We start from the raw sequence: 101446 nt of genomic DNA on the forward strand, positions 1-101446 counted from the left end.
GCTGTACATCGATCGATGCTCGACGTACGTAGCTGTACTCGATCGATGCTCAGACGTCGTAGCTGTACATCGATCGATGCTCAGACGTACGTAGCTGTACATCGATCGATGCTGCGAGCCGGCGGGAGATTGCCCAGTTAAAAGTGAGAAGGGTAAACCACCCGCAAGCGACACACTCACACCCCTTCGTTTCGACTGGAGATCAGTCGACCAGCTCCAGCAGCAGTTCGAGCGACTCGCCCTCGCTCTGGAACAGGACGTAGAGCACACCCAGCACCACGAGCAGTACGATCGCGGCGATCAGGATCTCGACCAGTCCGATCTCCATCGGTGTGGGATCGGTCCGCCGGCGACGCCAAAGAGCGTGGTGGCCGACTCAGCCCCCGAGAGCCACGGGGAGCCCCGTTCCCGTGACGACGAGGGTGAGCGCGATCCCCAGCGCCGCCGCCGGCGGGATGGAGGCGTTGTCGTCGACGACGTAGCCCGCGACCACCGGCGTCACGCCGTCGGCCAGCGTCGCGCCCGCGGCGCCGACGGCGGCGGCCGCGAGCCCCACCGGGAGCGAGGCGATCGCGGTCGTGAACGGCGCCGCGAGCGCGAAGCAGACGAGGAACATCACCGCGAGGACGCCCGCCTGCTTCGCGGTGCCGGCGTCGTTCGAGCCGAGGTAGCCCGAGACCGGGTCGCCGACGATGAGCATCAGCATCGCCGGGAGCGCGACCGCGGGGCCGAACACGAACGCCACCGCGGTCTGGGAGTAGGCGTACAGCGCGTAGCCCGCGACGTTCTCGCGCTCGTACTCGCGGGCCAGCGTGTCGAACAGCGGCCACTCGTACCCCAGCACCAGCCGGACGAACTCGAGCGCCGAGACGGCCACGGAGAGACCGACCAGCAGCAGGCGGACCTGCGGCCAGTCGACCATCCCGAGCAGGTACAGCGCCGGGATGCCGATCCCCGAGGCGTGCACGCCGCGGCGCCCGAGTTCGCTCATCCGTCGACGGGTTCGACGGTCTCGTACTGGGCCAGTACGCTCTCGAAGTCGGTCTCGCCCGCGTGGAGCGCCTCGAGCTGGCCCACGAGTTCGTCAGTCGGGATGCGGGCCTGTGCGCCCGTGTCGCGGTCCCGGAGCGTCACGGTCTCGGGGTCGTCCTCGAGGCCGTCGCGGTCGACGGTGACACAGAACGGCGTGCCGACCTCGTCCTGCCGACGGTAGCGCCGGCCGATCGAGCCGGAGTCGTCCCGGGTGGCGTCGAACCCCGCCGCCCGGAGCGTCGAGACGACCTCGCTGGCGGTGTCCAGCAGCGGCTCGTGGTTGCTCACGAGCGGGAACACCGCCACGTCCGTCGGCGCCATCTCGGGGGCGAACGAGAGGTAGTCCCGCGGTTCGCCGCCGAGATCGTCGCGCTGGAGCCCGTGGTCGATCAGCGTGTACACCGTCCGGTCGACGCCGAAGGAGGGCTCGATCACGTGCGGGACGATGTGCTCGCCCGCCTCGGTCTCCTCGGCGATCTCGAAGTTGGCGACCTCGGTGTCGACGGTGTACGTCTCGCCGTCGACCTCGACGGTCACCTCCGCGGCCTCGAACGCGTCGGGATCGCGTTCGGCGAGCTCCTCGAGCGCCGCGGCGACCGCGCCGGCGTCGCCGCCGAACTCGGGGCCGAGCGTCGCCATGTCGGGGTCGACGCTCGGGCGCTCGACCGTCTTGGGCTCGTCGTACTGCTTGAACACGGTGAAGTTCTCGCCGCTGCCCTCGGCGTGTTTCGAGAGGTCGTAGTCGCTCCGGGTCGAGAAGCCGGCGATCTCGATCCAGTCGCCGCCGGCGCTCTCGATCTTGGCCTCGGCGTCCCAGCAGTCGGCGGCGTAGTGGGCGCGCTCGCCCGGGAGGTGCTGGCGGAAGCGGAGCTGCTCGGTGTCGACGCCGATGCGCTCGTACCACTCCTGGGCGACGCCGAGGTAGTACGCGATCCAGTCCGAGGCGACGACGCCCTCGTCGACGGCCTCGCGGACGGTCAGCTCCTGGTACCCCTCCTCGGCGGGCGCGTCGGCCTGCTGCTCGGGCGCGGCGTAGAGCCGGAGCTCCACGTCCGCGACTTTCTCGAGGTCGGGCTCGTCGGTCTCGGGGTCGATGAACGTCTCCAGTTCGGCCTGGGTGAGTTCGCGCACCCGGATCAGGCCCCGGCGTGGCGAGATCTCGTTGCGGTACGCCGGGCCGATCTGGGTGACGCCGAACGGGAGCTTCCCGCGGGCGTACTCCTTCAGCCGCGGGAACTCGACGAAGATGCCCTGAGCGGTCTCGGGCCGGAGGTAGCCGGGCTGGCCCGAGCCGGGGCCGATGCTCGTCTCGAACATGAGGTTGAACTCCTCGACGTCCTGGCCGCCGAGGGCGGCGCCGCAGGACGGGCAGACGAGGTCGTGTTCGGCGATGAGGTCGGCGACGGCCTCGGGCTCCAGCGCCTCGGCGTCCTCGAGGTCGGTCGCGCCCTCGACGAGGTGGTCCGCGCGGTGGGACTCGCCGCACTCGGGGCACTCGACCAGCATGTCGTCGAACGTGTCGAGGTGGCCCGACGCCTCGAAGACGGGCTCGGGCATGATCGTCGGCGCCGCGATCTCCTCGTTGTCCTCCTTGAGCGCGAACCGGTCGCGCCAGGCGGCCTCGACGTTGCGCTTCAGCGCCGCGCCCTCCGGGCCGAACGTGTAGAAGCCTGCGGCGCCGCCGTACGCCTCGGCGGCCGCGAAGAAGAAGCCGCGGCGCTTCGCGAGCTCGGTGACGTCGGCGTCCTCGCTCATCAGACGGCCTCCAGCAGGTGGACGTCCCGGAGCACGCCCGCGAGCTCGCCGCCGCTGACGACCGGGATCTGCTCGATGTCGTTGGTGATCATCAGCTGTGCGGCCTCGACGGCGGACTTGCGCTTCGAGACGGTCACCACGTCCGCGGTCATGAACTCGGAGACGGGCTCGGCCGGGATCTCGACGTTCCGCGTCGGCACGTAGCGGTTGCCGACCGACTTGATGCTCTCCCACTTCCAGTGCTCGTCGTCGCCGGCCATGGAGGCGCCGGCGTCCTCCTCGCCCTCGACGACCTCGGCGACGGCGACGATGTCGGGCTCGGTGAGCACGCCGGCCATCTCGGCGTCGTCGTCCAGCGCGACCGTGTAGGGCACGTCCGCGAGGCCGATCTCCCGCTCGGCGACCGGGAGCGGCGTCCCGGTGTAGGTGGTGTTGACGCTGCCGTTACAGAGCTCGCCCACCTCGGCGTCGGTGGCGACCTCCTCGCGGGCCAGCGCGCGGATCACGTCGGTGATGGTGACGATCCCGACGAGCGTGCCGCCGTCGTCGGCCTCGACGACCGGCACGCGGCGCGTGCCCGCCTCGAGCATCAGTGCCGCGAGCTCGTGGAGCGTGGCGTCGGCGGTCGTCGTCGGCACCTCCCGCATCAGGAGCGCGAGGTCGTCCTCGTCGGGGTGTTCGATCAGGTCGTCGCGGGAGACTAGCCCGCGGTAGCGCTCGCCCGCCTCGGTCGATCGCACGACGGGGACCGAGGAGAACTCCCGCTCCTGCAGGTACTCGAGGGCGTCGTCGCGCGAGCCCGGCAGCGAGACTGTCACGAGGTCGGACTCGGGCGTCATGGCGTCGGCTACCTTCATGGGGTCGTGTTCTCTTGGGCCCCTCTTGTACTCTGCGAAGGTGTGCGCGGGACTGGCAACCGCAAACTGCGAAGGTGTGCACGGGCCCAGCACTCGGGGCGCGGACGAACACTGGTGACGAGATTCCGTATGCCCGTACCCGAAGGCGTAGGGGGAGCCGTCGACGGACCATGAGAACCATAGTCAATGTTTCGACGGGTTTATGCCTCTGTGCGTGGGACGGTGTAGCATGGCACCGGGCACGGTTCACGGCGGTGACGACGTGATGGGCTCGCTGGACGACGCCGAGTTCGTTATCGCGGATCTCGGCCGGGAGGAGGCCTGGATCTCGGTAGCGGAGGCCGACGCCCCAGTCGTCGCCGAGTGGGCGTAGCGCCCGCTCACGCACCGCTTTTTCTGCCCGACACGGTTCGCCGACGCCAGCGACGCCGCCGAGCGACCGCGGCGGGAGTGAAGGTTTTTGTCCTCGTCGCCGCTTGTACTCGCGTATGGACTACCGCGAACTCTCGCCCGACCGCGAGTTCCTCGCCCGGCTCGAGACCGGCGCCGACTGGCGCGAGGAGATCGAGTCGCTGGCGGTCGAGGAGGACGTCGACGCCGCCTGGTTCAACGCGATGGGCGCGGTGCAGGACGCCGTGGTCTGGTTCTACGACCAGCAGGAGGGGGAGTACGAGTCCGTGGAGTTCGAGGAGCCCCTGGAGGTCGCGGCCTGCATGGGCAACGTCTCGATCCTCGACGGGGAGCGGTTCGCACACACCCACGCCGTGCTCTCGCGGCCGAGCGGGCAGGCCCTCGCCGGCCACCTCGACGCCGCCACGGTGTTCGCCGGCGAGGTGTACATGCGGACGTTCGAGGAGCCGCTGGAGCGGGAGCACGACGAGGAGACCGACCTGGACCTCTGGCTGTGAGCCGGAACGGGCGGGGTGAACGGCGGTGAGAGACGACGACGAGCGCTACTTCGAGCGTATCGAGGACCAGCTCGACGACGCGTTCGACCGCGCCGAGGCCGCCCGCGAGCAGGGGCGGGACCCCCAGCCAGAGATCGAGATCCCGGTCGCGAAGGACATGGCCGACCGCGTCGAGAACATCCTCGGCATCCCGGGCGTCGCCGAGCGCGTCCGGGAGCTCGAGGGAGAGATGAGCCGCGAGGAGGCCGCCCTCGAGCTCGTGGAGGACTTCGTCGACGGCAACGTCGGCGACTACGACTCCCGCGAGGGGAAGATCGAGGGCGCCGTCCGGACCGCGGTCGCGCTGCTCACGGAGGGTGTCGTCGCCGCGCCGATCGAGGGGATCGACCGCGCGGAGCTGCTCCAGAACGACGACGGGACGGAGTTCGTCAACGTCTACTACGCCGGCCCGATCCGTTCGGCGGGCGGGACCGCACAGGCCCTGTCGGTGCTCGTCGCCGACTACGCCCGCTCGCTGCTGGGGATCGAGGAGTTCCACGCCCGCGACGACGAGGTCGAGCGCTACGCCGAGGAGATCGCGCTGTACGAGAAGGAGACCGGGCTCCAGTACACGCCGAAGGACAAGGAGACGAAGTTCATCGCCGAGCACATGCCGATCATGCTGGACGGCGAGGCCACCGGCGACGAGGAGGTCTCGGGGTTCCGTGACCTCGAGCGCGTCGACACCAACTCCGCCCGCGGGGGGATGTGTCTCGTCATGGCCGAGGGGATCGCGCTGAAGGCGCCGAAGATCCAGCGCTACACGCGCCAGCTCGACGAGGTCGACTGGCCGTGGCTGCAGGACCTCATCGACGGCACCTACTACGACGGCGCCGCCGCCGACGGGAGCGACGAGGGCGACGAGGCGGCGGCCACCGACGACGGCGACGCGGAGGCGGACGCCGACGAACCGGCCGAGCCCGAGGGGCCGGTCCGGGCCGAGCCCGCGACCAAGTACCTCCGGGACCTGATCGCCGGCCGGCCGGTGTTCGGCCACCCCTCCGAATCAGGCGGCTTCCGCCTGCGCTACGGCCGCTCGCGCAACCACGGGTTCGCGACCGCGGGCGTCCACCCGGCGACGATGCATCTCGTCGACGACTTCCTCGCGACGGGGACCCAGATCAAGACCGAGCGCCCCGGGAAGGCCGCCGGCGTCGTCCCGGTCGACTCGATCGAGGGGCCGACGGTGAAGCTCGCCAACGGCGACGTACGTCGAATCGACGACCCGCAGGAGGCGCTCGAGGTCAGGAACGGCGTCGACGAGATCCTCGACCTCGGCGAGTACCTCGTCAACTACGGCGAGTTCGTCGAGAACAACCACCCGCTCGTGCCGGCGTCGTACAGCGTCGAGTGGTGGGAACAGGAGTTCGACGACGCCGGCGCCGACGTGCAGGCGCTCCGGGACGACCCCCACGTCGACCTCGACGACCCCGACCCCCGGACCGCGCTCGACTGGGCCGACCGGTACGACTGCCCGATCCACCCGGAGTACACCTACCTCTGGCACGACGTGACCGTCGCCGAGTACGACGCGCTGGCGGCGGCCGCCGCCGCCGGGGAGATCGACGACGACGGCCTGCTGATCGACCGGAGCGACGACGCCCAGCGCGCGCTCGAACGCCTGCTCGTCGAGCACACCGCGACCGAGGAGACGCTCCGGGTGCCCGAGTACCGCCCGCTGCTGCGCTCGCTGGGCGTGACGACGGAACTCGAGCGCGAGTGGGAGCCCGCGGACCTGAGCGAGCGGGCGCGAACGTGGGGCGCCGACGACGCCGACGCGGCCGACGATTCCGCCGTCCCCGACGGCGGGATGGCGGTACGGGACGACGGCGACGGGACTGCCGTCGACGACCCGCCGGACGCCGACGCGGTCCCGCTCCCCGGAGCGAACGCGATCGAGGCGGTGAACGAGGTCGCGTCGTTCGCGGTCCGGGAGCGTGCGCCCACGCGGATCGGCAACCGGATGGGCCGGCCCGAGAAGTCCGAGAGCCGCGACCTCTCGCCGGCGGTCCACACGATGTTCCCCATCGGCGAGGCCGGCGGCAGCCAGCGCGACGTGGCCAAGGCCGCGAAGGACCGCACCGACCGCGGCCGCGGGAAGATCGAGGTCAGCCTCGGCGAGCGCGAGTGCCCGGACTGCGGCGAGCACACCTACGAGAACCGCTGTCCGGCGTGTGGGAGCCACACCGAACCGTACTACGAGTGCGACGACTGCGGGATCGAGGTCGAGCCCGACGAGTCCGGGCGTGTCGTCTGCCCGCGCTGCGACTGGGAGGTCGAGAGCCCCGAGGAGCGCGTGATCGACCTCAACGCGGTGTACCACGACGCGCTCGACGCCGTCGGCGAGCGCGAGGGGAGCTTCTCGATCCTGAAGGGCGTCCAGGGGCTGATGTCCGCCAACGAGACCCCCGAGCCGATGGAGAAGGGGGTCCTCCGGGCGAAACACGACGTGTCGTCGTTCAAGGACGGCACCGTGCGCTACGACATGACCGACCTGCCGGTCACCTCGGTCCGGCCCGAGGAGCTGGACACCACCGCCGCGGAGTTCCGTCGGCTCGGCTACGAGACCGACGTCGACGGCGAGCCGCTGCGACACGACGACCAGCTGGTCGAGCTGAAGGTGCAGGACATCGTGCTCCCCGACGGCGCCGCCGAGCACATGATGCGGACGGCGGACTTCGTCGACGACCTGCTGGAGGAGTTCTACGGGCTGGAACCGTTCTACGAGGTCGAGGAGCGCGAGGACCTCGTCGGCGAACTCGTGTTCGGGATGGCGCCGCACACCTCCGCCGCGGTGGTCGGTCGGGTGGTGGGGTTCACGAGCGCTGCCGTCGGGTACGCGCACCCGTACTTCCACGCAGCGAAGCGTCGGAACTGCTTCCACCCCGAGACGAAGGTGTGGTTCCGCGACGAGAGCGAGTCGTGGCACCACGACGAGATTCGGACGCTCGTCGAGGATCGGCTCGACCCCGAAACCGCCGACGAGGACGACTTCGGGACGCTGGTGCAGGAACTCGACGGCGACGTGTTTGTTCCGTCAATCGACGCCGACGGCGACGAGGTCGTCAAGCCCGTCGAGGCGGTGAGCAAGCATCCCGCACCGGAGCACATGGTCCGCGTCGAGACCCGGAGCGGTCGGGAGATCACGGTGACGCCGGATCACGAGATGCACGTCTACGACGGCGAACTACGCTCGAAGCAAGCATCCGAACTGACCGAGGACGACAGTATTGTGAAGCCGGATGGTCTGGGTAAAGTTTCCACGGACCAGACGACAACGTTCGACCTCTTGGATGAGTTCCTGCAGGTAGACGAGATCGACAACAGTCGACTGACTGTCAAAGGACTCGAAAAAGACTGGCTGTACGATCTGTTTACGGAGCAGCTAGCAGCAGATTTCGACGGAACGTTCTACCCTCTCAAGAGCACGGCCGAGATCCTCGGACTCAGTAAGAAGGGGCTGAGCAACTACATCTATCGAGAGAGCATCCCCGCAGAGCTACTCCTCGAACTGTTCGACTCCACGGAAGAACTTCTCGAGCAGCTTCCGGACGACGTTCGGCTGGGAATGAAGCGTGACGGGCCGGATATGGCCCGGTTCGTCGAACTGAACGAGCGTGTGGCGACGTTGCTCGGGTACTATGCAGCAGAAGGCTTCGCACGGGCACAGGAGACGCCGAAAGGCACGATTCACCAGACGACGATCTGTGGGACGGAGGATGAGGCACGAGAGTTCTTCATGGAGACCCTCCGTGAGGAGTTTGGCGTCGATCCATACCGTGAAAACGATGCGAAGGTGACTGCATCCGGCCGCCTGCTTCGGACGTTCTTCGATACGATCCTCGACGCCGGTACGAGAGCAGACTCGAAATCCATCCCCCAACCGATCTTCGATACTCCGGACGCTACCGCAGCAGCGTTCCTCCGCGGATACTTCAGCGGCGACGGGGCGGCGTCGACGAACGCTGCCGTCGTCTCCGCGACTACTGTCAGTCGAGAACTGAAAGAAGACTTGCTTGCCCTGTTGACTCGGCTTGGGATCGTCGCGAGCGTGAAAACGACCGAGCCATCACCACTGTGCGAGTACTTCCCGGACTACTACGACGTCGACGACCCACGGGAATCTGCACGGAGATTCGTTCTCTCGGTCAGTTCGGAGGACGTTGTCGCGTTCTCGGAAACGGTCGGGTTCCACCTCACACGAAAAACCGAGACACTCGAAGAGCAGTTGTCGGCACGAAACACGCGAAAGCGACGTGCGTTCGACGGCGGCGACGGTGACTATCTCGTAGAGTCCGTCGCGTCGGTAGAGTACGTCGAGAGCGACACCGACAACACGTACTGTCTCACTGTCGAGGAGACACACTCTCTGATCGCAAACGACACCTCACAAAAGCAGTGCGACGGCGACGAGGACTGCGTCATGCTCCTACTGGACGGCCTGCTCAACTTCTCGAAGGAGTTCCTCCCCGACCAGCGCGGGGGGCGGATGGACGCGCCGCTGGTGATGTCCTCCCGGATCGACCCCTCGGAGATCGACGACGAGGCGCACAACATGGACATCGTCCGGCAGTACCCCACGGAGTTCTACGAGGCCACCCTCGAGATGGCCGACCCCGGCGACGTCGAGGAGCTGATCCAGCTCGGCGAGGACACGCTGGGCACCGACGACGAGTACCGCGGCTTCGACCACACCCACGACACCAGCGACATCGCGCTCGGGCCGGACCTCTCGGCGTACAAGACGCTGGGCGACATGGAGACGAAGATGGACGCCCAGCTCGAGCTCTCCCGGAAGCTCCGCGCGGTCGACCAGACCGACGTGGCCGAGCGGGTGATCGAGAACCACTTCCTGCCGGACCTGATCGGCAACCTCCGGGCGTTCTCCCGGCAGGAGACGCGCTGTCTGGACTGCGGCGAGAAGTACCGCCGGATGCCGCTCACCGGCGACTGCCGGGAGTGTGGCGGCCGGATGACGCTGACGGTCCACCGCGGCTCCGTGAACAAGTACATGGACGTGGCCATCGAGGTCGCCGAGGAGTACGGCTGCCGCGACTACACGAAACAGCGCCTGGAGGTGCTCGAACGGTCGCTGGAGTCGATCTTCGAGAACGACAAGAACAAACAGAGCGGCATCGCGGACTTCATGTGACCGCCGGGGCGCGCGAGCGCCGTTCCGAACCGCGACTCGTGGGTGGGGTCGAGATCACGCCGCTCGTCGGCGCCGCCGCCGAGGCGCAGGGGTCGTTCGGGGTTACTCCCGGAGACGCGTACGGGGCTCTCGTTTCCGGCCTACTGCGGTGCATCGTCGGCCGTTCGGAGCCCACCGCAGTAAGACGGTATTTCTGTTGGCCCGGCCGTCGACGCCTTCAGTAAGGGTAGCCCCGTTCAGGCGGCACCGACCCTACTCTGCGGTCGTGTTGCTATAACAAACTGTGTTGCTCCTGTTGCAGAGGGTATGGCCTCAGTACCCGACGAGCAGCGACTATCCCGGGCGAGGGAGAACTGGCACACGGTCGCCGTCGTCGCCTTTCTCGTCACGAGCGCGATGGGGATCGGTTTCGTCGGCGCGGTCGGCGGAGAGTTCCCGCGCCTGACTGGCGGCGAGGACAGCGGAGCGGGCCCGGCCGACCTGGACGAACCGACGAGCGGCTTGGTCGGGAATCAGTCCCTCACCGACGCGGACACGAAGTTGACCGGCGCGGGCCCGGACGACAACTTCGGCAGGGCGCTCACACACGGCGACGTGAACGGCGACGGCGTCGAGGACGTCATCGTCGGCGCACCGCGCAACAACTCGCCGAACGGGAACGGTTCGGGCGCCGTCTACGTGTTCTACGGCCCAGTCGACGGACGGGAGCTCGACGCGGAATCGGCGAACGTCACGCTCTACGGCGCCGAAGGGGGCGACGGGGCGGGCTACTCGCTCGCTACCGGTGACGTCGACGACGACGGGGTCGACGACATCGTCGTCGGTGCCCCGTTCGAGGAGACGGGCGCCGACGATGCGGGCGCCGTCTACGTCGTCTACGGCGGCGACCTGGGGAACCGCTCGCTCGCGGACGCGAACCGCACCTTCGTCGGCGGGAGCTACGAGGACCAGGCTGGCCGTGCGGTCGCCACGGTGAACCGGTCCGGCGGCGACGACGTGCTCGTCGGCGCACCGGGCGCCGACACCGCGGCAGAGGACGCCGGCGCCGTCTACGTCCTCTCCGGCGCCGACCCCGGAACGCTCGACCCCTCGAACGCGACGGCCACGCTCACTGGCGAGGGCGTCGGCGACCGCGCCGGCTGGTCGCTCGACGGCGTCGGCGACTTCGACGGCGACGGGAGCAACGACTTCGTCGTCGGCGCGCCCAACAACAGCTCCACCGCGGCCGACGCGGGGGCAGCGTACGTCGTGACGGCGAACGTCTCCGGAACGGTGTCGCTCGCCGACGCGGAGCTGAAGCTGGCCGGCGAGGCGGCTGGGGACAGGGCCGGCTGGTCCGTCGCGGAGGCGGGCGACGTGGACGACGACGGCGACGCCGACGTGGTGATCGGCGCGCCGTTCGCGGACCCGGCGGTCAACGAAACGACCAACGACACGAACGCCGGCATCGCCTACGTCGTCTACGGCGACGACGACACCCCCAACAGGGCGAACCTCTCGGACACCGGGACGCGGATCGTCGGGGAGGCAGCAGGCGACTACGCCGGCTACAGCGTCTCCTCGGCCGGATCTGGTGACGTGACCTGCGACCGCTACGACGACGTGCTCGTCGGCGCACCCGGGTACAACACCACGGCCGAGGACGCCGGTGCCGTCTACCTCGTCGCCGGCAGCGAACACCGCGCGGACCAGCGACAGCTCTCTGAGGCGGCCGGGAAGTACGTCGGCGAGGGCGAGGACGACCGCGCCGGCTACGCCGTCTCGGACGCGATGGACGCCACCGGCGACGGCGACGAGGACGTGCTGGTCGGCGCGCCGGACAACGACAGCGGCGGCGCCGACGCTGGTGCGGCGTACCTCCTCGCCGGCGACTGTCCGGACCCGACGCCCACGGAGACCGAGACGCCAGAGCCGGCGCTCGAAGGGCTGGACATCTCGAAGGACTGCGTCGACGCCGACGGCGAGGTCACCGTCACAAACCCGAACGAGGTCGCGATCACCCTCACCTTCGACGGCACCGAGTACCACCTCGCCGCGAACGGCGAATCGGGCGACAGCGTCACCATCGACGGTCTCGACGACGGGCGGTACGACTGGAGTGCCGAGACGAAGAACGGCCGCGACGTCGACGAGGGGACACTCCGCGTCGACTGCGACCGCGAGGAGCCAGACGACCTCGTCATCACCAAGGAGTGCGTCGGCGAGGACGGCGAACTCATTGTCAGCAACCCCAACGAGTTCGCGGTCGTGTTCACGTTCGACGGCACCGAGTACACCCTCGCACCGGACGGCGAATCGGGCGACAGCGTCACCATCGACGAGTTGGACGACGGCACGTACCGCTGGCGCGCCGAGACCGAGGACGGCCGCGACATCGACGACGGGAAACTCCGCGTCGACTGCGATCGCGAGGAGCTCGAGGAGCTGATCGTCAGCAAGGAGTGCGTCGACGCCGACGGCGAGGTCACCGTCACCAACCCCAACGACGTCGCGATCACCCTCACCTTCGGCGGGACGGACTACCACCTCGCGCCGAAGGGTAAATCCGGCGACAGCCTCACTCTCGACGACCTGCCCGACGGGACGTACCACTGGCGCGCCGAGACGAAGGACGGCCGCCACGTCGACGACGGGAAACTCCACGTCGACTGTGACCTCGAAGCGCCCGAGGATCTGGTCGTCAGCAAGGAGTGCGTGGACGAGGACGGCGAAGTCACCGTCAGCAACCCCAACGACGTCGGGATCAGACTCACCTTCGAAGGGACGCAGTACCACCTCGAGCCGAGCGGCGAATCCGGTGACAGCGTTACCCTCGATGCGCTTCCCGACGGCACGTACCGCTGGAGCGCCGTGACGAAGGACGGCCGCCACGTCGACGACGGGACGGTTCGCATCGACTGTGACCCCGAGGGGACCGCGACGGAGAGTTCGACGGCAACCGCGACGTCGACGCCTTCTCCCACATCGACGCCGACTGCGACCGAAACCCCCACGCCGACGGAGACGCCGACGCCCACTCCCACCGCGACTCCGACGTCGACGCCGACGGTGACAGCCACGCCGACGCTTACCCCGACGCCGACCCCGACAGAAACCCCAACGCCAACAGCGACGCAGACGCCGACTGCCACATCAACGCCGACTGCGACAGAAACCCCGACCCCCTCGCCTACGCCAACCGCGACGCCCACCGCGACTGAAACGCCCACGCCAACCGAGAGGCCGACGGAGACGCCCGTCGTCTGCGAGGGGCAGGCGAAGTTCGAGTGGCGGGGGAACTCCTACTTCGAGGAGTTCAGCACCCTCGAGGTCACCGTCACGGGTGACGCGTCGACGGCGACGATCACGAACGACGAACCGTTCGCGGTCGACGTCTACGTGAAAGCGGGAAGCGAGGCCAGCGGCGCCGGAATCTCCGGTCCGATCACTGTCGGCCCCGGCGAGTCGGAGTCGGTGACTGGCACCGAGGGCAAGGAGATCAGCGCCATCGGGATCGTCTGTGAAGGGTTCGGAACGCCGGAGTTCCCGCCGTTCACCCTCCCGAACGAGGACGCCTCGGGTGACGCTGGCCCCAGCGGCGGGAACGGACCCGCCGGCCCGGCACCGTTCGGGATCGGGCTGTCGGATACCGGCGTCGGGAACTGGCTGACGGCGTTCGCGATCCTGCCGGCGCTCGCCGCGCTGGGGGTCGTCGTGTTCGGCCGCAGACCCTGAAACTCTCCCCCCTTTTTCCCGAAGACAGACGGACGACCGTTCGTCGACGACCGCGGCGGCGCTCCGGTATCGCGGGGCGGAGCCGTCGACAGCTCACCAGCCGCGGTCGGTTTTACACAGTCACGGCATGGGCTCCGGGCGATCGGACGACGCCGATCGCCGGTCGCGCGCCGTGACTGGTGTCACTCCATGTACCCGAGATCCTGCAGCCGATCCTGGATCTCCTCGTCCATCTCCTCGACGGCGTCGTCGGTCACCTCGCCCGCGGCGGCGCTGGTCCAGGCGCCGCCGATCTCGGTCTCGAACACCGCGAGCTCGGCCTCGATCTCGTCGACTGTCTCGTCGCCCGTGCCGGCCACGTTCTCCGCCTCGCCCGGATCATCGTCCAGCCGGTACGCCTCGTCCTCGATACGGTCGATGCGGACGTACTTCGCGTCGGCGCGGCGCGCGGCGCGCATCCGCGCGTAGAACCGCGAGTCCTCGTCGAGTTCGATCCCCGCGTCGGCGGCCTTCTCCTCCAGCTGCTTGAGCTCGACCACCGGCCGGGAGTACTCGACGAACCCGGTTTCGCCGTCGGGCGCGGCCCGCTGCGCCGGGTCGGGGTCGTCAACGCCGTCGAACTCGCGGTACTCGTCCGCGAGCAGCGAGCGCGTGGGGTCGAACGCGACGGCCTCCTCGTCGGCCGCCGTCGGCGTCGCGTCGGCGTCGAACGTGTCCAGCACGGTGTGGTAGAGGTCGAGCAGCTCCACGGTGTCACCGCGGCGCTCGGCGTCGAGGTCGGGGTGTTTCACCATGAGCGGAACGTTGACGAGCGGGTCGTACAGCCCGAACTCGTGGCCGTAGAGCCCGTGCTCGCCGTGGAGTTCGCCGTGGTCCGCACAGACGACGACCGCGGTGTCGTCCCAGCGGTCGGTCGCCTTCAGCCAGTCGAACAGGCGTGTGAGCTGGCTGTCGATGTGGGCGATCTCGGCGTCGTACAGCCCGCGGATGTCGTCCCACTCGTCGTCGTCGATCTCCTCCGCCCCGGAGTTGTACAGCTTCGAGTTCTGACAGACTTTGGTGGAGTCGACGCCGGGCGCGAACTCCTCGCGGAACTCCTCCGGCGGGTGGTACGGCAGGTGGGCGTCCATCAGGTTGATGAAGGAGAACCAGCCGTCGTCGCCCTCGGCCTCGGCGTCCTCGACGAACTCCTTCGTGCGGTCGATGACTCGCGGGGTCTTGGAGTCGGCGCCCTCGCCGGAACTCAGGTACTCGTGGGCGGTGTTGCCCGCGCTGACGATCATGTCCGCCAGCTTCCGGAGCCGCGGGTTGTCGTTGAGCACCTGCCACATGCGCGCGAGCGGGCCCGAGAGCAGGTCGCCCGGCATCACCTCGAAGAAGTTGTCCTGGTCGTCGAACCCGTCGGTGAGGTGGGTGTAGGGGGTGATCCAGGCGTTCGAGGAGTAGCACGCCGTCCGGTGGCCCGCCGCCGAGAGCGACTGGGCGAGCGTCGTCGCCCCCTCGAGGTACGGGTTCTCCTGGTCGGCGCCGTGGCGCGAGGGGTACATCCCAGTGAAGACGGAGGCGTGGACCGGGAGCGTCCACGGTGCGGGCGCGACCGCGTTGTCGAACACGGTCGCCTCCTCGGCGAAGGCGTCGAGGCCCGGGGTCGTGTCGCGGTCGTACCCGTACGGGCCGAGGTGGTCCTTTCGGACCGTGTCCATCACCACGAAGAGGACGTTCTCGGGCGAGCCGCTGGTCATACCCCGAGTAGTGGCTGTAGGGCGGATAAGTTTCCTGTTCCGTGTCGACCGCCCACACGGCCGGGGCGGCCGTGCTAGAACCGCGCCGGGTCGAACGCCGAGAGGTCGGCCGCCGGCTCCTCGCCCGCGATCAACTGCGCGACCACCGCCCCGGAGTAGGGGCCGAGCGTGAGCCCCGTCGGCCCGTGGCCGGTCGCGACGTAGGCGCCGTCGACGCCCGGCACGGGGCCGAGGATCGGCAGGCTGTCCGGGCTCCCCGGCCGCAGCCCCACGCGGACCTCCTCGAACGTGGCGTCGGCGAGCCCGGGCGCGAGCCGGAGCCCCGAGTCGAGCACCGCCTGCACGCCCGCAGCGGTGACCCGCGGGTCGAAGCCCGCGTCGTCCTCCCGGGTGGCGCCGACGACGATCCGGCCGTCCGCCCAGGGGACGATGTAGTTGTCGGCGACGCTCCCGACGATCGGGAGCGCCGCCGGGTCGTCGAAGATGTCGCTCGCGTCGAAGTGGAGTATCTGCCCCCGGATCGGGCTCACGGGCAGCGAGCAGCCCAGATCGTCGCCGAACCCGCCGGACCACGCGCCCCCGGCGACCACGACCCGCTCGGCGTCGATGCGGTCGCCGCCGTCGACGACGACGCCCGAGACGGCGCCGCTCTCGGTCAAGATCTCCTCGACCCGACCGTCGACGGTGGTGAGACCCGAATCGCGGGCCGCCCGCCCGAGCGCGTCGGTGAGCATCGCGCCGTCGACGCGGCCGGCGCCGGGGAACCGCAGCGCGCGCTCGACGCCCGAGAGCGCGGGGAACGCCGCCTCGGCCTCGGCGGGGGTGATCTCCTCGACCGACGCGTCACGGCGCCGGGCGCGCTCGCGGTCGGTCTCGATCGTCTCGGCCTCCGCAGGCGTGAGCGCGACCGAGAGCATCTCGCCCCGCTTGTAGCCGTGGTCGTCGATGCCCGCGGCCTCGAGCTCGCTGATCAGCTCCGGGTAGTGGGCCGCGGCCAGCTCGGCGAACGCGAACCAGTCGTCGTTCTCGCGTCGGCTGCTGGTCGGCGGGGAGACGATCCCCGCGCCCGCGGCGGTCGCGCTCCCCTCCCGACCGTCGTCGACGAGCACCGTCTCGATCCCCCGCTCGACGAGCTGGTACGCGGCCGCCGTGCCGACGACGCCGCCGCCGACGACCACCACGTCCGTTTGTTCGGTCATGGCCGTCGGTTCGGCGGTGGGGGCAAAACGGTTGCGCCCGGGAAACAGACGAGCCGAGCGGTACTACTCGATCCGCGCACGGCCGCTGGTCGCCGACTGGATCCGGTCGCGCAGCTCGTCGCTCTCGGTGACCGGGACCGACACGTCGAAGCTGACCTCGGCCTCGTAGGCGGCGTCGAACTCGCAGTCGGCGCCGTCGAGGATCCCCCGGACGGTGCCGGAGTCGTCGTACTCGACGGTGACGGTGAAGCGGTGGCGCGGCCGGACCTCGGTGACGCCGGCGTCGTCGACGGCCTCCTTCACCGCCCGTGAGTAGGCGCGGGCGAGCCCGCCGACGCCGAGGTTCGTGCCGCCGTAGTAGCGCGTCACGACCGCGACGACGTTCCGGAGGTCGCGCTGCTGGAGCACGTTCAGTGCGGGCTTGCCGGAGGAGCCCGTCGGCTCGCCGTCGTCGCTCTGGTACTCGCGGATCAGCACCTCGTTCACGCGGTCCGGCGACGCCTCGCCCGCGGGAACGCGGTACGCCGGCACGTTGTGGGTCGCGTCGTCGTACCGCTCGCGGACGGCGTCGACGAACGACTCCGCGGCGTCGACGCTGTCGGCGCGGTCGACGTGACCGACGAACTCCGAGCCGCGAACCTCGAAGCGCGCCTCGCCGCGGCCGTCGACGGTGCGGAACGGCTCGGGGTCGGCCATTCAGAAGCTCACTTCCCGGACGTGGGGGAGGTCGTGGATCGCCTTCAGCAGATCGCCCGAGGGCTCGCTGTCGAGGATGAGGTACAGCATCGGTTCGTCGGCGAACTCGGGGTCGTCCGAGAGCACCTGCCGGATCGAGAGCCCCTCCTCTGCGACGATCTCGGTGACCCGGGCGACGATGCCCGCGGCGTCGGCGTCGGTGGGTTTCACCCGGACGACCGTGAAGTCGAGCACGGGCGCGAGATCCATCAGGCTCGGCACCGCGGAGATGTTGCGGAAGATGTCCCGGAGCTCGTCGTCCTCGAGCAGCGCGCCCGTGGTCGAGTCGACGACGCGGCGGTCGACGCCGATCTCGCGGGCGATCTGGGTGTTGGGGATCTCGATGCCGCCGGAGACGACCCGCCCCTCGTCGTTGATCGAGAAGCCGCGTTCGAGCAGCAGGCGCACCACCGCCTGCTGGGAGGGCGACCCCTCGAACTTCTCCATGATCTCGTCGAACACGTTTGGCGGGAGAAGGCGCGGTGGGGGGTTAAACCCACTCTTCCGGCGGTGGTCGCGGTGGACACGGCTTTTTTCACCGCCGGGGGCGACGCCCGACTATGGCCGACCTCCAGTCGTGTTACTTCTGTGGCGCACCCGACGACGTGGGCGAGTACGCCGTGGTCCCCCCGCGCCTCGGCGGCGGCGACCGCTCGGTCGCGCTCTGTCCGGACTGCAAGACGAAGCTGCTGCGCGTGATGGACCCGCTGATCGAGCGCGCGGAGGCGGGCGCCGACGCCGGCGCCGCCGACGAACTCGAAGCTAGTCCGGTCGACGACGCCGAATCGAACGACGACGCGGACGGGATCACGATGGACGCGTCGACGACCGACGCGGGGGCAGGCGGAGGCGGGGAGCCCGGCGCCACGGACGACTCGCCGGCGACGGCCGCGGCGCCCGCCGACGACGACACGCCGCCGCAGTACGACCGCGCGATGCGGATGCTGTCGAACCGGCCGTTCCCGGTCGACCGCAGCGAGGTGGAGTCGATGCTGGCGAACGCGTACGACCTCGAGCGCGAGGAGATCGACGCGGTGCTGAGCCACGCCGTCGAGGAAGGGCGGCTGGTCGCGGAGAACGGCCAGCTCCGGGAGCCTTAGAGCGTCTCCTTCGTGCTCGGCGTGTCGCTCCGGCGCTCGTCGAGCCGCGTGGCGTCGTCGAGCGCGCGGGCGAGCCCCTTGAACAGCGCCTCGACCTCGTGGTGGGCGTTCTCGCCCTCGACCTCGCAGTGGAGCGTCAGGCCGGCGTGTTGGCCCAGCGAGCGCGCGAAGTGTCGCGCGAGCGGCTGGTGAACCCGCCGATCCGTTCCTGGGAGAACTCGCCGTCGAAGCGGAAGTACGGGCGGCCGGAGACGTCGACGACGACGCTCGCCTGCGCCTCGTCCATCGGGACGCGGCGGTCGGCGAACCGGCGGATCCCCGCGCGGTCGCCCAGCGCCTCGTCGAACGCCTGCCCGAGCACGATCCCCACGTCCTCGACGGTGTGGTGGTCGTCGATCTCGAGGTCGCCGTCGCAGGCCAGTTCGAGGTCGAACAGCCCGTGCCGGGCGAAGGAGTCGAGCATGTGGTCGAGGAAGCCGATCCCGGTGTCGACCTCGCTCTCCCCGTCGCCGTCGATCACCAGCCGGCAGTCGATCTCGGTCTCGGCGGTCTCGCGGGTGACGCTCGCGTGCCGATCGGTCATGGGCGGACACGCGGGCGCGGGGAGGAAAGCGGTTGTGCTTGGCCGAACTCAGCGGTCCATCGCTTCGCGCAGCGAGAAGCGGCCCTCGTACAGCGCCGTGCCGACGACGACCGCCGCCGCGCCCGCCTCGCGCAACGCGGCCACGTCGTCCAGATCCGTCACGCCGCCGCTGGCGACGACCGGGATCTCGACCGCGTCGACGACGCGCTCGACGGCCTCGCGGTCGATCCCCGAGAGCTGCCCCTCCACGTCGACGTTGGTGAACAGGATCGAGCCGGCGCCCAGCTCCTCGTAGCGCGCCGCGGCCTCGGCGGGGTCGAGCCCCGTCCCCTCGGTCCAGCCCGAGACGACGACCTCCCCCTCCTTCGCGTCGAGGCTGACCATCACGCTGCCCGGGTGGGTCTCCGAGATCTCCTTGACGATCTCCGGGTTCTCGACCGCCGCGGTGCCGAGGATCACGCGGTCGACGCCGGCGTCGAGCAGGCCCGTCGCGTCCGCGACGGTCCGGATGCCGCCGCCGACCTGGACCGCCACGTCGTCGCCGGTGGCGTCGACGATGGCTTCGATCGCGGCGGCGTTCCCGCGCTCGCCCTCGAAGGCGCCGTCGAGGTCGACGAGGTGGAGCGTCTCGGCGCCCTCGTCCAGCCAGCGCTCCGCGGCGGCGACGGGGTCGCCGTAGCGCTTCCCGGAGCCGCGCTCGCCCGCCACCAGCTGGACCGCCTCGCCGTCCTGTACGTCGACCGCGGGGATGACCTCGAACGTCGGGAACTGGCTCACGCGGGAGGCTGGGGGCGCCGCTCGCTTAGCCGTGCCGGACCCGGAACGGCGACGACCACCGAACCGGGGCGCGTCGTCACGCTTTTGCCCGGCCCTCGCCGAGAGGGGGTCGTGCCACAGGAGTCCCATCGACGGCTCGTGCAGGAGCTCACGAGCCGGGGGTACAACGCCGAGCGCGAGGCGGTGACGCTGCTCGCCGACGCCGGCGACCCCGAACTCGCGGCCGCGGCGGCCGCCGACGCCGCCGGCGACGCGTTCGTCGTCACCGTCGAGCACGCCCGCGCCGCGCTCGAGGACGACCTGCTCGGCGGCGACCCCGGCGGCGAGGCGACTCCGGACGATCTCTCCCACCCCGAATCGACCGAGGGCGCCCCCGACCTCGCTGAGAAGGCGCCGACGGACGTGGGCGGCGAGAACGACCCCACCCCCGCCGACGAACTGCTCGACGGCAACGACGGGTCGTCGACGACCGATGACGACGACACCGGCGTTTCGACTGGAGCGAAAAATTCTGGAAATCGGTCGACAGAACCGGGTGATACAGTCGAAACAGAGGGGTCTGCGAACCCGTCACAATCGGCGTCGGCAGTCGCGGACGCGGTGGGGGGCCGCTCCCCGCCAGCCCCCGAGATCGCCAACGACGTGACGGGGCGCTCGACGGGTACCGGGCAGTACGAGGAGTTCGCGGGCACCTTTCAGGACCGCTACGAGCGCCTCTCGGGGCTGCTCCGCGGCCGCGTGAACCACCGGCCCGCCGAGGCGATCCAGTCGATGCCCGGCGGGAGCGACGCCGAGATGATCGGCCTCGTCGACGACATCCGGTCGACGGCGTCGGGCCACTGGATCGTCGAACTGGAGGACACCACGGGGACGTTCCCCTGCCTGATCATGAAGGACCGGGCGTTCGCGCCGCTGGTCGACGACCTGCTGCTCGACGAGTGTCTCGCCGTCCAGGGGACGCTGGCCGACGACGGCGGGATCATGTTCGTCGACTCGCTCCACTTCCCCGACGTGCCCCGGACCCACAAACCGAACACGGCCGACCGCCACGTCCAGGCGGCACTGATCTCGGACGTACACGTCGGCAGCCAGGAGTTCGCGCAGGGCGCCTGGGACCGCTTCGCCGAGTGGCTCCACACGCCCGAGGCCGAGTCGGTGGAGTACCTCCTGATCGGCGGCGACATGGTCGAGGGCGTCGGCGTCTACCCGGATCAGGACGAGGAGCTCGACATCGTCGACATCTACGAGCAGTACGAGGCGTTCGCGGAGGAGCTCAAGAAGGTGCCCGGCGACATGGAGATCGTGATGATCCCCGGGAACCACGACGCCGTCCGGCTCGCCGAGCCCCAGCCCGCCTTCACCGAGGAGCTCCGGGACATCATGAGCGCCCACGACGCCCGGTTCACCGGGAACCCGTCGACGGTCACCGTCGAGGGCGTCTCGGTGCTGATGTACCACGGCGTCTCGCTGGACGAGGTGATCGCCGAGCTCCCGGAGGAGAAAGCCAGCTACGACGAGCCCCACAAGGCGATGTACCAGCTGCTGAAGAAGCGCCACGTCGCCCCGCAGTACGGCGGTCACACGCGGGTCGCGCCCGAGGAGAAGGACTACCTCGTGATCGACGAGGTGCCGGACGTGTTCCACACCGGCCACGTCCACAAGCTCGGCTGGGGGAAGTACCACAACGTGCTCGCGGTGAACTCGGGCTGCTGGCAGGAGCAGACCGACTTCCAGAAATCCGTCAACATCGACCCCGACTACGGCTACGCGCCGATCCTCGACCTGGACACGCTGGACATGACGGTCCGGAAGTTCGTGTAGGCGCGGCCGTTCGTGCCACCTCCACACGGAGGAACTGAACCGCCCGAGTTTATGCCGTTCGCAGTTCCACAACCGATAATGCCCATCGAGGACCGCGACCAGGCGAAACTGGTCACGCACGCGCTGGCGAAAGATACCCTCTCCAAGATCCGGGACGTGGAGACCGAACAGGTCGGCTTCCGCAAGGGACTCGTCAAACTCGGCCGGATCTGCGGCTACGAGATCATCGACGGCGCGATGGAGACGGAGTACGTCCCCGTCCAGACCCCCCTGACCGAGACCACCGGCGAGCGCGTCAAGGGGCTCGACGACGTGGTGATCATCAACGTCCTGCGGGCCGCGACGCCGTTCGTCGAGGGGCTGCTGAAGGCGTTCCCCCGCGCGAAGCAGGGGGTCATCTCCGCCGGCCGCGACGAGGAGGCCGGGATGGACGACGACGGCACGTTCCCCATCAGCGTCGACTACGAGAAGCTCCCCCAGATCACCGAGGACGACACCGTGATCGTCGCCGACCCGATGCTCGCGACGGGGTCGACGATCTGTACCGTGCTCGAGAACGTGCTCGACGCCGCCGACGACGAGCCCGAGGACCTGTTCGTGCTCTCGGCGGTGTCGGCGCCGGAGGGGCTGATCCGGGTGAACGAGGCGTACCCCGAGGCCGACCTGCTGACGGTCGCCATCGACGACGAGCTCAACGAGGAGGGGTTCATCGTCCCCGGCCTCGGCGACGCCGGCGACCGCTCGTTCCGGACGACGTAAGCGAGGCAGCGAGCCCCCCACCGCCGACCGAACACCTTTGAGCGCCCCCGGCGTTCGACCGCTATGCCGACCGACTCCTGTGACCGCTGTCGCGACTCGGTCTCGACCGCTCTGCTCCGGGATATCGAACTCCGCGTCGACGGCGCCGAAGTCGACGCACAGGCCGTCTGCCCCGACTGTTTCGCGGACTGGATCGCACAGTACCAGGAGCGGCTGGCCGACGACGGGCCCGGCGCGGCCGACGAGCCGAGCGTCGGCGCCGGCCGCACCGATCCGCCGACGGAGTCGGTGTCGACCGCCCGCGACCGGGGTCGTGGCGACAACGAGATCCGGGAGGTCGGCAGGCTGGCGGGGTCAGACGACGGTGATCCGGCCGCGGACGGCGACGACCCCGAGGACGACGGCGCCCGCAGCTACGCTGAACTGCCGCGCCAGCGGTCGTAGGCGTACAGCCCGCCGCCGGCCAGCAGCAAGACGACGCCGAGCGACGCGACGCCGAGGCCGACGACGAACCCGCCGAACCCGGGCCCGAAGTCGTCGACGTGCCCGTGGACGTAGACGCTGTACAGCGTGTCGCCCTTCCGGATCGCGGTGGGGAGCTGGTCGACGTACGGGTCGTTCACTCGCGGGCGGTAGCCCAGATCGTCGCCGGTGGAGTTCTCGATGACGGCGTCGACGGTCCGCCGCTCGCCCGCCGAGAGGTTCTCGTAGCGGGGCGCCTGCTCGGCGATCGCGTTCGCGACTGCGCGGTCGGCGACGTTCTCGGCGCGGACGGTCGCCCCGTCGTCCGTGACCGTGACGCGGTAGTAGCCGTCCGGCTCGGTGGTCTCGTCGGTGTCGCGGACGAACTCGTACGCGGCGTCGATCTCGCGCAGGTCCGCGCGGGCGTCGGCGTCGTCGACGCTCGCGGAGCCCTCGCGCATCGCGGTCACCAGCGCGTCGAGCGTGGCGTTCGGCGCGCGGTACGCGTCGCTGTAGCGTGCGGTGATCCGGTAGTCCGCGAGCGCGACCGCGTGGCCGTGGCGGTCGACGAAGCGCTCGCGATCCGACTCGTTCGCCAGATCGATCGGCTCGGCGGCGTAGATCTGGGAGCTCTGTGCGGGCGGGGCCGTGGCCTCCGCTGCCCAGCCGAGGTAGTACGGCGCCGGGAGACAGAGTAGCCCGACCACGACGAGCAGGAGGGCGACGCGGCGGCGATCCATCGCGCGAAACTGGGTGTGCTCGCTGTAAGTGCTTTCTGTGGCGGCTGCCGCGTTCGACGGTCAGTCGAGGCCCTCGCCGTCGGGCGACCAGTGACAGCAGGCGTCGTCGGTCGGCCCCCGCTCCTCGACGTAGGTGGTGAGACAGGCGTAGTTGCAGAACGCTTTCGGGTCGGCGTCGATCGCGCCCTCCGCGACGTACACGGGGTCGTGGTCCTCGACGGCCGAGTCGCAGTAGACGCAGTCCACGTTCGGCGTTCGGCGTCGGCGCTCGTGAGCGTTACGACGAACCCCCTCGCTTCAGTTCGAGACCGCGGTCCGGGAGTACGTCTGACGACCACGTGAAAGGTTCCCTTGGATCCCTCCGGAGGCTCGGGAGCGCTACGCCTCGGTTTCGTCGGAATCCCCGTCCGCGTCGTCGCCGTTCTCGTCGTCCTCGCCCGCGGTGAGGCCGTCGTCGTCGTCGCGGTCGAGCGCGCGGGGGGCGTCGTGGTGGTCGCTGTAGCCGTCGAACCAGCGGGCGATGCGTTCGATGCGGTCGACGATGTGGCCGGGCTCGCCCGAGCGGGAGAGCTCGTGGCCCTCGCGCGGGTACAGCACGAACCGCGTGTCGGTGCCCTGCTTGCGGACCATGCGGTACCAGAGCTCGGCCGTGCAGGCCGGGGTGCGGTAGTCGTCCTCGGAGTGGATCACCAGCGTCGGCGTCTCGACGTTGTGGGCGTGGCCCGTCGGCGACTGCTCCCAGAGGAACGCCGGCTCCTCCCAGGGGTCGGCGTCGAAGTCGCCCTCGACGAGCGCGTAGGCGCCGTCGGTCGAGCCGTAGAACCCCGTGAGGTCGTACACGCCGCGCTGGGACACCGCGGAGGTGAAGAAGTCTGTCTGCCCGACCGTCCAGGAGGTCATGAACCCGCCGAAGGAGCCGCCCGTGAGGTGCACGTCGTCGGCGTCGACGTAGTCGCGCTCGGTCAGCAGGTCGACGCCGGCCATCACGTCCGTCAGCGTCACGTCGCCCCAGTCGCGCTCGATCGCCTGCATGTACTCCTCGCCGTAGCCCGTCGAGCCGCGGGGGTTCGACCAGAACACGACGTAGCCGCGGGCGGCGAGCGTCTGGAACTCGTGCCACATCGTGCCCGCGGTGGTCCACATCGCGTGGGGGCCGCCGTGGACCTCGACCGCGAGGGGGTACTCCTCGTCGGGGTCGAACTCCGGCGGCGTGATCGTCCAGCCGTGGACCTCGCCCTGCTCGGAGTCGAAGTGGAGCTCCTCGGGCTCCTGCACCGACACGTCGTCAAGGTAGTCGGCGTTGAGTTCGGAGAGCCGCACGCAGTCGTCGCGGTCGACGCCGACGCCGCCGTCGAGGCCGGGATCGTCGGCGTGCTGGCGCTCACAGACGAACACGTCGCCGGGGTGATCCCACTCGCTCATCGCGAACGCGAACCGCGCCTCGCCGACGTGGCCCGTGCTGACGGCGCCGGGTCGAACCACGCGCCGCGGCGCCTCGCTCGCGTCGCCGGGGGCCGCCCAGACGCTGGTCTTCCCCTCGTCGGGCGTCGAGAAGTAGACGCGCTCGCCGTCGGGACCCCACTCCGGGGCGGACTCGTACCCCAGCCCGCGGTCGAGCTGCTCGGTGAGCCACGCCACCTCGCCGGAGTCGGCTTCGAGCACCTTCAGCTCTGTCGGCTGGATGCTCACCTGCTCCTCCTCGCTGTAGAGGAACGCGACCTCGCCGTCGCCGTTGGCGGCGATGCCCGCCCCCCAGCCGCTGGACTCGTGGAGCTTCTCGGCCGACTCGTCGTCGGTGTCGTAGGCGTAGATCGAGTAGCGGTGGGAGTCGTCGGGGTCCTCGCCCACGTCCTGGGCGGTGTAGTACAGCGTCGTCTCGTCGCCCCACTCCGGGGAGTTGTGGTCCACGTCGCCGTCGGTGACGCGTTCGACGTCGACCTCGTCGGCGTCGGCGATCCCCTCGCCACGTGGGCGACGTAGACGTGCGAGCGCGTGCCGTCGAAGTACTGCTGGGCGGAGCGGTACACCGTGCGGTCGATGACCCGCGGGTCGGGCGTCTCCCGCTCGTACTCCTCCTCGTCGGCGATGTCCACGTCGAGCCCCTCCTCGCGCTCGTCCTCGGTGGTGGACTGCGTGAACGCGATGCGGGTGCCGTCGGGCGACCAGGTGATGCCCTGCACCCCCGCGGGCACCTCGGTGACCTGTCGGGCCTCGCCGCCGCCGACGGGGATGATCCAGAGCTGCGGGCGATCGTCGTCCTTGCCCCGGTTCGAGACGAAGGCGAGGCGGTCCCCCGAAGGCGACCAGCGCGGCTGGCTGTCTCCGCCCTCGCTGACGGTGAACTGGCGGGGCTCGTCGCTCCCGTCGCTGGGGACGAGGTGGATCGTCGACTCGTAGCTCTCGTCGTCGTCGGGCACCGTCCGGACGAAGGCGACCTGCTCGCCGTCCGGGGAGAGCCGGACGTCGCCGGGTTTGGCGATCTCGTCGAAATCCGCGGCCTCGATGCGTGCCATGGCGTGACGGGCGGGCTTTCGGACCGAAAGGGTGTCGGTTGCGGCCGGTCCAACCGAGGGGTCGACGCCGCCGAAACGCGAGGCGCGGTCGTCGCCGGAACGGGGGCAGTCAGAAGGCCTATGGCGGCCCCCCGACAATCCGGAGCCAGATGAGCGCTGGCGAGGGTCCGCCGCCGGAGCCGTCCGCCGAGGAGGACGAGCCGGACGGCCTGCTCCGACGGTTTCTGACCGCCGAGAGCGGTCCGCTGATGTTCGCCCGCGAGATGCTGACCAGCATGGCGACCGTCGCCGCCGTCGGCCTGCTGCTGTTCGCCGTCAGCGGCGTCTGGCCGCCGATGGTCGCCGTCGAGAGCGGGAGCATGGACCCCAACATGCAGAAGGGCGACCTGATCTTCGTCACCGAGCCCGGCCGGTTCGCGCCCGACGCCGCCCACGGGGACACCGGCGTCGTCACCCACCAGGTCGGCGAGGAGGTGGGGTACGAGAAGTTCAACGACTACGGGAGCGTGATCGTCTACGACAGCGCGGGCAACGTCGGCCCGCCGATCATCCACCGCGCCCGCTTCTGGGTCGCCGAGGGGGAGAACTGGTACGACGAGGCGAACAAGGCGTGGGTGCAGGGCGCCGACAACTGCGAGGAGATGGACAACTGTCCCGCCCCCCACGCGGGGTTCATCACGAAGGGTGACAACAACGCGTACTACGACCAGACGAAAAACATCAGCCCGCCGGTGAAAGCCGAGTGGGTCGTCGGCACCGCCCGGATCCGCATCCCGTACCTCGGCTGGGTCCGCCTGGGCTTCTCCGGGGCGGCGACGGCCGGGCCGGGCGGCGTCGTCGACGGCGCCACCGCGGGCGCGACGACTGCCGGATCGGTGACCGCCGAAAATGCCACAATTTCCGGTCCAGACGAAACGGTGGAGTCAGGCGGGTTCGGCCCGTCTGAGTCGCCGACGGCGCTCGCCGTGCCGAGCTGATTCTGCTGAACCAAACCCCCATTGTTTCAGGTGGAACGTCGGAGCGCGACGCGGCGGGAACGGCCGCGTTTCAGTTGTCGAAGCGTGCCTGCACGAACGGCTGGGCGTTCTCGATGTCGCCGAGCCGGGAGTCCGAGAGCAGCACGTGTTCGGTCTCCTCGATCGGCACCGACAGCGAGATCTCCTTCGTGCGGCCGTAACGCCCCTTCGAGACGACGACGGCGTTGACGATCCCCAGCATGTCGAGCTCGCTGATGAGGTCGGTGACGCGCCGTTGGGTGAGCACGTCGGCGTCGATCTCCTCGCAGAGTCGCTTGTAGATGTTGAACACCTCGCCGGTGTTGATGTTGTGGACGCCGTTCTTCTCGAGCAGGATCGTCGCGAACAGGACGATCTTGCTCTGGGTCGGGAGCGTGCGGACGACCTCGACGACCCGGTCGAGTTCGATCTTGTCCTGGGCCTGCCGGACGTGCTGTTCCTCGACGGTCTCGGCCTGGCTGCGTTCCGCGAGCTCGCCCGCCGTTCTGAGGAGGTCGAGCGCGCGTCGCGCGTCGCCGTGTTCCTGCGCGGCGAACGCCGCACACAGCGGGATCACGTCGTCGGTGAGCGCGTCGTCCTTGAACGCCACGTCCGAACGGTGCTGGAGGATGTCCCGGAGCTGGTTGGCGTCGTACGGCGGGAACACGATCTCCTCCTCGCCGAGGCTCGACTTGACCCGCGGGTCGAGGAAGTCGGTGAACTTCAGGTCGTTGGAGATCCCCATGATCGAGATGCGGGAGGTCTCGAGCTCTGAGTTCATCCGGGAGAGGTTGTACAGCGTGTCGTCGCCGGACTTCTCGACGAGCTTGTCGATCTCGTCGAGCATGATCACGACCACGCGCTCGTGGTAGTCGATGGCGTCGAAGAACTTGGTGTAGACGCGGTCGGTGGGCCACCCGGTCATCGGTACCTCCTCCATCTCGTCGCGGTCGGCTTCGAGCTCGGCGATCTCCTCGTCGACGGCCTCGACGTCGTCGAACTCGGTGTCCGCGAGCGCGGCGTCGTCGCCGTCGGTCGCGGCCGAGCGGAGCTCGCGGAGCTCCTCGAGGCGGTCGGTGACGATCTCGCGGTTCTTCTCGATGAACTTGTTCGCGAGCTGGGCGAGCACGCGGTACTGCGTGTCGGTGATCTCGCAGTTGATGTACTCCACCTCGCAGGGCACGTCGTACTTCTGGGAGGTGGACTCGAGCTCCTGGCTCACGAACTTCGCGCTCGCGGTCTTCCCGGTCCCCGTCTTCCCGTAGATGAGGATGTTCGACGGCGTGTCCCCGCGCAGCGCGGAGACCAGGATCGTCGCCATCTGGTTGATCTGGTCCGTCCGGTGAGGGAGCTCGTGGGGCGTGTAGGAGGGCCGGAGCACCTCCTTGTTGCTGAAGATCGGCTCGCCCGCCATCAGGTCGTCGAACAGCCCCTGGCTGTCGCCGTCGTCCTCGAGCATCCGGTCGATGTCGACGCCGCCGGTGTCGAGGTCGACCGAGCTGTCGACGCTGTCGATCGAGCCGTCGGTCACGGCGTCGCTCCCGGTGTCGAGAACCGAGGCGGGATCCGTCCCGTCGCCAGTTCCCTCCTCCACGTTCTCGCCGCTGTCGGTCGTTTCCGTCGCCGACGGATCCGCGGTTGGGTCCGTGCCGTCGTCGAGGTTAGTCCCGCTGTCCCCGTCCGTCTCGCTGTCGGCGTCGATCTCGTCGGTCGGTTCGCTGTCCGCGCCGTCCCCGGGCGTGGCGTCCGCGTCCTCGGCCCCGGTGTCGTCGCCGCCGTCACTGCCGTCGACAGTCCGCGGGCTATCGTTCGGATCGTCCGCTTCCTCCGCCGCACCTGTGTCGTCGGTGTCGTTCATTTGGTTACCCCTGCGTTTCGAGTGGAAAACGGCGCCCGGAACCGGTATATCCGCCGTGAACACGCCTGCAGGACGCGATTCGTCGCGGCGGTCTCCGAACTGCCGTCCAGTTGATGCACTCGAACCAAATGAATAGGGGTACCAAAAACCTGTCCCTGTTGACGCGGCGAGTCGCAAGTGAACGGGAAATCGGCACAGTCACGGAACCTGTTCGGTAGGACCCTCCTACCCCACCGTTTCGGGTGGATCGCGTCGTCGAAGCCGTCACCGAAGGGCTGGCTGGAGCTCGTCGACGGAGCCCAGAGATTCCCTCGGTGTCCCCCAGTTCGCACAGAGCTGAAACGGGGGTCGCGACCGAACTTCGCGGCGCCGACGATGCGTCGACGCCAACTCGCGGCGATCGCGTTCGAGGCCGTCGACGACCCGGCTCTCGTTCGAGCAGTGTGGACGGTCGACCTGAAACGACGGGGAGGTCGAACCCCCCCACCCCTTCGTTTCCAGTGGAACACGGAAACGGACGGGGGTGGGGTCGAGAAGCGGCAGGAACCGCCCTCTATAGAGGGGTAGTTTTACAACACACGACGATAGATTAGTCCGTACTGCAATCTCCATCTTTTCTTTATTGACGGAGTTGTTTGGTTAGTTATGGCTACTCCCGCGAGCCGGCCTCCCCACCCCACCCTTCCGCCCGCTCTCCACGGGAAACGAGGGGGAGGGGGTGTTCGGAGTCGGTTCCAGGAACCGACAACCGGTTCGATCGGGAGCCTCCCGGCGTGATTCGACCGGACTCGGCTTCGCGATCCCGGATCGAGCGAGCGAACACCTCTGTTTCGACTGGAAACGGTGACCCTCCCGCTCTCGGGGACCTTCGATATATCCGTTATTTGATAACTCGTCGGCCCGAACGTCGCCACGTCCGTCGACGCCGATCGCGGGCGACGACCCTGTCTGACGCCATTCTTAAGTGTATTGCCGGCCGTACTCCGAGTAACAGCCCCTTACTGCGGTGGGGCAGGAGATAAGGATGGGTCTGCTCACGAGTCTGAAAGACAGCATTACGCGGGTCACCGACGGCCTGTTCGCCTCAGAGGAGCCGAAACGGATCGGGATATACGGCCCGCCGAACGCCGGGAAGACCACGCTGGCGAACCGGATCGCCCGTGACTGGACCGGCGACGCGGTGGGCCCGGAGAGCCACATCCCCCACGAGACACGCCGTGCGCGCCGGAAGGAGGGGGTGACTATCGAGCGCGACGGGAAGGAGGTCACCATCGACATCGTCGACACCCCCGGCGTGGCGACGAAGGTCGACTACGAGGAGTTCCTCGAGCACGACATGGAGAAGGAGGACGCCGTCCGGCGCTCCCGCGAGGCGACGGAGGGCGTCGCCGAGGCGATGCACTGGCTCCGTGAGGACGTCGACGGCGTGATCTACGTGCTCGACAGCACCGACGACCCGTTCACGCAGGTGAACACGATGCTGATCGGCATCATCGAGAGCCAGGAGCTGCCGGTGCTGATCCTCGCGAACAAGATCGACAAGGAGGAGTCGGACATCCAGCGGATCGCGAACGCGTTCCCGCAGCACGAGACGATCCCACTCTCGGCGCTCGAGGGACAGAACATGGACGAAGTGTACGAGAAAATCGCGGAGTACTTCTCCTAACAATGCCCGAAGTAACCAGCGGCGACGGCGACGGAGGACCCAACGAGGGCGAGGACGGCCCCGACGACGGCGTCAGGGTCGACATGATCAGCGGCGCCCGGATGGAGGGGCTCACCAGCATGGAGAAGATCCGGCTGATCCTCGACGGGGTTCGCGAGGGGAACATCGTGATCCTCGAGGAGGGGCTCACCCCCGACGAGGAGTCGAAGCTGATCGAGGTCACGATGACCGAGATCAGCCCGGACGAGTTCAACGGGATCGAGATCGAGACCTACCCCAAGTCGAGTTCGAGCAACCCCGGGCTGTTCGACCGGCTGATGGGGAAGGAGGACACCCAGAAGCTGACGGTGATCGGGCCGGCGAACCAGATCGAGACGCTGCACAAGGACGAGAACCTCATCAGCACCCTCGTCTCGCGCAAGTAGGCCCGTGCCCCACGAGTGTACCACCTGCGGCCGGCAGTTCGACGACGGCTCCAAGGAGATGCTCTCGGGCTGTCCGAACTGCGGCGGGAACAAGTTCCAGTTCCAGCCGCCCGGCCGGAGCGCCGAACCCGAGGAGCCGGCCGGAGCGACTGACCCCGACGACTCGGTCACGAGCTCCCAGCCCTCGACCGACAGCGCGCCGTCGACCGATACCGGGCCGTCGACGCCGGATCCGACCGACACCGCGCCGTCGACGCCGGATCCGACCGACTCCGGGCCGTCGACGCCGGATCCGACCGACACGGCGTCGACGACCGAGTCAGCTGACCCCCTGTCGGATCCCGGCACGCAGGGCGATCTCGACCTCCCGGACGACACCGCACACGCGGCCGAGACCGCAGGTGACGACACCGGGGGCGCCGTCGACGCCGACACCCCGAGCGCCGCCGACGCCGACACGGCTCGTACGGAGTCGGCCGAGGAACGGTACCGAGACGCCGAGATCGACGAGTTCCGGGACGCCGAGGTCGCCGACGACACCGACGCGGAGAACAGCGCCCAGCGGGACGCGCGCTCGGCGGCGGTCAGCCCCGAGGAGATCGAGGACGCCCGCAAGCAGGTGGCCGACACCGAGACCGAGGCGGCGCCGGACGACGGCAGCCGCGGCCGCGGGACGCCACAGGGCCCCCCGGCGGAGACGCCCGCCGGTGCGGACCCCGAGGAGTTCGACCTCTCGGACACGGTCGGGGACGACGACCCGGTCGAGAAACAGCCCGTCGCGGGCTCGGCGCCGGAGCGCGAGGAGCCGGTCGCCGACGACGACGCCGACCTGTCGGCGCTCCGGGAGGAGCTGAACCAGCAGTTCGAGAGCATCAAGATCACCGCGCCCGGCCAGTACGAACTCAACCTCATGGAGCTGTACGACCGGAAGGAGTACATCATCTCGCTCCAGGAGGACGGCCGGTACGTGATCGAGATGGCCGACGACTACGGGATCGACGAGGACTGAGCCCGCAGTCGCCCGCTTTCAGCAACTGTTAACAGCGACGCGGCCGGAGCGGGAGTATGAGCACGGCGACGAAGATCGTCACCAGCACAGTCGGCCTGTCGGCGCTTCTGGCGCTCGCTCTGGTCTTCCAGATCGTCCTCTCGAGCGGCGCCTGATGTTCGCCGAGCGAACGCTCGCCCCGCCGGTCCAGCGACTGCACCGCGAGCTCACGCCCGAGGTCCTCGTGCTCGACGTGGAGCAGGACTTCGAGACGCTCCAGCCGGCGGTCGCCGAGGAGCTGGGCCTGCTCGTCGACGCGTTCGACCCCGCCGGCTACCCCGAGTCGTGGCTGCCGGCGGACGCCCCCGCGCAGTTGACGGCGTACGCCGGCGCGCAGTTCACCATCGGCCTCCCCGGCGACGGCACGGTCGTCTGGACCCGACAGACCGAGCCGCCGACGGTGCTCGTGAAGGCCCGCGCCGAGGGAACCCCCGAAGGGTTCCGCTCGTTCCTGCTCGCGGAGGCACTGGTCGAGATCGACGAGGGCGTGCCGGAGAGCTTCCTCCCCTTCTTCGGCGATCGCTACGCTGACCTCGACGACGCGCTAGGTCTCGGCGGCGCCGCCACCTACCAGGTCGCGATGGCGCTGTTCGAGGCCTGGGTCGGGCTCCACACCCGCGAGCGGTTCCGCGCGTGGGCGGGCGAGCACGACGAGCTCCACGCGGCGTGGGAGGACGCCGGCGACCGCCTCGTCGGCCGGATCGAGGGGCTGCCGGGCGAGGTCGCCCGCGGCGAGACGACGTTCCCCGCCGCGACCGAACTGGCGTGTTCGGCGGTCAAACACGGCCTCGACCTGCCGGCGCCGTTCGCGGCGCTGGACACGCTGGCGTACCGCGACCACGGGGCGGAGTACGCGGTGCAGTGGGCCGAGAAGACGGTGACGCGCTGGCGGAGTAGCCCGGGCGTCGACCCCGGCTACACACCGTCCAGCAGCTGCTCGACGACGGCGTCGACGCAGGCTACACACCGTCCAGCGCCCGTTCGACGGCGGCGTCGACGCCTCAGCGGGGTTCCACCCTTTTCGACTGGTTCGTCCCTTTCGACTGGAGGCAGCGTTTCGACTGCACGAACCGTTTCGCCTGGAGATCGCTCTTCGTCTGGAACGAGCGCTTCACGTCCACAAACGACCCCGGACGCTTCAGGTGGAACAGGGGGCAGCGGGACAGCCGGTGCGTCGCGGCCCCTACTCGGTGGCTTCGTAGCTCACGTTGCCGTCGTCGTCGAGGGTGACGGTGCCGTCGAACAGCTCGGCGAACGCGGCGACGGTGTCGTCGTCGTGGACCTCGCTGGAGAGGTGGAACAGGCAGACGGCGTCGTGTTCGCGCACGAGTTCGATCAGTCGCTCGGCGGCCTCGAGCGCGGCGGCCTCGTCGCCGTAGTAGGCGAGTTCGGAGAGCGAGTCGAGCGTGATCCGGCGGCGGCCCTCGGTTGTTTCGAGGAACGAGGCCACGTCCTCGACGATCCCCTCCACGTCGTCCGGACCGGCGGCGTAGTGGATGTTCGGCGCCGAGCGCCGGGAGTAGCCGCGTTCGATCGAGAGCGTGTCGAGGATCACCGCGCGGGACTCGTCGACCTCGTAGTAGTCGAGCTTCTGCTCGACCTCCCGGGCGGTGGTGCGGGTGGAGATCACCAGGAAGCGGTCGGTGTCGGCGCTGAGGAAGTCCGTGTCGACGCGGTCGGTCTCCCCGATACTCGGGTGGAGAAGCAGCAGGGCGGTGCCGGCCGGGACGGTTTCGGGTGCGCCGTCGATGGCGAGGTCGTACTCCATAGGCGGTGGTACACCGGCGTCGACTTGAAACTCGCGGCGGGGGCACGGGTCGGCGTCGATGCTCGGGCGCCCACCGATCTGGAGCCGAACCCGTTTTGCCGGGGACGGTCCAACCCCGCCCATGAGCGTTCGCGAGGAGTTCGACGCCTGGGCCGCCGAGGGCCGCGAGCAGGGGATGGAGGAGCGCCACTGGCACACAGTGCGGCCGATACTGGCCCGCATGCCCGTCGAGGCGGGGGATACGGTGCTCGACCTCGGGACCGGCAGCGGCTACGCGCTGCGGGCGCTGCGCGAGCGCGGCATCGGCGCCGCTTACGGGCTCGACGGCTCGCCGGGGATGGCCCGGAAAGCGGACGGCTACACCGACGACGGCGCCGTGGGGTTCCTCGTCGGCGACTTCGACCACCTCCCCTTCGCCGACGACTCGATCGACCACGCCTTCTCGATGGAGGCGTTCTACTACGCGAACGACCCCCACCACACGCTCGAGGAGATCCGGCGCGTGCTGAAACCCGGCGGGACGTTCTACTGCGCGGTGAACTACTACGAGGAGAACGCCGCCTCCCACGACTGGCAGGCGAACATCGAGGTCGAGATGACCCGCTGGGACCGCGGCGAGTACCGCGAGGCGTTCCGCGACGCCGGCCTCCACGTCGCCGAGCAGGACAACGTCCCGGACCGCGAGATCGAGATCCCCGACGAGAGCGCGTTCCCCCACGAGGGGTTCGAGAGCCGCGAGGCGATGGTCGAACGCTACCGGACGTGGGGGACGCTGCTGACCGTCGGCGTCGCTCCCTGATCGCCGCGCCGACCCTGCTTCCTCGCCGCGGCTCGATTTCGACTTCTCACCGCGGTTCGATCCCGAGAGCTTCCGCGATCAGTTCGTGCGAGCGCAGCGCCCGCTCGTGGTCCGGCACGACGTGCTGGAGCATCAGCTCGTCGACGCCGACGCGGTCGGCGAGCTGTTCCAGCAGCCCCGCGATCGTCTCGGGGCTCCCCGAGATGGCGCGCGGCCACTCGTCCTCGTCCAGTGTCTCCGGCGTCGGTTCCGGCACGCCGCCGAGCTCGTCGATCGCCTCCTCGACCGACGGCGTCGACCCCAACTCGCCGCGCTGCATGCGCTGGAACGACGCCTCCGCGACCGCCCGCAGGCGCGCGGCTTTCGCGTCCGTCTCGGCGGCGACGGCGTTGAGCGCGACCATCCCCCGCGGCTCGTCGACCCCGCCGGCCAGCGACGAGGGTTCGAACGTCTCGCGGTACGCCTCGAACGCCGGCACCGCGAAGTGGGGGCGGATGAACGCCGCGAAGCAGAACGGCAGCCCCAGCTGCCCCGCGATCTTCGCGCTCGAGGCGCTGGAGCCCAGCACCCACGGCTCGGGCGCCTCGGCGTCCGACCGCGGGATGTCGATATCCGCGTACTGGTGTCCGTCCGGAAAGTCGTCGTAGAGGTGGTTCACGACGGACTCGATCTTCTCCCGGTGGTCCTCGTCGGGGTTCTGCACGCGCCGACTGGTGCCGAGCGCGCGGTCGACGGCGGGCGAGCCGTTCGCGCGACCCAGTCCGGCGTCGATCCGACCCGGGGCGAGCCCGTCGAGGGCGCCGAACTGCTCGGCGACCTTGAACGGGCTGTAGTGGTTCAGCAGCACGGCGCCCGAGCCGAGCCGGATCGCCTCCGTCTCGGCGGCGAGGTGGCCCAGCAGCACCTCGGGCGTCGTGCCGGCGAGGCGGCTCGCCATCCCGTGGTGTTCGGCGACCCAGAAGCGTTCGAAGCCGAGCCGTTCGGCTTGCTTGGCGGCGTCGACGGTCTGTGCGTACGCCTCGGCCGCGGTGCCGTTTTCGGGAACCGGCGAGAGGTCGACGGCGGAGAGCTTCATACCGAACGGCGGGGACTGCGGGAGAAAACGGTTCGGCTAGCGGAGTCGCCGCGGCCGGCTCAGTTGCCGGCGATCTGTCGGCTCCACTCCTCGATCCAGCCCTGGAGGTTCCCCCGGAGCTCGTCGTAGGAGAAGCTGACCGCCTCCGGCGGCACCTGGGCGTACTGCTCGTACTCGGCGTGTTCGTCGCCGAACTCGGCGTCGGTGATCGCGGGGAACGCGACGTTCCGGACCGCGATCTCGGCCTGCACCTCGGGCCGGAGCATGAACTCCATGAACGACTTCGCCAGCCCGGGGCTGTCGGTATCCGCAAACTGGGCCATCCCCTCGGGGTTGGCGTACGCCTGATCGTTGAGGAACCGAATCTGGTGGCGGTCCATGTCCTGATCGGCGCGGTTCGCGTACACCTGGTCCGTCGAGTAGGACACGACCATCGGCGCCTCGTCGTTGCCGTAGGCGCTGTAGGCGTCGCCCCAGCTCCCGAGGATCCGCACGTCGTTCTCCTGCAGGTCGCTCCAGTAGTCGAGGTAGTTCTCCTCGCCTTTGGCCTGGATCGTGTGGAGGAGGAACGCCCGCCCGGTCGCCGACGAGGAGGGGTTCTGAGCGAGCAGGTCGCCGGCGTACTCCGACTCGAGCAGGCCGTCGAACGTCTCCGGCGCGACGAACTCGCCGCCGTCGGCGGTGGCGTTCCAGACGAGGCTGATGTACCCCGTGTCGTACGTGACCGACCGGCCTGCGGGTCGAAGTTCAGCCCGTCTTTGATCGCGTCGGCGCCGTCGAGCGTCGGCGCCTCGGCGAACAGCGAGCCGCCCTCGAGGTTCTCGTCGAGGCGGATCAGGCCGTCGACGTTGAGGCCGACGTACACGTCGGCGTCGATCTCCACGTCGGCGTTGGCCCGCTGGATGTACTGATCCAGCTCGTTCGGCGGCGTCTGCCAGACGAGGTCGGCGTCGAACTCCGACTCGAACCGCTGTTTGATCCACGCGCCGGGGCTGGTGCTGACCGCGTCGATGAACGAACTGTACGTCGCGACGACCAGCGTGTCGCTCTCCCGCTCGGTCGCGCCGACGGTCGTCGACGTGGTGTCGGTGGGTTCGGTCGTGGTCGTGTCGGTCGGCGACTCGACCTCGTCGGCCGAACAGCCCGCGAGCAGCGCCGCGCCCGCCGCGCCGGCGGTCGTGATGAACCGACGCCTGTCGATACGGTCCTTGCTCATTACGCGGTTGTTTCTCCGGGTGGTAGTTAAGCCGTGCGGTACGCTGCCGGCGCCGAGCCGCCCTCCGCGGGACAACGGTTTTGCCCGCTCGGGTTCCGGGGGCGGTATGAACAGCGACTGGGGGGAGACCCGACTGCTGGTGCTCGTGCTCCTCGGCCTGATCGCCCTGTCGGCGGTCGTGCTGGCGGAGGTGCTGTACACGGTGGTGTTCGCCATCACGGTGGCGTACACGCTGTTCCCGTTCCGGCAGGGGCTGGTCGAGCGGGGCTACTCCCGCCGGGTCGCGACGGCCGCGGTCACGGGGGTCGCGGGGACGGTGATGGTGGGCGCGGTGGTGCCGGTGGCGTACGTGCTCTACCGCCGGCGGTCGACGCTGCTGGACCTGGTTCGCACGCTGCCGGAGACGATCCCCATCGTCGTCGGGGAGTTCTCCTACGTGATCCGGACCACGCCGCTGATCGCCGCCGCGGGCGACCTGCTGCGGGGGGCCGCGATCTCGGTCGCCGGCGCCGCCACGGTGCTCTCGCTGAAGGCGCTGCTGTTCGCGATCGTGGTGTACGGCCTGCTCGCCCGGCCGGGGTCGGTGCGGACGGTCGCCGTCGGGCTCGCCCCGCCCACCGTCCACGGCGCGCTCGAGCGCTACCACGAGCGGATCCGCGCCACGCTCGTCGGCATCTACGTCGTCCAGGCGGCGACGGCGGCCGCCACGTCGGTCGCCGCCTACGCCGTGTTCGCGCTGCTGGGGTACGACGCCGCGATCACGCTCGCGATCGTCGCGGGCGTGCTCCAGTTCGTCCCGGTGATCGGGCCGAGCGTCGTCATCGCCACGCTCGCGGCCGTCGATCTCGTCGCCGGCAACGCCCCCCGGGCGACGACTTTGCTGATCGTCGGCCTCGTCGTCGTCGGCTTCCTCCCGGACGCGGTGATCCGCCCGAAGCTCGCGGCCGCGGCGGGCGAACTGCCGATCACGCTGTACTTCGTCGGCTTCGTCGGCGGCGTGCTCACGATCGGCCCGTTGGGGTTCGTGCTCGGCCCGCTCGCGGTCGGCCTGCTGGTCGAGACGGTCCAACTGCTGTCGACGGCGCCGGGCGTCGAGGAGGCGCCCGACCCCGACGAGGTGATCGAGTCCGACCGCGACGCCGGGATCGAGTAGCGGCCGCGGCCTACTCCGTCACCAGTTCCCCGCCGCGCGCCTCCCACTCCGTCAGGCTCCCCTCGTACAGCTCGACGGCCTCGTACCCCAACTGCCGGAGCACGAGGTACGTGTGGCTCACGCGGCGGGCGGTGTTGCAGTACAGCAGCGTCCGTTTCCCGGGGACGATCCCCCGAGCTTCCAGTAGCTCACGCAGCTCCGCTGCGGGACGCACCCCCCTGGTCTCCTCGTGGACGAGCTCGCGCCAGTCGAGCTGGACCGCACCCGGGAGGTGGCCCTCCGCGAACTCCCACTCCTCGCGGGTGTCGACGAGCGTCACCTCGCCGGCCTCGACCGCCGGCAGCAGCTCCCGAACCGTCTCGAAGCCGACCAGCGGCGTCTCGGCGTCGGGGTCGCTCTCGTAGCTCGCGGGGTCGGGGTCGACCGCGTCGGTCGTCGTCCCGTGCTCGCGCTGCCAGGAGCTGAAGTCGCCGTCGAGGACGTGGAGCTTCTCGTGATCGTGACCCAGCAGTAGCGCGGTCACGACGAACCGCGCCGCGAAGACGCCCTGGGTGTCGTCGTAGGCGACGATCTCGGCGTCGGCGTCGATCCCGGCCTCGGAGAGCAGCGCCTCCCAGTCCGCACGCGGCGGGAGCTTCCCGGCCTCGCCCTCGTCGGAGCGGAACGCGTCGAAGGGGACGTTCACCGCCCCGGGCAGGTGGCCGATGCTGTCGTACTCCCAGCGCTCCCGGACGTCGACGACGGCGGCGTCGCGATCACGGATCCACGACGCGGGGACGAACGGCTGCATGGCCGGAGCGAGGGGCCGCTCGGACTTAGCCCTCGGGTTCGCGTCACTCGGGGCCGGCATCTCGGTGTCGCCCGAGCGTCCGAGAGGACGGCGAGAGCGACCGGTGGCTCCCCGCTTAAGTTGATAGCGCACCAACAGACGAGCGAATCATGGTTTCAGACCCCGAGTACGCGACTGACGCGCTCGTCTCCGCCGACTGGGTGGCCGAGCGGCTCGACGAGTTCCAGCGCGACGACCCCGACCTGCGGCTGGTCGAGGTCAGCGTCGACACCGAGTCGTACGACGACGAGCACGCGCCCGGCGCCGTCGGCTTCAACTGGGAGACGCAGCTCCAGGATCAGACCACGCGGGACATCCTGAGCAAGGGCGACTTCGAGGAGCTGCTCGGCGCCCACGGGATCGCCAACGACTCGACGGTCGTGCTGTACGGCGACAACTCGAACTGGTTCGCGGCCTACGCCTACTGGCAGTTCCAGTACTACGGCCACGAGGACGTGCGCCTGCTCGACGGCGGCCGGGACTACTGGCTCGAGAACGACTACCCCACGACGACCGAGGTGCCCGACTTCCCCGAGCAGGAGTACACCGCCCGCGGGCCGTTCGAAGACATCCGCGCGTACCGCGAGGACGTGGAGAACGCTATCGAGCGCGGTGTCCCGCTCGTCGACGTGCGCTCGCCCGAGGAGTTCTCCGGCGAGGTGCTGGCGCCGCCGGGACTCAACGAGACCGCCCAGCGCGGCGGCCACATCCCCGGCGCCCAGAACATCTCCTGGGCGGCGACGGTGAACGACGACGGGACGTTCAAGTCCGCGGAGGAGCTGCGCGAACTGTACGCCGAGAAGGGGATCGACGGCGACGAGTCCGTCGTCGCCTACTGCCGCATCGGCGAGCGCTCCTCGATCGCGTGGTTCGCGCTGCACGAACTGCTCGGCTACGAGTCGACCGTGAACTACGACGGCTCCTGGACCGAGTGGGGGAACCTCGTCGGCGCGCCCGTGGAGACCGGCGACGCCGAGTAATCCAGCTACGGCGCGCGACCGCCGACGGCCTCCGTGCCGTCGGTCCGGAGCGCCATGCCGTGGCTGTGTACGGCCCCCTTTCGACACGCCCCGCGACCGTCGACGGCCTCCGTGCCGTCGGTCCGGAGCGCCATGCCGTGGCTGTGTACGGCCACCTCCTGATGCGGGACTGCGGCCGCCGCTTCCGTGGGCTACAAGCCGCTGCTGGCCGACGTCCCGACTATGGACGCCGACACGTTCCGCGACGACCTCCGGGCCGCCCGCGACACCGAACTCTCGCGGCTGAGCTCCTCGAAAGCCGTCTACGCGCTCACCGGCGGCGAGATGGACGGCGACGCCGTCCGGGCCGGGACCGCCCGCGAACTCGCCGCGCTCGAACCGATCTTCGCCGACTGGGCCGACGGTGGCGACGGCGACGCGGCGGCCCTGTTCGCCGACGTGACCGAGTTCGCGGCAGATTCTGCCGGTAGCTTCGACGGCGCGGCCGCCGCCGACGGGGCCGACCGACACGTCGTCGCCGACGCGCTCGCCGGCCGCGAGGGCGAACTGGCGCGACTCGCCGCCGCGGCCGCCGCGTTCCTCGTTCTCGACGAGCTCGCCGGCCAGCTCGTCGGCTTCTTCGTCGGCGACGCCGACCGGACGAGCGCCGACGAGTTCCGGACGTTCCGCACGGCGCTGGGCGAGCACGGCGACGCGGCCGCCGAACTGCTCGCCGCACGCTGTGAGACCGAGGCCGACGAGGAGGCCGCCCGCGACGCCGGCGCCGCCGTCGTCGACGGCGCCTACGACTGGTACGTCGAGACGCTGGAGTCGATGGGCGTCGAACCGAAGAACGTCTGCTGACGCCGAAACGTTTCAACTTCTCCACTCGAAACACAGGGGTGTCCGGGGGTCGGACGGCTACACACCGTCGACCGTCTCGCGGTACTCGGTGATCGCCGCCTCGGCGGCGTCGACGTGTTCGGTCACGTCCCCCCCGGCGCCGTCGCGGAGTTCGTTCAGCGCGTTCAGGTGGCGGGCGAGCCGGCCGTGGTCGGGGCCGCTGTCGGCGGCAGCGAGCGTCGCGAACTGGTCGGAGAGGTCGTACAGTCGGCGCTGTCGCTCCGCGTCGGTCGCGGCGGTGCTGGCCCGGCGCAGCTCCTCGCTCGCAGTCTGGAGTTCCTCTCGAGTCATGTGCGGCCGTTCGACTCGGAGGGTGAAAGCCGTTCGGCCGGCCGTTTCCGATGGCACCCCGACGACACCGCTGTTTCACTGAACCCTCAGTCCGCCAGTTTTCGCTCGTAGTCGGGAGTCGGCCGTCTGGTAGGTGGATCTCGGCTCGCAACCGCAGCCGTTCGTCATCCACTCGTGGGCGCCGTTCAGCTATCGACCCAGCAGAGCGGGGTGTAGCTCCCCGAGGGTCCCTCGACCGGCGGGAGCTCGCCGATAACGCGCCAGCCGTCGGCCCCGCGCAGCAGCACTGTTCCGTGGTACGTCGCGGCCGCCAGCCGCCCGTCCACCGCGGTCAGCCCGGTGACCGTCTCGTCGGGCCGGGCGTGATCAACCGGCTCCAGCGACTCCCCGCCACGGCAGACGAACAGCGCGGGGTCGGCGTCGTCCTCGCTCCACGTTGCCGTGTGGGCGATGTTGGCGCCGGCGTAGAGGTCGCCGTCGACGGCCGCCGCCGCACGGAAGTAGCGCTGGTCGTACCCGTCGTCCAGTCGCGTCCACGAGCGGCCGGCGTCGGTCGTGTGGAACAGCCCGAACCCGGTGGCGGCGAGGAACTCCCGCCGGTCGACGACGTGGAACTCGTGGATGTCGTCGTCCACCCCCTCGCGCCGTTCGCTCCACGTCTCCCCGCCGTCGTCGCTCAGGTGGACGCCGCCGACTTCGACGCCGGCGATCACCCGTCCCGGCTCGTCGGCGGGGACGTACAGGTCCCGGACCTGCGCGAGGTCGTCGTGCCGGGGGAGCTGCCACTCGGAACGCGACGGGAGGTCCTGAAAGCCGTCGAGTTCGCGCCACGCCGGACCGTCCCGTAGCGTGGCGTCGTCGACGCTCTCGGCGACGTAGACGTGTGCCGGGCGGGTCCCAGCGTACAGTCGGCCGTCCGGCCCGGCCGCGACCGAGTAGACGGACTCTTCGGGGACCGACAGATCGGTCCACGACTCGCCGTCCGGGGAGTGGAACAGCCCCTCGTCTGTCGCCGCGAAGATGCCGTCGAACGCGTCGAACGTCCGGAGCCGCATCACTCCCGTCGCGTCGAGGACTTCCCGAACCGTCGCGCCGCCCTCCTCGTCGATCCCGTCCAGTCGGTAGACACCGTCGTCGGTGCCGGCGATGAGCATACCCGATATTCGGGCCGCGCGGATCATAACTTCTCGCTGAAACGAATATTTGCAGTGAGTCTGTCACGACGCCCTCCACTGCTCGTGGCCGACCCCCGCGACCGGGTTCCTCAAGTTCTGCGAGCCCCTGCGTCCGGTAATGAGCGACTCCGAGAGCGGTCCCCTCTCCCCGGACCGGCCCGACGCCGAGCGCCCGTTCCGCGTCGACGCCCCGTTCGAGCCCGCGGGCGACCAGCCCGAGGCGATCGAGCAGTTGGCCGAGGGGTTCCGCGAGGGGATGGACCGGCAGACGCTGCTGGGCGTCACCGGCTCGGGGAAGACCAACACCGTCTCGTGGCTGATCGAGGAGATCCAGCAGCCTACCCTCGTCATCGCCCACAACAAGACGCTCGCGGCCCAGCTGTACGAGGAGTTCCGGGAGCTGTTCCCGGACAACGCCGTCGAGTACTTCGTCTCCTACTACGACTACTACCAGCCCGAGGCGTACGTCGAGCAGTCGGACACGTTCATCGAGAAGGACGCGTCGATCAACGACGAGATCGACCGACTGCGCCACTCCGCGACGCGATCGCTCCTCACCCGCGAGGACGTGATCGTCGTCGCCTCCGTCTCCGCGATCTACGGGCTCGGCGATCCGCGGAACTACGTCGACATGTCGCTGAAACTCGAGCAGGGCGAGCGGATCGACCGCGACGAGCTGCTCGGGCAGCTGGTCGACCTGAACTACGAGCGCAACGACGTGGACTTCACGCAGGGCACGTTCCGCGTCCGCGGCGACACCGTCGAGATCTTCCCGATGTACGGCCGCTACGCCGTGCGTGTCGAGTTCTGGGGCGACGAGGTGGACCGCATTCGGAAGGTGAACACGCTCGAGGGCGAGGTCGTCAGCGAGGAGCCCGCGGTCCTCCTCCACCCCGCGGAGCACTACTCGATCCCGGAGGAGCGCCTGCAGGAGGCGATGGCGGAGATCGAGGACCTGATGGAGGACCGCGTGCGCCACTTCGAGACTCAGGGCGACCTCGTCGCCGCCCAGCGCATCGAGGAGCGAACGACGTTCGACCTCGAGATGCTGCAGGAGACGGGCTACTGCTCGGGGATCGAGAACTACTCCGTCCACCTTTCCGACCGCGAGCAGGGGGAGGCCCCCTACACGCTACTCGACTACTTCCCGGACGACTTTCTCACCGTCGTCGACGAGTCCCACCAGACGCTCCCGCAGATCCGCGGCCAGTTCGAGGGCGACAAGTCCCGCAAGGACTCGCTGGTCGAGAACGGGTTCCGGCTGCCGACGGCGTACGACAACCGCCCGCTCACGTTCGAGGAGTTCGAGGCGAAGACCGACGAGACGCTGTACGTGTCGGCGACGCCGGGCGACTACGAGCGCGAGGAGTCCGACCAGATCGTCGAACAGATCGTCCGCCCCACCCACCTCGTCGACCCCGCCGTCGAGGTGACGAGCGCCGAGGGGCAGATCGAGGACCTGATGGACCGCATCGACGACCGCATCGAGCGCGACGAGCGCACGCTCGTCACGACGCTGACCAAGCGGATGGCCGAGGATCTCACCGAGTACCTCGAGGAGGCCGGCGTGAACGTCGCGTACATGCACGACGAGACGGACACCCTGGAACGCCACGAGATCATCCGGTCGCTCCGGCTCGGCGAGATCGACGTGCTCGTCGGCATCAACCTGCTCCGGGAGGGGCTGGACATCCCCGAGGTCAGCCTCGTCGCCATCCTCGACGCCGACCAGGAGGGGTTCCTGCGCTCGGAGACGATGCTCGTCCAGACGATGGGCCGCGCGGCGCGCAACGTCAACGGCGAGGTGGTGCTGTACGCCGACGAGCGCACCGACGCGATGCGGGGCGCGATCGAGGAGACCCGGCGCCGTCGGGCGATCCAGCAGCGCTACAACGAGGAACACGGGTTCGAACCGACGACGATCGAGAAGGCGATCGGGGAGACGAACCTGCCGGGGAGCAAAACCGACGCCTCCGGCGCCGCGGACGCCGAAGTCGGCGACGCCGACGCCGCTGCTCGCCAGGTCGAGCAGTTGGAAGAGCGCATGGAGGCCGCCGCCGACAACCTCGAGTTCGAACTCGCGGCGGACATCCGCGACCGGATCAGGGAACTGCGAAACGAGTTCGATCTCGACGGCGGCGAGGAGGGCGTCGCGCCCGAGCCGGACGCGGAGTTCTAAGGCGTCGTCGTCGCCGTCACCGTCGTCTCCCCGTCGCGGGGGGCGTCGTCGTCGGCGCCGGCGTCGCGCTCCGTCACGGAGTCGCCGCTGGGGGTCGGCGTCCCCGTCGTGCTGCCGCTCGGCGATCCGTTCGTCCCGTTCGGAGCCGCGTCGCTGCCGTTCTGCGCCTCGCTGCCGCTGTTCTGTGCGCCACTGCTGTCGTTGCGGACCGTCTCGTTGCTCCCGCCGATCGCGTTCGCCGGGCTGTCGCCGGTCACGGGTCTGTCGACGCCGCCGGGCGAGGAGCGGTTCTCGGTCCGGTTCTGGCCGTCAACACCCGCCGGCGGCCCGGTCGTGGATTCGTTCGGTCTTGATCTCTCGGACGGGTCGACGCTCTCGGGCGGGCCGCGGGCGGAGGCGTTGGGCGGGCCCAGCCCGTTCCCCACGTCCTCGCCGGCGATCTTCCGGGCCGCCTCGGCGACCTCACCGCCGCCGGCGCGGTTGGCCTGCTGGGCCACCGAGCGGACCTCGCTCACGTCGGCGCCCTGGGCCCGGAGCGCCTGCTCGGGCAGGGCGTCGGCGACGGTCGCCGTCTGGTTGGCCCGTCGCTCGACCGCCCGGAGCTGGGCGGCCAGCGCGGCGAGTCGGGCCTCGTACTGCGCCTGTCCGATGCTGCCGTTCTCGTGGGCGCGCTCGAGGCGATCCTTCTCGGCCTCGAGCTCGGTCAGCCGTTCCTGGAGGCGGCCCTGCTGCTCGGCGACGATCCGGGCCTTCGAGCGGTTGGACTCGGCGGCCGCGAACTGTCGGTCGAGCGATCGCCGGGCGACCTCGCTGTCGACCTCGGCCTGCTGGACGTCGACGACGCCCGCGAACGCGGCGCCGGGTGCCGGCCGGTCGGCCTCCGTGGCCTGGGCCCCGGAGAGCGTCGCGGCCGCGGGGACGCTGCCGGCGATCACGGCGAGCGTGACGACGACGATAGCGACTCGTTTCACAGCCGTGAGGTAGCGACCCATCGGTAAAAACCGTCCACTCGCTCCACCCGGCTTCACCCCGATTAACCCAGCTTAACGCGGGGAGGGCGGGGATTCGTCCTCGTCGTCCGGGAACTTGAGCACGTTCTCCCGGCCGAGCCGGAACGACTCCACCTTCCCCTCGTCGCGCAGGTCGCCGACGACCTGGCTCGTGCGGGCGGCGCTCCAGTCGAGCTCCTCGGTGACGGCCTTCTGCTTCATCCGGCCGCCGTTGCGCTCCAGGAGGCGCATCACGCGCTCCTCCGGGCTGAGCAGCTCCTCCGGGGTGTCGTCGGCCGGCGCGCCCGCCTCGTCGGCGGCGGCCGCGGCGCCCCCGGCGGCCGCGCCGGTCGACGCGTCGCTCGCCGTCTCGGCGGCGGCGTCACTGGCGGGGGCGTCGTCGACGGGGGCGCCCCCTTCGGACGCCTCGCGGGCGCGGGCGGCCTGCTGTCGGCGGTAGTACCAGACGACGCCGGCGGCCGCGAACAGCAGGACGCCGACGATCGCGCCCAGCGGCGGCGACCCGCCCTCCGGGCTGAGGACGACCTGGGGCTGCCCCGCGTCGAACTCGTGGGGGCCGGTCCATGTCACGGAGTTGTCGCCCTCGCGGTCGGGCTCCGGGTCGGCCACGTCGACGACGTACCCCTCGGGCCAACTGATCGTGAGCTCGGTGTCGGCGTCGAGGAACAGCCCCGCCAGCGCGTCGCCGGCGGCGATCTGCCCCTCGGACACCTGCGCGAACCCGACCCACTCGAAGCTGTAGCGGACGATCCCGTACTCGCCGCTGAGCGGGCTGGTCCGGGCCTCGACGGTGACGTTTTCGACGGCCATCTCCCGGCCGGTGGCGTTCTCGGCGGTCGACACCGTCCGCTCCATGCGCGAGGCGAACTGCCCCCGGTAGTCGCTGGTGTTCTGCTCGATGTCCCGCTGGAGGCTCTCGAACGCCTCCGTGGTGTTCTGGTCGTCGAGGGCGACGCGGTACTCGATGCTCCACCGGGCGTCGCCGTCCTCGTCGACCGCGGCCTCCAGCACGACGGTGTCCGTCTCCACGTCCCCGGTCTGGAGCGCGGGGAGCTCCGCGGCGGCACCGACGCCCGAGCTGACGAGCAGGATCGTCAACGCCACTGCGAGCACACGGGGCCCCCAGCACGAGGCGCCGGAGGCGTCGGCGTCCCCGCGACAGGACGTGCCGGGGAGGACGGTCCGTGGATCCATTCGCTCGAACGTGGGTCGCCCCGGAGTAAAGGCGTTGCCGTCCCAGCTTCCGGGCCGCCCCGGCGTGTTCGAAACCCGCCACTTTCTCCCCCGAACCCCGCGGAAACGGCCACAGCGCTTTTGCGTACCCGCCGCGGACGCAACTCGCATGAACACGCGAGGTAGCCTCGAAGCCGAGGACCTGCTGAAGCTGATACTGCTGCTCGTGGTGGTGTGGCTCGTCATCGAACTGCTGGGCGAGGTGCTCCAGCTGTTCACCGGACTGCTCGGCCTGATCCCGGACCTGCTGGGGATCGTGATCATCGTGCTGGTGATCCTCTGGCTGCTGGACCGGATCTAACGCGACGCGGTACCGGGCCGCCACACCGACGCTGACGACGCGCTTTTCACTCCCGACCGCCAGTTTTCCGCCGTGAACCGTCGCGCCGACAGCACCGCCGTCACCCCCCCGCAGTGAACCTCCGCGTCCCGCCGGCGGTCGAACGCCTCGCCGACAGCCTCCACCCGAAACTCACCCCGTTCGAGCGGGTGCGCGAGCGCCACACCCTCGTCGTCAAGCGCATCGAGGCCGACACGTGGCAGCGCGGCGGCGGCGGCGTCCGCGAACGCCTCCGCCGGGTGCTCGACGAGACCAGACCGTTCCCCGTCCGGATCGACGGCGTCGACTACTTCGCCGACCCGCCCGACGGGCGCGGCCCCGTCGTCTACCTCAGCGTCGAGAGCGAGGGGATCCGCCAGCTCCACCGGCGGCTCTGCCGGGAGTTCCCGGTCGTCGACGCGCTGGAGGGGGAGAACTACGTCCCCCACGTGACGCTCGCCCGCGGCGGGAGCGTCGCCGACGCCGAGCGCGTCGCCGACACCGAGATCGACCCGGTCGAGTGGACCGCCGAGCGGGCGCTGACGTGGGACCGCGAACACCGCGAAGCGGTCGACCGGTTCCAGCTACGCGGCTGAACTCGAGAATTTCGTCCGCGAACGGGAAAAGCGATGTGGCGGGTTTTGGCTCCCCTAAAGCTCTGAGACGCCCGATTTTCGGGGAGAACCACAAAACCCTATACGGTGGCAGGTGAACGTTGGGCTGATGCCAACCGTCGAATACCTCAACTACGAAGTGCTGGACGACCACGGCTGGTCGATGGACGACGACGACCTGTTCGAGCAGGCCGCCGACGCGGGCCTCGACGCCGAGGACTACGGCACGCTCGAAGTGAACCAGGGCGAGTACATCCTCGAGGCCGCCGAGGCCCAGGGGTACGACTGGCCGTTCTCCTGCCGCGCCGGCGCGTGTGCGAACTGCGCCGCCATCGTGAAGCAGGGCGAGATCGACATGGACATGCAGCAGATCCTCAGCGACGAGGAGGTCGAGGACAAGAACGTCCGCCTGACCTGTATCGGCTCGCCGGCCGCCGACGAGGTCAAGATCGTCTACAACGCGAAGCACCTCGACTACCTCCAGAACCGCGTCATCTAACGCGGGCCCGCGTCCGTCGACCGCGTCTTTTTGCCGGGCGACGAGGGCCAGCGCGTCGCTCGCCCCCGCCCGCTCTCCGTCTCCTCACACCCACCTGAGCGACACCATCAGCCCGATCAGCACCAGCTGCATCACGCCCTGCACGCCGCCGAGCTTCGCGTTCCGCGCGCCGATCCGGGAGATGACGCTCGCGTCGGGGTCGGCCGACGTGATCTCCTGGTACATCCGGATCTCGCCGGGCAGCAGGAAGCCGAACCCCTGCACCGACAGCAGCGTCACGATCCCCAGCGAGAGCGTGATCAGCAGCGGGACCGACTGCAGGTCGCCGATCGTCGTCGCGACCCACGCCAGCGAGCCGACCGCCGACACCGCGAACAGCCCCTGCCAGCGCCGGTCGTCGAAGACGTCCAGCCGCCAGCCCGCGAGCAGCAGCGCCGGCAGCAGGTTCGCCGCGGTGAACAGCGCCAGCCACGGCTCGCTGTTGGGGAAGTGACCGAGCCGCTGGGCCAGTGTGATGCCGCCGACGATGGTGACGAACGCCATCGACGGCAGGAAGAACGTGGTCTTCGGCGTCAGCCGCGTGAACACCGCCGCGCTCTGCTCCTCGTCCAGCCCGCCGATGGCGGGGCCGAGCACCGCGCCGATGAACAGGTCCGTCCCCGTCCAGAGCAGCCCCGTCATCACGTGGACGTACGTGTGCGCCGTCACGGAGGCCGCCCCGGAGGCGATGTACCCCACCGCCAGCAGCGAGACGGCGACGACGCCGCCCGCGAACGCGGGGTTGGCTCTGGTTCCTAACCCACCGACAGTACCACGAATGGAACGTGTCGACATGTGGGGAAGTTCGAACGGTTGGTAATAAGGCTACCTCATGCGGTAATCACGTGCGGGCTCCCGGACGGTCGCGCTCGCCCGGTTTCCCCAAACGCTTTGGCAGTTGCCGCAGGCGTGCGGGACGTGCTCGATTCGCTGGGGACCGTCGCCTCGCCGGGCGACATCGCGCGCCTGCTCGCGGTGCCGCTGTTGGGGTGGGCCGCGCTCCGGGACGTCCGCACGCGGCGGGTGCCCAACTGGGTGTGGTACGTCCTCGGCGGCCTCGGCGCCGTCCTGCTGGCGGCGGATCTGGCCCGGCTGGCGCCGTTCGGCACCCCCTTCGCGCGCCTGGAACTGATCCGGATCACGCTGAGCCTGGGGCTGATCGTCCCGCTGGCGTACGGGTTCTGGCGGCTGGGCGGGTTCGGCGGCGCCGACGCGAAGGCGCTGATGGCGCTGGCGGTGCTGTTCCCGACGTACCCGGCGTACTACCCGCCGCGGGCGCTGCTCGGCGTCGAACTCCCGCCGGTGCTGCCGGCCGAACCGACGCTCGTGGGCGTGTTCTCGCTGACGGTGCTGACCGACACCGTGCTCGTCGGCGCGCTGTTCCCGGTGGCGCTGACGGTCCGGAACGCGCTCGCGGGGGAGTTCTCCCCGGTGATGTTCCTCGCCCGCGTGGTTCCGGTCGGGAGCCTCACGCGACACCACGGCCGGCTGTTCGAGGACCCCTCGGGGTTCACCCGCTCGGGGCTGGATCTCGACGCCCTGCGCATGTACCTGCGCTGGCGCGGGCTCCCGCTCGCGGAGCTCCGCGCCCACCCCGAACGATACCGCGACCCCGACAGCGTCGGCGAGACGTTCGACGCGACCGACGGCGCCGTCGACGCCGCGGCCGTCGAACACGACGCCGCCTCGGCCGCCGGCGACGCGCCCGACGCAACCGACGGCGACTACGACGACCCCTGGGCCGCCGAGCGCTTCCTCGAGGAGATCGACGGCTCGGCGTACGGCACCGACCCCGAGACGCTCCGTGCGGGGCTGGAGACCGTCACCGGGACCGACGAGGTGTGGCTCTCGCCCGGCCTCCCGTTCATCGTCCCGATGTTCGTCGGCCTGCTCGTCGCGCTCACCTACGGCGACGTGCTGTACGGGCTGCTGACCGCGCTGGGGCTGGCCTGATCACTCCCGGCGCTCGACCACCAGCAGCACCGCGAGCCCGAGGAGCAGCAGCGTGTACGCCCCCGCGGCGAACAGCGCGGCGCGCTCGTCGGCGTACTCGCCGGTCCGGAAGATGATCGCCTTCCGCACCATCGCGATCACGCCGGTGTAGATCACGAGCCGGACGATCCGGCGGGTGTCCGACTCCTGGGTGTACGCCACGACGGTCTGGTACACCTCGACGATGATGAACAGCAGCAGCGCCGTGTCGATGAAGCCGACGACGACCAGGGGGTCGGTGATGGAGCCGGTGACGGCGGTCTGGACGATCTGGAGGCTCAGGTCGAACACGCCGATGGCGAACAGGATCCCCAGCACGACCGCCGCGACCACCTCCGTGTAGCGGATGAGCGTCTCGCTGAACGCCAGGATGCGGTCGTCGATCGAGTCGCCGGTCGTCAGCTCCCCGCCGACGGGGTCCGATCCGTCCTCTGTCACGTGTTCACGTTCGGTTCGACCCACATGACTCTGTGGCCGCTCGGGGGCCGGTCGCCGTCCCTCGGCCTCGGGTGTTTATGAGTCCGAACGCCCACACTCCGGGTATGTCCGAGCTCTCGGCGGTCGACATCGACTTCGGCGACGACGGGCTGGTCCCCGCGGTCGCGCAGGACGCCGACGACGGCGAGGTGCTGATGCTCGCGTACGTCTCGCCGGAGGCGCTCCGGCGCACCGTCGACACCGGCCGCGCCCACTACTACTCCCGCTCGCGCGACGAGCTCTGGGAGAAAGGCGCCACCAGCGGCAACGGCCAGTCGGTCGTCGACGTGCGCGTCGACTGCGACGCCGACACGCTGCTGTACGTCGTCGAGCAGTCGGGCGGCGCCTGCCACACGGGGTATCGCTCCTGCTTCCACCGCTCCGTCGAGTCGGTCGACGACGACGGCACGACCGTCGACGTGGAGACCACCGGCGAGCAGGTGTTCGACCCCGACGAAGCGTACGAATGAGCGTCGCCGACGAGCCCGTCCCGGACGCGCCCGCGACCGACGACCTGCTCGCGGAGCTCCGCGACGCCCGCGACGAGCGGGAGTCGATCGCCGCCGAGATCGAGCGCCACGGCGAGGACTCGGTGCAGGCCGTCGCCGACGCCGTGGGCGAGGCGACCCGGCTGCTCGACCGCTACGCCGACTCCGCGACCGGCACCGGCGACTTCGAGGCGTACCTGGAGTTCCAGAGCCAGTTCGCCGAACTGGTCGAGGAGCTCCCCGAGGGGATCCCCGAGCGCGAGGGGTTCGAGACCGCCAACGAGGCGGTCGACCAGCGCACCATCTCCGAGAGCGACTTCCAGCGCGCCCGCGAGGCGATCGCCGACGCCCGGGAGATCGCGGACCTGCTCGACCGCCGCGAGGCCGCCGAGCAGCGCGTCGACGACGCCGAGCGCGCGGTGTCCGAGCGGCTCTCCGCCATCGAGCGCCGGCTGGACGAGCTCGCCGAACTCCGCCGGCTCGGCGACGCCGACCTCTCGGCGCCGACCGAGGCGCTCACGGAGCCGATCGACCGCTACGACGCGGCGGTCCGCGAGGAGTTCGCGGCGTTCGTCGACGACGCGCCGGTCCGGGAGCTGCTGGGGTTCGTCGAGACGATGCGGCTCTACCCGCTGATCGACTACCAGCGCCCGCCGGACGACCTCCTCGAGTACGTGCGAAACCATCCAGCCGGCGAAGAGCCCCTCCCGACACTGCTCTCCTACGCCGACTACTCCGGCTCGAAGCTGTCGCACTACGTCGAGGACCCCACCGCTTTCGAGACGACGGTGCCGGTCCACCGGACGTACCTCGACCGCATCGACGCCGAGCCGCTGACGATCGGCTCGCCGCCGCCCGCGGCCGAACTGCGCTACCTCGCGAGCGAGCTGGTGTCGGTCGTCGCCCGGTTCGCCGACGCGGCGACGGTCGCGCTCGCCCGCGACCTCCGCGAGCTCGCGCGGCGGGACGACTACGACCGGCTGCGCGACGCCGTCGTCGCCGAGGAACAGCTCACCGAGAGCCAGCGCGAGGCGCTCCGGAACGGCGAGATCGAGGCCGAGGCCGAGCGACTCCGCGAGGCGCGGGAGCGACTGGCCGGGGCGCTGGACTGAGAGAAGGGTCCGGGCGCTCAGGCGTCGTCGAGCGCCGCCGCGAGTTCGTTCTCGACGGCGTCGGCGAGTTCGACCGCGCGCTCGCGCTCGCGAGCCTCGGCGTAGATCCGCACCTTCGGCTCGGTGCCGCTGGGCCGGACCAGCACCCAGGCGTCGCCGTAGTCGAGGCGGTAGCCGTCGACGGTTTCGGCCTCCACGTCGCGTCGGCGGCGTACTGCTCGGCCGCGCCGAGCATCGCGCTGAGCTCTCCCTCCCCGTCGTAGCCGATGTTCCGCCGGACGTTCTCGTAGGCGGTGTACGGCCCGACGACCTCGCTGGGCGCCTCCCCCGTCGCCGCCAGCAGTTCGAGGAACTTCGCGGCGATGAACGCGCCGTCGCGCACGAGCCGGTAGTTCGGGAAGAAGATCCCCCCGTTCCCCTCGCCGGCGATCGGGACCCGCCGCCCGCCGGCTTGGAGCTCCTGGATCCGGGTGATGATGTTGGTCGCGCCGATGGGGGTGAGTTCGAGGTCGGCGCCCACGTCGTCGCAGACGTCGACGAGCCGCTGGGAGACGTTCACCGCGGCGACGGTGGCGTCGCCGGGCTCGAGCGCCTCGGCCGCCAGCGCCGCGAGCGAGGCGTCGCCCTCGACGTACTCGCCGGCCTCGTCGAAGAAGATCGCGCGGTCGGCGTCGCCGTCGTGGGCGACCCCGAGGTCGGCGTCGGCCGCGCGCACGAGCCGGCCCAGATCGTCGAGGTTCTCCGGCACCGGTTCGGGGTCCCGGCCGGGGAAGTGACCGTCCGGCTGGCCGTTGACGGTCACCACGTCACAGCCAAGCCGGCGGAAGAACTCGGGGCTGGTGAGCGCGCCCGCGCCGTGGCCGGGGTCGAGCGCGACCGTGAGGTCGGCGTCGGCGATCGCGGCGCGGTCGACGTTCGCCAGCAGGTCGTCGACGTAGTCGACGGCGACGCCGTCGATGCGCCGGGAGGCGCCGGTCGCGTCCCAGCCGGCCTCCTCGAACGTCTCGCCCAGCAGGCAGTCCTCGACGCGTTCGAGCTCGGCGACCGGGAGCTCGACGCCGTCGGCGCCGACGAGTTTGATCCCGTTGTACTCCGGCGGGTTGTGGGAGGCGGTGACGACGACGGCCGGCACGCCCTCGACCTCCGCGTAGCGCACGGCCGCGGGGGTGGGGACGACGCCGAGGCGGTCGGCGTCGACGCCCACGGCGGTGAGGCCGGCGTCGGCGGCGTTCGCGAACAGCTCGCCGGTGGTTCGGGTGTCCCGGGCGACGGCGGCGCGGTCGGCGTCCCAGACGGTGCCGGCGGCCTTGGCGACCCGGAGGACGAACTCGGCGGTGAGCTGTTCGCCGGCGACCCCCCGGGTGCCGCTGGAGCCGAAGACCTTCATTCAGGTGGTGGTGGAGTGTCCGGGTTCAAAGCGGTTCCGAAGGGGGTACACACGCGCACGAGGTTCTCGCAGTGGCAACGTGATATGTTCGTCGCCGGGGCTGTCACTGCGGCGGCTAAACTCGGTGTTTATTCGGGTTAAAACGGACTTAGAACCGGTAAAACCGCCGAATATCGCCTTCGCCGTCGTCACACCTTATCCTCCTCCCCGGCCAAGCGGAGGATGCGATGAGAGCAACCAAGGCAGTCGCGTTCACGATGGCAGCGATGCTCCTGTTGGCCGGCACGGTCGCAGTCGGTGCGGCCGCGCCCGCCGACCAGGCGAACAGTACGGCCGGCAACGCGCCGGCCGACGACGCTGACGCGGACGACCCCGCTGCCGACGACGACCGCCCCGACGAGGTCGGCCCGAGCGGCGGCCTGCCCGACGCGGTGCCTGACCACGTCGACGGCATCCACCAGCGCATCGGGTCGTTCCTGGACGGCTCCATCGACGACCTCGGGAGCTCGCTCAGCGACTACCTCGGCGACGGCGAGCAGGCCGAGAACGAGCAGTCCGACGCGGCCGACGGCGAGTCCGACGCGTAATCGACGCTCGGTTTTCGGCTGATCCCCTGTTTTCGACACCCAGTAGCGACCGGTGGCGCGCGTCAGTCGTCGGCCGACGCGACCGACACGGCGCCGCCGGCCTGCATCTCCCAGAGGCTCGCGTAGTCGCCGTCCTCGCGGAGGAGCTCGTCGTGGCTGCCGGTCTCGGCGACGCGGCCCGCCTCCATCACCACGATGCGGTCGGCGTCCTTGATCGTCGAGAGTCGGTGGGCGATGACGAACGCGGTGCGGTCCGCGGTCAGTCGGTCGAGGCTCTGCTGGATCTGCTCCTCGGTCTCGGTGTCGACGTCCGAGGTCGCCTCGTCGAGGATGACGATCTCGGGGTCGTTCAGCAGCGCGCGGGCGATCGCCAACCGCTGGCGCTGGCCGCCGGAGAGCTTCACCCCCCGCTCGCCGATCTCGGTGTCGTACCCCTCGGGGAGGTCGGTGATGAACTCGTGGGCCTCGGCGGCCTTCGCGGCGTCGACGACCGCGTCGCTCACGGACTCGCCGTCGTCGGAGAGCACCGAGAGGTCGCCGTAGGCGATGTTCTCCTCGGCGGTGCCCGAGAACATGTACGGGTTCTGCTCGACGATGCCGACGTGTTCACGGAGCGCGGGGAGGTCCCACTCGCGCACGTCGACGCCGTCGACGCGCACCGCGCCCGAGTCCACGTCGTAGAACCGCGGCAGCAGTTTCAGCAGCGTCGACTTCCCCGCGCCCGTCGTCCCGGCGAGCCCCACGGTTTCGCCAGCCTCGACGTCGAGGTCGACGCCGTTCAGGATCGTCTCGTTCTCGTCGTAGCTGAACGTCACGTCGTCGAACTCCACGTGGCCGTTGACCGACTCGGGGACGTAGGCGTCCTCTGGCGTCGTCACCTCGGGCTCGTGGCCCAGGATCCCGAACACGCGCTCGGAGGAGGATTTCGCGAGCTGGTACTTGTTCGCCGTCTTCCCCACGCGGCGCATCGGCGCGTAGAGCCGGCGCAGGAGCATGAAGAACGTCGCGACGACGCCGGCTTCGAGCGCGCTGGAGGAGCCGGTGATGATGTCGCTGCCGACGACCCACAGCATCGCGACGAACACGAGTCCCGTGATCACGCGGAGCGCGGAGAAGAACGCGCGCCGGATCTTGATCGCGCCGACCTTCTCGTCGTGGTACGTCTCGCTCTGGTCGGAGACACGGTCAAGCTCGAACTCGTAGCGGTTGAACGTCTTGATCACGCGGGCGCCGCCGAGGTTGTTCTCCAGCCGCGAGTTCAGCCGGGAGACGGTCTCGCGGATGCCGCGGTACTTCGGTTCGATCCAGGTGAGGAACCGCCCGGAGGCGAGCCCGATCAGCGGCACCGGCGCCAGCGCGATCACCGCGACTTTCGGCGAGTACCAGAACATGATCGCCGCGATGCCGCCGACGGTGGCGACGACGCGGATCGCCTGCCGGATCTCGGTGTTGAGGAACTGCTCCAGCCGGTTCACGTCCTGGTTCAGCACCGACATCATCGCGCCGGTCTGGTGGGAGGCGAAGAAGCCCAGCGAGAGCCGCTGGATGTGGTCGTACGTGTCGTTCCGCAGGTCCCGCTGCACCTTCTGGGCGGTGGACATGAACAGGTACCGCGAGGCGAAGCGGGCCAGCGACCGCACGACGTAGGCGGCGCCGGCGATGATCACCAGCTGTTCGAGGAACTGGAGCCGGGCGGCCTGCCCGGTGATCTCCCCGGTGGGAAGCAGGCCGGCGCTCACGAGCAGGCCGCCCTCGCCGGTCCCGCTCCGAATGACGCGGTCGATCGCCACGCCGACCAGCAACGGCGGGACCAGTCGGGACAACCGGACCACGAACGCGGCGACGGTGCCCACGGTCAGGCGCCGCCAGTACGGGATGCAGTAGCGCAGGAGCCCCTTCATCGAGTGGCCGTCGACCGACTGACGGATCTCGGAGAAGCTCCCGTGTTCGTCACTCATTACGTTCCGAAACACGTTCCAGCCGGAAAGATGTGGGGCTGGCGGAGAGCAACCCCGCTTCGGTTCGCACCGACCGACGGCGGAAACTGCCGGAGAAGAGGCGCTGTCGGCTCGCTACCGGTTCAGCGTGTGGATCGCCTCGTCGTTGGCGTTCTCGGCGGCCTCCATTACCGCTTCCGCGAGCGTCGGGTGGGTGTGGACCGTCGACGCCACGTCCTCGAGCGTCGCGCCCATCTCGATGGCGAGCGCGCACTCGGCGATCAGTTCGCTGGCCTCGGGGCCGACGATCTGCGCGCCGAGCACGAAGTCGGCCTCCTGCTCGGCGACGATGCGGACGAACCCCTCGCTCTCGCCGGTCGAGAGCGCGCGCCCGGAGGCGCGGAACGGGAACTCGCCGACTTTGGGTTCGAAGCCGGCCTCCTCGGCCTCGGCCTCGGTCATCCCCACGGTCGCGATCTCGGGGTCGGTGAAGACGGCTGCCGGGATCGCCTGCTGGTCGAGCGCCGCGGGCTCGCCGGCGATCACTTCCGCGGCGACGATCCCCTCCTTGCTCGCCTTGTGCGCGAGCATCGGCTCGCCGGCCACGTCGCCGACAGCGAATACGTTCTCGACGTTCGTGCGGGCCTGATCGTCCGTCTGGACGAACCCGTTCTCGTCGACCTCGACGCCCGCGGCCTCGGGGTCGAGGCTCTCGGAGACCGGCTGGCGGCCGACCGCGACGAGCACCTTGTCGGCGTCGTACGTGTACTCGGCGCCGTCCTCGTCCTCGGTGGTGACGACGACGCCGCCCTCGGTCTCCTCCCACTCGCTCGCGGCCTCGCCGAAGTTGAACTCGATGCCGAGCTCGTCGGCGCGCTTCTTCACCGGCCGGCTCACGTCGTCCTCGTACCCCGGGAGGATCCCGTCGAGCATCTCCACGACGGTCACGTCGACGCCCATCTTGGCGAAGACGGTCGAGAGCTCCATCCCGATGTAGCCGGCGCCGACCACGACCAGCTTCTCGGGCGGTTCCTCCACGTCGAGCGCGTCCCGGGAGGACCAGATCGGCTCGTGCTCGAACTCGAAGCCGGGCACCTGGATCGGTCGCGAGCCCGTGGCGACGATGGCGTGCTCGAACTCGATCGACTCCGAGCCCTGCCCCTCGCCGCCGTGGGCGATCCGGGCGGTCGAGTCGTCGACGAACGTCGCCTCGCCCTGCATCAAGTTGACGCCGTTGGCCTTACAGAGCTTCTCGACGCCGCCGGTGAGCTGGTCGACGACGCCCTCCTTCCACTCCTGCATCTCGTCGGTGTGGATGACGGGGTCGGCGTGGACGCCCATCTCCGTCGCGTTGCGGGCGTCGTGGGCCACGTCCGTCGCGCTGATCAGCGCCTTCGAGGGGATGCAGCCGTAGTTCAGGCAGGCCCCACCGTACGCGTCCCGGTCCACGAGCGTCGTGTCCAGCCCGTTCTGTGCGGCGCGGATGGCGGCGACGTAGCCGCCCGGCCCCGCGCCGATCACCAGTACCTCCGTTCCCGTCGTCACGTCTCCTACGACCATTGTTAGAGCAGTAGTTTCGTCGGCTCGGCCAGATATTCCTTCACGGTGTTCGTGAACTTCGCGGCCTCGGCGCCGTCGATGACCCGGTGGTCGATCGCCAGCGAGAGCGGCAGCGTGTGGGCTGCGACGACCTCGCCGTCGTCGACGACCGGGCGCTGTTCGATGGCGCCGAGCCCCATGATCGCGGTCTCGGGGTAGTTGATGATCGGCGTCGCGTACTCGCCGCCGAACGCGCCGAAGTTCGTGATGGTGAACGTCCCGCCCTGCATCTCCTGGGGGGAGATCGAGCGCTCGCGGGCCTTCGTCGCCAGCTCCTGCACCTCGTCGGCGAGTTCGAGCAGCCCCTTCTCGTCGACGTTCTTCACGACCGGCACCATCAGCCCCGCGTCGGTCGCGACGGCGATCCCGATGTTGTAGTAGTTCTTCAGCCGGATGACCCCCTCCTCCTCGTCCAGTTCGGAGTTGAGGATGGGGTACTCCTTCAGCCCCGCAACGACCGCCTTCAGGACGAACGCCATGTACGTCAGGCGGATCCCCTTCTCCTCGGCGGTCGCCTTCAGCTCCTCGCGGGTCTCGACCAGCGTGTCGATCTCCGCGGTGTCGTGGTGGGTGACGTGCGGGGCGGTGTACTTCGAGGTCGCCATCTGCTCGCCGATGGTCCGGCGAACGCCGCGGTAGGGGACCGTCTCCTCGCGGGCCGGCTCGGCCGTGGCGGACTCGGCCCCCGCCTCGGCCTCAGCGCCGGCTTCCGCCGCCGGCTCCTCCTCGCGCTCCGCGAACGCGCGGACGTCCTCCGCCTCGACGAACGCCTCGCCGTCGCGGGTCTTCTCGGTCGGCACCGCGTGGATGTCGACGCCGAGCTCCTCGGCGAGCGCCCGGGTCGCCGGGACTGCGAGCGTCGTCTCGCGCTCGGCCCGGGGGCCGGCGTCCGCGCTGACGGTCTCGCTCGCGCCGGCGCCCGTCGGCGCCTCGGGCGCGCCGCCCTCGCCGGGCGTGACGGCCGTCTCGTCGGCGGTGTCGTCGTGTGCCTCGGCGGACTCGTGGTGGGCACGCACGTCGGACTCGCTGATACGGCCGCCGGGGCCGCTCCCCTCGACCTCGGCGATGTCGACGCCGAGCTCGCGGGCCAGCTTCCGGGCCGCCGGCGGCGCGAACACGCGGCCCTCTGGGGTGTCGGCGGCCTCGGCTGCGGCGGCCTCCTCCGTGTCCGTCTTCGCGTCGTCGACGCTGTCGCCGGGCTCACCTTCAGTGTCGGGCGCTTCGGCCTCGGCGTCGCCGGACTCGGCCCCCTCGTCGACGTTGAACGAGATGATCACGTCGCCGACGGGGACGATGTCGCCCGGTTCGGCGAACAGCTCCTGCACGGTGCCGTCGTAGCGGGAGGGCACCTCGACCAGCGCCTTGTCCGTCTCCACCTCGGCGACGATGTCGCCCTCGCTGACGGCGTCGCCGGGCGACACCTGCCAGGAGACCAACTCGCCCTCGGCGACGCCCTCGCCGACGTCGGGTAGCTTGAACTCTTTGACCGTCATGGCTCAGAACTCCACCGCCTCACGGATACCGTCTTCCACTCTGGAAGCGTTGGGCAGGTAGTAGTCCTCCATCGCGTACAGCGGCACGGGCACGTCGAAGCCCGTGACGCGCTTGACGGGTGCCTCCTGGTACACCAGCGCCTCCTCCTGCAGGAGCGCGGTGATCTCGCCGGCGAGACCGCCCGACTTGGGCGCCTCGTGGACGACGACCGCGCGACCGGTCTTCTTGAACGACTCGACGATCGCCTCGCGGTCCAGCGGCGACACCGTCCGGAGGTCGACGACCTCGGCGTCGACGCCCTCCTCGGCGAGGTTCTCCGCGGCCTCGAGCGTCGGCCGGGTCATCGCGCCGTAGGTAAACACCGACACGTCCGCGCCCTCGCGCCGGACGGCGGCCTCGCCGATCGGCACCTCGTACGCCTCCTCGGGCACCTCCTCGCGGAACGCGCGGTAGATGAGTTTGGGTTCGAGGAACACGACGGGGTCGGGGTCGCGGATCGCGGAGATCAGCAGCCCCTTCGTGTCGTGCGGCGTCGACGGCACGACCACCTTCAGGCCCGCCTCGTGGGCGTAGAACGCCTCCTTCGACTCGGAGTGGTGCTCGGGCGCGCGGATGCCGCCGCCGTACGGCGCCCGCAGCACCATCGGCAGCGAGAACCGCCCGCGGCTCCGGGTTCGGTACCGGGCCATGTGGGAGACGATCTGGTCGAACCCGGGGTACATGAACCCGGAGAACTGGATCTCCGGCACCGGCTTCATCCCGCCGACCCCGAGGCCGACGGCGCTGCCGATGATCCCCGACTCCGCCAGCGGCGTGTCGATCACGCGCTCCTCGCCGAACTCGTCCTGCAGCCCCTGCGTGGCGCGGAACACGCCGCCGTTGGCGCCGATGTCCTGCCCCAGCGCGACGACGTCGTCGTCGAGCTCCATCTCGGTCGCGAGACCGTCCCGTACCGCCTGCACCAGCGTGAGGTTCTGTGTCTCGCTCATTCTTCCTCCAGGAACGCGTCCTTCCCGTGTCGGTCGACGGTCGCGACGAACTCGTCGCGCTGCTCCCGCAGCTCCGGCGGGAGGTCGGCGTACACGTGTTCGAACATCTCCTCCGGCTCGGGGCGGGGCTCGGACTCGGCGGCGTCGATCGCCTCGGAGACCTGCTCCTCGACCGTCGCCTCGATCTCGGCGACGGCGTCGTCGTCGAGGATCCCCTCCGAGCGGAGGTAGCTCTCCAGCCGCGGGATCGGGTCCTTGGCCTTCCAGCGCTCGACCTCCTCCTCGTCGCGGTAGACGGTGGGGTCGTCGGCGGTCGTGTGCGCGCCGAAGCGGTACTGCACCGCCTCGATCATCGTCGGCCGGAGCTGGTCCTCGTCGGGGTTCCGGGCCTTCTCCAGGGCGTCCTGGGTGACTTTGTACACCGCCAGGGGGTCCATCCCGTCGACCTGCACGCCCTCGAACCCGTAGGCGTCGGCCTTCTGGGCCAGCGTCTCGGACGCGGTCTGTCGCTCCCGGGGCACCGAGATCGCCCACTGGTTGTTGTTGCAGAAGAACACCATCGGCACGTCGTACACGCCCGCGAAGTTCATCCCCTCGTGGAAGTCACCCTCGCTGGTGGCGCCGTCGCCGAAGTAGCAGATACCCGCGGTGTCGTCGTGCCCCTGCAGGTTCCAGGACCACGCCAGCCCCGCGGCGTGGGGGATCTGGCTCGCGATGGGCACCGCGACGGGGAGGATGTTCGAGTCCTCCGGCACCTCGTTGCCCGCCTCGTACCCCATCCAGTACAGCAGCGTCTGCTTCAGCGGTAGGCCCCGCACGACGGCGGCGCCGTGTTCGCGGTAGGACGGCACCATCCAGTCGTCGTCGGCCAGCGCGTGGGCCGAGCCGATCTGGGCGCCCTCCTGCCCGGAGAGCGGCGGGTACGTCCCCATCCGCCCCTGGCGCTGGAGGCTGACCGCCCGTTCGTCGAAGTGCCGGGCGAGCTTCATGTCCCGGTAGATCTCTGTCAGCGTTTCCTCGTCCAGATCCGGCGGCTCGCCGACGAGGTTGCCGTCCTCGTCGAGCACCTGTACCCGATCCTCGGGGTCGCGCTGTATCGTACTCACGGCTTCACCCTCCTCTCCATGACGGAAAATTTCCGCGGCTTCGGTTATAGTGGTTTCGTAAAAGGTTTATTATGGGCAGAAATCTTCCCTGTCCGGTTGTGTTCGTTCGAGAAGGACGGTGAGAAGTTCAGAACTTCGAATTTACGCCCGGTTTTCCCATGTTTTCGTGCTGACACCGCCGCCAACGGTGCCGAAACTGGACGAACGTTCGGGAAGGATTCATGTCGCGGACCCAACCAGTAACGGCGGGGGCGGCGTCGCCAGTGAGACGAAAAACTCAGCTCTCCGCGGCCGCTCGCGCCTCCTCGCGGGCCTGTTCGGGCCGTTTCCCGTCCCGGACGAGCGCGTCGACGAACAGCTCGCCGGCCTTGTAGGAGGAGCGGACCATCGGGCCCGAGGCGCAGTAGAGGAACCCCAGCTCCTCCTCGGCGACGCGGCGCCACGTCTCGAACGCGTCGGGGTGGACGTACTCGAACACGTCGAGGTGGGAGCGCGAGGGCTGGAGGTACTGGCCGAACGTCACCACGTCGACGCCGACGTTCCGCAGGTCCGAGAGCGTCCGGTAGATCTCGTGGTCGTACTCGCCCAGCCCGAGCATCAGGCTCGTCTTCGTGTAGATGTCGGACTCGCGGTCGACCTGTTCGAGCACGTCCAGCGTCTGCTCGTAGTTCGCGCGGCGGTCCCGCACGGGCCACTGGAGGCGCTCGACGGTCTCGACGTTGTGGGCGATCACGTCGGGATCGGCGTCGATGATCTTTCGAACGTCTTCCTCGTCGCCGCCGAAGTCCGGGATGAGCACCTCGACGAGCGTGCCGGGGTTGCGCTGCTTGCACGCCCGGATCGTCTCGGCGAAGTGGGCGGCGCCGCCGTCGTCTAAGTCGTCACGGTCGACGGAGGTGAGCACGACGTAGTCCAGCCCGATCTCGCCGACGGCCTCGGCGACGTTTTCGGGCTCGTCGGGGTCCAGCGGCTCCATCCCGCCGGTCGCTACGTCACAGAAGTTACAGCCCCGGGAACAGCGCTCGCCCATCAGCATGAACGTCGCCGTGCCGGGGCCCGTGCCCGGCCCGTCGCGGCCGCTCCAGCACTCGCCCATGTTCGGGCAGTTGGCCTCCTCGCAGACGGTGTGGAGATCGCGGTCCCGCAGGCTCTGCTTGATGTCGGTGAACCGTTGTCCCGTCGGCGGCTGGCTCTTCAGCCAGTCGGGCTTCCGCCTGCGGCTGCTCATAGCCGTCAGTGGGGCGGCGCTCGTGAAAAGCGTGCGGTTCGTTCGACGGTGCCGGACATTTGTTTCCCGACCAATAGGTATTTGTTCCCGGTGCGTAATGAGCGTACGATACCGGATGTTCGACCTCGACTCGGGCGAGATCACCGAGGGACGGCTCTCGCGGGCGCTGCTCGTGCTGGCGGCGCCGCTGGTGGCCCAGAACCTCGTGCAGGTGGCCAACTCCGCGGCCGACGTGTTCTGGCTGGGGCGGTTGGGCGACGGCGCCGTCGGCGCCGTGGGGCTGAACCAGCCGATCATGGCGCTGTTGTTCGTCCCGCTGACGGCGGCGATGGTCGGGACCCAGGTGCTCGTCTCCCAGCGGATCGGCGGCGAGAACCAGTCCGGCGCGCGGAAGGCGGTGTTCCACGGGATCGCGCTCGCGTTCGTCGCGGGGCTGATCCTCGCGCTGCTGGTCGCGCCCACCGCCGGCCCGATCGTCCGCCTGCTCGGCGCGGGGCCGGACGTGGCGCCCCAGGCCGCGGCGTACCTCTCGACGTACATGCTGCTGTTCCCGCTCACCTCCGTCAGCGACACCGTCGAGATGGGGTTCGTCGGGGCGGGCGACTCGAAGACGGCGATGTACCTCAACTTCCTCGCGATCGGCGGCAACCTCGTGCTGGACCCGCTGCTGATCTTCGGCGTCTGGATCTTCCCGGAGTACGGCGTCGCCGGCGCCGCGCTGGCGACCGTGCTCGGCTACACGATGTCGATGCTGCTCGGCCTCTACTGGCTGGCCGGCGACCACGGCTCGATCTCGCTGTCGCTCGCCGACGCCGGCCTCGACCTCGACGAGCTCCGCGAGATGGTCGACATCGGGCTCCCGGCGGGCGGCCAGCGGCTCGCCTCCCAGTCGGTCCGGCTGGTCGTCGTCGCGATCGTCACGGTCGTCGGCGGCGCCGCGGGGCTCGCCGCCTACACCGTCGGCGCCCGCATCGCGACCATCGCGTTCGTCCCCGCGCAGGGGCTCCAGCAGGCGGGCCAGAGCGTCGTCGGGCAGAACCTCGGCGCCGACCGCCCCGACCGCGCCCGGCGGGCGACGTGGCTCGGCGTCGGCATCGCCGCCGGCGCGCTGGCGGTGATCGGCGCGATCCAGCTCCTGATCCCGGAGCTGCTCACTGGGGCGTTCGTCCCCGACCTCTCGGAACGGGGTCGGGCGCTCTCGATCCGCTACCTCGAGATCCTCGCCTACGGCTACTGGGCGATCGGCGCGACGTACATGCTGCTCGCGGGGCTCAACGGCGCCCGGCGTACGAAGACCAGCCTGATCGTCGACCTCGTGAAGTACTGGGGGATCCGGCTCCCGATCGCGGTGCTCGCGCTGCCGGTCGGGCTCGGCGTCGGCGCGCTCGGGCTCTCGATCGCCCCCGGCCTCGGCTGGGGGATGGACGCCATCTTCTGGGCGGTGACGGGGTCGAACGTCGCCGCCGCGCTCGGGCTGGCGATCTACTTCTACTACGCGACGAGCGAGGGGATGATGCGCCAGGCGGCGGACGTGGCGGCCGCCGATTAGGCCGGCGGCGGGGCGTCGCGGCGTGGTCGTTTCGCCGGCGCCCCGGCGACGGGCGCGCCCACGCGAGCGAAGGAAACCTCTTTCTCCGTGGCCGTCCCGACTCCGGGTAGTGTCTCAGCGCTCCGACGCCACGGCCCGCGTCGCCGACGCCGTCCCCGAGTTCGCCGCGGCGTTCGCGTTCGAGGAGTTCAACGCGATGCAGCGGGAGGCGCTGCCCGCCCTCCTGGAGAGCGACGAGAACGTCGTCGCCAGCGCGCCGACCGCCTCCGGCAAGACCGCGCTCGCGGAGCTGGCGATCTGCAAGACGCTCCGGGAGGGCGGCACCGCCCTCTTTATCGCGCCGATGCGGGCGCTGACCAACGAGAAGGAGGCCGAGTGGGACCGCTTCGAGGAGCTCGGCTACTCCGTCTACGTCGTCACCGGCGAGCGCGACCTCGACCCGCGCCGCGCCGAGCGCGCGGACATCCTCGTGATGACGCCGGAGAAGACCGACTCCGCCACCCGCAAACACGAGTCGGCGCGCTACGGCTTCATCACCGACGTGGACTGCTGTGTGATCGACGAGGTCCACCTGCTCGACTCCGAGAAGCGCGGCTCGGTGCTCGAGGTGACGGTGTCGCGGCTCCGCCGGCTCTGTGACCCCCGGATCGTCGCGCTCTCGGCGACGATGCCCAACGTCGAGGACGTGGCGGAGTGGCTCGACGCGCCGCCGGAGAGCACGTTCGCCTTCGGCGACGAGTACCGTCCGGTCGACCTCGAGACCGGCGTGAAGACGTACAGCCACGGCGAGAACTCCTTCGCGGACAAGTACCGCCGGCTCTACCGCGCGCTCGACCTCGCGAAGCCGCATATCCGCGAGGAGGGCCAGTCGCTCGTGTTCGTCTCCTCGCGGCAGGACACCGTCCGCGCCGCCGAGAAGGCCCGCGACGAGACGACCGAGTGGGAGATCGAGATGGGCTCCCGCGGCGAGTACGACTTCCACACCGCCGCCAAGGAGCTCGAGAACGAGAAGCTGCGCCACGCCGTCGTCGACGGCGTCGCCTTCCACCACGCCGGGCTCTCGCGCAACGACAAGGACCTCGTCGAGCAGTGGTTCAAGGAGGGGAAGATCCAGCTCCTCTTCTCGACCTCGACGCTCGCGTGGGGGGTGAACCTCCCCGCCCGCTGTGTGGTGATCCGCGACACGAAGTACCACGACCCGCTGGAGGGCGAGGTCGACATCTCGCCGCTGGACGTGCTCCAGATGCTCGGCCGCGCGGGCCGGCCGGGGTACGACGACGTGGGCTACGGCTGGGTGGTCTGCGACGCCGACGAGGCCGACAAGTACCGTGGCCTGCTGCGCGAGGGGAAGGAGATCGAGTCCACCCTCGCCGGCGACATCGAGACCCACCTCAACGCCGAGGTGGCGATGGGGACGATCCGGGGGCTCGACGACGTGATGGACTGGGTCGAGACGACGTTCTACTACGTGCGCGCCCAGTCGAAACCCGACGCGTACGAGTTCGAGAACCTCCGCGAGCGCGTGCGCGGGACCGTCGAGAGCCTCGTCGACTCGGGGTTCGTCGAGACCGACGACGACCTCGGGGTCGAAGCCACCACCCTGGGCCGGCTCGCCTCGAACTACTACCTCCGCTCGACACCGCCGAGCGCTTCCGCGAGCTCTGCGAGCGCGACCAGCTGACCGGCGACGACGTGCTCGAGGCCGTCGCCGCCGCCGGCGAGTTCGACTCCGTCTCCGCGCGCCAGTCCGAGACCGAGGCGATCGACCGCGCGCTCGACGGCGCGGGCGTCGACACCGAGCTCGAGAACGGGAACCGGAAGGTGCTCGCGATCCTCCACGCCGCGACCGACGGGCGCACGCCGAGCGAACTCCGCTCGGACGCGTGGATCATCCGGCAGAACGCGCTCCGGCTGATCGCCGCGCTCCGGGAGTTCGCCGCCGCCTTCGCCGGCCCGCGGGCCGCCAACCTCGTCCGCCGGATGGAGGCACGGGTCGAACACGGCGTCCCCCGCGACGCGGTTGGGCTCACCGCCGTCGACGGCGTCGGCGCGGGCCGCGCGGAGTCGCTGGCCGGCGCGGGGTTCTCCGCCCCCGCCGAGCTGGTCGACGCCGGCGCCGACGCGCTCGCGAACGCGGGACTCTCCGACAGCGTCGCCGAGCGCGTCGTCGACGCCGCGGGCGACCTCCCCCGGCTCTCGGTCGACTGGGGCGAGTTCCCGGAGTCGATCCAAACCGGTGAGAACGAGATGTGCGAGCTCACCGTGCGCAACGCTGGCGGCGGCGCCCGCGCGGGGATCCGCGTGACCGTCAACGGGACGGAGATGACCGAGACGGCGACGTACCTCGGCGACGGGGAGACCGTCCCGGCGCCCGTCTTCGGCGCCGACGCCGACGAGCTGCGGTTCGTCGTCGAGGTCACGTTCCCCGAACTGCCGCTGGCCCCGGTGCGCGAGGACCGGACGGTTCGGGTCGAGTAGGCGCGAGGTGGGCGGACCGGCCACGTCGGCGCGCCGGCGAGCGATCTCACCGCACGATATCGGCGCCGCTGCCCCCGTCGCTCCACACCCCTTCCGCGTGGTCCATCAGCGTCACGACGACGACGTGGGGGAGCGTCACCACCGCGACGAACACCAGGTACAGCGCCGCGTACTCCGGCACCGTCCGCACCGTCGCCGGCACGACGGTGCCGAAGCCGACGAGCAGCACGAGCGAGAGCGCCGTCAGCGGCGCGGCCTCGCGGGCGAACCGCCGCCCCGCCCCCCAGAGCCACACCGCCAGCGCAGTGAGCGTCCCCGACGCCGCCCGGCCGGGGGAAAGCAGCAGCAGTCGCGCGATGTGTCGGAGCGCGTGCCAGCAGGTGAAGTACAGCCCGACCGCCACCAGCGGCGGGACGACCGCGAAGTACGCCCAGAGGAGGGCGACCTCGGCGGCGTCGACCCGCCAGCGCCGGCGGCCGTCGTCGCCGGCGACGAGCCGCCCCGCGGCGAGCGTGCCGAGGCTGAGGAGGGCGAACCCGGCGCCCAGGGCGGCCCGCGTCTCGGGCGCGAACAGCCACGGGAGGGCGAGCTCCACCCCGAACAGCGCGACCCACGCCGACAGCACCGCGCGGTAGCGCTCGGGGAAGGCGAGCAGCGGCACCAGCATCGGCAGGCCGCCTCTGACGAGCAGCGTCCCCCAGCGGACCGCCCGGGAGCGGAGGTGGTCGGCGGCGAGCAGCCGCCGGAGCACCCACACGTCGCCCTGCCCCCAGTGGAACCACGTCAGCGCGATGAACCCGAGGGCGGCGAGCCGCGGCGCCGCCAGCCAGCCGAGCGCGTACCCCCCGCCGAGCACGAGGTAGATCGCGCCGACGACGGCCGCGCCGGTCCGCGTTCGCTCGACGGGCAGCGGGCCGTCGGCGCCGAGGCGTGACGGGACGAGGTGGTCGACGGCGCCGTGGGGGAGGCCGAACAGGACGACGCTCAGCCCCAGCGGGAGATACCGGCCCCACGTCGGCAGCGAGAGCCCGGCCGCGCCGCCGAGCGCGGCGACGACGATCAGGGCGGCGAACAGCAGCCGGACCGGCCGGCCGAGCAGCGCCCGCACGAGCCGCGGCCGGGCGTCGCCGGGCGCGGTGGGGTCGCTCACAGCCATCGGTCCCGGACCCAGCGAGCGAGCACCAGCCCCTGCACGACGAACACGTTCGTCACGAGGAAGAACAGCGCCTCCTCGACCGGCAGCCCGGCGATCGTCACCCCGGTCGTGTACGTCGCCGAGAGCTCCCAGACCCCCTGCCCGATCGCGATCCGGTCGACGACCGAGAGGTACAGCGTGGGGACGGCGACGCCCAGCAGCACGGTCCGCCGGCGCTCGAGCAGCGCGGGCGCGCCGACGGCCCACTGCAGCGCCAGCACCGGCGCCGCCCACGCGAGGATGGCACCGAGGTAGAACGTCGGGTCGCTCTGGAGGAACCAGACGCCGAGCACGCCGACCGCGCCGGCGAGGCCGACCCCGAGGAGTCGCTCGCGGGTTCGGCGCCGCCGGCTCCGGCGCCGCTCGTCGGCCGGATCCGCCCGGAGGTGGGAGAGCCACAGCGCGGTCAGCACCGTCTGGGCGCCGAAGAACGCGTACTCCGACACCGGCGCGTATCCGATCCGGGCGAGGATCCGGCCGGGCCCGTACCCCCAGACCCCCCGCGCGATCAGGAAGTTGTCCCACGGCGTCGTGTACAGCATCGCCAGCGCCACCAGCAGCGTCACGTCGAGCCAGTAGCTCCGGTTGGCGCCCCGGACCCAGACGGTCCGCTCGGGGGCGTGTCGCCGCGACACCGTCGTCGCCGCGAGCAGCGTGAGCACTGCCGGGAGCACGAACGCCGCGTGGAACTGGGGGTAGGTGAGGCCGGTCATTGGCTGGGGAGTCTCGACGGTTCGGGGCGGCCGTCAGCCGGCCGCCCGCACGATGCGACCGCGTGCGTCGCGGGGCGTCGAGCTCAGTCGGCCGGCTCGGCGCCCGCAGCGCCGCTCGAGCTCACGGCGTCGAGCGCCTTCCGGCTGGAGAGCAGGATGTAGCCGAACCCGACCTTCGCGGTCAGGTCGAGCACCATGAACCCCGCCGTCTCGACGTTGATGCCGACGACGCCGAGCCCCTCGGTGCCCACGAGCCACCAGACCGGGTACACCAGCCAGACGACGACGATGAGCGTCCGGAGCGTCTCGAACGTCGAGCGCACGTCGCCGCCGAGCTCGTCGACGCGGTCGTCGAGCGTGCCGTACAGCATGTACAGCAGCACGAGCAGGAACCCCGTGCTCACGCCCCACCAGACGAGCCGGCGGGCGCCGACGCTCAGCGCGCCAGCGCCGGCCGACAGCGTCGCGACGGCGCCGGTCGCGATCATCAGCATGTCCAGGCCGACGAGGCTGGACAGCTCGTTCCGCGTCGCCCCGGCGAGCAGGCCGAGGTCGAGTAGCAGCAGCGGCGTGGTGAAGAACCAGTCCGTGTACCGCGCCCAGTAGATGGGCAGCTCCTCGCCCGCGATGGTCACTGTGGTCAAGCCGAACCCCAGCGCCATCGCGAGATAGTTCACGAACGCGATCGCCGTGATGAATATCGTCACGATGTAGAACTCCTGTCTGCGCTCGTCGGTCTCGCCCCAGCCGCGGGCGATGAAGTACAGCATCCCGACGAACATTCCGATCGTCCCGAGCCACAGCCATATCGACTCCGAACCTGGGTTTGGCATGATGCAACTCGGTTATCGCACGTCAGTGGCAGTAAACGTCATACACAACCAGTTAGGGTCACCGCGCGACCGCCTCGTCGAACGCCGTCAGCAGCTTCCGGAGGGCGGCCCGCAGATGCTGGTGGAACGTCGAGCGGGCCACCCCGAAGCTCTCCGCGAGCTCGTCGCCGTCGGTCTCGCGGGGCCACTCGAAGTAGCCCGCGGCGATCGCGGTCGCGAGCGCCCGGTGCTGGCGGTCGGTGAGCCGCTCCTCGACGTCGACGACGAACTCCGTCAGCGTCGTCTCCCGGGCGGGCCGCTCCCGGAACCCCCGCACGTCGACGCGGCCGTACTCCGTCTCGACCGCGTCGACGAGCGAGCGGGCCGTGGCCTCCTGCTCCCCGCGGGCGACGACGGTGACGCCCCCGCCGTCGACCTGGAGGTCAGCGAGCCGGAGCCCGTGGGTCTCGACGGCGTCGAGCAGCGGCAGGTCCCGCAGCGCGAACGCGAACAGGGGGTTCTCCGCCCGGTCGGTGATACACGTCCACGAGCGGACGCCCGGGACGGCGTCGGCGGCGTCCCGCAGCGCCGCGGCCGTCGCGTCGGCGGCCGTACAGAGCACCGTCCGGCCGTCGTCGCCGGGCACGACCCCCGCCTGCCGGAGCGAGCAGTCGGCCCGCTCGGCCAGCCGCGCGAGGGGGAGCGCCGACCCGTCGACGGTGAACTCGACCTCGAACCCGCTGTCGGTGGTGAGCGAGCTCTGGCTGTCGATGGCGTTCAGCCCGACGCCGATCGTCCGGCCGATCGCCGCCAGCACCGCCCGCTCCTCCCGCCCCAGCGAGGTGTCGGCGTCGGTGTACACACAGAACAGGCCGAACAGCGTCCCCCGGTAGGTGACGGGGACCGCCGCCACGTCGCCCACGTCGGTGCGGAACCCGGCGTCCTCGGCGACCGCCACCGTCCGGTCCTCGACCGCCCGCGAGAGCAGCGCCGGCTCGGGGCGGCCCGCCCCGTCGACGCCGTCCAGCGCCGTCCCGCCGTCGGTGGAGACGGGCGACCGCGGGTCGCTCACCGGGACCGAGCCGAGGCTCGCCGCGGGGTCGGTCTCGAGCGTCGAGACGGCGGTCCACTCGGGCTCGATCCGCTCGGTCGCCGGGTCGTACGTCGCCAGCCACGCGGCCGCGTAGGTGGTTCCGAGCCGCGAACAGACCGCCTCGCCGAGCGCCGGCCGGCTCTGGGCCTCGACGACCGCTCCCGTCACCTGTTCGACCAGCCCGTCGAGGCGGTCCAGCAGCGTCCGGAGCGTCTCGCGCTCCTCGGCCAGCGCCGCACGGTGGCGCTCGGCGGCGAGTTCGGCGCGCTTGCGCTGGGTGATGTCGTTCTGGAACCCCGCGTAGTGGGTCACGCGCCCGCTCTCGTCGCGGATCGGCGCCAGCGACACCGCCTGCCAGAACATCTCGCCGCTCCGGTCGTAGTTCCGGAGCTCGACGCGAACCGATTCGCCGGCGTCGATCGCCTCGCGCATCCGCCTGACGGGCTCGTCCTCGGTCGCCGGCCCCTGCATGAACCGGCAGTTCCGACCGATCGCGATCTCGCGGTCGTAGCCGGTCTGCTCGACGAACTTGTCGTTGACGTACACGAGCGGCTGGTCCGGGTGGGTCACGTCGGCGACGGTGATCCCGACCGGCGCCTCGTTGAGCACGCGCGCCGTCGACGGCGGGGTCCCCTCGGTCTCCCGCACCGCCGCCGGGCCGACAGACTCGCCGATTGCGTCCGCCTGGGCGGGGGGCTCGGCCAGTTCGTGGACGACGCCGACGAGCGTCGCCACGGGGTTCGGCCCCGCGGGGTCGACGGCGGTGTCCGCCCCCGGTAGCGACGCGTCGTCCAGGACACAGCAGCGCACGTCGTGGTCGTTCGCCCGGTCGACCAGCGCCGCCGCGCCGTCGGCGTCGCCGGCGACGACGAGCACGTCGACAGTGCCGTCCGGTAGTCGTTCGCCCGCACCTGTGACCGAGTCGGCGTGGCTCTCCGCGAGACCGGCCTCACGCAGGCGCTCGCGGAACGTCGCTGTCGCGGGGAACGTCGACGGCAGGGGGCCAGCGACGAGCACGTGTGGTTTGGGCTCACCAACCATGTGGAACTGTGTAAATATGTGTACGAGCCTGCATAGGTGTTGTCCCCGAGCGGTCGGTGTTCCGACCCCGCGATCGGCGGGCTCACGGTCGAGCTGGCGCTCTCTGGGGCGCGCGGTCGTGGCGGCGACCGTCGGGTCGCTTTCGTACCGAACTGGCCGGAGAAGCCTCTCGGAAGTGTTGTGGCGGCAGGTTAGGTGGCTGGGGAGTCAGCCCGAAAGTGGATGGGCCAACGCGGATTTGAACCGCGGACCTCCCGGTTATCAGCCGAGCGCTCAACCTAACTGAGCTATTGGCCCAGGTGAGCGCATTACGTCGTTGGCCGGCGCATCTGTTAAGGCTTTCTCTTCGCCGACCGCGACGCCCGCGGCCGGTTCTGGCCTCACTCGTCGTCGTCTTTCGTCCGGTACTCGTCGGCGCCCACGTCGTACACGTCCTCGCCGTCGTCGGCGCCGCCGGACGGGTCGTTCGTCGCGCCGTCGAACGGGCCGGCGTCGCCGCCGCCGAAGGGGCCGTCGCCCTGGAACGGGCTGGCGCCGTCGTCGCCGTCGTTCGGGAACCCGCTCGTCCAGACGCCGCCGGTGACGAACCCGTCGGTGCGCTCGTCGAGCTTGGGGACGACGACGAACCGCTTCAGCAGCAGCCGGATCGGGTAGCGCGTCGGCGGGATCGTGAGCAGGAACCCCAGCGCGTCGGTCACCACGCCGGGGGTGAGCAGGAACGCCCCCGCGGCGATCAACAGCGCGCCGTCGAGCAGTTCGTCCGTCGGCGCCTCCCCGCGGGCGGCTTTCTCCTGGATCCGGGCCAGCGTGTGGCGTCCCTCGGCGCGGACCAGCAGCATCCCGACCAGGCCGGTCAGCACCACCAGCAGCACCGTCGCCTGCCAGCCGAGGTAGTCGGCGACGACGACGAGCAGCAGCGCGTCCGACAGCGGGATCAGCAGGAGCGCCGGGATCACGTACCGGAGTCGCATCACCCACAGTTCCCGCGGCGGCCGGATAGCCCTTTCGCGTGGTCGACGGCCTGGTACGCTCGTCGAAAGCGGGCGACGAACCGCCACCGGTAAACCCTCGCCGCTCCCAGTGCTCGCATGGCCGACGCCGTCGACGACGAACTCTACAGGCGGGCCACGCGCCTGCTCGAACCCGGGGAGATCGAACTGGAAGGCAGCATCGTCCACACCGACCTCGCGGGCGAGGAGGACCTGGAGATGCACGAGCTCACCGTGGCGATCAACGACGTGATCGCCGACTACGCCGGGAAGGGCGAGAGCTACATCTACGCCGGCAACGACAGCGAGGAGTACGCCTCCAACCAGTTCCAGGGGAAGACCGTCGCCGCCGACGAGTTCGTCTGGGAGTGTCAGCAGCTCCTCCGGGAGGGGACGTTCGACCTGGTGTTCTACTACGAGGCCGGCGTCGACCAGTCGGCGCTCGCCGACGAGCTCGGGGCGCTCGATCACGTCGCGCAGGTCACCACCGTCCCCTGAGCCGAACCTGTTCGGCTCACCCCCACGCCGTATCCGGAACCTTTTACCCCGCACCGGGGTTAATCCCGTCGAGAAAGCCGTGACCGGAGTGATCACTGGCGTGAGCGTCTCCCACTCGCTCGCGACCGTCGAGGAGGTGGAGTCGGCCGCGCCCGAGGACCCCAGCGCGGCCGCCCAGCGACTCGCTGCCCGGTCGGGCGTCGACGAGAGCGTCGTGCTCGCGACGTGTAACCGCGCGGAGGCGTACGTCGTCACCGACGACGGCGCCGACGGCCGCGAGGCGCTGGCCGACTTCGCCCCCGAGGTCCGCGAGGGCGCGGTGACGCAGTTCGACCACGAGGGCTCGATCCGGCACCTGATGCGGGTCGCGAGCGGGCTGGAGTCGCTGGTGCTCGGCGAGGACCAGATAATCGGGCAGGTGAAGGCGGCGATGGAGCGCGCCCGCGAGGACGGCACGCTCGGCCCCGTGCTCGAGGAGGCGCTGCTGAAGGCGGTCCACGTCGGCGAGCGCGCCCGCACCGAGACGGCGATCAACGAGGGCACGGTCTCCATGGGCTCGGCCGCGGTCGAGCTCGCCGCCCGCGAGGCCGACCTCGACGACGCGACAGCGCTGGTGCTGGGCGCCGGCGAGATGGGGACGCTCGCGGCCCGCGCGTTCGACGGCGCGGGCGTCGACCGCCTCGTCGTCGCCAACCGCACCGTCACGAACGCCGAGCACGTCGCCCAGGACGTGGGCGTCGACGCGGAGGCGGTCGGCCTCCACGACGCCCCCGCCGCCGCGAAGGAGGCGAGCGTCGTCGTCGCCGCGACCGGCGCCGACGACGCGGTGCTCGACGCCGACGACCTCGACGGCGCCGACGCGGTCTGTGTCGACATCGCCCGGCCGCGGGACATCGACCCCGCGGCCGACGCGCTCGACGGCGTCGTCGTCCACGACATCGACGACCTGGAGCGCGTCACCGAGCGCGCCCACGAACAGCGCCGGACGGCCGCCCGACGGGTCGAGGCGATGATCGACGACGAGCACGACCGCCTGCTCTCCTCGCTCAAGCGCGCCCGGGCCGACGAGGCGATCCGCGGGATGTACGAGGGCGCCGAGCGGATGAAGGCCCGCGAGCTCGACCGCGCGCTCACCAAGCTCGAGGCCCAGGGCGAGCTGACCGAGGAGCAGCGCGAGACCGTCGAGGCGCTGGCGGACTCGCTGGTCTCCCAGCTGCTCGCGCCGCCGACGAAGAGCCTGCGCGAGGCCGCCGGCGAGGACGACTGGAACACGATCCAAACCGCGATGGAGCTGTTCGACCCCACGACCGACGTCGTCGACGCCGAGGGTGCGCCCGACGCCGCCGAGGAGCCCGCCGGCGAGTAGTCGCCGGGCGAACCTTTTCCTCCCTTCCGCGCGAGTATCGAGTATGGCCGAGCCACTGGACGACGACGAGATCGAGCGCAAACTCCCCGACGACTGGGAGTACGACGGCGACGAGATCATCCGGACGTACGAGTTCGACAACTACGGCAGCGCCGTCCGGTTCGTGAACGACGTGGCCGACCTCGCCGACGAGGAGTTCCACCATCCCGAGATCACGCTGCGCTTCGACGAAGTGGAGGTGCGCTTCACCACCCACGAGGTCGGCGGCGTCACCGCGAAGGATCTCCGGCTGGCGGACTACACCGACGGCGAGTACTGATGGCTCCCCACCCGCGTGGTCGTCGATGAAGGCCGCCTACACGTTCAGGGCGGCGTTCCGCGTGCCGACCGACGGCGCCGCGCTCGACCCGAACCGGTTCGAGACGACGCTGCGGCTGTTCGCGCCCGCGCCGGGCGTCGAACCCGGCCCGGAGCGGATCGACTGGCTGTTCTTCCGCGACCGGCTCTGGCACGGCGAGATCGGCGACGAGGCACCGCTGCGCGACGCCGCGAGCGACTGGCTCGGCGTCGAGGTGGTGTCGCTGTCGTTCTCGGAGCTCCGGGCCGACGACGAGTACCTCGACGCGCTGCGGGCCGAGATCGAGCGCGACCTCTCGCGGTTCAACGCCGAGAGCGTCGACGAGGTGGTCCACCAGTACCTCGGCTCGTCGGTGCACGTGGTGGCGACCGGGGCGGTGTAACCCGCGTGAGAAAAGCACTTACCCCCGTACCCGCTAGCTCCGTCCCCATGTACGACTTCTGGCTCCTCGACCTCGACGGCACGGTCGTCGACGTGGAGCCCCGCTACCGCCACGAGGTGTTCGAGGCGGTCGGCGACCGGCTGGGTCGGGAGTTCACCCGCGAGGAGGTCGAGACGCTCTGGCACGGCCTCGGCGGCCCGCGCAGCGAGAAGCTGCAGGCGATGGGGCTGGACCCGGGGACGTTCTGGCCCGCCCTCCACGAGGCCGAGGACCCAGAAACCCGCGCCGAGGCGACGTTCGTCCACGACGACGCCGCCGCGCTGCTCGACGAACTCGACCGCGCGGGCCGCCCCGTCGGCGTCGTCACCCACTGCGCGCCGTTCCTCGCGAACCACGTCGTCGACCACCTCGACCTGCGCTCGCGCTTCGACGCGTTCGTCACCTGCTCGGACGACCTGGGCTGGAAGCCCGACCCCGAGCCGGTTCGCCACACGATGGACCGACTCGGCGTCGACGACGGCGGCGACGGCGTGCTCGCCGGCGACGGCTCCAGCGACGTGGGTGCGGCGTGGAACGCCGGCCTCGACGCGGTCCACGTCGAGCGCCACGGCCCGGAGCGCCGCGGCCAGTGCGTGCTCGCGGACCACCGCGTCGAGCGGTTCACCGAGCTCGACGACCGCGTTCTCCCGAACTAATCCCCGATCGCCTCGCGGGCGACCGGACCGATCCGCTCCAGAAACAGGTCGTGCTGGGCCGGCGCGGGGTGGAGGTCGTCGCCGGCGATCAGTTCCGGGCGATCGACCACCTCCCTCGACGGCGGTACCACGTCGACGAGCCGCGTCCCCCGCGCTTTCGCTTCCGCTCGGACGATCTCGTTGTACCGTTCCAGTCGCTCGGCGTGCTCGGCGGGGTCGTTCTCCCGTCCGACAGGCGTGAGCGTGTAGTCCGGCACCGTGAGCACGACCACGGAGTCGGGATCCGCGGCGAAGCCGAGCGCGCGGTCGAGCAGCGCCCGGAACTTCGGCGCGAACGTCGCCGGCGGCTCGCCCTGGAAGCAGTTGTTCGCGCCGATCAGCAGCGTCACGAGGTCGAACGGACCGTCCGGTCCTCGATCGCTGATCGCCGCGTCCAGGTCGTCGGTCGTCCAGCCGTTCTCGGCGATCACGACCGGGTCGGCGACCGACTCGTCCGCCTCGCGCAGCCGTGCTGTGAGCTTCGACACCCAGCGCTCGCCGGGATCGACCCCGGTGCCGATCGTGTAGGAGTCGCCGAGCGCGAGGATCCGTCGCCCGGCCATCACTCCGCGGCGCTGAACCCCGGCAGCTCGGCCAGCAGCTCGTCGATGCCCGCGAGCGCGGCCTTCAGCTCCTCGACGCCCGGCTTCTCGACGCGTGCGGGGTTGGCCCGGACGCGGACGGTCTGCGTGTCGACGGGGACGAAGCCGAGCCCCAGCTTCTCGGCGGTCGCGCGCAGCCCGAGGCCCGCGTCAGCTTTCCCGGCGAGCACGCGCCGCGCGGGGCTCTCGTGAGCCTTGAGCGTGAACTCGTAGCCGTCGATCGCGGCCTGCAGGTCGGCGGCGTCGGCGTCGCGCGCGGCGGCCAGCCGTTCGAGTTCGGCGTCGGCGCTGGCCCTGAGCCCGGTCGCCGTGTCGAGGTTGACGAAGCGCAGGTCGCCGTCGACCAGCGTCCCGAACCCGTCGACGCCGTCGGGGTTGTCCGCGGGGACGATCAGCCCCCACTCGCGCTCCCAGGCGCCGAGTTCGACCGCCTCCACCTCGCGGCGGACGGGGCCGGCGACGACGGCGGCGTCGGGCAGCCCGTCGCGCAGGCGCCGCAGCCCCTCCCGAGAGCCGACGGGGAGGAACCGGCTCGAGCCGAGCCCGTCCAGCAGCCGGGAGAACGCGGGGTCGTCCTCGCCGAACGCGAGCAGCGCTGGCGTCCGGACGTTCGGCGAGAACAGCGTCACCCGCACCTGCTCGCCCTCGGCGAGGTACTCCGTGTCGGCGTCGACCTCGACGACGCCGTCGGCCTCGACGAGGCTGGTGGTCGCGCCCGACCCCTTGTCGACGGGGTAGACGAGCGTCTCGCCCGCCTCGTTCTCGACGAGCCCGACCGGCATCAGCCGGGTACGCCCCTCGCTGTAGCGCTCCTCGGCCGCGAGCGTCCCCTCGACGGTCGCGGTCCGTGGCTCGGGCACGCCCGCCGCTCGCCGGATCGCCGGCGCGACGAACGTCCGGAAGATCGTGAGCGCGGAGACGGGGTAGCCCGGCAGGCCGACGTAGGCGCTGTCCTCCAGTCGCCCGACGAGCATCGGCTTCCCCGGCTTGACGGAGACGCCGTGGAGCAGGAGTTCGCCGCGGTCCTCGATCACCTGGTACACCACGTCGACGGCCGACGCCGACGTGGAGCCCGAGGAGAGCACCAGGTCGCACTCCGCGGCGGCGGTCGTCAGCGCCTCCTCCATCGCCGCCATGTCGTCGCCGGCGTGGGGGTAGAGTTCGGCCTCCCCGCCGGCCTCCTCGACGCCGGCGGCGATGGTGTAGCTGTTCACGTCGTAGATCTGGCCGGCGTCGCTGTTCAGCTCCTCGCCGGGCCGGACCAGCTCGTCGCCGGTCGAGACGATCCCGACCGTCGGCTTCCCGCGCACCTCGACCTCGCCCGCCCCGAGCGCCGAGAGCAGGCCGATCTCGCGGGGCGTGAGCTCGGTGCCGGGCCCCAGCGCGCGCTGGCCGGCGGCGATGTCGGCGCCGGCGGGCATCACGTGGTCGCCGGGCGCGACCGAGGTGCGGATCTCGATCGCGTCGCGCCCGTCTGCGGCCTCGTCGGTTTTCTCGACCATCACCACCGCGTCGGCGCCGTCGGGCATCACCGCGCCCGTCGAGATCTCGGCGCACTCGCCGTCGCCGACGGCCACGTCGGGCTCGCTGCCGGCGTGGACCGCCCCCACGAGCTCGAGCGTCGCGGGGTCGGCCTCGTCGGCGCCGAACGTGTCGCCCGCCCGGACCGCGTAGCCGTCCATCGACGCCCGGTCGAAGCCGGGCACGTCGAGGTCGGCGTCGACGCGCTCGGCGAGGATCCGCCCGCGGGCGTCCTCCAGGGGGACGGTCTCCGGCTCGGGCTCGAGGTCCAGCGACGCGATCGCCTCGTGCGCTTTCGCCGGCTCGGTGAGGTCGCGGAACTCCTTGCGGTCGCTCATTGGCGGGCCTCCCAGTTCTGGACCGCGACGGTCTCGCCCGCGTCGATCCCCTCGGCGGCCTCCGGGACGACGACCCAGCCGTCCGCGAGCGCGACGCTCGACAGCACGCCCGAGCCCGACACCCGGGTCGGAACCGCCGCGGGGAGGGGGTCGTCCTCGCGCTCCTCGAGCGTCACGCGGGCGAACGTCCGGACGCCGGGCTCGCTGGCGATCTTCCGCTCCAGGACGGCCTCAGTGGTCGGGTGGGGTGGCAGCGGCGCGTCCATCGCGCGCTTCACCGCCGGGCGGAGGAACTGCACGGCGTTGACGATCGTCGCGACGGGGTAGCCCGGCAGCATCAGCACGGGCGTCCCCTCACAGACGGCGAAGCCGAACGGGTGGCCCGGTTTGAGCGCGACGCCGTGGACGACGATCTCGCCGAGCTCCTCCAGCACCTCGGGCAGCAGGTCGCGCTGACCAACCGACGAGCCGCCGGAGGTGACGACGAGGTCGCCGTCGAGCCCCGAGCGGATCGCTTCCTCCAGCGCGTCCTCGTCGTCGGGCACCACGTCGAGCTCGGTCGGCTCGCCGCCCCAGCGCTCGACGAACCGTGCGACGGTGAGGCCGTTGGTCTCGATCGTCTCGCCGGGGCCGGGGTTCGCCTGCACCAGCTCGTCGCCGGTCGGGATCACGGTCACGTCGGGCTTCTCGAACACCGGAACCTCGGTGAAGCCGACGGACTTCAGCAGGCCGAGATCGGAGGGTCGCAGGACGGCGCCGGGGTCGTACAGATGCTGGCCCTCGGTCACGTCCTCGCCGGCGGGGGCGACGTTCTCGCCCTCCGCGACGGCGTCGAACACCTCGACATCGTCGGCGATCGGTTCGGCCTGCTCGATCTTCACCACGGCGTCGGCGCCGTCGGGCAGCGCGCTCCCGGTGTGGACCCGGAGCGCCTGGTTCGGGCCGACGGAGCCCGCGGTCGGTTCGTCGTCGACGGCGCGGAGGACCTCCGGCGAGCGGTCCGAGGCGCCGAACGTGTCGCCGGCCCGGACCGCGAAGCCGTCCATCGCCGCCTCCGGCGCCGACGGCACGTTCGCGGGCGCCTCGAGCGTCGTCGCCAGCGTGCGGCCGTCCGCCTCCGCCAGCGGCAGGTGCTCGACGCGGCCGTGGGGGTCGACGGCGTCCCGCAGCGCCGCGAGCGCGTCGTCGACCCGGGTTCGTTGCTTGAAGCCGGACTGCTTCCGGTCGGTGCTCATTAGCAGGGGGTAGCGGTCCCGTGGTGAAAAAGGGGGGTAACCCCGGACCGCGGCGCGCGACCGGCGCGGGCCGTCGGGCCCGCGCACGGAGCCACGCCGCGGTCGGTACCCACGAATCACGGTCAGCGACCAGCGCGGGCCGTCGGGCCCTGCGCAAGGAGCCACGCCGCGGTCGGTAACCACGAATCACGGCCAGCGACCAGCGCCGTCGATCGACCCGCCGAACTCACTCCCCCAGCGCCATCGCGACGCTGTACATCCGCCCCTCGTCGCTGCTCCCGGTCGATTTCGCCAGCCGTTCGGCCTCGGTGATCAGCTGCTGGCCGAGCGCGTCGGGCAGCGACTTCGCGTGCCCGCGGACTTCAGCGGTGTGGGCCGTGAGGTGGCTCTCCGTCCACGGCACCGGCTCCAGGATCGTCCGGGTCCGATCGTGTTCCCAGCCGTGGCCGCCGAACAGGCGCCGCAGCCCGTCGGCAGGGTAGAACGTCAGCGCCGGTCGCGCCCCCGCCAGCTCGGCGGCGGCGTTCTCGACGCCGAACAGCTGCCGCACGGGCGAGTCGGGCGGCATCGGCTCGTAGTCGTCGACGACCAGCGTCGCGCCCGGCGCGGCGACGCGGGTGAGTTCGGCGGCGATCGGCGCCGCGGCGTCGTTCGGGAGCACGTTGAACAGCGCGTGGGCGGTGATCGCGTCGACGGCGTCTTCCGGGAGCGGGAGCGCCCGGAGGTCGGCCTCGAGCAGTTCGACGCGGTCGTCGTCCGGGAAGCGCTCGCGGACGCCCGCGGCGTGGTCGGCGCGGTCGGTGACGGCGTACACCTGTTCGGCGCCCGCGTCGAGCAGGCCCGCGGTGGCGTTGCCGACGCCGGCGCCGGCTTCGAGACAGGTCGCCCCGGCGAGGTCGCGGTCGGCGAGGGCGGTCGAGACGGAGTCGGGGACCTCCATGGGCGGTGGTCCGGCGCGGCGGGGCAAAGCGCTGGCGGGCGAGCGTCACGGTCTCCCACGGCGACGACCGCGAACGGCAACGACTTTGCCGCTCTGCCCGCGAGAGTCGCTATGTTACTCACCGTCTCCGGCCCGCCGGGCAGCGGGAAGAGCACGAACGCCGAACTGCTCGCGGAGCGTTTCGACCTCGAACACATCTCCGGCGGCGACATCTTCCGCCAGCTCGCCGACGAGCGCGGCTACACCCCCGTCGAGTTCAACGAGCTCGCCGAGGAGGAGGAACAGATCGACAAGGACCTCGACCGGCGCCTCCGCACCATCGCCGCCAGCCGTGACGACGTGCTGCTCGAGTCCCGGCTCGCGGGCTGGCTCGCGGCCGAGCACGCCGATCTGCGGTTCTGGCTCGACGCCCCGCTCGACGTGCGCGCCGAGCGCATCGCCGCCCGCGAGGAGAAGACCGTCGCGGAGGCCCGCGCGGTCACCGAGCGCCGCGAGGGGAGCGAGGCCAAGCGCTACGCGGAGCTGTACGACGTCGACATCACCGACCTGAGCATCTACGACGCCGCGATCAACACCGCCCGCTGGGGCGAGGAAGTCGTGCCGGAGATGCTCACCGCCGCCGTCGAGCGCTACGACCCCGAACTGGACGAAGGGAAGTACCCCGTCGAGGGCGTCCGCTACGAGTTCTGACCGTGACCGACCCGCTCCGCGACCCGCCGGGCGAGCGCGCCGTCGAGGAGCTCCTCAGTTTCGGCGTCGTCAACCTCGACAAGCCCGCCGGCCCCTCGGCCCACCAGGTGGCGGCGTGGGTCCGGGACCTCGCGGGCGTCGACCGCGCCGCCCACGCGGGCACGCTCGACCCGAAAGTGACGGGCTGTCTGCCGACGATGCTCGGCGACGCCACCCGGCTCGCCCCCGTCTTCCTCGAAGGCAGTAAGGAGTACGTCGCCGTGCTCGAACTCCACGGGCTGGCGCCGACGGACGCCGAATCGACGATCGCCGAGTTCGAGACCGAGATCTACCAGAAGCCGCCCCGGAAGAGCGCGGTCGCCCGGCGTCTGCGCTCCCGGGAGATCTACGAGCTCGACCTGCTGGAGCTACAGGATCGCCAGGCGCTCCTGCGGATCCGCTGTGAGAGCGGCACGTACGTCCGGAAGCTCTGTCACGACCTCGGGCTGGCGCTCGGCACCGGCGGACACATGGGCGCGCTCCGGCGCGTCGCGACCGACCCGTTCGACGACACCGACCTCCGGACGCTGCAGGACCTCGCCGACGGCCTCGCGTGGGCGCGCGAGGACGACGGCTCGTCGGCACGGGGAGCCGACGAGGACGAACACGAGGCGTTCCTCCGCGAGGTGGTCTCGCCCGCCGAGCGCGCGATGGCGCACCTGCCCGCGATCACGATCGCGCCCAGCGCCGCCCGGGAGGTCGCGGAGGGGGCGCCCGTCTACGCGCCGGGCGTCGTCGACTACGACGACGCGGCCGCCGCGCTCGACCCGGGCGACGACGACCTGCTCGCCTGCTACACGCCCGACGGGAGCGCGGTCTGTCTCGGGAAACTCGTCGGCGACCTCGACGCCGAGTCGGGCGAGGTGGTGTCGCTCGAGCGCGTGCTGGTGTAGGCGGAGCCTTTTTGCCGACACTCTCGAACGTGCTGGAACGATGACCGACGACGACGCGGACCCCGACAGCGATGACGAGCGCAGCCGCTCGGAACGCCTGTCCCACGGCGTTCTCAACGTGGTGGAGTTCGTTCTCGATCTCTTCTGACGCCGACTCCCGGCAACCACCGCCCGGGCCGTAGCTTCTTCCCCCGCCCCGACACAGCCTCGGGCATGGACATCGGCACCGCGAGCGCGGCACCCGGCGAACTGGCACGCGGCCACCTCGAACTCACCGACCTCCCGACGGGCACCCCGGAGAAGCTCCCGGTGATCGTCGCCAACGGTGAGGAAGACGGCCCGACGCTGTGGATCACCGGCGGCGTCCACGGCGACGAGGCGACCGGCGTCGCGGTGACGCAGGACGCGATGCGCGAGGATCTGCCCGAGCGCATCGCCGGCGCCGTCGTCGCCGTCCCGGTCGTCAACCCAGCGGGCCTGCGCCGGAACGCCCGGCGCTCCTACTACGGCGACGACGACCCCAACCGGAAGTTCCCCGACCCCGAGAGCGAGTCGTCCCGGCCCGCCGAGGTCCAGGAGCGCATCGACGAGCGGCTGTACGAGGCGATCGTCGACTCCGCGGACGCGCTGATCGACAACCACACCGCGGGCGTGAACTCGTTCCCGTTCGTGATCCGGGACCGCGTGCTCTACGGCGAGCGCCGGACCGAGGCGGAGGCCGAGGCACTCGCAGACGAACTGGAAGCGCTGGTGGAGGCGACCGGGCTCCCGCTGCTGACGGAGTACCCCGCCGAGGAGTACGTCGAGCAGTCGCTCCAGCGATCGACCGCGGGCGCGGTCTGCAACGCCGCGGGGATCCCGGCGTTCACGACCGAGCTCGGCGGCCACAGCGTCGTCACCGAGTCGACCCGGGCGGCCGGCGTCGCCGCGGCGTACGGCGTGATGGACGAGCTGGGGATGCTCGAGGACTGGCCCGACGCGGTCGCCGAACCTGGTAGCTTCGACGCACCGGTCGAGTTCCCCGTCCGGCGGTTCCGCGGGCCGCGAACCGACACTGCGGGGCTCGTCCGCCACCGGGTCGAAGCCGGCGACGCCGTCGAGGAGGGCGAGGTCGTCGCCGACGTGGTGAGTTCGACGGGCGAACAGCTGGACACCGTCGAGAGCGAGCACGACGGCTACGTGATCGGGCGGAAGGAGGGGCTGGCGGCGTACGAGGGCGACGCGGTGCTCAGCATGGCCGCCCGCGACGACGGCCCGCTGGTGGCGCCGCGGGACGCCGACGAGTAGGCGGTCGCCGTCGCGGAGGGCCACTCAGGACCGCGCTCGCGGGGCCGGCCCACGAAACGAAGTGCTTAACTGCCGGACGGCGCTTGTTCGAAACACGGGACCGTAGGGTAGTGGTATCCTCTGCCGATGGGGTCGGTAGGACCTGAGTTCGAATCTCGGCGGTCCCACTTTTCGCGACGCGAACATGGGTCCCAGAGAATCGGCTCCGCCGATTCTCGGTGGTCCCATTACTTCTCCGAGCCGATCCATTCCCGAGCGACAGTTACGCCAGCGGGAGCGTGATCCGCACGACCGAGCCGCTGGGCGTGCCGTCGGTCAGTTCGAGCGTCCCGTCCGACATCTTCACCGTCCAGTAGATGATCCAGAGCCCCAGCCCCTGGGTGTGCTTCATCGGCGTCTCCTCGGGCCCCTCGATCGCCTCGACGTCGAACCTGGGGATGCCGTCGCCCGCGTCGATGATCTCCACGACCGCCTGCCCCGCCCGGGTCGTGGACACGGCCGCGGTCACCTCGGCGCCCTCGGGGGTGTGCTCGATCGCGTTCGTCAGCGCTTCCCTGATCGCCCGCGGGAGGGCGGGATGTGCCCGCACGGTGGGGGCGTCGTCGAACCGGGTCGTGACCGACGCCGCCGGATGCGCCGCGCGGAGTGTCGCGACCTGTTCGTCGACGACCCCGGCGAGGTCGAACGTCTCCTCGTGATCGTTCTCCCGGATCGACACGATGTCCCGCGTCCGGTCGCTCGTCCTGAGTAGCTTCCCGAGGTGGTCCCGCACCACCTGTACGTCCGCCGCGACGGCGTCGGCGTCGTCGGCCGACTCGATCCTGTCCAGATAGCCGAACGAGACGGCGAGCTCGTTGCGCAGGTTGTGGCGGAGGACGCGCTGGTTGATCGTCAGCAGTTTGGCGAGGTCCTCGGCCTCGTCGAGCCGTTCCTCGGACTCGATCGCGTAGAGCCCGCCGCGGACGCCGACCCCGGCGCCGAGCGTCGCGGCGAACGCGACGAGGAAGAACAGCTCGACTGCGTGGCCCTCGAGCCGCCAGATCATCCAGATCGACAGCGCCAGCAGCGCGAACGACACCATCACCCCGACGGCGAGCCAGACGGTCCGCCACTGCCCCGCCGTCGAGATCCGCCGGTCGGGGAGCTGATAGCCGGTGACCAGCACGAACCCGGCGATGCTGCAGATGATGAACGCTTCGAGCGCCGTCCCGAGCCCCTCCCCCTCGGTCGCGAGGTGGGCGATCCCGAGCCCGAAACAGACGGCCCCCAGGAAGTACACCGCGTGTTGGGGCCCGATCCGTTCGGGAGAGAACGACACGGTGGCTCAGTTTGCGAACCATACACATAGTGTTTTCATTTCCCCGGTCACGAAGGCGAGCCTCCGAAAACGTGGGATCTCCAACAACTACGGCACGGGAGCGTCCGCCGCTACTCGGTCTCGCCGGCGTCGAACCCCGCCGAGTGGGGCGACGCCGACTGCAGCGTCTCCACGTTCGAGGGCGCGCGGCTCCGGACGATCAGCACGTCGTAGGCGTCGGTGGCGGCGACGCCGCCGCCGATGCTGCTGATCGACACGGTCAGGTGGCCGGCGTTCTCGCTGCCGATCACCACCGTCGAGGCGTCCTCCTCGCGGGCGATCCGGCGCACGTGCTTGGTGATCGTGCCCGCCGAGGCGTACTGGCCGACCGTCTCGTACCGGAACCGGGCGTCGGGCGCGAGCGCGCCCACCTGCTCCTCGAGCCGGCCGAGGACCGTCGGGAGGTCGAAGGGCTCGTCGTCGTCGAGCCAGCCGGCCTCGCGGGCGTACTCGACGTTCCCGGCTGGGACGACCGTGACGGCGACGACGCCCTCGTCGAACGCGGCGTCGAACGCCGTGGCTCGCACGAGCGCGCTCTCCGCGAGGTCGGAGCCGTCGAACGGCACGACGAGGGTCATACTGGACGTAGGGCCGGTTCGGGCAAGAGTCTGTTCGATGCGTCACGTCGCCGCCCGCCTCACTCCTCCAGTCGGACGACGTCGCCGGGTTCGACGCCGTCGGCGGCGCCGGCGGGGAGCTCGACGACCGTGTCGGCGAGCCCGTGGGCCAGCCCGCGGAACGGCTGCAGGCGCTCGACGGTGACCACCTCGTCGTCGACGATCCAGAGCACGTCGATCGGCTCGAACACGAACAGCGTGTGGATCGTCCGCGTCGCCGGCTCGTCGAACGGGAACACCAGCGCGTACCCCTCGGGGATCGACCGGCGGAACATCAGCCCGCGGGCCTGCGACAGGGGGCCGTCGGCCCGCTCCACGTCGTCGGCGAGCGTCTCGGTCGCGACGCCGCTTGCGAGCGTTCGCGCCTCCCCGTCGCGCTGGTGGACGAGTCGCACGCCGTCCGGTCCCCCCGCCGCCCTACTAAGCGTTCCCCCCGAGTTCAAGAGCGCGGGCGCCCCAGGGCCGGTATGGAGGAGACGCCGGAGGGGACGCCGGTCGGCGTCGACGACCCCTACGCGGTCGCCGGGCGCTGTGACCACCTCACCGACGACGGCCGGTGTCGCTACGCGCTCGAACACGCCGGCGACGACCCGGAGTTCGCGGCCGAGCGCCGCGCCGACGACTACGCCTGCGTCGTCGCCGACACCGAGGCGGCGGCCGTCGCGGACGCGGAGCCGGACTGGTCGCGCTGCCCCCACTACCGCTCGACTACCGACGCGAAGGCGTGCGCCCGCTGTGGGCTCGAGGAGGTCCGCGTCGCCCACGACTCGGACGCCCGGCCGCTGGTCGAGGAGCACCACCTCTCCTACGGCAGCGCCGGCGGGCGAGGGGCGGGGGGCGACGGGGCGGACGCCGACGAGCCCGCCCACGAGATCACGGTCGGCCTCTGTCGCTGGTGTCACACGAAGGTCCACCGCTCGTTCGCCCGCGTCGACGACGACGCGAGCCCCGACCCCGAGGCGCTCGCCGTCCGGGAGACACGCCGCGGCGAGGAGCAGTCCGAGATGGGGTTCCGGTCCGCCAGCGAGCGCCGCGAGGAGTGAGCGCCGCCGAACCGATGCACGGACGTGCGCATCTCTCCCCGGTTCCGAGGCGCTTTTGAGCCTCGTCGGCCAACCCAGCGTATGACCCGAATCGTCGTCATCGACAACCACGGGCAGTTCACGCATCTGGAGGGCCGCGCGCTCCGGGACATCGGCGTCGACACCGAGATCCTGGAGAACGACACCGACCCCGCCGAGATCGACGCCGACGGGATCGTGCTCTCGGGGGGCCCCTCGATGGACCGCGTCGGGCGCAGTGCGGAGTACCTCGAACTGGACGTGCCCGTGCTGGGCATCTGTCTGGGGATGCAGTTCATGGCCGAGGAGCTGGGTGGCAGCACCCACAGCGGCGAGTACGGCGGCTACGCCGACGTGACCGTCGAGATCCTCGACGACGAGGACCCGCTGCTCGGCGCGCTCGCTCCCGAGACGCGCGTCTGGGCCAGCCACGCCGACGAGGTCGACACGGTGCCCGAGGGGTTCGTCCGGACCGCCCGGAGCGACGTGTGCGAGGTGGAGGCGATGAGCGACCCGGACCGCGGGTTCTACGGCGTCCAGTGGCACCCGGAGGTCGCCCACACCGCCGAGGGCGACGCCGTGTTCGAGGCGTTCCGCGACATCTGCGACGCCTGGTAGGGCGGCGGCGTCCCCGAGAACGGAAGTCGCGGGTTTTTGGCCGTCCGGGTCTCACCCAGTCACGATGACGGCGTCCCAGAGCAACCTCGCGGGGCTCTCGCGGTTCATCTTCCGGGCCCCGAACTGGTACACCAGCCTCGCGTTCGCGCTGCTGGTCGCCGCCGTCGCGGGGATCGGCGCGTTCGACAGCGGCGACGCGGACGCGGTGTTCCGCGGCATCTTCTTCCTCGGCCAGGACGCGTGGGAGGGGATCTTCTTCATCGGCATCCCGACCGTCGTCGCCGGGTTCGCGACGCCGTGGGTCGACCGCTACACGGGCGGGCGGCTCACCTACAACCGCGCGTCGCTGCTCGCGCTGATCTGTGAGGTGGTGATCGTCGCCGTCGTGAGCGTCGCCGCGCTGCTGGCGTACCTGGTGTCGTGGCTCGACCAGACGTTCGTGTTCGACGCGCTGGTGTTCGCGCTCGCGTCGGTGTTCGCGCTCCGCCTGCTGGTGGTGATGGCGGTCTCCCGCACCTCGCTCCCGGTGGCGGTGCTCCCCGCGAGCATCCAGAGCGCCGTCGCCGCCGCGCTGCTGTTCGTCTACAGCGGGGCGATCCGCTACCTCGCCGACGGCGGCTCGGCGGCCCAGGCGTTCCTCACCCCGTTCCTCGACGAGTCCGCCGAGGCGCCGGGGGTGCTGAGCACGCTCTCGCCCCAGCAGTTCGGCCTGCTGGGCGTGCTCTGTGTGATCTACGCCGCCGCCGTCTGGGTGTTCCTCGTCGCGGTCGACCGGCCGTGGCGCCGCTCGATGGGCGTCTCCATGCTCGACTTCCTCCGGGGGTTCATCGGCCACGTCGCCGAGGGCACCCGGGAGCTGGAGGACTTCTTCGAGGAGCTGGGCGAGGAGGCGATCGTCCCGGTCACGGTGCTCGCGTTCCGGGCCGACGACGGCGCCGAGAAGGCGCGGTTCGTGCTCCCGATGATCCACCCCGGCCCCATGGGCGAGATCGGCGGCGGCAACCTCCCCGAGCGCGTCGCCGAGACCGCCGAGGGGCTGGCGTTCCCGCCCCACGCCACCGCCGGCCACGACTTCAACCTCGTCACCGAGCGGGAGGTCGAGCGGCTGATCGACGCGGCCGACCGCGCCCACGAGCGCATCGAGTACGGCGACGGCGCCACCGAGAGCGTCCGCATCGACGCCGGCGACGCCAAGCTGCTGGGCCAGGCGTTCGGCGGCGACGGCCTGCTGGTGAACACGTTCTCGCCGGAGTTCGCCGACGACGTGGAGTACGGCGTCGGCCTCACGGCGCGGGAGGGCGCCCGGACCAACGGGCTCGACGACGTGCTGCTCGTCGACGCACACAACTGCAACAACGGGCTCGACGGGCCGGACCTGGGCCACGTCACTCCCGGGAGCCCGCGCTCGTTCGACATGATCAACGCGGCCGAGGCGGCGGGCGATCGACTCGGCGACGCCCAAGAGGGCGAGCTGTCGCTCGGGACGGCGTGGGACGAGACCGAGTGGGTGCCCCAGGAGGGGATCGGCCCGCTGGGGATCCGCGTCGCCGTCGTCGAGGTCGACGGCCAGGAGACCGCCTACGTGCTCGCGGACGGCAACAACATGGAGCCGTGGCTGCGGGACCGAACCGTCGACCAGCTCCTCGAGAGCGTCGACGCCGCGGAGGTGATGACCACCGACACCCACATCGTCAACACGGTCGAGGCGGACAACCAGATCGGCGCCGAGATCGACCACGGCGCGTTCATCGGCGCGGTGTCCGACCTCGTCGACCGGGCCCGCGCGGACCTCGAACCGGTCGAGGCGGGGATGGCGACCGAGCGCGCGGAGGTGACGGTGTTCGGCAACGACCGCACCGAGACGCTCGCCTCCCACGCGAACGCGGTTGTCTCCCTCGGCGGCGCGTACGCGCTCGCGGTCAGCCTCGCGGTGATCGCGATCAGCGTGCTGCTGTTCTTCGTCACGTAGCGAGCCGAGAAAGAGAGCGGACGCTAGCGGGCGTTGCGAGCGGCGGCGAGTGCCGCGCTCAGTCGAAAAGCTCCTCGACGGCGTCGTGGGCCGCGCGGGCCGCCTCGTCGGCGACTTCCTCCGCGTCGGCGTCGGCGTCGTCGGGGGGGTTGACGTACACGTCGACTTCGAGTACGCCGTCCTCGAACGTCACAGTCACGTCGAGATCCGTCAGCTCGGACTGCTTGTAGCGGTCCAGCACGAGCCCCTCGGCGGCCGCGCTGGCGGTTTCGACGACCTCCTCGTCGGTCGGTTCCGCGTCGCTCATCTACGCGCCGGCGCCGGGGCCGCCGGGGCCCATCGGACCGCCGCCCTCGCCGCCCTGCAGGAGCTGCTGCAGCTCCTGCTGGAGCTCCTCGAACTGCTCCTGGGTCTTCTGCTCGCGCTTCTCGAGCTGGTCGACGCGCACTTCGAGGCTGTCGACTTTCTCCTCGAGGTCCGCCTTCGCGCTGTCGTAGTCCGTGTTGACGAGGAGCTCGCCGATCTCTCGGTACATCGTGGTGTCCTCGTCGATGTCGTCCAGCGCCTCGAGGGCGGTCTGGGCCTCGTTGAGCGAGGTCTCGGCCTGCGTCTTCTGGGCCGCGAGCTGCTCGGTTGTCTCCTGAAGGTCCTGTAGCTCCTCGATCTTCTCTTGTGCCTCGGGCGGCAGACTACCCTGCATACTCCGAAGGAGGTTCTTCGGCCTGAAAAAGGCCCGTATTTAGCCCTGGCGCGAGTTTCGGGGCTCGCAAGCGCCGCCTCGCTGGGTTTCCACGCCGTAGGTCCTTTCGGTCCCGCCCGGACCCACGTCCACCCCGGCTCGCCGTTGCCGGGGTGACCCACTGTCCCGCCCGCCTCCTCGTTGCCGGGCGGACCCACTGTCCCGCCCGCCTCCTCGTTGCCGGGCGGACCCACGTCCACCCCGCCCCTCTCGTTGCCGGGGAGACCCACGGAACTTACGGCCTCCCCCGCCGTCGACCCGGCCATGCTCGAACTCATCGCCGGCGCGCTCTGGGCGATGCTCCCGGCGTACATCCCGAACAACGCGGCCGTCCTCGCCGGCGGCGGCCGCCCCATCGACGGCGGCCGAACGATGGGCGACGCCCGCCTGCTCGGCGACGGGAAGACCTGGCGCGGCACCGCGGTCGGCACCGCCGTCGGCGTCGCGCTCGCGCTCGCGCTCGACGCCGCCGCGCCCGCCGTCGGCGACGCGCTGGGGATCAGCCTCCCCGGCTTCCCGATCAACGCGGCGCTGGGGCTCGCGCTCGGGGCGATGCTGGGCGACATCGGCGCCTCCTTCGTCAAGCGCCGCTCCGGCCGCGAGCGCGGCGCCGCCTTCCCCGGGCTCGACCAGCTCGACTTCGTCGTCGGCGCGCTGCTGCTCGCGCTGCTGTTCGCGCCCGACTGGACGCTCCAGGTGTTCACGCCCGCCCGCGTCGCCGTCGTCGTCGTCGTCACGCCGCTGCTGCATCTCGCGACCAACGGGATCGCGTACTGGCTGGGCGTGAAGGACGAGCCGTGGTGAGCGCCGCACCGACCGGTTTTTGCCGACCCGACGCCCACCCTCGCCCATGACCGACGACCTGATCGAGGCGCTCCGGGACGCCGACGCGGTCCAGTACGGCGAGTTCGAACTCTCCCACGGCGGCACCAGCGACTACTACGTCGACAAGTACCTGTTCGAGACCGACCCGCGCTGTCTCCGGCTGATCGCCGAGGCGTTCGCGGAGAAGCTCGACGGCGAGAAGCTCGGCGGCGTCGCCCTCGGCGGCGTCCCCCTCGCCGCGGCGACGAGCATCACCGCCGACGTACCGTACGTCATCGCGCGCAAGCAGGCGAAGGAGTACGGCACCGGCAACCGGATCGAGGGCCGCCTCGACGAGGGCGAGGAGGTCGTCGTCGTCGAGGACATCGCGACCACCGGCCAGTCCGCCGTCGACGCCGTCGAGGCGCTGCGGGAGGCGGGCGCCGAGGTGAACCGCGCGCTGCTGGTCGTCGACCGCGAGGAGGGCGGCCGCGAGAACCTCGCCGACCACGGCGTCGAGATGGAGGCGCTCGTGACCGCCTCCGAACTGCTCGCCGAGCGGTAATCTGCGGATCCCGGACCGAATCCCCTTCGACGTGTTCATGGTTGTGCAACCGTGAGGGTGTCCATGAACCGTGCAGAGAAGGCGGCCCTCCAGCTGCGGGCCGTCGCCGTGTTGCGGACGCTGAAGCGCAGTCGAACGTACGACGAGCTCGCCGAACTCACCGGCCTCCCGGCGGGCGACCTGAACCGCTACGTCAACGGCCACGTGCTCCCGGGCGTCGAGCGCGCCCGCGAGACCGTCGAGTCGATCGGCCGCGAGGAACTCGCCGACGAGCTCCGCTCCCGGGTCAGCGTCGACGACGAGGGGTACGTCGACAACAGCGCGATCGTGTTCGACCAGTCGTTCCTCGACCTCGTTGCGCCCGTCGCCGCCGAGTCGTTCGCGTTCGAGCGCCCGGACGTGGTGCTGACCGCCGCGACCGACGGGATCACGCTCGGCGCCGCGATGGCCTCCTACTTCGACGCCGACATCGCCTACGCGAAGAAGCGCAAGGAGACCGCCGTCGAGGAGTTCGTCGAGTCCCGCCAGCGGCTCGCCTCCGGCATCGAGCTCACCTACTACCTCCCCGCCGAGGCCGTCTCCGCCGGCGACACGGTGCTGGTCGTCGACGACCTGATCCGCTCGGGCGAGACCCAGGAGCTCCTGCTCGACATCGTCGCCCAGTCCGACGCGACCGTCGGCGGCGTGTTCACCCTCATCGCCGTCGGCGACGAGGGGATGGACCGCGCCCGCGAGATCACCGACGCGCCCGTCGGCGCGCTCACGAAGTTCGACGACCGGTAGCGCCGATCGAGCGGCGCCTCGATATCCACTTCCGTGCATATCTCCCCCGATCAGCCCCGCGGATACGCCACCCAGCCGGCATGATTGGGCGTATATGTGCATATCGTACGGAAAGCCTCAAGTACACCACCGGCGCGATATGCATCTATACGGATGGGTCTCACAGAGACGCTGGCCGACTACTTCGATCTGGATAGCCACGACACCACCGTCAGGACCGAACTCCTGGCGGGGTTGACCACGTTCTTGACCATGAGCTACATCGTGGTCGTCAACCCCGCGATCCTCGCGGCGGCGATCGACATCGAGGGCGTCGGCGACGGCCGCCTCGTCGCGATGCTCGCCGTGGTGACGATCATCTCCGCGGCGACGGCGACGCTGGTGATGGCGCTGTACGCCAACCGGCCGTTCGCGCAGGCGCCCGGACTCGGGCTGAACGCCTTCTTCGCATTCACGGTCGTCCTCGGGATGGGCGTCCCCTGGCAGACCGCGCTCGCCGCCGTGGTCGTCGAGGGGATCATCTTCATCGCGCTCACCGCCGTCGGCGCGCGTGAGTACGTGATCCGGCTGTTCCCCGAACCGGTCAAACTCGCCGTCGGCTCCGGGATCGGCCTGTTCCTCGCGCTGATCGGCTTCGAGTCGATGCGCGTCGTCGCGAGCGACCCGGCGACGTTCCTGACGCTCTCGCCGGTCGTCGCGAACGACCCCGTCGCGCTGATCTCCGTCGCCGGCCTGCTGTTCACGTTCGGGCTGTACGCCCGCGGCGTCCGCGGCTCGATCGTCATCGGCATCCTCGGGACGACCGTCGTCGGCTACGCCGCCGCGGCGCTGGGCTACTCCGCGTACAACCCCGAGAACGTCCCCGGCGGCGCCGCGATCGCGACGAACATCTTCCTCACCGGATCGACGACGACGTACAGCCTCGCGGCGTACGACATCCGGCCGCTGGCCGGCGCGTTCCTCGACGGGTTCGCGAACGTCGACGCGTTCACGTTCGCGCTGATCGTGTTCACGTTCTTCTTCGTCGACTTCTTCGACACCGCGGGCACGCTGGTCGGCGTCGGCCAGTCCGCGGGGTTCCTCGACGACGAGGGGAACCTCCCCGACATCGACAAGCCGCTGATGGCGGACGCGGTCGGCACCACCGTCGGCGGGATGCTCGGCACCTCGACGGTGACGACGTACATCGAGTCCGCGACCGGCGTCGAGGAGGGCGGCCGCACCGGCCTGACGGCGCTGACCGTCGCGGGCCTGTTCCTGCTCTCGCTGGCGTTCGTCCCGCTGGCGGCGGCGATCCCGGAGTACGCCTCCCACATCGCGCTGGTGGTCATCGGCGTCGTGATGCTCGGTAACGCCGTCGAGATCGCGTGGGACGACCTCACCTACGCGATCCCGGCCGGGATGACGATCATGGTGATGCCGTTCACGTTCTCGATCGCCTACGGGATCGCCGCCGGCATCGTCTCCTACCCGATCGTCAAGCTCGCCGCCGGCGAGCTGGACGAGATTCACGTCGGCCAGTGGATCCTCGCGGGCGCGTTCGTGGTCTACTTCGCGGTGCGGACCAGCGGCGTGATGTAGCCGCCCGCGACCGCAACACCTTCCCGCTCCCCGCCGTTGTCGCGACTATGCAACGCAGTCTCCCACCCCGGATCTGGCTCGTCCGCGGGGTGGCCCTCCTGCTCGTTCTCTCGCTGCTCGGGCCCGCCGCGGGCGCCGCCGTCGGCGTCGGCGGCGACGCGGCGGACTCGCCGAGCGAACTCGGCCCCGGCACGATCGAGGAGCCGGCGGACAACGCCACGATCGTCGGGATTCAGGGGTACCACTTCCAGGGGCAGGGGAACCGGAAGAAGCCCGCCCGCGTCGTCTCCGCGAGCGGCAACGGCACCACCAACTGGATGTACGAGGACGCCCTGGGCGCGCGCTGGTTCTACGACGTGGACCCGCTCCCCAACGGCAACCTGCTCGTCGTCTCGACCAACCCCGACGGGACGACCGTGTACGAGCTCAACCGGGACAACCGCGAGCGCGTCTGGCAGGAGTCGCTGCCGTACAAGGACACCCACGACATCGACGTGTACAACGACACCCACCTCGCGATCGCGAACATGCGGAACTGGAACGACTCCTGTGACTGTTCGGACGACCGCGTGGTGCTGTACGACCGCACCGAGGGCGAGGTCGACTGGGAGTGGACGTTCCGCAACCACTACCCCAACTCGACCGACGGCGGCTTCTCGAAGGACTGGACCCACGTCAACGACGTGGAGGTGATCCGGAACGGCACCGAGCTGCTGCTCTCGCCCCGGAACTTCGACCAGGTGATCGCCGTGAACATCGAGTCCAAGGAGATCACCGAGCGCCTCGGCGAGGACGGCGACCACTCGACGCTGTACGAACAGCACAACCCCGACTGGCTCACGACCGAGGAGGGCGACCCGACGATCCTCGTCGCCGACAGCGAGAACGACCGCGTGATCGAGTACACGAAGAACGACGACGGCGAGTGGGAGCACGTCTGGAGTGCCGGCTCCTCGGCGTCGCTCTCCTGGCCCCGCGACGCGGACCGCCTGCCAAACGGCAACACGCTCGTCGTCGACTCGATGAACCACCGCGTGATCGAGATCACGCCGCAGGGCGAGATCGTCTGGGAGTACTTCGCCACCTGGGCCCCTTACGACGCCGAGCGGATCGGCACCGGCGACGAGTCGAACGGGCCGACGATGCGCGACCAGGGCGTGAGCGGCCACAAGGCCGTCTACGGCTCCGCCGGCGGGCTCTCGGCGACGTTCTCCTCCTGGCTCGCCGCCAACGCCCAGGGGACGGTCGTCGAGGGACCGGTCACCGAGTTCGCTGGGCTCTGGGGCCGGCTCGTCCCGTGGTTCCAGCCGGCCTGGCTGGGCTCCTGGGAGTTCGCCGGCGTCGTCGGCGCCCTGCTGCTGTCGTCGGGCTGGGGGCTCGGCGAGGCGATCCGCGGCCGCGAGCGCATCGTCGACGGCCTCCGGTCGCTTCGGGAGCGGGCGGGCTGATCGCCGGCGTCCGAGATAGCCGGCGTGCTCGCCGGCGGCGCGGCGCTTTTGAGTGGGAGCGACCAACGAGTCGGTGATGACGAACATCACGCTGTACGAACTGCCGGGCTGTCCGTTCTGTATCAAGGTCGCCGACAAGCTGGACGAGCTCGGGCTGGAGTACGACACGATCGAGGTGCCGTCGGCCCACAGCGAGCGGACCGAGGTCGAGGAGGTCTCGGGCCAGACGGGCGTCCCCGTCCTCGTCGACGAGGATCACGGCGTCGAGGGGATGCCCGAGAGCAGCGACATCGTGGCGTACCTCGAGGAGACGTACGGCGACGCCGCGGCGTAACCGGCGTCGGGAGAATAAACTGCGGTCGGACCGATCAGGCCTCGCCGGGCTCGGCGGCGCGCTCGCGGATCAGGTCCCGCACCGCCTCGGGGTCGTCGGTGTCGGCCAGCTCCTCACAGGACACCAGCGCGGTCCCCTTCACCGACTTGCGCTTGGCGCCCTCCTCGACGAAGTACACCGAGCGCGTCTGGGTGACCTGCCCCAGCGAGGACATGATCCGGGCGCGCTTCTCGGCGCTCGGGGTGAACTCGGAGTGGCCGGTGAGCAGCTTCGCGCCGTCGCGACCGCGGCGCTCCTCGTCCTCGCTGACGCTGTTGAACGGCGCTCGCGTCGTCGGGTGGACCGTGAACCCCGCCCGGGTGAGGACGCCGACGACGTGCTCGTCGTCGGGGTCGGCCGCCGGCGGGTCCGGCGTGGGGTCGGCGTCGCGGACCTCCTCGGCGCCGTCCATCACGTCCATCGGCGCCGTGAACGGGCGGTCGAACAGCTCCTCCAGCTTCACGGCCACGTCGATGGAGGCGTTCATCCCGTCCTCGTACTTCGAGACGGTGCGCCGGGAGACGCCGAGCTCGGAGGCGAGCTTCCCGAGGCTCCAGTCCTCGGCCTCGCGGGTCTCCGACAGCAGGTCGCCGTCGATGTTGACGTACAGCCCGCCGGGCGCGGCGTAGATCAGCGGCGGCACGTCCTCGACGAACAGGTCGAACGCGGTGTCGGGGTGGATCGCCGGCACGCCGTGACGGAAGTACACCACCTCGGGCTTCAGCTCCTCGTCGCGGGTGCGCATCCCCACGACCATCGGCGTCGCCGAGAGGTACTCGCCGAGCCGGCGCATCTCCCGCCCGGTGGCGGCGTCGAACGCGTCGACGTTGCCCAGCACCTTCAGCAGCACCAGCTCCTCGCCGCGGCGCGCGGCCACGTCGAAGCTCTTGGGGCGGATCGCACAGCGCTCGCTGACGAGGAACCCGGCGTCCTGCAGCATCGCCGTAACGTTCTCGATCAGCGCTGTACGGCTCATACGGGGACGTAGGCGACTCACGGCATATATGCGTTGTGTCCACCCAGTCCGCCGCAGTCACGCGGTTCGCCGGATCGACCCCGATCCCGGCCGGCGACGCGAAACCTCCTTGGCTGCCGACCGCCTGGCTCCCCCCGTGACCGTCATCGGCGTCGACGACACGGACTCCCGCGAGCGCGGGATGTGCACGACGTACCTCGCGGCCCGGATCGCCGAGCGGATCGCGGCCGCGGGCGGGTCGATCGACGAGCGTCTGCTGGTCCGGCTCAACCCAGCGGTCGAGCGCAAGACCCGCGGGAACGCCGCGCTCGCGATCCACACCGACCTCGACGCCGACCGCGCCGCCGAGATCGCCCGCGACGAGCTCGAACCGCTCGCCGAGACCGACGACCCCCGGACATCGCCGGGCCTCGTCGTCGCCGACTGCGACCCCGCCGAGGTTGCCGACGCCGTGGCCGAGTTCGCCGCCGACGCCGTCCGCGAGTTCCACGAGCTCGACGACGCGCTGGCGCTGATCGACGACGCGGGCTTCGAGGCCGCGGGCTGGGCCGGCGGCCACGGCCGCATCGGCGCGCTTGCGGCCGTCGGCGCCCACCGCGCCTTCGCCGAGTGGACGCACGAACTGATCGCCTACCGCGAGTTCGAGCGGTGTGGCACGCCCCGGGAAGTCGACGAGGCGAGCCTGTTCGCTGCCGCCGACGACGCCTACCCCGAGGCGTGGGACACCGTCGACCGCGTCGAAAACGAAGCGGTCTGCGTGCCCAGCGCGCCCGGCCCGATCCTCTACGGTCTCCGCGGCGACGACCCCGACGTGCTCCGCGGGATGGCCGACCGCATCGACGCCGAACCGACCGAACGAACCGCGCTGTTCCGCACCAACCAGGGTACCGACGCCCACCTCCGGGACGCGAGCGTCGACGACCTCGCCGACCTCCGCGACGGCCGCGCGTACCGCGTCGACTGCGTCGTCGCCGGCGAGCCAGAAACGCACGAGGGCGGCCACGTGTTCGTGCCGATCCGGGCGACTGAAGGGGGCGCGACGATCGACGCCGCGGCGTTCGAGCCGACCAAGCGCTTCCGCGACCGCGTGCGCGCGCTCCACCAAGGTGACGAACTCACGGTCTGCGGCGAGGTGAGCGACGGGACGCTCAAACTCGAGAAGTTCGCAGTTCGGGGGCTGAACCGGACGGAGCTGGCCACCCCGACCTGCCCGGACTGCGAGACCCGGATGAGCTCTGCGGGGCGGGATCAGGGGTACCGCTGTCGGGACTGCGGCACGAGCGCGCCGGGGAAGGTCAACGTCGAGATCGAGCGCGACCTCGAACGCGGCTGGTACGAGGTGCCGCCGTGTGCCCGCCGACACGTCGCGAAGCCGCTGATTCGCGGCGGGTTCGACGCGCCGACGCATCCGGAGCGCTAGCGCGCTCGGATCGCGGTTTCGAGCACCTCGGGGTCGTGGACCGTCTCCCGGTTCGCGTACGCAGAAACGGTGAGAAACGCCGCCTCGGCGGCGTCGGTGCCGGGGTCGAGCTCGCCCGCGGTCGCCGCACGGTCGACGACGAAGAAGACGACGGCGTGGTTGCGCTCCCGGCCGACGGCGAGCCGCGTGCCGGCGACCGTCAGCGCGTCGGCGTCGACGGCCAGCCCCGTCTCCTCGGTCAGCTCCCGCGCCGCAGCGTCGGGCAGTGGTTCGTCGTGTTCGGCGTGGCCGCCCGGGAGCGCCCACGCACCCGCGTCTGGCGGCTCTCCCCGGCGGATGCAGCAGACTTCCTCGCCGTCGACGACCGCGACCGAGGCGCCCGGCACGGCGTTGCGCCAGAGGACGCGCTCGCAGTCCGGGCAGTAGGCGCGCTCGCGGCCGTCGATCTCGCGGCGCTCGACCGCGGCGCCACAGAGCGGGCAGTAGTCGGCGTCGACGGCGATCACGGTGGGTGGTTCGCGGGCGCGGGGAAAACGGTTCGGGCCCGCGGGTCAGGCTTTCAGCCCGCTCCCTGTCAGCGGCACCACTACGTCCTCCTCCTCGTCGATCTCGCCGCGGGCGCGCAGCTCCGCGAGCGCCGCGGGGGCGACCGCACACGTCGGCTCGGTGTAGAACCCCGCGCGGTGGAGCCGGTCGAGTTCGTCCCCGACGGCCACCTCATCGATCGCGATCGCGTCGCCGTCGGTCGCGTCGACGGCGTCGAGGATCGCGTCCTTCTGGACGGGATCCCGGATCTGGATGCCGTCGGCCACCTCGTTCGTGCCGCCTGCGTCGCCGTGGAGTTCGGCGACGATGGGGGCGTAGCCGGCGGCCTGGCGCCGTAGAGGCGGGGGATCTCGTCGATCCAGCCCGCCGCCTCCAGCGCGCGGAACCCGCGGTAGGCGCCGAGGAACAGCGTGCCGTGCCCCAGCGGCGTGACGACCGCGTCCGGCGCCGCCCAGTCGCGCTGGAGCGCGGTCTCGTAGGCGAACGTCGCCGTGCCGGCGAAGAAGGCGGGGTTCCAGGCGTGGGAGGCGTACCAGGCGTCAGTTCCTTCGCCGTCCGCTCCGACCGCGGCGTCGACGCACGCGTCGGTCACGTCCTGCCGCGAGCCCTCGATACGGACCGGCGTCGCGCCCGCGGCCTCGATCGCGCGGAGCTTGCTGTCCTTCACCGACGCCGGCACGTAGATCTCGGCGTCGACGCCCGCCCGGGCGGCGTAGGTCGCAATCGCCGCGCCGGCGTTGCCCGAGGAGTCCTCGACCACTTTCTCGACGCCGAGTTCCACCGCTCGGGAGAGCGTCGTCGTCGCGCCGCGGTCCTTGAACGAGCCGGTGGGGAACACGTACTCCAGTTTGAACTCGGCGTCCCAGTCCGGCGCCGACTGGAGGGGGGTCATCCCCTCGCCGAGGCTGACCCGCTGCTCGACGGGGAGGAACTCCGTGAACGCCCACAGCCCCTCGCGAGCGTCGAAGGTGGCTGGGTCCGGGGCCGGCCCCTCGGGAAGCGGCCGGCGAGCGAACTCGAGCGGGTGGCCGCACTCGCAGCGCCAGCGGTCGGCGTACTCGGCGCCGCAGTCCGGGCAGGAGAGTCGCGTGGGGTCGCTCATGGTGAGAGGGTCGGTCGCCGGGTGCCAGTAGCTGTCGGTTCCCGGGCTCCGCTGGGGCCCGAACTTATCACCCATGACGGGGGCACACCCCCCGTGGATCGCACGAGACGAGGCGTCCTCGCCGCCGCCGCGTCGCTCGCCTCGCTGGCGGGCTGTGTCGGCGACGAGGCCGCGACGGCGACGGAACCGCCGACCGAGCAGCCGCCGACGGCCACGCCGACGCCGCCGCCGACGGCCTCCGAGACGCCACCGCCGACCGCGACCCCGGCGGCGTCGACGGTCAGGCTCTGGCCGAAGGCGGTCACGACGGTGTTCGAGGGCGACGTGGGCGCCGACGCCGTCGACGACGCGCTCGGCGGCATCCCCGGCCAGGCGCAGGTGTACCGCCGGAACCGGGCCGACGGGACGGTGACGTACTTCGTCTCGGCGGCCGCCTCGTTCTACGTCGCGGACGCGAAGGAGGCGTTCGGCGACGCCGACGAGCTCGCGGTCCGCCGCGTCTATCGCGGCGTCGGCCCGCGGTACCGTCGCCAGTACGCGTCGGTCCTGGGCGAGCAGGTCGCCGAGCACGCGGCGGTCGACGCCTCGTCGGTGACGCTGTCGCCCGGCCGGCTGGGGAGCCACCAGTTTCTCGACGTCTCCGCGCCGGCGGCCCGTTCCGCGATCGTGCCGATGCTCCCGGAGCTGTCGTTCAGGCGCGCCGACGGCACGGAGCGGCTGGTCGGCCCGGACGGGTTCGCGGTCGACGCCGGCTTCCTCCTCGTGCGGAGTCGGAGCCGGGACGGCGTCGTCACCGTCGACCTCACGCTCGACGACGAGGGGATCGAGGCGTTCGGCGACGCTGTCAGGGCCGCGAGCGACGAGGCGCTCCGCGGGGAGTTCTTCCGCCCGGTCGTCGACGGCGAGGCGCTCCGGACGTTCGGCCTCTCGGAGGCCTTTGCGACCGACATCGAGAACGGCGACTGGAACGGGGCGCTGACGCTCTCGTTCGCGGCGCGCACCGACGGGGAGTCCACGATCGCCCGGCTCACCGGCGGTCTCCCGCCCGTGGGGGTCGACTGCGAGATCCCGGACTGACTCAGTACGCGTCGACGCCGGTCGCCACCGAGCAGACGTACTCGCCGGTCGCGACCTGCGGGAGCCGCCGGGAGCGCCAGAAGATCCCCTCGCAGTCGGCGGTCACCCGGCTCGTCAGCTGGCCGAACGGGTCGGTGATCTCGAACAGCGTGTCGCCGGGGTGGATCTCCTCGCCCAGCTCCGCACGGAAGCGGACGAGCCCGCCCGCAGGCGCGCGGTACTGGTCGAACCCGGCGGCGCGGGTCTGCTCGTCCATCGACGCCTCGCCGTCGAGGAAGCCGTAGTGTCGCAGCACGTTGAACACGCCCTCGACGCCGTACTGGATGCTCTCCTCGTCCCAGCCCACGCAGCCACCGAGCTCGGGGTCGATCGTGGGGATCCCCTCCTCGGGCGCCGCGCGGGCGAGCTGGCCGTCGGGGCCCTTCTGGTCGAGCACGTGGCCCGTGCCGAACGCCTTCGCGAGCTCGAGGCAGTCGCCGTGGAGGCGGTGGTGGCGGCCACAGCGCACCCGGGCCTCGTTGAGCATCCGCGAGGTCGATCCCTGGTGGAGGTCGAGCACGTAGTCCGCGCGGCTGGCGGCGTCGAACGTCGCGGCGGCGATGCGCTCGGAGCTGGTGCCGTCCTCGTCGCCGGGGTACGCGCGGTTCATCTTCGTGTCGTCGATTGGGTTGCGGTGCTCGGCGATCTGGAACGCGTGGACGTTGACGATGCCGACGATCAGGACCGCGCCCGAGAGCTCGGCGGGGTCGAGCCGCGGGACGACCCGGGTGAGCACGCCGAGGCCGTTGAGCTCGTCGCCGTCGGAGACCGCCTGCAGGTAGAGCGTGTCGCCGTCGTCGGCGCCGTTGACCACACAGACCGGTAGGGAGACGGGGCTGCCGTCGCGGCGCTCGCCAACCCGGAGCCGCCCGGTGGCGGTCTCCCCGGGGGCCGCGTTGGCGTCGCCGAGCGTGAGACTCATTACTCGTTGCTCGTCCGTTCCCGCCTTAGTGGGTTCGATACCGGGCGAGGGCGCCGATACTGTGGATTCGGTGTGTTGGCTGTGAATCTGTCAGTCGGTTCCCGCGGTGCCGAAGCTCGGTCTCGCGGCGACGACTCCGCCGACAGCAACGGCATCTCGACGCTATTTCTGCGGTGACGAAGCACTGTTTCGTGCTGCCGACTGCCTACAGAAACAGCATCTCGACGCTAGACCTCTGGGACCGCACAGCCCGGCACCGCGGCCACGGCCTCCCCAGCCGACTCCTTCCGTCGTTTCACTCAGTCAGTCATCCCTCGCGCGCTCGTTCGCGCCGACGCGCTCACGTCGCGCGCCACCGC

General features: G+C 70.6%; 90 protein-coding genes, 2 tRNA genes and 7 pseudogenes. 48 read left to right on the top strand and 51 right to left on the bottom strand.

What is annotated here, in order from left to right:
- Window positions 1–202: 202 nt before the first annotated feature.
- From ACP95_RS16445 to ACP95_RS05880, 4 genes are read right to left on the bottom strand one after another with little or no spacing between them, the layout of a single operon-like run.
- Entirely contained in the window at window positions 203–328 is a 126-nt protein-coding gene (locus ACP95_RS16445; RefSeq protein WP_272913166.1) for a hypothetical protein, read from the bottom strand.
- Window positions 329–376: 48 nt separating this feature from the next.
- Complete coding sequence (locus ACP95_RS05870) at window positions 377–991, bottom strand: hypothetical protein (protein ID WP_049980317.1); 615 nt, start codon at window positions 989–991, stop codon at window positions 377–379.
- Window positions 988–2787: a glycine--tRNA ligase gene (gene glyS / locus ACP95_RS05875; RefSeq protein WP_049980318.1), complete on the bottom strand. Its 1800-nt coding sequence runs from the start codon at window positions 2785–2787 to the stop codon at window positions 988–990. The genes ACP95_RS05870 and glyS overlap by 4 nt, the downstream gene beginning before the upstream one ends.
- The gene (locus ACP95_RS05880; RefSeq protein WP_049980319.1) at window positions 2787–3644 is read right to left on the bottom strand and encodes a CBS domain-containing protein; all 858 of its coding nucleotides are present in this window, start codon (window positions 3642–3644) and stop codon (window positions 2787–2789) included. The genes glyS and ACP95_RS05880 overlap by 1 nt, the downstream gene beginning before the upstream one ends.
- A gap of 229 nt (window positions 3645–3873) precedes the next feature.
- Here ACP95_RS05880 and ACP95_RS16065 point away from each other — a divergent pair, with 229 nt between their 5' ends.
- The 4 genes from ACP95_RS16065 to ACP95_RS05895 all read left to right on the top strand — a co-directional run bounded on the left by ACP95_RS16065 (window position 3874) and on the right by ACP95_RS05895 (window position 13457).
- Window positions 3874–4017 (top strand): DUF7556 family protein, encoded by a 144-nt coding sequence (locus ACP95_RS16065; protein ID WP_166623263.1) that lies wholly within the window; start codon window positions 3874–3876, stop codon window positions 4015–4017.
- Window positions 4018–4132: 115 nt separating this feature from the next.
- Window positions 4133–4552, top strand: coding sequence for a PPC domain-containing DNA-binding protein (locus tag ACP95_RS05885; RefSeq protein ID WP_049980320.1), 420 nt, complete (start codon window positions 4133–4135; stop codon window positions 4550–4552).
- A 25-nt stretch (window positions 4553–4577) separates the two neighbouring features.
- Window positions 4578–9743: an LAGLIDADG family homing endonuclease gene (locus tag ACP95_RS05890; protein ID WP_049980321.1), complete on the top strand. Its 5166-nt coding sequence runs from the start codon at window positions 4578–4580 to the stop codon at window positions 9741–9743.
- Window positions 9744–10049: 306 nt separating this feature from the next.
- Window positions 10050–13457, top strand: coding sequence for an integrin alpha (locus tag ACP95_RS05895; protein WP_049980322.1), 3408 nt, complete (start codon window positions 10050–10052; stop codon window positions 13455–13457).
- A 182-nt stretch (window positions 13458–13639) separates the two neighbouring features.
- On the opposite strand, the gene ACP95_RS05900 is transcribed toward ACP95_RS05895, so the two are convergent.
- The 4 genes from ACP95_RS05900 to ACP95_RS05915 all read right to left on the bottom strand — a co-directional run bounded on the left by ACP95_RS05900 (window position 13640) and on the right by ACP95_RS05915 (window position 17595).
- Complete coding sequence (locus tag ACP95_RS05900) at window positions 13640–15199, bottom strand: sulfatase (protein ID WP_049980323.1); 1560 nt, start codon at window positions 15197–15199, stop codon at window positions 13640–13642.
- Between the two features lie 74 nt (window positions 15200–15273).
- Entirely contained in the window at window positions 15274–16398 is a 1125-nt protein-coding gene (locus ACP95_RS05905) for an NAD(P)/FAD-dependent oxidoreductase (RefSeq protein ID WP_049980324.1), read from the bottom strand.
- Between the two features lie 63 nt (window positions 16399–16461).
- Window positions 16462–17094: an IMPACT family protein gene (locus ACP95_RS05910; RefSeq protein ID WP_049980325.1), complete on the bottom strand. Its 633-nt coding sequence runs from the start codon at window positions 17092–17094 to the stop codon at window positions 16462–16464.
- Complete coding sequence (locus ACP95_RS05915; RefSeq protein ID WP_049980326.1) at window positions 17095–17595, bottom strand: amino acid-binding protein; 501 nt, start codon at window positions 17593–17595, stop codon at window positions 17095–17097.
- 98 nt (window positions 17596–17693) lie between these two features.
- Here ACP95_RS05915 and ACP95_RS05920 point away from each other — a divergent pair, with 98 nt between their 5' ends.
- Window positions 17694–18233: a hypothetical protein gene (locus tag ACP95_RS05920; protein WP_049980327.1), complete on the top strand. Its 540-nt coding sequence runs from the start codon at window positions 17694–17696 to the stop codon at window positions 18231–18233.
- Here the strand turns inward: ACP95_RS05920 and hisB are convergent.
- Together hisB and hisA are read right to left on the bottom strand one after the other, a co-directional pair.
- Window positions 18230–18816 (bottom strand): annotated as a pseudogene (hisB, locus tag ACP95_RS05925) (imidazoleglycerol-phosphate dehydratase HisB). The gene ACP95_RS05920 and the pseudogene hisB overlap by 4 nt on opposite strands.
- A gap of 48 nt (window positions 18817–18864) precedes the next feature.
- Window positions 18865–19593, bottom strand: a complete 729-nt coding sequence (gene hisA / locus ACP95_RS05930) for a 1-(5-phosphoribosyl)-5-[(5-phosphoribosylamino)methylideneamino]imidazole-4-carboxamide isomerase (RefSeq protein WP_049980328.1) — start codon at window positions 19591–19593, stop codon at window positions 18865–18867.
- Window positions 19594–19704: 111 nt separating this feature from the next.
- Here hisA and ACP95_RS05935 point away from each other — a divergent pair, with 111 nt between their 5' ends.
- The 3 genes from ACP95_RS05935 (at window position 19705) to ACP95_RS16070 (ending at window position 22617) form a co-directional block, all read left to right on the top strand.
- Entirely contained in the window at window positions 19705–21414 is a 1710-nt protein-coding gene (locus ACP95_RS05935) for a DNA-directed DNA polymerase II small subunit (RefSeq protein WP_049980329.1), read from the top strand.
- A 78-nt stretch (window positions 21415–21492) separates the two neighbouring features.
- A complete protein-coding gene (gene upp, locus ACP95_RS05940; protein ID WP_049980330.1) occupies window positions 21493–22173 on the top strand; it encodes a uracil phosphoribosyltransferase in 681 nt (226 codons plus the stop codon).
- A gap of 63 nt (window positions 22174–22236) precedes the next feature.
- Window positions 22237–22617: a DUF7569 family protein gene (locus ACP95_RS16070; protein WP_049980331.1), complete on the top strand. Its 381-nt coding sequence runs from the start codon at window positions 22237–22239 to the stop codon at window positions 22615–22617.
- Here the strand turns inward: ACP95_RS16070 and ACP95_RS05950 are convergent.
- The 3 genes and pseudogenes from ACP95_RS05950 to ACP95_RS05960 form a co-directional block, all read right to left on the bottom strand.
- The gene (locus ACP95_RS05950) at window positions 22587–23375 is read right to left on the bottom strand and encodes a hypothetical protein (protein WP_049980332.1); all 789 of its coding nucleotides are present in this window, start codon (window positions 23373–23375) and stop codon (window positions 22587–22589) included. The two genes, ACP95_RS16070 and ACP95_RS05950, sit on opposite strands and share 31 nt — an antisense overlap.
- Window positions 23376–23435: 60 nt before the next feature.
- Window positions 23436–23621, bottom strand: coding sequence for a hypothetical protein (locus tag ACP95_RS05955; RefSeq protein ID WP_049980333.1), 186 nt, complete (start codon window positions 23619–23621; stop codon window positions 23436–23438).
- A gap of 132 nt (window positions 23622–23753) precedes the next feature.
- Window positions 23754–25888 (bottom strand): annotated as a pseudogene (locus ACP95_RS05960) (prolyl oligopeptidase family serine peptidase).
- A 149-nt stretch (window positions 25889–26037) separates the two neighbouring features.
- Between ACP95_RS05960 and ACP95_RS05965 the strand changes: the two are divergent.
- Window positions 26038–26865, top strand: a complete 828-nt coding sequence (locus ACP95_RS05965; protein ID WP_082224601.1) for a S26 family signal peptidase — start codon at window positions 26038–26040, stop codon at window positions 26863–26865.
- 70 nt (window positions 26866–26935) lie between these two features.
- Here the strand turns inward: ACP95_RS05965 and ACP95_RS05970 are convergent, their stop codons facing one another.
- A complete protein-coding gene (locus ACP95_RS05970) occupies window positions 26936–28741 on the bottom strand; it encodes a Cdc6/Cdc18 family protein (RefSeq protein WP_049980334.1) in 1806 nt (601 codons plus the stop codon).
- Window positions 28742–29765: 1024 nt separating this feature from the next.
- Here ACP95_RS05970 and ACP95_RS05975 point away from each other — a divergent pair.
- From ACP95_RS05975 to ACP95_RS16315, 5 genes and pseudogenes are all read left to right on the top strand, one after another.
- A complete protein-coding gene (locus ACP95_RS05975) occupies window positions 29766–30407 on the top strand; it encodes an Era-like GTP-binding protein (RefSeq protein WP_049980335.1) in 642 nt (213 codons plus the stop codon).
- Window positions 30408–30409: 2 nt separating this feature from the next.
- Complete coding sequence (locus ACP95_RS05980; protein WP_049980336.1) at window positions 30410–30832, top strand: DUF2073 domain-containing protein; 423 nt, start codon at window positions 30410–30412, stop codon at window positions 30830–30832.
- 4 nt (window positions 30833–30836) lie between these two features.
- On the top strand, window positions 30837–31841 hold the full coding sequence (locus ACP95_RS05985; RefSeq protein ID WP_049980337.1) for an OapC/ArvC family zinc-ribbon domain-containing protein: 1005 nt from the start codon (window positions 30837–30839) through the stop codon (window positions 31839–31841).
- Window positions 31842–31897: 56 nt separating this feature from the next.
- Entirely contained in the window at window positions 31898–31996 is a 99-nt protein-coding gene (locus ACP95_RS16680) for a hypothetical protein (protein WP_449271569.1), read from the top strand.
- Window positions 31996–32777 (top strand): annotated as a pseudogene (locus ACP95_RS16315) (DUF7089 family protein). The gene ACP95_RS16680 and the pseudogene ACP95_RS16315 overlap by 1 nt, the downstream one beginning before the upstream one ends.
- 286 nt (window positions 32778–33063) lie before the next feature.
- Here ACP95_RS16315 and ACP95_RS05995 read toward each other — a convergent pair.
- Entirely contained in the window at window positions 33064–33648 is a 585-nt protein-coding gene (locus tag ACP95_RS05995) for a DUF7090 family protein (protein ID WP_049980339.1), read from the bottom strand.
- Window positions 33649–33769: 121 nt separating this feature from the next.
- Here ACP95_RS05995 and ACP95_RS06000 point away from each other — a divergent pair, with 121 nt between their 5' ends.
- The gene (locus ACP95_RS06000; protein WP_049980340.1) at window positions 33770–34447 is read left to right on the top strand and encodes a class I SAM-dependent methyltransferase; all 678 of its coding nucleotides are present in this window, start codon (window positions 33770–33772) and stop codon (window positions 34445–34447) included.
- A gap of 46 nt (window positions 34448–34493) precedes the next feature.
- Here ACP95_RS06000 and ACP95_RS06005 read toward each other — a convergent pair whose 3' ends face one another.
- Window positions 34494–35522, bottom strand: coding sequence for an LLM class flavin-dependent oxidoreductase (locus ACP95_RS06005; RefSeq protein WP_049980341.1), 1029 nt, complete (start codon window positions 35520–35522; stop codon window positions 34494–34496).
- 59 nt (window positions 35523–35581) lie between these two features.
- Window positions 35582–36723, bottom strand: a pseudogene (locus ACP95_RS06010) (thiamine ABC transporter substrate-binding protein).
- A gap of 121 nt (window positions 36724–36844) precedes the next feature.
- Here ACP95_RS06010 and ACP95_RS06015 point away from each other — a divergent pair.
- Window positions 36845–37891, top strand: a complete 1047-nt coding sequence (locus ACP95_RS06015) for an AI-2E family transporter (RefSeq protein WP_049980342.1) — start codon at window positions 36845–36847, stop codon at window positions 37889–37891.
- Window positions 37892–37901: 10 nt separating this feature from the next.
- Here the strand turns inward: ACP95_RS06015 and ACP95_RS06020 are convergent, their stop codons facing one another.
- Window positions 37902–38681 (bottom strand): sulfurtransferase, encoded by a 780-nt coding sequence (locus ACP95_RS06020; RefSeq protein ID WP_049980343.1) that lies wholly within the window; start codon window positions 38679–38681, stop codon window positions 37902–37904.
- Window positions 38682–38830: 149 nt separating this feature from the next.
- Between ACP95_RS06020 and ACP95_RS06025 the strand changes: the two genes are divergently transcribed.
- A complete protein-coding gene (locus tag ACP95_RS06025; RefSeq protein ID WP_049980344.1) occupies window positions 38831–39700 on the top strand; it encodes a sulfurtransferase in 870 nt (289 codons plus the stop codon).
- 5 nt (window positions 39701–39705) lie between these two features.
- Here the strand turns inward: ACP95_RS06025 and ACP95_RS15680 are convergent, their stop codons facing one another.
- Window positions 39706–39855 carry a hypothetical protein gene (locus tag ACP95_RS15680; RefSeq protein WP_154018476.1) on the bottom strand — a complete coding sequence of 50 codons (150 nt, stop codon included), beginning with the start codon at window positions 39853–39855 and terminating at the stop codon, window positions 39706–39708.
- 67 nt (window positions 39856–39922) lie between these two features.
- Between ACP95_RS15680 and ACP95_RS06030 the strand changes: the two genes are divergently transcribed.
- Window positions 39923–40543, top strand: coding sequence for a hypothetical protein (locus ACP95_RS06030; RefSeq protein ID WP_049980345.1), 621 nt, complete (start codon window positions 39923–39925; stop codon window positions 40541–40543).
- A 57-nt stretch (window positions 40544–40600) separates the two neighbouring features.
- Here ACP95_RS06030 and ACP95_RS06035 read toward each other — a convergent pair whose 3' ends face one another.
- Both ACP95_RS06035 and ACP95_RS06040 read right to left on the bottom strand, forming a co-directional pair.
- On the bottom strand, window positions 40601–40873 hold the full coding sequence (locus ACP95_RS06035) for a DUF7553 family protein (protein ID WP_049980346.1): 273 nt from the start codon (window positions 40871–40873) through the stop codon (window positions 40601–40603).
- A gap of 185 nt (window positions 40874–41058) precedes the next feature.
- Window positions 41059–42027 carry a WD40/YVTN/BNR-like repeat-containing protein gene (locus ACP95_RS06040; RefSeq protein ID WP_049980347.1) on the bottom strand — a complete coding sequence of 323 codons (969 nt, stop codon included), beginning with the start codon at window positions 42025–42027 and terminating at the stop codon, window positions 41059–41061.
- A 139-nt stretch (window positions 42028–42166) separates the two neighbouring features.
- On the opposite strand from ACP95_RS06040, the gene uvrB reads away from it, so the two are divergent.
- The gene (gene uvrB, locus ACP95_RS06045; RefSeq protein WP_049980348.1) at window positions 42167–44227 is read left to right on the top strand and encodes an excinuclease ABC subunit UvrB; all 2061 of its coding nucleotides are present in this window, start codon (window positions 42167–42169) and stop codon (window positions 44225–44227) included.
- Here the strand turns inward: uvrB and ACP95_RS06050 are convergent.
- Together ACP95_RS06050 and ACP95_RS06055 are read right to left on the bottom strand one after the other, a co-directional pair.
- Complete coding sequence (locus tag ACP95_RS06050) at window positions 44224–45198, bottom strand: hypothetical protein (RefSeq protein ID WP_049980349.1); 975 nt, start codon at window positions 45196–45198, stop codon at window positions 44224–44226. The two genes, uvrB and ACP95_RS06050, sit on opposite strands and share 4 nt — an antisense overlap.
- A gap of 72 nt (window positions 45199–45270) precedes the next feature.
- Complete coding sequence (locus ACP95_RS06055; RefSeq protein ID WP_049980350.1) at window positions 45271–46431, bottom strand: DUF7345 domain-containing protein; 1161 nt, start codon at window positions 46429–46431, stop codon at window positions 45271–45273.
- Between the two features lie 148 nt (window positions 46432–46579).
- Between ACP95_RS06055 and ACP95_RS06060 the strand changes: the two genes are divergently transcribed.
- The 3 genes from ACP95_RS06060 to fer all read left to right on the top strand — a co-directional run bounded on the left by ACP95_RS06060 (window position 46580) and on the right by fer (window position 47902).
- A complete protein-coding gene (locus ACP95_RS06060; protein ID WP_049980351.1) occupies window positions 46580–46771 on the top strand; it encodes a DUF7554 family protein in 192 nt (63 codons plus the stop codon).
- Window positions 46772–46884: 113 nt separating this feature from the next.
- Window positions 46885–47385 carry a 2'-5' RNA ligase family protein gene (locus tag ACP95_RS06065; RefSeq protein WP_049980352.1) on the top strand — a complete coding sequence of 167 codons (501 nt, stop codon included), beginning with the start codon at window positions 46885–46887 and terminating at the stop codon, window positions 47383–47385.
- A gap of 127 nt (window positions 47386–47512) precedes the next feature.
- Window positions 47513–47902: a ferredoxin Fer gene (gene fer / locus ACP95_RS06070; protein WP_049980353.1), complete on the top strand. Its 390-nt coding sequence runs from the start codon at window positions 47513–47515 to the stop codon at window positions 47900–47902.
- Between the two features lie 84 nt (window positions 47903–47986).
- On the opposite strand, the gene ACP95_RS06075 is transcribed toward fer, so the two are convergent.
- Window positions 47987–48736 carry a hypothetical protein gene (locus ACP95_RS06075; protein ID WP_049980354.1) on the bottom strand — a complete coding sequence of 250 codons (750 nt, stop codon included), beginning with the start codon at window positions 48734–48736 and terminating at the stop codon, window positions 47987–47989.
- Window positions 48737–48871: 135 nt separating this feature from the next.
- On the opposite strand from ACP95_RS06075, the gene ACP95_RS06080 reads away from it, so the two are divergent.
- On the top strand, window positions 48872–49894 hold the full coding sequence (locus tag ACP95_RS06080) for an A24 family peptidase (protein WP_049980401.1): 1023 nt from the start codon (window positions 48872–48874) through the stop codon (window positions 49892–49894).
- Here the strand turns inward: ACP95_RS06080 and ACP95_RS06085 are convergent, their stop codons facing one another.
- Window positions 49895–50371, bottom strand: a complete 477-nt coding sequence (locus tag ACP95_RS06085) for a phosphate-starvation-inducible PsiE family protein (RefSeq protein WP_049980355.1) — start codon at window positions 50369–50371, stop codon at window positions 49895–49897.
- Window positions 50372–50475: 104 nt separating this feature from the next.
- On the opposite strand from ACP95_RS06085, the gene hisI reads away from it, so the two are divergent.
- Together hisI and ACP95_RS06095 are read left to right on the top strand one after the other, a co-directional pair.
- On the top strand, window positions 50476–50880 hold the full coding sequence (hisI, locus tag ACP95_RS06090) for a phosphoribosyl-AMP cyclohydrolase (protein WP_049980356.1): 405 nt from the start codon (window positions 50476–50478) through the stop codon (window positions 50878–50880).
- Window positions 50877–52010, top strand: coding sequence for a DUF7118 family protein (locus ACP95_RS06095; protein ID WP_049980357.1), 1134 nt, complete (start codon window positions 50877–50879; stop codon window positions 52008–52010). The genes hisI and ACP95_RS06095 overlap by 4 nt, the downstream gene beginning before the upstream one ends.
- 17 nt (window positions 52011–52027) lie before the next feature.
- Here the strand turns inward: ACP95_RS06095 and glmM are convergent.
- A pseudogene (gene glmM, locus ACP95_RS06100) lies at window positions 52028–53397 on the bottom strand (phosphoglucosamine mutase).
- A gap of 227 nt (window positions 53398–53624) precedes the next feature.
- On the opposite strand from glmM, the gene ACP95_RS06105 reads away from it, so the two are divergent.
- On the top strand, window positions 53625–53984 hold the full coding sequence (locus tag ACP95_RS06105; protein WP_049980358.1) for a hypothetical protein: 360 nt from the start codon (window positions 53625–53627) through the stop codon (window positions 53982–53984).
- Window positions 53985–54046: 62 nt separating this feature from the next.
- Here ACP95_RS06105 and ACP95_RS06110 read toward each other — a convergent pair whose 3' ends face one another.
- From ACP95_RS06110 to lipA, 6 genes are all read right to left on the bottom strand, one after another.
- A complete protein-coding gene (locus ACP95_RS06110) occupies window positions 54047–55942 on the bottom strand; it encodes an ABC transporter ATP-binding protein (RefSeq protein ID WP_049980359.1) in 1896 nt (631 codons plus the stop codon).
- Between the two features lie 114 nt (window positions 55943–56056).
- The gene (lpdA, locus tag ACP95_RS06115) at window positions 56057–57481 is read right to left on the bottom strand and encodes a dihydrolipoyl dehydrogenase (protein ID WP_049980360.1); all 1425 of its coding nucleotides are present in this window, start codon (window positions 57479–57481) and stop codon (window positions 56057–56059) included.
- Between the two features lie 2 nt (window positions 57482–57483).
- Window positions 57484–59013, bottom strand: coding sequence for a dihydrolipoamide acetyltransferase family protein (locus ACP95_RS06120; protein WP_049980361.1), 1530 nt, complete (start codon window positions 59011–59013; stop codon window positions 57484–57486).
- Between the two features lie 3 nt (window positions 59014–59016).
- Window positions 59017–60003, bottom strand: coding sequence for an alpha-ketoacid dehydrogenase subunit beta (locus ACP95_RS06125; RefSeq protein ID WP_049980362.1), 987 nt, complete (start codon window positions 60001–60003; stop codon window positions 59017–59019).
- The gene (gene pdhA / locus ACP95_RS06130; protein WP_049980363.1) at window positions 60000–61109 is read right to left on the bottom strand and encodes a pyruvate dehydrogenase (acetyl-transferring) E1 component subunit alpha; all 1110 of its coding nucleotides are present in this window, start codon (window positions 61107–61109) and stop codon (window positions 60000–60002) included. Before pdhA ends, ACP95_RS06125 begins: the two co-directional genes overlap by 4 nt.
- Window positions 61110–61386: 277 nt before the next feature.
- The gene (gene lipA, locus ACP95_RS06135; protein WP_049980364.1) at window positions 61387–62337 is read right to left on the bottom strand and encodes a lipoyl synthase; all 951 of its coding nucleotides are present in this window, start codon (window positions 62335–62337) and stop codon (window positions 61387–61389) included.
- A 115-nt stretch (window positions 62338–62452) separates the two neighbouring features.
- Between lipA and ACP95_RS06140 the strand changes: the two genes are divergently transcribed.
- A complete protein-coding gene (locus ACP95_RS06140; protein WP_049980365.1) occupies window positions 62453–63886 on the top strand; it encodes an MATE family efflux transporter in 1434 nt (477 codons plus the stop codon).
- A gap of 109 nt (window positions 63887–63995) precedes the next feature.
- Window positions 63996–66364: pseudogene (locus ACP95_RS06145) on the top strand (DEAD/DEAH box helicase).
- A gap of 46 nt (window positions 66365–66410) precedes the next feature.
- Here ACP95_RS06145 and ACP95_RS06150 read toward each other — a convergent pair.
- The 6 genes from ACP95_RS06150 to ACP95_RS06175 form a co-directional block, all read right to left on the bottom strand.
- The gene (locus ACP95_RS06150) at window positions 66411–67514 is read right to left on the bottom strand and encodes a Brp/Blh family beta-carotene 15,15'-dioxygenase (protein WP_161782059.1); all 1104 of its coding nucleotides are present in this window, start codon (window positions 67512–67514) and stop codon (window positions 66411–66413) included.
- A complete protein-coding gene (locus tag ACP95_RS06155; protein WP_049980366.1) occupies window positions 67511–68272 on the bottom strand; it encodes a lycopene cyclase domain-containing protein in 762 nt (253 codons plus the stop codon). The genes ACP95_RS06150 and ACP95_RS06155 overlap by 4 nt, the downstream gene beginning before the upstream one ends.
- 83 nt (window positions 68273–68355) lie before the next feature.
- Window positions 68356–69105, bottom strand: coding sequence for a bacteriorhodopsin (locus tag ACP95_RS06160; protein ID WP_082224603.1), 750 nt, complete (start codon window positions 69103–69105; stop codon window positions 68356–68358).
- Window positions 69106–69163: 58 nt separating this feature from the next.
- Window positions 69164–71218, bottom strand: a complete 2055-nt coding sequence (locus ACP95_RS06165) for a bacterio-opsin activator domain-containing protein (protein WP_082224604.1) — start codon at window positions 71216–71218, stop codon at window positions 69164–69166.
- Window positions 71219–71441: 223 nt separating this feature from the next.
- A tRNA-Ile gene (locus ACP95_RS06170) sits at window positions 71442–71515 on the bottom strand.
- 83 nt (window positions 71516–71598) lie between these two features.
- Window positions 71599–72189, bottom strand: a complete 591-nt coding sequence (locus tag ACP95_RS06175; protein ID WP_049980369.1) for an FxsA family protein — start codon at window positions 72187–72189, stop codon at window positions 71599–71601.
- Window positions 72190–72306: 117 nt separating this feature from the next.
- Between ACP95_RS06175 and ACP95_RS06180 the strand changes: the two genes are divergently transcribed.
- The 5 genes from ACP95_RS06180 to ACP95_RS06200 all read left to right on the top strand — a co-directional run bounded on the left by ACP95_RS06180 (window position 72307) and on the right by ACP95_RS06200 (window position 75506).
- Complete coding sequence (locus tag ACP95_RS06180; protein WP_049980370.1) at window positions 72307–72705, top strand: DUF5778 family protein; 399 nt, start codon at window positions 72307–72309, stop codon at window positions 72703–72705.
- Between the two features lie 79 nt (window positions 72706–72784).
- Entirely contained in the window at window positions 72785–74071 is a 1287-nt protein-coding gene (hemA, locus tag ACP95_RS06185) for a glutamyl-tRNA reductase (RefSeq protein WP_049980371.1), read from the top strand.
- Between the two features lie 43 nt (window positions 74072–74114).
- On the top strand, window positions 74115–74390 hold the full coding sequence (locus tag ACP95_RS06190; protein WP_049980372.1) for a 4a-hydroxytetrahydrobiopterin dehydratase: 276 nt from the start codon (window positions 74115–74117) through the stop codon (window positions 74388–74390).
- Between the two features lie 25 nt (window positions 74391–74415).
- Window positions 74416–74811 carry an LWR-salt protein gene (lwrS, locus tag ACP95_RS06195; RefSeq protein WP_049980373.1) on the top strand — a complete coding sequence of 132 codons (396 nt, stop codon included), beginning with the start codon at window positions 74416–74418 and terminating at the stop codon, window positions 74809–74811.
- A 47-nt stretch (window positions 74812–74858) separates the two neighbouring features.
- Window positions 74859–75506, top strand: coding sequence for an HAD family hydrolase (locus tag ACP95_RS06200; RefSeq protein ID WP_049980374.1), 648 nt, complete (start codon window positions 74859–74861; stop codon window positions 75504–75506).
- Here ACP95_RS06200 and ACP95_RS06205 read toward each other — a convergent pair.
- From ACP95_RS06205 to ACP95_RS06220, 4 genes are all read right to left on the bottom strand, one after another.
- Window positions 75503–76108: an SGNH/GDSL hydrolase family protein gene (locus ACP95_RS06205; RefSeq protein ID WP_049980375.1), complete on the bottom strand. Its 606-nt coding sequence runs from the start codon at window positions 76106–76108 to the stop codon at window positions 75503–75505. The genes ACP95_RS06200 and ACP95_RS06205 overlap by 4 nt on opposite strands.
- The gene (locus ACP95_RS06210; protein ID WP_049980376.1) at window positions 76108–78006 is read right to left on the bottom strand and encodes a molybdopterin biosynthesis protein; all 1899 of its coding nucleotides are present in this window, start codon (window positions 78004–78006) and stop codon (window positions 76108–76110) included. Before ACP95_RS06210 ends, ACP95_RS06205 begins: the two co-directional genes overlap by 1 nt.
- Complete coding sequence (locus ACP95_RS06215; protein WP_049980377.1) at window positions 78003–79241, bottom strand: molybdopterin molybdotransferase MoeA; 1239 nt, start codon at window positions 79239–79241, stop codon at window positions 78003–78005. Before ACP95_RS06215 ends, ACP95_RS06210 begins: the two co-directional genes overlap by 4 nt.
- A gap of 226 nt (window positions 79242–79467) precedes the next feature.
- Window positions 79468–80181 carry a class I SAM-dependent methyltransferase gene (locus ACP95_RS06220; RefSeq protein ID WP_049980378.1) on the bottom strand — a complete coding sequence of 238 codons (714 nt, stop codon included), beginning with the start codon at window positions 80179–80181 and terminating at the stop codon, window positions 79468–79470.
- Between the two features lie 111 nt (window positions 80182–80292).
- On the opposite strand from ACP95_RS06220, the gene cmk reads away from it, so the two are divergent.
- From cmk to ACP95_RS06240, 4 genes are all read left to right on the top strand, one after another.
- The gene (gene cmk / locus ACP95_RS06225; protein ID WP_049980379.1) at window positions 80293–80871 is read left to right on the top strand and encodes a (d)CMP kinase; all 579 of its coding nucleotides are present in this window, start codon (window positions 80293–80295) and stop codon (window positions 80869–80871) included.
- Between the two features lie 2 nt (window positions 80872–80873).
- The gene (locus tag ACP95_RS06230) at window positions 80874–81803 is read left to right on the top strand and encodes an RNA-guided pseudouridylation complex pseudouridine synthase subunit Cbf5 (RefSeq protein WP_049980380.1); all 930 of its coding nucleotides are present in this window, start codon (window positions 80874–80876) and stop codon (window positions 81801–81803) included.
- Between the two features lie 213 nt (window positions 81804–82016).
- Window positions 82017–83090 (top strand): succinylglutamate desuccinylase/aspartoacylase family protein, encoded by a 1074-nt coding sequence (locus tag ACP95_RS06235; protein ID WP_049980381.1) that lies wholly within the window; start codon window positions 82017–82019, stop codon window positions 83088–83090.
- 96 nt (window positions 83091–83186) lie between these two features.
- Window positions 83187–83257, top strand: a tRNA-Pro gene (locus ACP95_RS06240).
- A 95-nt stretch (window positions 83258–83352) separates the two neighbouring features.
- On the opposite strand, the gene ACP95_RS06245 is transcribed toward ACP95_RS06240, so the two are convergent.
- The 3 genes from ACP95_RS06245 to ACP95_RS06255 all read right to left on the bottom strand — a co-directional run bounded on the left by ACP95_RS06245 (window position 83353) and on the right by ACP95_RS06255 (window position 85459).
- Window positions 83353–84408, bottom strand: coding sequence for a sensor histidine kinase (locus ACP95_RS06245; protein ID WP_049980382.1), 1056 nt, complete (start codon window positions 84406–84408; stop codon window positions 83353–83355).
- A gap of 110 nt (window positions 84409–84518) precedes the next feature.
- Window positions 84519–85025, bottom strand: coding sequence for a universal stress protein (locus ACP95_RS06250; RefSeq protein WP_049980383.1), 507 nt, complete (start codon window positions 85023–85025; stop codon window positions 84519–84521).
- Window positions 85026–85084: 59 nt separating this feature from the next.
- Complete coding sequence (locus ACP95_RS06255) at window positions 85085–85459, bottom strand: DUF192 domain-containing protein (RefSeq protein WP_049980384.1); 375 nt, start codon at window positions 85457–85459, stop codon at window positions 85085–85087.
- A gap of 72 nt (window positions 85460–85531) precedes the next feature.
- Here ACP95_RS06255 and ACP95_RS06260 point away from each other — a divergent pair, with 72 nt between their 5' ends.
- From ACP95_RS06260 to ACP95_RS06270, 3 genes are all read left to right on the top strand, one after another.
- Entirely contained in the window at window positions 85532–86107 is a 576-nt protein-coding gene (locus tag ACP95_RS06260) for a DUF7097 family protein (RefSeq protein WP_049980385.1), read from the top strand.
- Between the two features lie 81 nt (window positions 86108–86188).
- A complete protein-coding gene (locus tag ACP95_RS06265) occupies window positions 86189–86743 on the top strand; it encodes a GMP synthase subunit A (RefSeq protein ID WP_049980386.1) in 555 nt (184 codons plus the stop codon).
- A gap of 64 nt (window positions 86744–86807) precedes the next feature.
- Window positions 86808–88712, top strand: coding sequence for a DUF2070 family protein (locus ACP95_RS06270; RefSeq protein WP_049980387.1), 1905 nt, complete (start codon window positions 86808–86810; stop codon window positions 88710–88712).
- Between the two features lie 58 nt (window positions 88713–88770).
- Here ACP95_RS06270 and ACP95_RS06275 read toward each other — a convergent pair whose 3' ends face one another.
- The gene (locus tag ACP95_RS06275) at window positions 88771–89019 is read right to left on the bottom strand and encodes a DUF3194 domain-containing protein (protein WP_049980388.1); all 249 of its coding nucleotides are present in this window, start codon (window positions 89017–89019) and stop codon (window positions 88771–88773) included.
- Window positions 89020–89412 carry a prefoldin subunit beta gene (locus ACP95_RS06280; protein ID WP_049980389.1) on the bottom strand — a complete coding sequence of 131 codons (393 nt, stop codon included), beginning with the start codon at window positions 89410–89412 and terminating at the stop codon, window positions 89020–89022.
- A gap of 303 nt (window positions 89413–89715) precedes the next feature.
- On the opposite strand from ACP95_RS06280, the gene ACP95_RS06285 reads away from it, so the two are divergent.
- The 6 genes from ACP95_RS06285 (at window position 89716) to ACP95_RS06310 (ending at window position 94966) form a co-directional block, all read left to right on the top strand.
- Complete coding sequence (locus tag ACP95_RS06285) at window positions 89716–90255, top strand: CDP-2,3-bis-(O-geranylgeranyl)-sn-glycerol synthase (protein WP_049980390.1); 540 nt, start codon at window positions 89716–89718, stop codon at window positions 90253–90255.
- Between the two features lie 46 nt (window positions 90256–90301).
- Entirely contained in the window at window positions 90302–90820 is a 519-nt protein-coding gene (gene pyrE / locus ACP95_RS06290) for an orotate phosphoribosyltransferase (protein ID WP_049980391.1), read from the top strand.
- A gap of 63 nt (window positions 90821–90883) precedes the next feature.
- Window positions 90884–91603: a phosphoribosyltransferase family protein gene (locus tag ACP95_RS06295; RefSeq protein WP_049980392.1), complete on the top strand. Its 720-nt coding sequence runs from the start codon at window positions 90884–90886 to the stop codon at window positions 91601–91603.
- A gap of 153 nt (window positions 91604–91756) precedes the next feature.
- Window positions 91757–93184, top strand: coding sequence for an NCS2 family permease (locus ACP95_RS06300; protein WP_049980393.1), 1428 nt, complete (start codon window positions 91757–91759; stop codon window positions 93182–93184).
- Between the two features lie 47 nt (window positions 93185–93231).
- On the top strand, window positions 93232–94632 hold the full coding sequence (locus ACP95_RS06305) for an aryl-sulfate sulfotransferase (RefSeq protein WP_049980394.1): 1401 nt from the start codon (window positions 93232–93234) through the stop codon (window positions 94630–94632).
- A gap of 76 nt (window positions 94633–94708) precedes the next feature.
- Window positions 94709–94966, top strand: coding sequence for a glutaredoxin family protein (locus ACP95_RS06310; protein ID WP_049980395.1), 258 nt, complete (start codon window positions 94709–94711; stop codon window positions 94964–94966).
- A 34-nt stretch (window positions 94967–95000) separates the two neighbouring features.
- Here ACP95_RS06310 and ACP95_RS06315 read toward each other — a convergent pair whose 3' ends face one another.
- Window positions 95001–95981, bottom strand: a complete 981-nt coding sequence (locus ACP95_RS06315; RefSeq protein ID WP_049980396.1) for a transcriptional regulator — start codon at window positions 95979–95981, stop codon at window positions 95001–95003.
- A gap of 136 nt (window positions 95982–96117) precedes the next feature.
- On the opposite strand from ACP95_RS06315, the gene ACP95_RS06320 reads away from it, so the two are divergent.
- Window positions 96118–97401, top strand: coding sequence for a tRNA(Ile)(2)-agmatinylcytidine synthase (locus ACP95_RS06320; RefSeq protein WP_049980397.1), 1284 nt, complete (start codon window positions 96118–96120; stop codon window positions 97399–97401).
- Here the strand turns inward: ACP95_RS06320 and ACP95_RS06325 are convergent.
- Both ACP95_RS06325 and ACP95_RS06330 read right to left on the bottom strand, forming a co-directional pair.
- On the bottom strand, window positions 97398–97907 hold the full coding sequence (locus tag ACP95_RS06325) for an NUDIX hydrolase (RefSeq protein WP_049980398.1): 510 nt from the start codon (window positions 97905–97907) through the stop codon (window positions 97398–97400). The genes ACP95_RS06320 and ACP95_RS06325 overlap by 4 nt on opposite strands.
- 45 nt (window positions 97908–97952) lie before the next feature.
- Window positions 97953–99124, bottom strand: a pseudogene (locus ACP95_RS06330) (pyridoxal-phosphate dependent enzyme).
- Window positions 99125–99142: 18 nt separating this feature from the next.
- On the opposite strand from ACP95_RS06330, the gene ACP95_RS06335 reads away from it, so the two are divergent.
- Window positions 99143–100126, top strand: a complete 984-nt coding sequence (locus ACP95_RS06335; protein ID WP_049980399.1) for a hypothetical protein — start codon at window positions 99143–99145, stop codon at window positions 100124–100126.
- Between the two features lies 1 nt (window position 100127).
- Here the strand turns inward: ACP95_RS06335 and ACP95_RS06340 are convergent, their stop codons facing one another.
- A complete protein-coding gene (locus ACP95_RS06340; RefSeq protein ID WP_049980400.1) occupies window positions 100128–101087 on the bottom strand; it encodes a succinylglutamate desuccinylase/aspartoacylase family protein in 960 nt (319 codons plus the stop codon).
- Between the last annotated feature and the right edge of the window lie 359 nt (window positions 101088–101446).

Source organism: Halolamina rubra (assembly GCF_000739555.1).
GTDB lineage: Archaea > Halobacteriota > Halobacteria > Halobacteriales > Haloferacaceae > Halolamina > Halolamina rubra.

What these genes read in the sequence shown, in the direction of transcription:
- ACP95_RS16445 (WP_272913166.1), bottom strand. Translation starts at nt 328, where the DNA reads ATGGAGATCGGACTGGTCGAGATCCTGATCGCCGCGATCGTACTGCTC.
- ACP95_RS05870 (WP_049980317.1), bottom strand. Translation starts at nt 991, where the DNA reads ATGAGCGAACTCGGGCGCCGCGGCGTGCACGCCTCGGGGATCGGCATC.
- glyS (WP_049980318.1), bottom strand. Translation starts at nt 2,787, where the DNA reads ATGAGCGAGGACGCCGACGTCACCGAGCTCGCGAAGCGCCGCGGCTTC.
- ACP95_RS05880 (WP_049980319.1), bottom strand. Translation starts at nt 3,644, where the DNA reads ATGAAGGTAGCCGACGCCATGACGCCCGAGTCCGACCTCGTGACAGTC.
- ACP95_RS16065 (WP_166623263.1), top strand. Translation starts at nt 3,874, where the DNA reads ATGGCACCGGGCACGGTTCACGGCGGTGACGACGTGATGGGCTCGCTG.
- ACP95_RS05885 (WP_049980320.1), top strand. Translation starts at nt 4,133, where the DNA reads ATGGACTACCGCGAACTCTCGCCCGACCGCGAGTTCCTCGCCCGGCTC.
- ACP95_RS05895 (WP_049980322.1), top strand. Translation starts at nt 10,050, where the DNA reads ATGGCCTCAGTACCCGACGAGCAGCGACTATCCCGGGCGAGGGAGAAC.
- ACP95_RS05900 (WP_049980323.1), bottom strand. Translation starts at nt 15,199, where the DNA reads ATGACCAGCGGCTCGCCCGAGAACGTCCTCTTCGTGGTGATGGACACG.
- ACP95_RS05905 (WP_049980324.1), bottom strand. Translation starts at nt 16,398, where the DNA reads ATGACCGAACAAACGGACGTGGTGGTCGTCGGCGGCGGCGTCGTCGGC.
- ACP95_RS05910 (WP_049980325.1), bottom strand. Translation starts at nt 17,094, where the DNA reads ATGGCCGACCCCGAGCCGTTCCGCACCGTCGACGGCCGCGGCGAGGCG.
- ACP95_RS05920 (WP_049980327.1), top strand. Translation starts at nt 17,694, where the DNA reads ATGGCCGACCTCCAGTCGTGTTACTTCTGTGGCGCACCCGACGACGTG.
- upp (WP_049980330.1), top strand. Translation starts at nt 21,493, where the DNA reads ATGCCCATCGAGGACCGCGACCAGGCGAAACTGGTCACGCACGCGCTG.
- ACP95_RS16070 (WP_049980331.1), top strand. Translation starts at nt 22,237, where the DNA reads ATGCCGACCGACTCCTGTGACCGCTGTCGCGACTCGGTCTCGACCGCT.
- ACP95_RS05950 (WP_049980332.1), bottom strand. Translation starts at nt 23,375, where the DNA reads ATGGATCGCCGCCGCGTCGCCCTCCTGCTCGTCGTGGTCGGGCTACTC.
- ACP95_RS05965 (WP_082224601.1), top strand. Translation starts at nt 26,038, where the DNA reads ATGAGCGCTGGCGAGGGTCCGCCGCCGGAGCCGTCCGCCGAGGAGGAC.
- ACP95_RS05970 (WP_049980334.1), bottom strand. Translation starts at nt 28,741, where the DNA reads ATGAACGACACCGACGACACAGGTGCGGCGGAGGAAGCGGACGATCCG.
- ACP95_RS05975 (WP_049980335.1), top strand. Translation starts at nt 29,766, where the DNA reads ATGGGTCTGCTCACGAGTCTGAAAGACAGCATTACGCGGGTCACCGAC.
- ACP95_RS05980 (WP_049980336.1), top strand. Translation starts at nt 30,410, where the DNA reads ATGCCCGAAGTAACCAGCGGCGACGGCGACGGAGGACCCAACGAGGGC.
- ACP95_RS16680 (WP_449271569.1), top strand. Translation starts at nt 31,898, where the DNA reads ATGAGCACGGCGACGAAGATCGTCACCAGCACAGTCGGCCTGTCGGCG.
- ACP95_RS05995 (WP_049980339.1), bottom strand. Translation starts at nt 33,648, where the DNA reads ATGGAGTACGACCTCGCCATCGACGGCGCACCCGAAACCGTCCCGGCC.
- ACP95_RS06000 (WP_049980340.1), top strand. Translation starts at nt 33,770, where the DNA reads ATGAGCGTTCGCGAGGAGTTCGACGCCTGGGCCGCCGAGGGCCGCGAG.
- ACP95_RS06005 (WP_049980341.1), bottom strand. Translation starts at nt 35,522, where the DNA reads ATGAAGCTCTCCGCCGTCGACCTCTCGCCGGTTCCCGAAAACGGCACC.
- ACP95_RS06015 (WP_049980342.1), top strand. Translation starts at nt 36,845, where the DNA reads ATGAACAGCGACTGGGGGGAGACCCGACTGCTGGTGCTCGTGCTCCTC.
- ACP95_RS06020 (WP_049980343.1), bottom strand. Translation starts at nt 38,681, where the DNA reads ATGCAGCCGTTCGTCCCCGCGTCGTGGATCCGTGATCGCGACGCCGCC.
- ACP95_RS06025 (WP_049980344.1), top strand. Translation starts at nt 38,831, where the DNA reads ATGGTTTCAGACCCCGAGTACGCGACTGACGCGCTCGTCTCCGCCGAC.
- ACP95_RS06030 (WP_049980345.1), top strand. Translation starts at nt 39,923, where the DNA reads ATGGACGCCGACACGTTCCGCGACGACCTCCGGGCCGCCCGCGACACC.
- ACP95_RS06035 (WP_049980346.1), bottom strand. Translation starts at nt 40,873, where the DNA reads ATGACTCGAGAGGAACTCCAGACTGCGAGCGAGGAGCTGCGCCGGGCC.
- ACP95_RS06040 (WP_049980347.1), bottom strand. Translation starts at nt 42,027, where the DNA reads ATGCTCATCGCCGGCACCGACGACGGTGTCTACCGACTGGACGGGATC.
- uvrB (WP_049980348.1), top strand. Translation starts at nt 42,167, where the DNA reads ATGAGCGACTCCGAGAGCGGTCCCCTCTCCCCGGACCGGCCCGACGCC.
- ACP95_RS06055 (WP_049980350.1), bottom strand. Translation starts at nt 46,431, where the DNA reads ATGGATCCACGGACCGTCCTCCCCGGCACGTCCTGTCGCGGGGACGCC.
- ACP95_RS06060 (WP_049980351.1), top strand. Translation starts at nt 46,580, where the DNA reads ATGAACACGCGAGGTAGCCTCGAAGCCGAGGACCTGCTGAAGCTGATA.
- fer (WP_049980353.1), top strand. Translation starts at nt 47,513, where the DNA reads ATGCCAACCGTCGAATACCTCAACTACGAAGTGCTGGACGACCACGGC.
- ACP95_RS06075 (WP_049980354.1), bottom strand. Translation starts at nt 48,736, where the DNA reads ATGTCGACACGTTCCATTCGTGGTACTGTCGGTGGGTTAGGAACCAGA.
- hisI (WP_049980356.1), top strand. Translation starts at nt 50,476, where the DNA reads ATGTCCGAGCTCTCGGCGGTCGACATCGACTTCGGCGACGACGGGCTG.
- ACP95_RS06095 (WP_049980357.1), top strand. Translation starts at nt 50,877, where the DNA reads ATGAGCGTCGCCGACGAGCCCGTCCCGGACGCGCCCGCGACCGACGAC.
- ACP95_RS06105 (WP_049980358.1), top strand. Translation starts at nt 53,625, where the DNA reads ATGAGAGCAACCAAGGCAGTCGCGTTCACGATGGCAGCGATGCTCCTG.
- ACP95_RS06110 (WP_049980359.1), bottom strand. Translation starts at nt 55,942, where the DNA reads ATGAGTGACGAACACGGGAGCTTCTCCGAGATCCGTCAGTCGGTCGAC.
- lpdA (WP_049980360.1), bottom strand. Translation starts at nt 57,481, where the DNA reads ATGGTCGTAGGAGACGTGACGACGGGAACGGAGGTACTGGTGATCGGC.
- ACP95_RS06120 (WP_049980361.1), bottom strand. Translation starts at nt 59,013, where the DNA reads ATGACGGTCAAAGAGTTCAAGCTACCCGACGTCGGCGAGGGCGTCGCC.
- ACP95_RS06125 (WP_049980362.1), bottom strand. Translation starts at nt 60,003, where the DNA reads ATGAGCGAGACACAGAACCTCACGCTGGTGCAGGCGGTACGGGACGGT.
- lipA (WP_049980364.1), bottom strand. Translation starts at nt 62,337, where the DNA reads ATGAGCAGCCGCAGGCGGAAGCCCGACTGGCTGAAGAGCCAGCCGCCG.
- ACP95_RS06140 (WP_049980365.1), top strand. Translation starts at nt 62,453, where the DNA reads ATGTTCGACCTCGACTCGGGCGAGATCACCGAGGGACGGCTCTCGCGG.
- ACP95_RS06155 (WP_049980366.1), bottom strand. Translation starts at nt 68,272, where the DNA reads ATGACCGGCCTCACCTACCCCCAGTTCCACGCGGCGTTCGTGCTCCCG.
- ACP95_RS06160 (WP_082224603.1), bottom strand. Translation starts at nt 69,105, where the DNA reads ATGCCAAACCCAGGTTCGGAGTCGATATGGCTGTGGCTCGGGACGATC.
- ACP95_RS06165 (WP_082224604.1), bottom strand. Translation starts at nt 71,218, where the DNA reads ATGGTTGGTGAGCCCAAACCACACGTGCTCGTCGCTGGCCCCCTGCCG.
- ACP95_RS06175 (WP_049980369.1), bottom strand. Translation starts at nt 72,189, where the DNA reads ATGCGACTCCGGTACGTGATCCCGGCGCTCCTGCTGATCCCGCTGTCG.
- ACP95_RS06180 (WP_049980370.1), top strand. Translation starts at nt 72,307, where the DNA reads ATGGCCGACGCCGTCGACGACGAACTCTACAGGCGGGCCACGCGCCTG.
- ACP95_RS06190 (WP_049980372.1), top strand. Translation starts at nt 74,115, where the DNA reads ATGGCCGAGCCACTGGACGACGACGAGATCGAGCGCAAACTCCCCGAC.
- lwrS (WP_049980373.1), top strand. Translation starts at nt 74,416, where the DNA reads ATGAAGGCCGCCTACACGTTCAGGGCGGCGTTCCGCGTGCCGACCGAC.
- ACP95_RS06200 (WP_049980374.1), top strand. Translation starts at nt 74,859, where the DNA reads ATGTACGACTTCTGGCTCCTCGACCTCGACGGCACGGTCGTCGACGTG.
- ACP95_RS06205 (WP_049980375.1), bottom strand. Translation starts at nt 76,108, where the DNA reads ATGGCCGGGCGACGGATCCTCGCGCTCGGCGACTCCTACACGATCGGC.
- ACP95_RS06210 (WP_049980376.1), bottom strand. Translation starts at nt 78,006, where the DNA reads ATGAGCGACCGCAAGGAGTTCCGCGACCTCACCGAGCCGGCGAAAGCG.
- ACP95_RS06215 (WP_049980377.1), bottom strand. Translation starts at nt 79,241, where the DNA reads ATGAGCACCGACCGGAAGCAGTCCGGCTTCAAGCAACGAACCCGGGTC.
- ACP95_RS06220 (WP_049980378.1), bottom strand. Translation starts at nt 80,181, where the DNA reads ATGGAGGTCCCCGACTCCGTCTCGACCGCCCTCGCCGACCGCGACCTC.
- cmk (WP_049980379.1), top strand. Translation starts at nt 80,293, where the DNA reads ATGTTACTCACCGTCTCCGGCCCGCCGGGCAGCGGGAAGAGCACGAAC.
- ACP95_RS06235 (WP_049980381.1), top strand. Translation starts at nt 82,017, where the DNA reads ATGGACATCGGCACCGCGAGCGCGGCACCCGGCGAACTGGCACGCGGC.
- ACP95_RS06250 (WP_049980383.1), bottom strand. Translation starts at nt 85,025, where the DNA reads ATGACCCTCGTCGTGCCGTTCGACGGCTCCGACCTCGCGGAGAGCGCG.
- ACP95_RS06260 (WP_049980385.1), top strand. Translation starts at nt 85,532, where the DNA reads ATGGAGGAGACGCCGGAGGGGACGCCGGTCGGCGTCGACGACCCCTAC.
- ACP95_RS06265 (WP_049980386.1), top strand. Translation starts at nt 86,189, where the DNA reads ATGACCCGAATCGTCGTCATCGACAACCACGGGCAGTTCACGCATCTG.
- ACP95_RS06270 (WP_049980387.1), top strand. Translation starts at nt 86,808, where the DNA reads ATGACGGCGTCCCAGAGCAACCTCGCGGGGCTCTCGCGGTTCATCTTC.
- ACP95_RS06275 (WP_049980388.1), bottom strand. Translation starts at nt 89,019, where the DNA reads ATGAGCGACGCGGAACCGACCGACGAGGAGGTCGTCGAAACCGCCAGC.
- ACP95_RS06280 (WP_049980389.1), bottom strand. Translation starts at nt 89,412, where the DNA reads ATGCAGGGTAGTCTGCCGCCCGAGGCACAAGAGAAGATCGAGGAGCTA.
- ACP95_RS06285 (WP_049980390.1), top strand. Translation starts at nt 89,716, where the DNA reads ATGCTCGAACTCATCGCCGGCGCGCTCTGGGCGATGCTCCCGGCGTAC.
- pyrE (WP_049980391.1), top strand. Translation starts at nt 90,302, where the DNA reads ATGACCGACGACCTGATCGAGGCGCTCCGGGACGCCGACGCGGTCCAG.
- ACP95_RS06295 (WP_049980392.1), top strand. Translation starts at nt 90,884, where the DNA reads ATGAACCGTGCAGAGAAGGCGGCCCTCCAGCTGCGGGCCGTCGCCGTG.
- ACP95_RS06300 (WP_049980393.1), top strand. Translation starts at nt 91,757, where the DNA reads ATGGGTCTCACAGAGACGCTGGCCGACTACTTCGATCTGGATAGCCAC.
- ACP95_RS06305 (WP_049980394.1), top strand. Translation starts at nt 93,232, where the DNA reads ATGCAACGCAGTCTCCCACCCCGGATCTGGCTCGTCCGCGGGGTGGCC.
- ACP95_RS06310 (WP_049980395.1), top strand. Translation starts at nt 94,709, where the DNA reads ATGACGAACATCACGCTGTACGAACTGCCGGGCTGTCCGTTCTGTATC.
- ACP95_RS06315 (WP_049980396.1), bottom strand. Translation starts at nt 95,981, where the DNA reads ATGAGCCGTACAGCGCTGATCGAGAACGTTACGGCGATGCTGCAGGAC.
- ACP95_RS06340 (WP_049980400.1), bottom strand. Translation starts at nt 101,087, where the DNA reads ATGAGTCTCACGCTCGGCGACGCCAACGCGGCCCCCGGGGAGACCGCC.